The following is a 115,343-nucleotide window of genomic DNA, read 5'->3' on the forward strand; positions in this document are numbered from 1 at the left end:
AGAGTCTTCATCTTTGCTCTTGCTCCGTAAAGTGCTGCTGCAAGTCCTGCAGGTCCTGAACCTATTATGGCTATATCATATACGTTTTCCACTTTGCCTTCCTCCTCAAATATGTAAAATATTCATTTATATATTATTATATAAGCTAAGTATTAAAGAAGCGTTTTCCAAGGATACCCGCAAGCATTTTGCAAACTCCTTCGTCAAATGGATAAGTGTTGTAAAAAGGTAAGGGTTCCTTTTTTCTCGCATGAAGTTCACTATATAAACCAGCTCTTCGCAAAAGCAAGTACCACTTGAAAAACCCTTCACAATATATCGATTTTTTTCCTGATAATGTATCACTTTGTTATTTATATAATTAATAGAGATTTTTTATTGTTCCGCCTCTTTTCATAGATAATGATATCACATTACGATTATTTTGTAAATTAGTTTATTTAATAATCATGATTATTTTAGATAAACTATTAACATTTTTTTCAATTTTGACATGTAGACTACTTTGAATATATTCGAAACATATTGAAATTTCCTGTATTTTTGCTAGTTTGCCATTTCGTTTCCTTCGTTGTTTGTCAAAACATCTTTATTTATTTCATCAGGATTCATTTTTGACTTCACCGTCTTAACAAGCATGAAAGCAAGCAGTATGACACCTACATATCCATTTATTACGTATACCACGTTGACAAGTTTGTTAAACGGTATTTCAAGACCTATATATACACCTGCAACCGCAAGTATTACTGTAAGCAGTTTGAACTTATTAGTCTTTTCCGTCGTGAATCTTGCCGATACCGACCATAAAAGAGGCACAGCTGTAGTATATATGCCAGTTACTACTATTAGCGAGAATAGGGTGGCTACAAAAGGATGTATGTTTTTTGCAAGGTATAGAGTCGGAACCATGGCCTGTGAAACCTGCTCTATGTTCGCAAGCATTCCCAACGCCACAACTAAAACCGCAAGTGAAAAACCAATCGCTCCACCAGTAGCTCCAAGAGCGGCTTCTTTTTTGCTCTTTGCAGTCGCACCCATGGCTGCCATGAACGAAGCCAGCCAAAGCATGCAAAATCCAACATAAGATCCCGCTGCGAAGAACCAGTTTGTAGATGCACTCATTATATTAAGCTCAGGTATAAGTGCATTTGCTGTTATAAGACCATGTGGATTCTTCAAAAGTGCTGAAAGTCCAAGTGCAATTGACAGTACAACAATGACAGGACCTATCTTTCCAATTACATCCACTATCTTTCCCAGTCCGAATATGACTGTCGATGTAGCCAGCACACCCATTAGTATTCCCCCGAATGTCACAGGAAGTGAATACTGCTCGTTTATTGTTGCCCCCGCTCCAGCAATCATAACTATGAATGACATATATATGAAGAGTATTGAAAAGTAGTCAAAAAACGTTCCAACTATATTGCCGCAGTAGTACTTATATATGTCACTTCCCTTTGGAAACTTGTATTTTTGTCCAACTGTTATAAAATCAACCCCTACATACATGAAAAGTAGGAATATTGCCGCTATGCCAAGTATCCCCTTATTTCCATATGCACAAAAGTACTGGAGCACCTCCTGCCCTGTTGCAAACCCAGATCCTATTAAAAATGCTATGAAAGCTCCAGCATACTGCATTACTTTTTTATAGTCCACATTCGTCTTTTCCATGTACAGTCCACCTCTTTCCTTATTATGTTTACTCGGCGATAAGCTTTTTCTTTTTGCAATATTTTGTTCATTCTGTATTTTACCTTTCCATTATGCTTCACTTGAATAGACAGGTTAATATTTAATTTTCATTTTGTACTATTTAAACTACATGCCAAGGGGATTCCCCTTGGCATGTAAATTGTAAGAACTAGTCTTCAAAAACCGTCTGATCTTCAATTTCTGTTTGAAGGGCCTTTAGTGCTCTTTCCACAAGTCCTCTTCTAAGTTTTTTTTCTGCCTTGAATTCAAGATGTGGATCTCCAAGAGGATATGGTATTCCTATTGCAGGTATTATCCTGTTTGCTCCAACAGTCAGTGCTATAGGCACTACAGTAGCTATGTGTGCAACAGGTATCCCAGCTCTTTCTATTTCTTTTACCATCGTTGCTCCGCAACGAGTACAAGTACCTCATGTAGATGTTAGGACAACTGCATCCACTCCATCTTCAAGAAGTTTTTGCGAAAACTCTTCTCCAAAGCCCCTTGCGTTTCCAACAGCTGTTCCTGTTCCTGTTGTAGTTACGAAATAAGGAGCAAGCTCTCCTATTATTCCCTCTTTTTCCATGTCCCTCATTACATCAAGAGGAACCACCCTGTTTATGTCCTCAAGGGCGTAAGTCCTGTCATATCCTCCGTGTATAGTCGTGAACTTGTCAGCCGGCATAGAGTCGTACTGCGATATGTCGTATATTCCATATTTTGTAGCACTTGACGATTCTATCCTGTCCGGATTGTCTGTAGGGACTACCCCGCCAGATGTAACTATGGCTATCTTTATCTTGGTAAGGTCCTTTATTGCAGGATTCGGCTCTACATTTCCAAAGTCAGGCATAGGGTATTCAGTTGTATACTCTTCTCCTTTGACCTTTTTGAGTATCATTTCCACGGCTCTTTCAGACCCTCTTTTCTCGTGGAAGTAGTTCATTCTTATTCCTCTTACATGGTATCCTTCTACTTCCGGAGGTCCGACTTCGTCTCCATTTGCAAGCTTGAGCGCAAGCGCCGCTATGGATTTCACTGAGTTTTTCATGTCACCTGCGGAATTTCCAGTCCTTATTATGTGCATGTCCTTCTTGTACATGTCCACGCCAGGGTTTTCTTCGTACATTCCCGTGACAACTGGTATCCCAAGTTCTTTTCCCACAGCCTTTGCTATTGCTCCGCATGCAACTCCGTACCTTCCCGCATTGAACGCAGGTCCCGCTACGAATACGTCAGGGTTGTGCTTTTTAATCATTTCCAAAAGTTCCTCTTGGGCCTTTTCAATATTTTCTCCAAAATACGAGTCCCCGCATATTGCAGTTGCAACTATTTCAGCCTCGTCTCCAAGCGCCTTTCCAAGTGCAAGTCCCGGTCCTATCGCTCCAGTTGTCTCCTGTGGCGGTATGTCTGCCTTTTCTTCTCCACCTATTCCTGCAAAGAAATTGTTTATATAATGAACTACTCTGAGCTTTGACATGTTATCTCCTCCTTATATTGTGTGATATTTCCTATTAGTACATTCTCGCTGTAAGCTTGTTGCCGCCGAATGCAGATGTTGCAGATATTATTATCTGTATCTCGGCCTCTATGCTTCCGTCTTCCTTAAGGCTTCCGTCATATCCGCCTATCATCGTCTCTATGTCCTTAAGAGTCCCTATAACCTTGTCCATTGGCGGAAGAGTTACTACAAGATTTCCCTGTCCGCATGACACTAGCGCGTCAGCTTCATTAACCGCATCTGCAAGAGACTCTGACTTTCCGTCTCTTCCAGGGAACTCGTCAGTTACAAGAACAGTCTTTATTCCGTTTCGCTCAACCTTTTTGCAGTTCATCATAAGGTCTGTATCAGGGTTTCCATATCCTTCTTCTGATATCAGTACTCCATCCAGACCCATCATCTTTGCAAGCTTTGCAACCGCATCGGAGCATCTTTCCTTGTCCGCAAGGAATACATTCTCATTTGTTATTATTACTCCCATGAAGTTAAGCTCTTTTCCGTGCTTCTTGAAAAGGTCTTCTATAATAGGGTCGTTCTGGTGAAGATATGTCGGTATCTTGTCGCAAGATGCAACGCAGTTTCCGCTTATTACCGCCCCGTCCATAAACTCTGTAGGGTGCATTATTGTAGGGATTATCTTTTTGGCGTCAACCCCGTACACATATGTGTCATGAAGCAGGCCTTGCGACTGAAGCATGCACACATATCCTATCTTGGGAAGATCAGGGTACTCGTTTGCCTGCTCTATTATTCCCTTGCTTTCAAACACTTCTATTTCATCAGGTTCAACATTTCTTCCGGCTTCTCCTATAAAGCTTGTCACCTTAAGTCCTGCTTCTCTTGCTGCCTCTTCGTATGCGTGAGGCTCTATTCCATCCTTAGGCTCAAGTACTATACATATGTTAAGAGTCTTTGAAAAAGGCGTATACTCAGCGCCGATTTCACTCATGTCAACTATACCTTCCTGGAATCCCATTATCTGTCCCACCGTCAGAACAGCGGTTCCGCTTAGTACATGAGTTCTTCCCGCTCCAACCTGAGTGACCTTGTTTCCAACAACGCCCGGGAACATGCTTCCCGTTCCGTCAACCTTCACTCTAGGCTCAAGTACGTCTTTTACAGGAGTTATTCTTACAGACTCTCCCGGTCTTGCGAGCTCTATTTTTGCACTCTTTATTCTTTCGTCTTCAAGAACTATTTTTACAAGTTCTTCTTCATTTAAATATAAAACGCCCTCTCTTACTTCCATGTTCTTTCCGTACTGAATGTCTTTTATGTTTATTCTTCCTATTTCTAAACGCAATATAAGCACCTCCGTTTATTTTTTTAATCCGCTTTCAATTATGGTCTTGTCAACAATCATGAAGTCATTCATGACTTTTTGCCCGTAGTCCGGCAATCTCTTTCCCTCTATGAACTTTCTGGCAGATTCTATGCAGTTTTCAACTATTTCCAACTGTGCAAAATCCACCTGTACACAGTTCTTGCTTATAAGGATAGATTTGTATGGGTTTTCATTTGGCTTTAGACTTCCCGAAAGAGGGTGTGTAAGTAGCCTGTGCCCCTTGTGTATCTGATCTCTTACATAGCAAAGTACATTTTGTATCCCTTTTTCTTCGATATAGATTTTTTCAACATCCGGGTAATGGCTCTGCTTCAAGGCAGGATTATTTGTAACCATTATTATTTTCCCTTCCATATCAACCTCCCTATTAAATTTATTGATTTTGTACTTGCTTGCCATAAACAAAAGCAATATCCATGCCAAAAATGTACATTTTGTTATTTTTTTATCTTAGTGTAGTGTTTGCAATATTCGTACGCCTCAAAACAAAAAAACAGAGCCAGCACTCGCTAGCTCTGTTTTTTCAATATGTTGAAATAAATTTCCCAAAAGTGTGAAATTTATTTCACTTTAATATTTTTTATAACCCGCTACCCAATTATATGCTATCTTAATCCAAATTCCGTAATCTTGTTAAATAATTGTCTTCTGCTTATGTCCATGAGCTTTGCAGCCTCAGTCACACTACCCGAACAAGCATCTAGTACCTTCTGTATATACTCCGCTTCAAAATCCTTCCTTATCTCTTTCAGCGGCCTTATTTCAAAATCCTCATGGCCTTTCTTTCCCTTTTTGTAGTTTGTGCATACCGGAAGGCCTTCTTTTACAAATATGCCGTCTTCTGAAAGAACCACAAGCCTTTCTATTATGTTTTTAAGTTCCCTTATATTTCCCGGATAGTCGTATTCGTATAAAAACTTCTCCACTTCTACGCTCATTCCTCTGACTTTTATACCCTGCTCAACTTCTGCTTTTTTTACGAAGAAGTCTATATAATCACCAAGGTCCTCCTTCCTCTCCCTAAGCGGCGGTATCTTTATGACTATTGTGCTTATCCTGTAGAAAAAATCCTCCCTGAACCTGCCAAGTGCGACCTCCTCCTGAAGATCTTTGTTTGTGGCGCTTACAAGCCTAAAATCTAGCTTTTTTAAAGCATTGCTTCCTATCTTCTCTATGCTTTTCGATTCCAGCACCCTTAGAAGCTTCACCTGTGTGTCAAGCGATACGTCCCCTATCTCATCCAGAAAAAGAGTCCCCCCGTCTGAAGCCTCAAATCTTCCCGCCCTGTTTCCAACCGCACCTGTAAATGCTCCTTTTTCATGCCCGAAAAGCTCCGACTCCAATAGGCTTTCTGAAAATGAATGGCAGTTGACAGGCACAAACGCTCCCTCTGATCTCATGCTGCTTTCATGTATGAATTTTGCAAACACCTCTTTTCCAACTCCCGACTCTCCGAGTATGAGTATGTTCACATTGCTTCTGGCGGCTTTCTCTGTGATTTGGAGTGTCTTTGCAAATTTTTTGCTCTTTGTGTCCAATAAGAATCCCGAACTTCCGGCATCCCCTTCTGGTTTTTTTATGCTTTTTTTGTTTCCTGCAGCATTTTCAGGCAAATTGTCATGATCCAAACTCGATATCTTTTCAATTTCCTGCAAAAGCTTTCCTGGATCATTTCCTTTTACAAAATATGTGTATGCCCCTTTTTTTATGGCATCCACAGCATTTTCTATGGTGCCGTATCCCGTCATTATTATTACCCTAGTACTTTTGCAGTGCTTTTTTACATGTTCAAGCACCTGCATTCCGTTTACCTCGGGCATCATGATATCCGTGATCACTATGTCGAAATGTTCTTTTTCAATGATGCCAAGAGCTTCTTTTGGCGCATTAAGCGCCGCAACATTGTAGCCGCTTGCACTCAGTATTGCTCCCAAAACCTGTGTATATTCAATTTCATCATCTATTAAAAGTATCTTTGCCTTTTTATCTTTTTTCATGACAAACTCCTCTCGCAAATCCCTGCTATTTTATTGGAAGGCTTACCTTGAATGTGCTTCCCTCTCCGTATTTGCTGTCAACGCTTATTTCCCCACCGCATTTGTTGACTTCGCTGTATACTACATAAAGCCCAAGGCCTGTTCCCTTTCCCGGCGCCTTTGTAGTAAAAAACGGGGTGAATATGCTTTCAACATCCTCTTTCTTTATGCCGTATCCCGTATCCCTTACCTCTATGATGAGATTATCTTCGGAAATATCACACACAGCCTCAATGCTTCCTCTTTTTTCAATTGAATCTATCGCATTTGATACAAGATTCATAAGTACGTGCTTTAGCGATTCTTGGTTTATACTGCATTCAAGTTCATCGCTGCACGTAACCTCATGCTGTATGCCTTTTTGCTGCATTGGCTTTGTATAGAGTTTGAATATGGATTTTATCAAGCTTTTTATATTCGTATTGGCCACAGTATTGGGGGTGAGCCTTGAAAAATTCAGCAGATTTTCTATTATTCCGCTTGCCCTTTCGACAGAAACTTCTATGGCCGCTGCCGATTCACTTATTTTATCACCGTCATATGGATTCATTTTTATGAGATATGCATGACTTCTTATTATTCCCAGAGGATTCCTTATCTCATGTGCCACACCACCGGCAAGCTGACCTACTGCGACCATCTTGTCTTCATGAAGCAGCATCTTCTCGCTCACCTTTATGCTCGTGACATCCTTTATAACCGTAAGCACCCTTTGTATCTCATCTGAATTTTCGCTTATCGGAAATGTATTCACGCTGAATATGCTTTTGCCACACCTGTACTCCTTGCTTATACCAAGTCCATTTTTGAAAGTACCCCGTATTATTCTCTTTGCATATTCCCAGCATGGAAAATCTATTGAATTTTCATAATTCTTTCCTATTATATAATCCCTGCTTTCTCTGATTTTGCCGCAGAGTGACTCGTTGGCAAGGACCACCTTTCCCGTCTTGTCTACAACCACCATATAATCCGTAAATCCGTCAAATGTGGCTATAAGGTCATTTTTACTCGAATTTAGCTGCATGGTCCTCTTTTCAACTTCCTTTTTAAGCTGATTGTTCCAGATATAAAACATATACGATATCACTGCAAGTGCTGAAACTGATGAAAGGAGTATCGAAAAAGCCTTTTCACGGTTTTGTGATCCTGTTATTGAATATGCGCCAAACCATTTTTCCTGTATCTTTTCCATTGTATTTCTCTTTTCAAGTTCCGATATGCTCTTGTTGAGTATTGAAAGAAGCTCTTTTTGAGATTTCGGCACAGCAAGTACCGCATTTTCTTCGTAAAGCGGCTTTTCCGCAAATCCTATGCTGTTTTTAATTCCAAGCTCTGAAGCCGTGAACTTTATTACAGGCTCGTCCCCTACTACTATGTCCACCTCTCCCATTTTGAGCTTCAAAAGTGCCTCGCTCATGTTTTGAGTTTGCACTATATGGGCCTCCAGTGCATTTACCATTAAAAATTCCACCGCATAGTCTGACGCTTGAACCGCTATACTTTTGCCTTTCAAATCCGATAGTCTCCTTACGTCTTCTTTTCCTCGGATAAATGCCGCCGTTCCCCTCAATTTGTATATGGGCTTTGAAAAATTGAAACTGAGGCTTCTTGCTGGAGATCCTATCATGTCTATGCAGTCTGCATCTCCATTTTTCACGCTTTCATATGCCTTGTTCCACGAGGCCTCGGGCCTGATTTTTATTTTGGTCTCCAGATTTATTGAAAGCGCATTCATATAGTCAACTATTACTCCCTGGTACTGGCCGTTTTCACTGTCTATATACCTCAGAGGCGGAGAATTGTAGTCGGAGCAATATACTATATCCCCATGGTTTTCAATCCAGAGCTCTTCATCTACTGAAAGCCTATGGTCTTCATTTATGAGCTCAATTATATTCTTATCGTATTCAAGGTTCACATATAGATTTACTATTATGATCAATATCACCAGTGCAGCTGCATAAGTCTTTTTATTCATATCTTTAGCCTTCCATTATTTTCACTATCAGTTTTCTGTTTCTCGGACCGTCAAATTCGCAAAAATATATCCCCTGCCATGTTCCAAGCAGAAGCCTCCCATCCCTTATGATTACGGTTTCACTGGCTCCTATGAGGCTTGATTTTATATGCGCCGCGGAGTTCCCCTCGAAGTGGCTGTATCCATCGCAGTGAGGTACTGTTTTGTCAAGTTCCCTTATTATGTCGGCTCTTACATCAGTATCGGCATTTTCATTTATTGTAACCGCGGCCGTTGTATGGGGCACAAATATTGTACACAGCCCGTCTGACACACTGCTGTGCCTTAACATCTCATCTACCTCTCTAGTTATGTCTATGAACTGGTCTCTTGAATATGTGCTTATTTTAATCTCCCTTGTCATTTTTTCCTCCTCAAAAACATATTTGTAAAGTGAATATAGCCTATTTAACAATATTATAGTACCCATAAAAGGCATATACAAATTTTATAAACGGATTTTACATGATTCCGTTAAAATTCATATATATATTTTCCACTTATCCAATTGAAATATCAGTTATATATATAAAAATGGGTATCAATATTTGAAAGTTTATGGGTAATTATATAAATATAAATAAATTTGAAAGGAGTGCAGCAAAATGGTAAAAAACAAATACCTGCTTTTCGTCATAAATACTGTCCATAACTCAATCAAATCCTTTGGAATGATATTCGAAAAAGCAATATGGTTCATTTTTAAGTATTCCAAATTCAAAAGCATATTAAGAAATGACTACGGCATAACAAGAATAAATTCATTAAATCCGTCGAGCTGGAAAAAAAACGCAAAATATTTCAAAGCGGAAAACGACTCTGGTCAAAAATACTTCGTGAAGGTTGTTCGGTGGGGAAACCAAATTGAAAATGAGTATGCCGTTTTGAGCGAAATAGACAGGCTATTCGATGAGTACAGTGGAAATTTTCCGCGCTATGTGGGTCATCTAAACAATGAATGGATAAGCTTCATAGTGGTAAATTGGATAGACGGGTGTACATTAGATGAATTCTTGTCTGACAACGAAGGCTTGTCTGACAACATAAAAAATGACTTGTACAGCCAGCTTTGCACTATTTTGAATATAATTCAATTTATCGAAATTGTTCACAGGGACATCAAACCCCAAAATTTCATGGTTGAGAAAAACGGTGATGATTTAAAAGTAATATTGATAGACTTCGCATTTGCAATAGGCTGCTGCGGCAACAGCCGGAATGTAAAGCTTTATGAGGTTGTCAACAAATACAACCCCTTGAGATTTGTTGGCGAGCACTATAAGCCAAGTGTTCTTCACTGGGATGATGCGTATGCCTTTCTCAAAATCTCAAATCAATACAATATCACAAATAATCCTGCCTTTTTCAGCGAAAGGGTGAACAAATGCTATTACAGTATTGAAATGGATTCTCTCGATTAATGTGAATACTATGGCGTCTATGTAGATATGCTCAATTAAGGCCTGGATATATATCCAGGCCTTAATTTAAATTTCACAATATGAGTATATTATCTCCTGCGCCGTCTGGGCCGCCATTTTTACAGCCTCCTCTTCAAACGGCGAATCAAGTCCTGCGCTTTTTACAATATCCATAAACGACATGCTCCCTCCGATTCTGCAGAGCTTTTCATAGTCAATCCACGCAGACTCCCTGTCACCTCTAAACCTTTTTAAAAACTGTATTGCGCATATTCCTGCAAGCACATAGTCAATATAGTAGAAAGGGTTCTTGAATATGTGCCCCTGCTGGTACCAGTATGTCCCGCTTTCCAAAAACTCGTTTCCATCGTAGTCCCTGTGAGGAAGGTACTCTCTTTCAAGCCTTCTCCACACATCATTTCTTTCGCTTTCAGACATGCCTGGATTTTCATATACAACATGCTGGAATTCGTCTACAAGCGCTCCGTATGGAAGAAACAGCACCGCCTCGCTTATGTGTCCAAGCCTGTACTTGTCTGCATCTTCTCCAAAAAACATATCCATCCAAGGCCACGTCAAAAATTCCATGCTCATCGAGTGTATTTCGCAAGCATCAAGCGTCGGGAACGAGTACTCTGCAATATTGAAATCTTTGCTCATGTGCATTTGGAATGCATGTCCTGCCTCATGCGTAAGGACATCTATGTCGTCTATTGTCCCGTTGAAATTCGAAAATATGAAAGGAGTATTGTATTTCGGAATATATGTGCAGTATCCTCCGGGAGACTTCCCTTGCTTTGACAAAAGATCCATAAGTCCATTTTGAACCATGTTCCTGAAAAAGCTTCCAGCCTCTTTTGATATCCCTTCATACATACTAATTCCAAGCCTGAGCATTTCCTTTTCGCCCGCAATAAGTTTTGCGTTTCCGTCCTTAAACTGCACGCTCTCGTCGTAATATTTAAGCTCCTTCAGATTAAGTCTTTTTTTCTGGAGCTGCCTGAGTCTCGTGCATAAGGGGACTATATGCTTTTTGACTGATTCCCTAAGCTTTGCAACATCCAATGGGCCATAGTCTGTCCTTCCCATCCTGTCATAGGCAAGCCCTGTAAAGCTTTGATATCCAAGCCTTTCTGCAATTCCACTTCTGACCTCCACAAGCTGCGTGTAAATAGAGTCGAATTCCTCTTTGTTTTTTTCAAAAAATGAATACCTTGCGCTGTTTGCCTTTTTTCTCACGTCCCTATCGAGAGACATCTGGTGATACCTCATCTGTGAAAGCGTGTTAATTTGACCTTCAAATTCAATCTTAGCCGATGATAGAAGCTTTGTGTACTGCGTACAGAGCTTGTTTTCCATTTTCATGTCCTCAATTACGCAGTCTGAAAATATCCTTGTCTTTAGATTCGCAAGGTTTAAAAGCTGCTCTCCCAAATGCGCTTTTAATTCATTTGCAAATTTCGATCCCGCCAGCGCAAAATAGTAGCTGTTTATGAGCCCTTCATACATCGGCGTGATATCGTCGTAAAACTCCTGCTCTGCTTTATACAATTCATCTTCCGTATCCATTGTATTCCTTATATATGCTATTTGCTGCTGGGTTTCAAATTCAGCCCTCAAATCATTTATATCCCGCACCGCAGCCAGCGCATCATCGGCGCTCTTTGAATCCCCAATACTTTGTACAAGTCTTTGAAATTCCAGCTGGACCTTTTCAAACGACGGCCTTTCGTATTTGTATTCACTAAATTTCATATTGTACCTCCTAAAAAAATTGCCAATGCGCAGAAAAATTTTTCCGCCGCATCAGCAATATACATTTTACGCTATTTCTATAAACCCTTCTCCAAGGACTTCATGGACATTTTGAACAGTTATAAATGCCCTCTTGTCAATCTTCTTTATGAACTCCCTTAGCCTTATGAACTGCTTTGTATCCACTACTGTCATTATGACAGTTTTTTCATCTTCTGTAAACGCCCCTTTTGCATCGTATATTGTGGCGCTTCTGTCGAGGTCCTTCATTATAAACTCCATTATGGCTTCTTTTTCGCTGCTTATTATTGTAATCTGTTTGCACATGTTGAAGCCCTCTATGAACCTGTCTATTATTATGCTGTTCATAACAAGGCCCACAAGAGCATACATACCCTTTTCTATTCCAAAAGTCCCTATCGCAAAAACCGTTATTAATGCATCCGCCATCAATACCGACTTTCCTATGTTGAACTTTAAGTACTTGTTTATTATCTTTGCTATTATGTCCGTGCCTCCGGTAGAAGCGTTCCTGTTGAACGCAAGAGACATTCCAAATCCGGTGAGTATTATCCCTATTACAAGCTGTATGAAAATATCATCGCTCAGAGGCTTTTGTATGGGCATGACTTTTTCAAAAAATAGTATAATCCCTGAGAGCATGAAGCTGCAATATATTGTCTTTCCTCCAAATATGGGTCCTATTATAAGTATCCCAGCGGTAAACAGTATAATTTCCATTCCTATCATAAGAATTCCCATGGGAATAGACGGGAAGTACGAGTTTATTATTATAGCAAGGCCGCTTATACCTCCTGCCGCTATTTCATTTGGTGCAAGAAAATAGTACAGTCCCACCGCAACAAAAATCGCCCCCAGTGTTATTACCGCCATATCAATTATTTTTTCTTTCATTAACATCCAAACTCCCTTCACATTATATTTTTGCTGCAGAAAAAAAGACAGATAATAAGATAGCATTATATGCTAAATTATTATCTGCCTCTGCTATACGACGTACAGAAAGACTCTTTTAAGAAACCTCTTTAAAACTTATCTTTACATATAATTTTTTTGTTACATACCTATAATCCAATGATACCCGTATTCCCTCTGCTTGTCAACACATGTCAATTAAAATTGTTATCTGGTTTCCCCGTGCGTCTCACCGTCTGAAATCTCTGCAATTTTGTTGTCCTCATCTAAAAATACAACCTTCGGCTTAAAACTCATTGCCTTTTCATCTTCAATCCAGCAGTATGCTATTATTATGACCTTGTCCCCGGGCTGCACAAGCCTTGCTGCCGCCCCATTGAGGCATATCACCCCGCTCTCCCTTTCACCTTCTATTACATATGTTTCAAGCCTTGCCCCATTGTTGTTGTTTACTATCTGAACCCTTTCCCCTGGGTATATGCCAGCGGCCTCCATCAGATCCTTATCTATAGTTATGCTGCCCACATAGTTTAAATCCGCCTGCGTTACCGTCGCCCTGTGAAGCTTTCCCTTGAACATGTTTACCAGCATTATTCGACCTCCAGTATTATATTGTCTATAAGCCTAGTCTTTCCGACTCTTACCGCAAGCGCAACAAGCACCCTTCCTCTTATGACTTCCAAATCTTCCATGCTGTCTGCATCCACTATTTCCACATAGTCTATATCTGCGCTTTTGACACCTGAAATCCCGCTCTTTATATGGCTTTTTATATTTGAAGCGTCCCTTTTTCCTGACATTATCATCTCTTTTGCTTCAAAAAGCGATCTTGAAAGCACAAGCGCATCCATTCTCTCGCCGGGCGAAAGGTATGTGTTTCTCGAACTCATTGCAAGCCCGTCCTCTTCCCTGACTATTGGGCATGATACTATCTCCACGTCCATGTTTAAATCCTCTGCCATTCTCCTTACCACCGCAACCTGCTGGGCGTCCTTTTGCCCGAAATATGCGCGCTGCGGCTGGACTATGTTGAAAAGCTTTGCTAGCACGGTTGCAACCCCCCTGAAGTGTCCGGGTCTTGAAGCTCCGCAAAGCCCCCTTGTAATGCTTCCCTCGACATCCACATATGTCGAATATCCCTTCGGATACATGTCCACAGACTGAGGCGCGAATATTATATCGGCTCCCTTCTCTTTGCAAAGAGCCTCATCCCTTTCAATATTCCTCGGGTACGAGTCTAGGTCTTCTCCCGCTCCAAACTGGGTCGGGTTTACAAATATACTGACTGCTACAATGTCATTTTCCCCTCTAGCCTTTTCTATAAGTGACATATGCCCATTGTGAAGGTATCCCATTGTTGGAACAAAGCCTATGCTCTTTCCCTGAAGCTTCAAGCTTTTGATTTTTTCGCTCATTTCATTTGGCTTGTTTATTATTATCATAATACACCTCCGTTAATATAGTCTCTTTAGTTTTTCTTCATCCATTGTAAACGAATGGTCTTTGCCTGGAAATCTTCCCGACTTCAATTCATCGATGTAGCCCCTTACGGCACTTATTATATCGTCTTTCATGTTTGCATACTGCTTTACAAACTTCGGGGTGAAGTCAGTATACATTCCAAGCATGTCCTGGGTCACAAGCACCTGCCCGCCGCATCCCGAACCTGCGCCTATTCCTATTGTGGGTATGTCGAGTCTTTCTGATATCAGCTGGGCAAGCTGCATAGGTACGCATTCAAGTACTATGCAAAACACTCCGGCCTCCTGCAGCATAAGTGCGTCTTCAATCATCTTCTTGGCCTTATCCTCTTCCCTGCCCTGGACCTTGAATCCTCCAAGCATGTTTACAGACTGCGGGGTAAGTCCCAAATGCCCAACCACTGGTATTTGAGCCCTGACTATAGCCTTTACACTGTCTATTATGTCCCTTCCTCCTTCAAGCTTTACCGCGTGTGCCATTCCCTCCTGGATTATCCTGCCTGCATTTTTCACGCTTTCCTGCGGGCTTATGTGATATGAAAGAAACGGCATATCCCCTATCACCAGTGCCATTTTTGCCCCCCTTGAAACAGCCCTGCAGTGATGGATTATGTCATCAACCGTAACCTGAAGCGTATTTTCATATCCCAATACTACCATTCCAAGTGAATCCCCCACAAGTATGCTGTCCACGCCAGCCTCGTCAATAAGCCTTGCAGTTGAATAGTCGTATGCTGTAAGCATTGAAATTTTTTCGCCGCTTTGCTTTGCTTTCAAAAACGAGCTAACAGTAAATTTATCGCTTTTCATCCTATCTGCACTCCCCATTTAATATTTTTTCTATCTGGTCTGCCTTTTCAATGTCCCTTAGTTTTTTTCTCTTTGAAATTTCAAGTGCTCTTTTCCCCATTGCACTGTACATGGAAAGCAGATTGCTGTCATATTTATCCGCTATTGCATCAATATGCCTCTTTACGGTTCCCACGTCCCCTCTCGATATCGGGCCTGTTATGGAATCATCCGCCCCCATTTGAAGCACGTTTGAAAGCGCTCCCTGCGAGAGCCCCCCTATCATTTCAAAAGCCCCCTCTTCGTCAATCCCGGCAGACTTTAACATGCAAGCGGCAAAATCCACAAGCGCGACAACATAATTCGAAGCCGTGCATGCAGCCGCATGATAAAGCGTCTTTTGAGACTTTTCTATGGTATGCACCTTGTTTCCCATCCCTTCAACAAGCATTCTCACCTTTTCATACTCTACGCCGTTGCCTTCAAGTGTGAATACTGCATTTTTAAGCATATGGACTGATTTTTCAGTGTCCGCAAACGAGAGCATGGGATGGAGAGAATACGTCCCGCATCCCCTTTCAGAAAGGCCCTCAAGCTCATTTGATGAAAGCGCCCCGCTCATGTGTACAAAAATCTTTCCTTCCAGTTTGCATTTTAAATCTGAAATATTTCGGGTCACGCCGTATATCGAATCATCCGGAACTGTTATGAAGACCATGTCGGCATTTTGTACAATATCCTCATATTTTTCAAACGCGCTAGAGCCTGTCATAACCGCCGCCTGTTCAGCCGATTTGAATCTCTTGCTGGCATATCCCGATATTTCAAATCCCCTGCCTTTCAGGTATATCCCGAATGCCTTAGAAACCTTTCCCGCTCCTATAAACCCTATGTTCACTAATTCAACCTCCTGACATTTAATGCACGAAATGGTTTTGGAAATTTCAAACCATATATGTTTTCGAAATCAAAAAAGCTCTTTTTGAACCCGAAATTTTCGGACGCAAAAAGAGCTTCTCAGACATAAAATGGCAGATGCAGTTATATGTTATTCACATATTGAAGAATATCAATAAATATATTTCAATATAGTGATTTTAACCATCAAAAAACAAACTTAGAGCCAGCACTTGTATTAAAAAGTGGACTTTAAATCATGCCATTACTTTTGCCTTTATAAAGTCTTTGTCCGAAAGGATCAAAGCAAGTAAAACAAAAGACCAATATTTTGTTTTATTGTCTAACAATAATATATTATTTAGTTTGACTCTTTACGATGCCAACCACCTTTATTTTATCACAAATATTCTCTGCATGCTCAAATTTTAAATGCATCTGGATTAGCATTGCTTTTTTAAAACTAAAAACAGCGCCTGTTCCCACTTTGAAATAGATACAAACACGGCAAGAATCCGCTGTTTTTAGTGCACTCATATCTCTTTGAGCCTTTTAAATCAATCCCAACTGCTCATCTTGACTCACTGCCAGTCTCAACAAGGTCCATATACAGCTGGTTATCGCTCTTTGAAAGGTATATACCAGTCATTATTATGGTCACAATTTCCTGAGCCATCTCGTATACAAGCCCCAGTCTTGTGCTTTGGAGCACCATGTTTTCCATTCCCAGCGCAGATCCGACATTGACTATTCCATATATTGAGACATGTCCTACCACCCCAAGGTTCTTTCCGACCCCGGCTCCAGGCCTTAGCCCTTCAGCCCTGAACACTATATTCCCAACTTCCTCGCTTCGCCCAAGACTCGCATCTATGGCCACCATGAAGTATTCTTCTCCCGAGTACTTGCCAAGCACCTCGTTCATATTCATGGCATGCAGAGGTTTCTTTAGAGTTCCTACAACCTCAAATTCATCATGTATTCTTATACGCGGCGTAAGCATGTGTCCTACAAGCGGCCCCAAGCTGTCGCCCGTGCTCCTGTCACTTCCTATGCATGCAAATATTATTTTTTTATTTTCCCTGATTGCAGTTTTAACCGTTTTTGCAAATTTAAATATAATTCTCGACTTCCCACCTGCTGGCATGGCCACACACCCTCTCAAAGCGCAGTATATTTTATACTATACCCCTTAAAGAAAGGTGTTAAAACCTTGCGCCATCACTTATGCGCCATGGCTCGAAATGCTCGTTCATATTTTAATATTTCAATTATTATAGGGGTACTATCCCCACAGTATTTCATCCGTGTGCATGAATGCCCTATTTATTTCAAATACTCCTCTTGACTTCTCTTCTCTTTGTCCTTAATATCATTCCCATTCCAAAGCCATTTTTAGCCTTTCAAAGTCAATGCATTTTTCAAAGACATCTCTCATGCAATCTGCATCTTCCATTTCGGAGCATTTCGAAACTTTGGATATGACATAAATCCCTGTTGCCGATTCTATGGTTTTTATATTGTCGTCCTGAATGGTCCCGCCTTCATATCCATTTATTATTATTCCCCTTATGTCTACCCCCCTGCTCCTTGCATATTCTACAGTGAGTATGGTGTGGTTTATAGTCCCAAGCGAAGCCCTCGCAACTATTATGCACGGCAATTCAAGCTCTTTTATGAGGTCATCTACATAAAAACAGTCTCTTTTTATTGGAACTGCAATTCCTCCGCAGCCCTCTACAACTACCCTTTCATATTTTGAGCATAACGCCATATAATCCCTTTTTATATCTGAAACTTTCACATCCTGACCCTCCAGCTCAAATGCTATATGTGGAGACATTTCGTTTTCAAGGCAGTGTGTATTCATATTTTCGACATCTTCATCAAGTCCGCAGACTTGTTTCACGAAAATCGAGTCATTGGACAAAAAAGCCTCTTTTCCCCGCCTTCCACCGCTTTCTACGGGCTTGAAGCTGCAGCTGCTGACTCCGCTTTTATTCAAAATATATGTTATACCTGCCGTTATGAACGTCTTTCCAACCCCTGTATCAGTTCCCGTTATGAATATTCCCCTGTTCAAAACAAGCCCTCCTTTTTTTGCAGGCCGCTTTTGAATATTCAAAAGCGCCTCATTCATTTATATCCTTATATAATCCTTTTTACTCCAGTGTAAAGCCAAGCCCCCGTATCATCTGCTTGTCCTCTTCTATATTGCTTCCCACAGTCGTCAGGTAGTCACCGACAAGAGCAGAACTTACTGCCGAACGAATTCCTTCAGCCTGCCTGCCTCCAAGCTTCATTCTTCCGCCAGCATATCTTATATGGGCAAATGGCACAATGAACCTGAACGCCGCCATTGTGACCAGTATCTCGTCAACTGACACGGGAGCATTCTTTTCAAGAGGCGTATTTTCCACCGGCATGAGTATGTTTAAAGGAACTGACTTTATGCCTAGATTTCTTATGTCGAGCGCCATGTCAACCCTGTCGCTTATGTCCTCTCCCAGTCCTATTATTCCTCCGCAGCAGACGTCAAGGCCATGGGATTTTGCTTTTTTTATAGTGTCTATCCTGTCCTCATAGGTATGTGTAGTGCATATGTCTTTGTATTTTCTACTCGAAGTCTCAATATTGTGATGGTACCTTTCAACGCCCGCCTCTTTAAGCCTTTTTGCCTGATTAGCGTCTATTATTCCATGCGAGGCGCAAAGCTTGAGTCCCGTCTCCCTTGAAAGCCCCTCGTATATGCCGCAAAGCATTTCAAGCTCCTGCTCGCTTTCTATGCCTCTTCCGCTTGTCACCAGCGAAAATCTGTGTACACCCTTGCGCTCAAGCTCTTTGGCCCTTTCGAGTATTTTTTCGTATTCCATAATTCCGTACTCGTCGCATCCCGTAGTGTAGTGGACCGACTGGGCGCAGTATGTGCAGTCCTCGCTGCATTTTCCCGATTTTGCATTTATTATGCTGCACAGTTCAAAAGTCTTTCCAAGGTATTTCTCTCTTATTCTGCCTGCAGATTCCATAAGTTGATTGAACCCATCTTTTTCAGTCGCATTAAGCACATTAAAAAGCTGCACCGCCTCATCCCTTGATACGTCTTTTCCCTCCATAACCTTTTCTTCAAGTTTCTTTATGTATTCCACCATTTTCATCGCCCCCGTCTTATTTTAAAGTCTTTTATACTAAAAATCTTCCCTATACAAATGACCTTTTTTATCGGAAATAGCCTGCAAAAAGTCTTTTTACTCCCTGCAGGCCACATTTTCAATTCACTGTTAAATTATTCAATATCACTGCTTGCATTTAATCTTTGAATATCCTGCCCTTCTAAGAGCTGGAACTACATATACCGCCGTCGCTGCAACAAATGCGCTCAGTATCAAATCCGATGTTATATAAGGCAGAAATCCCGCAGCTATTGCCGCATTGACGCTCATCGCCTTTCCAAAATACAGGTTGACTATCATGTAAAGATAGCTCACTCCGAAAATGTAAACCATGGCAAGTCCCGCAAGCACGGATGGGAATACCCTTTTAAAGCTTACCTCTTTCATGTTTTCAGTCAACTTTCCTATTAGAGTCGCGCAGAGTATAAATCCTATAAGATACCCAAATGTCGGTTGAAGCACATACGTGGGCCCTCCTCCGCTTGCAAATATCGGTATTCCAGCAAGCCCTATCCCTACATATAGGAGCTGCGAATAGAGCCCGTATCTCGCCCCGAGGAACATCCCCGAATATGCGCAAAAAAGAAACTGAAGAGTGAACGGAACAATAGGCGTTGGTATCTTTATGAAAGCTCCTATTGCCGTAAGTGCAGCAAACATGGATATAAGTATCATGTCTCTTGTTTTTATTCTCATATTATGATTCCTCCAATCGTAAACCTTTTTGATATCTTTAGTTTACAATCTTCACCTCCCATTGTCAACCGTGTTTTTTTTATAAGTTTACAATCGATCCGACTCTTTTTAGACTCATTCCGTAATAAACACAAACCTTTTTTGAGAAACCGTTGTATTTATTTTTTCCTCGTTTAAATAAAGCAATGGCACTGCACCGATTTTTTATACTTAACTGTTTTTACATTCAAACTAAGTTGTTGCAAAACTGTTAAAAATTATATATCCGTATTGTTTTTTTACAAATAATGTTATACTTTACTAAAAGTCTCGTTAATTCCATATGTCTATAATCCTAATTATCATGTGGAGTACCCATTTACGGTCGACTAATAAGGCATTTTTCCGGACAACGATGACTATGTAGCAGGGAAACAAATTAGCCGATAAAAAAAGCTCTCTTTCGGGTATAAATATACAGTGCACAGCAAATGCGCTTGAATTTAAAGTCTTTTTTATACTAGCTGATTTAGGAGGTACCCATGAACATTACAGACATCGACAAAAAAAATAGAATGCAAATGCATTTTGAATTTATAAGTCAAATGGATTTGCAGGCTTGGATAGTTTCTACGGACCACAAGTACTGCGGGGCAAATACCGCCCATTTAAAATGTATTGGGCTTTCACAAAATGATACAGTAAAAAAGCTATGAGATAAAGGCGTACGCCTTTATCTCATAGCTTTTTGTTTCAAATGTTATCTGTATATTACCCTTGAATTTTACCATTCACACCGACAAGTAGCTCTCTTTTATAAAACCCACTTCTTTATTTTCCAAGGTTATAGATTTCAACGCTTTCAGTCGTTATGTTCTTTTTCATTATCTTAGAAAGTGCGCTTACAGTGTCAAGCGATGTGAACACCTCTACTGACGACTCTATAGCCGCTCTTCTTATTCTGAATCCGTCTCTTTTGGAGTCATTTCCCTTTGTAGGAGTGTTTACCACAAAGTCTATCATTCCGCTTCTTATTATGTCTAGTATGTTTGGAACCCCTTCGCTTATCTTCTTAACAGGTGTCACGTTCACTCCACTTTCCTCAAGAAGCTTTGCCGTTCCGCTTGTAGCCACAAACTTGTATCCAAGTTCTTCAAACTCTTTTGCTATTGGAAGGAATTCTTCCTTGTCGTAAGGCTTTATTGTAGCAAGTATGTTCTTGTTCTTTCCTGCTATGTCCATTCCTGCCGCCACAAAGCCCTTGTAAAGAGCCTCGTATATGTCTTTCCCTACTCCAAGAACCTCTCCTGTGGATCTCATCTCAGGTCCAAGGCTTACTTCAACCTGTGGAAGCTTTTCAGTGGAGAACACCGGAACCTTTACAGCCACAAGCTCAGACTCCTTGTATATTCCCGTTCCGTATCCAAGGTCTTTCAGCTTTTCTCCCATTGTTATCCTTGTCGCAAGCTCCACTATAGGAACTCCCGTAACCTTGCTTATATAAGGAACCGTACGGCTCGAACGAGGGTTAACCTCTATTATATAAAGCTCTCCTTCGAATTCTATGAACTGTATGTTTATCATTCCAAGTACTTTAAGTTCTTTTGCAACCTTTTGAGTGTAGTCAAGTATCTTCTCTTTCATTTCGTCAGATACGTTCTGGCTCGGATACATAGTTATACTGTCTCCCGAGTGGACTCCGGCTCTTTCAAGGTGCTCCATTACTCCAGGTATAAGCGTGTCAGTTCCATCGCTTATTGCATCCACTTCTATCTCTCTTCCAGTAAGGTATCTGTCTATAAGCACAGGATTTTTGCTGTCTGATTTGAATGCGTTTTCAAGGTATCTTGAAAGCTCTTCTTCTCCGTAAGTTATCTCCATGCCCTGGCCTCCAAGTACATATGAAGGTCTTACGAGTACAGGATACCCAAGGATTTCAGCCTCTTTCAGCCCTTCATCTACGCTCCATATTCCCTTTCCTTTAGGCCTTCTTATGTCAAGCCTTTCAAGAAGATCATCGAACTTTTCCCTGTCCTCTGCAGCATCTATGTCTTCAGGCTTTGTTCCAAGTATGGTAATGTTCATCTCGTCAAGGAACTTGGCAAGCTTTATGGCAGTCTGTCCTCCAAACTGGAGTACTACTCCCTCCGGCTTTTCCTTTTCTATTATGTTTAGAACGTCTTCCTCTGTAAGCGGCTCGAAATAAAGCTTGTCTGATATGTCAAAGTCCGTACTTACTGTTTCAGGGTTGTTGTTTACTATTATAGTCTCTATTCCCAGCTTTTTAAGCGCCATTACACAGTGAACGCTGCAGTAGTCGAATTCTATTCCCTGGCCTATTCTTATAGGTCCTGAACCTAGAACTATTACCTTTTTCCTGTCGCTCACTTCGACCTCGTCGTATTCGTCGTAAGTCGAGTAGTAGTATGGAGACACAGCTTCAAACTCTCCCGCACACGTGTCGACCATCTTGTATACCGGCTTTATTCCCCACATATTCCTCATTTCGTATACATGGTTTGGAGAGGCTCCAAGGAAATTGGATATCGCCTTGTCTGAAAAACCTTTCTTTTTAAGGGTCAGCAGCCAGTTCTTATCAAGATCTTCTGGACTCGAAGCCTTTAGTTTTTCTTCCTGGTCAACTATCCACTTTATTTTGGTTACGAAGAACTCGTCCATTCCCGTTATCTGGCATATCTTTTCAATCCTGTAGTCTCTTCTTAGCATCTCTGCAAGATCGAATATCCTCTCGTCATCCGGAACCACTACTCTTTCCTTAAGCTCTGCCAGGCTTCTTGCAGATGAACTTTCGTGCTCAAGCCCATACTGCCCTATTTCAAGAGATCTTATACCCTTTAGGAATGCCGACTCGAAATTGTTTCCTATCGCCATTACTTCTCCCGTAGCCATCATCTTTGTTCCAAGAAGCTTTTTGGCTCCCTTGAACTTGTCGAAAGGCCATTTTGGAATCTTTACAACCACATAGTCAAGTGCAGGCTCAAAGCATGCGTAAGTCTTTCCTGTAACCGCGTTTTTGATCTCATCAAGCCCGTATCCAAGAGCTATCTTTGCCGCAACCTTTGCTATAGGGTACCCTGTCGCCTTTGACGCAAGAGCCGACGAACGCGAAACCCTTGGGTTTATCTCTATTACCGCATATTCAAAACTGTCCGGGTGAAGAGCAAGCTGTACGTTACAGCCTCCTTCAACTCCTATTGCATCTATTATGTCTATAGATGCGCTTCTAAGCATCTGATATTCTTTGTCTGAAAGAGTCTGGCTAGGTGCAACCACTATACTGTCTCCAGTGTGTATTCCCACAGGGTCTATGTTTTCCATGTTACAAACTGTTATACAGTTTCCCTTCGAGTCCCTCATTACCTCGTACTCGATTTCTTTCCAGCCCTTTATGCTCTTTTCAAGAAGGACCTGTCCAACACGGCTCAGTGAAAGTCCCTGTGCAAGTATCTCCTCAAGGCTCTCCTGGTCTTCCGCGATTCCACCGCCTGATCCTCCAAGAGTGTATGCAGGCCTTACTACAACCGGATAGCCTATTTTTGCTGCAAACTCAAACCCTTCTTCAATGCTTGTAACTATTTCACTTTCTATTACAGGCTGGTTTATTCTCTCCATGAGGTTTTTAAAGTCTTCCCTGTCCTCACCCTCTTTTATGGCCGCTATGGATGTTCCTATTATTTTGACTCCGTATTTTTCGAGTATTCCCTTGTCGTGAAGCTCCACCGCAAGGTTAAGTCCCGTCTGTCCGCCCATTCCCGCAAGAAGGCTGTCAGGCTTTTCCTTCGCTATGACCTTTTCAATGAACTCCACATTAAGCGGCTCTATATAAACCTTGTCTGCAATCTCCCTGTCCGTCATTATTGTTGCAGGGTTGCTGTTGATAAGAACTACTTCAATTCCTTCTTCTTTGAGTGCTTGGCAGGCCTGTGTTCCAGAATAGTCGAATTCTGCAGCCTGTCCTATAACTATTGGTCCCGATCCTATGACTAATACTTTTTTTATACTGTTATCCTTAGGCATATTTATCAACTCTCCTTATATCATTTTTATGAATCTGTCGAATATGTGATCCATGTCTCTTGGCCCCGGGCAAGCCTCAGGGTGGAACTGTACGCTGAATATCGGAAGTGTCTTGTGCTTCATTCCCTCTACAGTCTCGTCGTTCATGCTTATATGTGTAACTTCCATACCTTCAGGAAGTTTGTCTACATAGTATCCGTGGTTTTGAGATGTTATGAAAGTTCTTCCGCTTTCAAGGTCTTTAACCGGGTGGTTGCATCCCCTGTGTCCAAACTTGAGCTTTCCTGTGCTTCCTCCGAAGCAAAGTGAAAGCAGCTGGTGTCCAAGGCAAATTCCTACTATAGGCTTTTTGCCTACCATTTCATTTATAGTGTTTATCACTTCCGGGAGATCCTGTGGGTCTCCAGGTCCGTTTGAAAGGAAAACCGCGTCAGGATTTACAGAGAGTATATCTTCTGCGCTTGCATCAGCCGGGAATACCGTCATCTTGCATCCCCTTTTTCTGAATGAACGAAGTATGTTGGCCTTTACTCCAAAATCCATAACCGCTATGTGAGGTCCATCTCCCTCTATTTCGTATGCTTCCTTTGTCGTAACTTGCATTACCGCCTGGGTGTTGTCGAAGCTGTCAAGCTTCATCTGTATCTGTGATTTTGTGAGCTCCCTTAGTGTTATTACGCCCTTCATAGTACCGTGGTTTCTAAGTATCTTTGTAAGAGCTCTTGTGTCTATTCCCTCAAGTCCCATTATTCCATTTTGCTTAAGGTATGCGTCAAGCTTCATTTCATATCTGAAGTTGCTTGGGTTGTCGCATTTTTCCCTTACTATGAATGCCTTTACCTTAGGATATGCTGATTCCATGTCTTCAAGGTTTATTCCGTAGTTGCCCACAAGCGGATATGTCATTGTCACTATCTGTCCGTAGTATGACGGGTCCGTTAGAACTTCCTCGTATCCTGTCATTCCCGTGTTGAACACCACCTCGCCTACGCTTTCGTGTATATGTCCAAATGCTCTGCCATTAAATACAGTGCCGTTTTCAAGTATAAGTTGTGCTATCATACTAAAACCTCCCGTCAATTAAAAAAGGACAACAGATAGAATTATACAAATTCCCCATTGTCCTTTTGATATTAGAATCAATTACAAAAGAAGGTACCGCTACTGTACCCTTCTTCACTATTTTAAATTTTTTTGCATTATTAAAAAATCTATCACAAAAATGCGCAAACATGCACTTAGTAAACGTCATCAACGCCATCTCCCTTTTTGGCCTCTCTGGACCAAATTAAAGTGTAACAACATGCCCTCGGCATATTGTGTTTATATTTTCATTGTAACTAATTCTAAATTATCCAGATTGTTTTGTCAACTGTAAAATATAATCATTTATATCAATTTACATATTTTTTCAGACTTGAATCAATTGGAATTGCTCATTTTTATGTTGATTTCCACATTTTTAATAATTTCTGTAAAATCACTCTGATGTCTATAGCATATTGTGAAATCGAATTTTAAGTTGTACAAAAATAAAAAACCTTGCAGATCGCAAAAAGACTTTCCCCTAATAATTTCAAAACACAAGACATCTGAACATTTATACCTAGCATGCCTGCAATATATAATTTAAACGTTCAAAATATTATTAGGGTTAGTATTATTATATTGTAAACATCAAAAGGAAGCACCAATACAGTGCTTCCTCCAATATCTTGCTATGGCTTTTTGTTTTTTATACCCAGACTATTTTTGAAGCTGTGCCTGAACTGCTGTTATAGCAACCGTTCCAACTATGTCTTCTGCAGAACATCCTCTTGAAAGGTCGTTCACAGGCTTTGCAAGTCCCTGAGTAGCAGGTCCGTACGCCTCAGCCTTTGCAAGTCTTTGAACAAGCTTGTATCCTATGTTTCCTGCATTGATGTCAGGGAATACTAGAACGTTTGCATTTCCTGCAACATCGCTGCCTGGAGCCTTTTGCTTTCCTACCTTTTCAACTATTGCCGCGTCAAGCTGAAGCTCTCCGTCAAGCTTTAGCTCAGGTGCAAGCTCTTTTGCTATCTTGGTAGCCTCTACAACCTTGTCTACCTTTTCGTGAGAAGCGCTTCCCTTAGTCGAGAATGAAAGCATTCCAACAGTAGGCTCTCCTCCTACAAGTTGCTTGTATGAATTTGCAGAGCTTACTGCGATGTTTGCAAGTTCTTCTGCATTAGGGTCTATGTTAAGAGCGCAGTCTGCAAATACAAATGTTCCATTGTTTCCATAGTCGCAGCCCGGCACCTGCATAACAAAGAAAGTCGAAACAACTTTTGTTCCAGGAGCAGTCTTTATTATCTGAAGAGCAGGCCTTAATATGTCGGCAGTGGCGTGTACAGCTCCTGCAACCATTCCATCCGCCTTTTCCTTCTTGACAAGCATGCAGCCGAAGAATACAGGATCAAGCATTATTTCTGCAGCCTTTTCCATTGTCATTCCTTTTTTCTTTCTCATTTCGCAGAACGTGCTTACGAAATCTTCTTTTTCATCGTATGTAGCAGGATCTATGAATTCAGCTTTTGCAAGGTCAAGACCTTCCCCAGCCTTAAGTATATCTTCCTTGTTTCCCACAAGCACTATGTCAGCTATTTCCTCTTTTAGTATTACGTGTGCGGCGTCTAGAGTTCTTCTTTCAAGAGCCTCTGGAAGAACTATTTTTTTCTTTTGACTCTTAGCTGTCTCTTTGATTTTTTCTAAAAAATTCACAAAAATCCCCCTCTTTCCAAGTCTGTTATTTCACAAATAACAATCACAATTTTATTTCACAACTTTATTATAAGTAATTTAAGTCTTGTATACAATACCCCGCACCATATTTTTCTGAATTTTTTAATCATTTTGATATTTTTTGGTCAATAAGTAAGGGCCCAACGTGGGCCCTTGCAAATATCCAGCCTAAGTATTCTTTAAAAGCTCTGGCTGAAAATCATACATCTTTTCGCGGTATTCATCAATTGTCCTTTTCATATCGAAATGCTCAATATTGGTGCTTATGCTCTTTCTCATCATGTCTACCCATTTTGTCCTGTCCTCGTAGTATGTCGGTATCACCTTTTCCAGAAGTATTTTCATTAAAGCTTCACCGTCGTGGCGGTCCTGCTGCACATCGTTTTTCATCTGCAGTCCGTCCCCGAACTGCCATCCGTTTTCGCCGTCAATGCACGCCTCTTCCCACCAGCCGTCAAGTACACTAAGGTTGAGTACACCGTTTAGAGCAGCTTTCATTCCAGATGTACCGCTCGCCTCATACGGCTTTCTCGGCGTATTGAGCCACACATCGCAGCCTTTTGTCAAAGCCTTTGCGTTTTCAATGTCGTAATTTTGTATAAATGCAGTATTTTTCGGATATCTTTTGCAAAAGCCATGGATCTTCTTTACCAGGAGCTTGCCTTCGTCGTCGAGCGGATGTGACTTGCCCGATAATACAATCTGTATCTTTCCAGCTTCCATGAGTTTTTGAAGCTGAGGCTCGTATTCCATTATAAGATTTGCCCTCTTGTAAGGCACTACCCTTCTGGCAAAACCTATTGTGAGTATGTCCTGCTTAAACTTCGAACCTGTTTTTTCATATATATAGTCTATAAGTAGCCTCTTGTGTTTAAGGTGAGATCCCCAGAGCAATTCGTCGCTGTCCATGTTTTGAATCACATCTTCATTGACCCAAGTCGGAATGTGAATTCCATTTGTTATTTGTATTATATTCGATTTGCCTTCTATCTCACGCCACATTTCATTGGCCGTCTGAGCATGAAGCCTTGAAACCCCGTTTGATATCTTTGAAAGCCTAAGACCTGCCACAGTCATATTGAAAGGGTCTCCTCCGATTCTTTTCAGCTCGCTTGCCTCAAGCCCGTCGTTTGCACCCATGTACATGAGCGACCTTAAAGAGTGTGATTCATTCCCCTGCTTTACCGGCGTATGCGTTGTAAACACTATGCTCTTTTTAGTGCTTTCAAGCGCCTGCTCAAACTCCATTCCGGATACAAGTTTTTCCCTTATTATTTCAAAACCTGCAAATACGGCATGTCCCTCGTTGAAATGGTATATGTCAGGTCTTATTCCAAGCTCCCTTAGGGCTCTTATTCCCCCTATCCCCAGTACCATCTCCTGGGCTATCCTTTGCTCCTCAAAACCTCCGTAAAGCTGTCCTGTAGTCCACTTTAGCTCCGTGCCGTTGTTTTCAGGTATGTCTGTATCCAAAAGATAGAGCGTGTTGTTTTCAAAATTTTCAGTTTTCCACACCTTACATTTAACATCTTCTTCCTTTATCCTTATGTCAACCGTCACTCCCGTGTCTTCCAAAAAGCCGTATTCCGACTTGTAATTGCAATAAGAGTCAATCACCCTGCCCTGACGGTCTATGCGTTGGGTCGTATATCCCTGCTTCCAAAGAATTCCTATTCCTACAACTGGATACCCCTTGTCCTTCGCCGCCTTCAGATAATCGCCCGCAAGGATCCCAAGGCCACCGGCATAAAGGTTTATATTTCTCTCCAAGGCATATTCCATGCAAAAATATGCCACAACTTTTTGTTTAAATATATTCTGACTGTCCATAATATGACCTCCCTAAAGACGTTTAAGATAAAGATTGCCTGTAAAATATGCTGTTCTAATTATAACCACAGATTTGTGGGTATTATTTATATATATTTTTTTATCAATAACTATATATTGAAAATTTACACAAATATGTAATGCTATATAGTTTTTTTACAATTCAGACTATATCATTCGCTAAACAGTCTCAAATCAAATTATAATTCAACCCTTTTGCATCAACAGTTTCATCATTGTTGTTTTGTTAAAATCCAGCTTATTGTCTGCATCAAAATATTTGATGTCTTATATATGTCTATTTATGGGTATTGTTTTTTTATATAGATTATACCATTCTTTGCTTAATATTTATACAAGGAGAAGACTTAATGAGAAAAAATGTTAATTTTTTGGAGATAATTAAAATTTTGAGCCTCATGTGCATAACCATGTCATCTATACTGATTATACCCCTTGCTTATGCCCTTTCATTCAACGAACAATCATCTGCATTAGCATTCGCATCCACATCTGCATTTTTTTTGTCTTTGGGTGGGCTTGGATATGCACTCACTCGCCGTTTTCATGTGAAACTCAACATGCCATCAAGCATGCTCGCATGTCTTTTGAGCTGGCTTCTCTCTTCATGCATAGGTGCCATTCCATTCATGCTGGCCTTAGACAAGGGCTTTATAGATTCGCTTTTTGAATCTGTAAGCGGATTTACAACAACCGGAATAACCGTTTTTACAGGCCTTGATCAAATGCCAAAATCAGTACTCCTTTGGCGCAACCTTACCCAATGGCTCGGCGGACTTGGAATACTTACATTTTTCCTTCTTGTCACATTCAAAAGCGAATCAGACATATGGAAGCTCTTTGGCGCTGAAAGCCACAAGGCTCATGTTTCAAGGCCCGTGCCAAACATTCACAGCACAATCCGAATACTTTGGGGGATATATGTCTTTATTACAGTACTTGAGATAGCCTTTTTAAGGCTTTTTGGCGTTTCCCTGTACGATTCGGTTCTTCACAGCTTCTCAACAGTATCGACAGGGGGCTTTTCTCCATACGACCAGAGTCTGCTTCAGTTTTACAAATCAAAATACCCAAATTACAAGCTCATAGAATACTGTGTCACCTTTTTCATGTTCATAAGCGGAGTCAATTTTCTTCTCCACTACAGGCTTATTGTAGGAGGCATTCGAGGATACCTCAAGGATATGGAATTTAGGTCATACTTCAAAATAACATTGTTTTTTTCAGCAATTGTATATGCAGAGTCCATTTTCATAGGTGGGTTTGGATATTTAGATGAAAATGTCTTCAGGAAATCGCTGTTTCAAGTCGTCTCCATTGTGACTACCACAGGATTCTCAACCGAGTACATAGGCTCTGATTTTTTCGGAAGTAGTGCACAGCTTCTTTTTCCGGCACTGATGCTCATAGGAGGATGCATAGGCTCAACTGCCGGCGGGGTCAAAATTTTGAGGATTGCAATACTCGGAAAGCTGTTTTCAAGAGAGATTCTAAAGACGGCCGTTCCAAAATCAGTAGTTATTCCCGTAACACTTGACAATATCCGAGTCGGAAACGAAGAGGTTCTTAAGGTATGCTCTATATTTTTCGGTTGGATTCTCGTTATATTTACCGGCGCAGTAATAACGGGAGCCCTTTCGGACCTCGGCCCGTTTGAGTCTCTTTCCGGAATGCTCTCTGCGGTGGGAAACATAGGTCCATTTTATTTCAGCGTTGAACAAATGGCTTCGCTCTCACCTGTAATAAAGCTTACTTATATAGCCGGAATGTTGTGCGGAAGGCTTGAAATACTTCCAGTATTCATAATACTTTCAATGCGCTCAAAACTTTTGTAGGAGGTGGGATTATTGTATATAATAATTGCCGGAGGCGGTGTTGTGGGAAGAAGCATAGCCTCAATGCTTTCCAATGAACATAGCGTGGTTGTCATAGACAAGGATTTTTCAATATGCGAAAAGATATACTCCACATACGGGGTGATAAGCGTACATGGCGATGCAACCAAGATAGGAACACTTATTGACGCCGGGATACAAAAATGTGACATAGCCATTTCAGTCATGAGAGAGGATTCTTCCAATCTTGTATTTGCACTGCTTTCAAAAAATTTCGGCATAAGCAGCATATTTGTCAGAATGCACAACCCCGAATACGAAAACGCATACAAGATCGCAGGCGCCTCAAATATAGCTTCAAGCGTCGGAATGATGGTGGAGAAATTTGTAATGGACATAAGGCAGCCCGAAATAAGGCGAGTGGCATCTCTAAGCGGCGGAAAGGCCGAAATATCAATACTGACTGTCCCATTGGGCGCGAAGTGCTCAGGCAGCACGATTTCCGAAATAGCAAGCAGCGAGTCTTTTCCGGATGACTGCATTATTGCAGGGATATTCGATTCTGATGAAGACAAACTTATAATCCCCCGCGGGAACAGGCGGATATTCTCATCAAATCAAGTTTTTTTAGTTGCTCCGAGCGAAAGCATTATTAAGGCCGCAAAGTTTTTCAAAAAAAAATAGGGCCCTTGTGGCCCTATCTGGCTTCATTTACTATTGCATTCCTGGTGTTTTGTATAAGCTTTCTTTCTATCTCCTCAGCATTCTCCTCGTCAACAAGAGCCGTTATATAGTCTCCCGCGAGTATCTGAGTGTCCCCTTCAGGTATTATCTCAGACATTCCCCTTTTTATGCCGACAACGAGAAAATTGGCAGGCCAGTTCACCTCTTTTATCCTTTTGCCTTCTATATTCGATCCAAGGCAAACTATGACCTGTATTATGGTCTTTTTGTCGCTTTCCGGCTCCACCTTTTCAGGATTTTTTTGGAGTATCCCATCAAGCAGAGATTCGTATATCGGCTCTGACCCCATGAGATCCGCAGTCACATGCGCAGCAATGGCAATTATTGTGACAGGCAGAAGAAGCCTGAATGAGCCTGTCATCTCGCTCACAAGTATTATCCCCGTTATGGGCGCCCTTACTATTGCCGTGAAATATCCCGCCATAGAAAGTATGATGAGATTCTTTATATATCCCGTTTCTATTATCCCCATCTGTGCCATAACATTCCCGTATATGTCCCCCGTAAGCGCACCTATAACCAAAAGCGGAAGGAATATCCCCCCCGGCGCTCCCGAGCCGTAGCTTAGCATTGTAAATGCAAATTTGCATATTAGAATTGCAAAAAGCATTTTTATTGTGAGCCCGCCTTCCATGAGTGAAACTATAAGCCCATGCCCTCCGCCGAGTATCTGCGGCATTAAAAATCCTGCCGTTCCCGCAAATATGAGAGGGATTATTACATTGAACTCACTTTTTATTATATTCTGCCTAGCATATGCATGCTGGGTCTTAATCATCACCTTGTTGAACAACACTCCAAAAATCCCCAATATGACCCCAAGAAATATCAGGTGGAAGTAATGGTCAAGCGGAAACAGCTCTATTATCCTGAAATCGAATACGGGCTGCTGCCCGAAAAATTTTCTTGATACGAAGTCAGCCGCCACCGAAGCCGCCATCGCAGGCAGGAGTATGAGCGGCGAAAAATTCTTGTGGACCTCTTCAAGGGCAAACATCACTCCCGCAAGCGGGGCATTGAAAGCCGCGGCAAGCCCGGCGCTGGCACCGCTCGTCACAAGGTATTTTTCTTCAAGCTTCATTCTCTTGAATATCTTGCCAAACCCTTGACCTATGCTGGCTCCGATCTGAACTGACGGACCTTCCCTTCCGAGCGAGAGTCCTCCTCCAAGCGCAAGCACCCCTCCTATGAATTTTCCCAGTATTACTCTGAACCAGTCTATTTTCATGTTTCTAAGCAATATCCCCTCTACCTGAGGAATTCCACTTCCCTTTACCATTGGTTCCAGCCTTACAATCCAGCCTATGAGGACCCCCAGCAGTACAATCCCCCCCAAATAGAGCGGCACTACACCAGGATTCTCCTGAACCAGCCTCCTCATGTATGATGCCATGTGCATGGCCTTTTCAAGCGAAAACCTGTATGCAACAACCACCGCACCCGATATGAGGCCTATGGCCACACCTTCCATAAGCAGCTGCAATCTGAAATTGTGCCAGTGGCGCAAAGTGTTGCATGCATTTTCTCTTTTGTCAGTCATATTGCAAACGCTCCCTCTTATCAATCGTTTTTCATAATTCCAGTGTAATTATATAATATAGCTCAAAATATATCAAATCCACGTATACAGTAATTCCATAAAATAGCCTACAAAAAGAACCCGCCAATAATCACGCGGGTTCTTTCTATAGCAAATGCTCTACATGTATACGCATCCAAACTCCAGTGGGATATTTAGTTTTGCGCTTTTCTTTGAATACTTCCCCTGCTTGCCAGGTATCTTACAAGTTTCCCTATCAAGGAACCTTCCCTTTCGAATATTATATATGTCGACGGTATTACAAAGAGAGTAAGTGCTGACGAGACTATGAGGCCGGATATTATTGAGTATGCCATAGGGGCCCAGAGGCTTCCCCCCGATATGGCCATTGGCACAAGACCTATTACAGTGGTTATCATGCCCACCATTATGGGCCTGTACCTCGTTACGCACGATTCCACCACCGCCTCGTCAATGCCCTTTCCGCCGTCCCTTAGGACCTGTATATAGTCCAAAAGCACAATGCCATTGTTGACCACGACTCCCATAAGGCTTATTGCTCCAAGAAGCGCCATGAACCCGATAGGGTATCCCGTTACCAAAAGGCCCACTATTACGCCTATGAATGAAAGCGGTATTGTGCCCATTATTATAAGAGGCCTTCTGAGGTCTGTAAACTGGAACACCATTGTCATGTATATGACCACAACCGCCAGTATGAACGGCTTTACAAGAGACCTGAAGGCTTCCCCCCTGTCCTCGTTTTCTCCTCCAAACACCATTGTATATCCGTCAGGAACGCCATAGCCTTCGAGTTTTTTTTCAACCTCTTTCAAAAGGCTTGCAGCATTATGCCCCGGAGCCGGGTATAGTCCGACTGTTATTGTCCTTTGGCCGTCCCTTCTCATTATGTTGTTCAGCGAAAACCTGTTTTCTATGTCCGCCACTTCAACCAGCGGAACATTTTCCCCCGTGAACCTTGATGTAAAGTATATCTGGCTGAGCACATCACCGGTCTTTCTCTCTTCGTGAGGAATCCTCATAATAACATTTATATCGTCATCGCTGTTTTCAGGCTTTATCTTTGTGACCTCGAATCCGTTTATTGCCATTCTTATGGTGCTTGATATGTCATAATTAGTAAGGCCCGCCATGCTGGCCTTTTCACTGTTTACATCCACCATGAGCTTGTACGTCTCAAGACCGTAGTTGTCCTGGACGTTTTTGCCCTGTTTTATCTGCGCTATCTGGTTTTGGACGTCTTCAGCAATGCTCCTCAAAACTCCTATGTCCTCTCCGCTTATTCTCACCTGTACAGGCAGGCCCACTGGCTCTGCAAGTTCTAGCTGCTTCACTTCTATTCTCGCTCCAATTACCTTTTCTTCAAGAAGTTCCTGTATCCTGTGCATGTCCTCTTTTTTCCCGTTTATTATCATCTGGGCCTTGTTGCTAGCCCTTTGATTCCCCTGGTATGTCACATAGAATTTTGGTATCCCGTCCCCTATCTTGGACACCACCCCTTCTACCGAATCCTGGCTCAGAAGTATTTTTTCTATCTCCCTTACCGTTTCATCCGTCCTGCTAGAAGTGCTTCCATCCTTGACAGCTATATCTATTATATACTGGTCCCTTTCCACAAAAGGAAACAGCTGCACTCCCAAGGCAGGTATCAAAAGAAGGCTGGCTGCAAGGGCCGCAACCGCCGAAACCACAACTGCCTTTGGCCTTTTTATAGACTTTACAAGCAGCTTTTCATACACGCTTACTATGCCTTTGCAGTAGTCTGTAAGCTTTCTTATCAGCTTGTTGTTTGAAATTTTGGCCTTTATGCCCCCGTCGCTGCTTTTTTCTTCTCCGCCAAAAAACGTATATCCCATTGCAGGCACGAGAGTCAAAGATGCTATGTATGAACCAAACAGCGCCACTGAAACCAGCACTGGAAGAGTCTTCACGAATTTTCCTGCCGTTCCGTACATCATGGCAAGAGGCAAGAATGAAGCCACTGTCGTAATTGTCGATGTGAGTATTGGTATTTTAACCTCCTCAACTCCCCTTATACAAGCTTCTTCTTTGCCGTAACCCCTTTCCAGATACAGGTATATGCTATCATTTGCCACTATGGCATTTGCCACCAGCAGACTCAGCGATATTATAAGTGATGCTATTGAAACCTGGTGGAGCTGTATTTTGAATACCTTCATGAATACAAATGTAAGCATTATTATTGCCGGTATTGACGATGACACTACTATTGAGCTCTTTACCCCCATCGTGAGGAGTATCACAATCACGACCAGTGCCACAGCTGATATGAGGTTGTTTTGAAACAGCTTTATGGACTCGTCAACATATCTCGACTGGTCTGTAAACACCTGTACATCTACATTTTCAGGCATCTCCCTTTTGAAATTATCCACTATTTCATCAAGTCTTTTCCCTATCTTTACTATGTTTTCACCCTCCACGTATTTTACTCCGACTATGAGGGCTTTCTCGCCGTTGACCTTTACGAATATGTCCTTTTGCTCCTCTTCCATGTTTATCTGGGCAATGTCTCTCATATATATGACATTTCCCGATTCAGACATTCCTATTATTGTGTTTTTTATCTCGTCAATGTTGCTGTATTCGCCAGTAGTCTGCACCGGAACCTTTATCTTGTCGCCAATGTCCAAAGTTCCTCCTGGTATGTTCACATTCCTTGCCATAAGTATCTTTATTATATTCTCGGGAGTCACATTGTACTGCCTGAGCTTTAACATGTCGAGGTCTATGCTTATTTGGTTTTCTATCTCTCCATCCACTATTACCTTAGCAGCCCCGCCGTCCTTTTCAAGGTCGTCCTTTAGCTCCTGCGCAAATTCATTTAGCCTGACATACTCAAGCTCGCTTGAGGTCACCGTTGCTATATAGCCGTATGTCTCGACTATGTTAGTGTCGACTTCCGGCTCATACGCCTCCTTCGGAAGGTCCTTCTTGCACTGGTCCACCTTGTCCTTTAGCTTTTCCCACGTCTTGTCTATTTTCGAATCGCTAATATCCTTGAGCTTCACCTTTATTACCCCTATGCTTTCCATGGAAAAGCTTTCAGTCCTTTTCACCTCTTCAATCTCCCTTATCTTCGACTCCAGATTCTTGACGACCAGCTTTTCAACGTCTTCCGGACTCGCTCCCGGGTATATGCACTTCACAACTGCATATGGCGCAACCACAGTCGGATTTTCCTGCCTTTCCATGTCTCCGTATATCAGCGCCCCAGTGATTATTATAATTGAAAATATAAGCATCACTATACTTCTGTGCTTAACGCTCCAAGCTATCATTTGTCGCTCCCCTCCAGACTCACCTTGTCACCCTCCACAAGTTTGTACTGGCCTTCCACTATGACCTCCTCGCCTTCGTCAATGCCTGATATAATCTGAATCCTACTGTCAAACACCTTTCCAACTTCTACAATTCTTTTTTGAACAGTGCTCTTTTCACTGTCAAGCACAAATACATACGGCTTGTCTGCACCCTTTATAACGGCCTCCATGGGAATGAATATTGAATCCACACTTCCAAATTCGGCTTCAACTTTGGCTATCATTCCCGGCTTCATTTCCAAATTTAAATTTTCCAGCCTTATCTTTACAGGAAATGTTCTCGTATTAGCGTCGGCAATCTTTGATATTTCAAACACTTTTCCCTTGTAATCCTTTTCTATTCCGTATACGTGGACATCAACCCGCTGTCCCATGCTGAAATTTTCCAGCTGCGAGTCGGCCACCCCTATTTCAACATCAACCTCGTTTATATCTCCAAGTACCACCACGGGATATCCCGAACCTGTAGTCTCCCCCGCCTCGCTTATCTTTTTTATTACAGTTCCATCTATGGGACTGTATACCGTTGTATCCTGGAGTTTTGACTGGGCAAGCTCGCTCATGGCTCTTGCCTGCTCCAGCTGTGAATCGAATATATCCTGCGCGTCGAGCGCCTGCTGGTATTTATTTTCGATTACAACAAGGGCCGCCTCCACTTCATCAAATTTGTCTCTTGGTATGGCGTCTTTTTCATATAGCCTCTTTACCCTTTCATATCTCTTTTCCATAAGATCCATTTGCGATTTGGCCTGATTCACCATGGACGGTATCTCACTCGAAGCCTTCAGCCTCAGCGATTCATACTGCGAACCTGCAGCCATTGCCCCTAGCATGTATTCATGTGAATCAAGCGATGCTACCGGCTGACCCTTTTGGACTATATCCCCTTCCGATATGCTCATGCTCTCTATTACACCAGCTACCTTGAATGCAACTTTTACAGTCTTTGAAGGCTTTATGTTACCACTCATGCTCATTTTCTCAGATTCCTTTTCCAATGCTGCAACCTGTGTCTTTACAGGCTTTATAACCTCTTTTGCCTCCTGATCTGCGCATCCTGAAAAAGCAATCTGCAGCAGGCCTATCAAAACAATAATAGCGCATATTTTTTTATTTGATTTCATTCCTAGTCCCTCCCGTGTATAGGTTTATATATTATTATTTCAATACCTTGTGAATTATACCTTTCAGGTTCTTTTTGACCTCTCCTATTGTATATGGGGTACCGAGTATTATAGCGTTATAGCATGCCCCTATGAACATGTCCACTATTATGTAAAGAGTGACATCCGAATCAAGCACGCCTTCGTTAATGCTTATGTTTACAGAGCTTTCAAATTTATGCTTAAACTGTTCAATAAAATTTCTCTTGTACTTAAATTCCTTATTATTCGAAATATCATTTTTCATTATTTCGAGAAATTCCCTGTTTTTTTCAAACCCCTCAACAGCTCTGTCCACTATGTGATCTACAGCCTCATCTTTAGGCACGTTATTTTTGTGTTCAATATCTACAAACATGTGCTTTATGAAATCAATGCTTATTTCATTGAACACTTCATCTATAAGTTCGTCCTTGCAGTTGTAATAGATATAAAAAGTACCCTTTGCTATACCCGCCTCTTTTACAATTTCATTTACAGATGTTGCCTTTACACCATTTTCAATAAAAAGCCTCTTTGCAATGTTCCTTATTTCATCTTTCCTCACATTTTTTTTCATACATAGACACCTCCCGTGACCATCGGTCATATTTTATTATATCACTCATCTATATTTTCGCAAAATAAAAAAATTGCCCGGATATGGCAATTTTTTATTGTCTTTGGCTATGGCAATCTACTATGACTTAATCCATTTTCTGAACTATTCTCATTACTATGTCTTCTATCCTTTTAAGTTTCTCATCCCTTTTGCTTATGTGCTTGGCGTCTGTATCATTTATGAGCATTGTTTCAATCCATTTTGTGTTTATCACCTTGAAAAACATGTCTATTATAAATTTCGCCCCCACAAACTGTTCTTCGTAAGGTGGCGATCCCGCTACTGCTATGAACGCCCCCTGTCTTTCCTTGTTCCTCTCAAACGTTGGCTTTTTAAGCACATATTTACTTGAATATATGGCCTGCATCCTGTCTATTACGGCCTTGACCTGTGCCGTAAGCGAGTTGAAATATATTGGCGATATAATTATAGTGGCGCTTGACTCGTCAAACTGCCTGTGCAGTTCAACTCCCTGGTCTTTTATTACGCACCAGCCCGTTTTTTCACAGGCACCGCATCCGGTGCAGTATGCAATATCCATATTTTTCACATCCACAAGTTTATACTGGACATTTTCCCTTTCAAGTATGGATATTATAAAATCGGTTATGTACTGGCTGTTTCCATTTTTTCTGGGGCTTCCATTTATTAATATTAAAGACATTGTACGCCTCCCTCCTATTTTTATATCCATATGTTACTATATAAGAATATTCTAGTAAATAGAATCCAGGATATGTTTTTTGAATGCATGGAGTATAACAGTTACTGCTACTGTAAAAGCTAAAGTCAATATGAATATCCACAGTGCAGTGTTCACAAAGAAATTTATGGGCAAAATATTTATTATTATGCTCTCACCCGGATCCAGCATCCAAAATTCATTTCTAAAAAATATCTTATGGAATTTTTCAAACATATACCCAAAATTTAAAACAGCCAGCATGCATACAGTTAAAAGCACCACAAATGACATTAATATGCCTTTCAACACCCCTTGCACAAAGCTATACGCTGTTTTGCGAAAAAACACTGCAGATATTGCTACTGCTGCAATAATTAATATACGTGCTCTTCCATAAAATTCAAACAGCCCTTTTACGTCTTCCATGTGCACTATTTCCCTTTGCGTGAAAATATTCATGCCGTTTGAATCTGGGTAATACAGACATTCTCTTTCAGATTTTATGTATTCCACTATTTGAATTGTCACATCGTCTGCCACGGCTTTCCCATATATTTCATACACTCCATTTTTTTCGTGCTGGTGACTATAGTATTTTAAGCTAAAAGAAATGCAAAATACTGCACTTATGAGTATGAACAAAAATATCAAGACACCCAGAAATATAGAATATGCCTTTTTCAAAATATCCCTCCAGTAAATATCTTTTTTTATTTTTATCCATGTTTTTACTGTCTAAACGGTTATTGCCGCTGCAAACTTAATATTTCAGATGTGATTCATGTGAATATGGCTTTTATCTGTCTCCTCCATCAATTCCAAAAAATAAAAAAACCGCCTGTATCGGCGGCATGTATTATCGCTTATTATTCTGAAACTATACCTATGAACGGAAGATTCCTGTACATTTCTGCGCAGTCTATGCCGTATCCTACAATGAATCTGTCAGGTATTGTAAATCCTATGTAGTCAACATCAAGGTGGCATTTTCTTCTGTCAGGCTTGTCCAAAAGAGTGCATACCTTGAGTGATTTTGGATTTCTCGACCTTAGGTTTTCAGTAAGATATTTCAAAGTAAGTCCCGTGTCTATTATGTCCTCGACAATTATAACGTGTTTGTTTTCTATCTCCAAATCAAGATCTTTAAGTATTTTAACTACTCCAGAGCTCTTTGTGGATTTTCCATAGCTTGAAACAGACATGAAATCCAGTTCCACATTAAGGTTGATCTTCCTCATAAGGTCTGACACGAAAACGCATGCTCCCTTTAAAACACCTATTATAAAAATGTCTTCTCCCTTGTAGTCGTTTTCTATAGCTTTTGCCATTTCTTCAACTTTTTCCATAAGTTCTGACTCAGATATCAAAACTTCTGTTATTTTGTGCATACAAACTCACCTCTATATATTATTTACAATTCACATCGTGATTATACCATAACAACATAGAAGTGTGAATATTTTATTGTTTTTTTTAACGTTTATTCGTCATTTGGATTATTTTTCATCTTTAACGTCGTAATTTTTTATCTCTATTATATTTTTTCCTGAAGCAGTTTTAGATATTTTGCCAAAATTCAGTTCATACTCATCGAGCTGCTCGTTTATAACAGTGAGAATATAAAGTATTACAACGGCATCATCAACAACGCCAATACCCAATATAACTTCCGGAACAATATCCAGTGGAGACAAGAAATACATGAACCCAAACATGAGGCATGCCATTATTTTTATCTTTTTAAACCTTGAAACCCTTTCATCTTGCATAAAACGATAAAGCAGGTCAATTCTCTTGAAAAAGCCTAGCGCACCCTTTAATTTTTTCACATGAATCACCCTTATTTTTTGATATATAATTATTATAGTATAATATTGAATATATTAAAATAAATGCTTAATATATTATTAGACATTTTTATCCGTTATGGGGGAATACAGATGGTTAAAAAAATAAAAAAATCGTTTCAGGGATTCAAACCTTATATACAGGGACATCAAAACATGTTCAAATGCGCGGTTTTGATACCCCTCGTCGAAAAGGACGGCAAAACTCATATACTATTTGAAGTAAGGTCCAAAGACCTTTCTGTCCAGCCCAGCGAAATATCTTTTCCTGGCGGAGGGCTTGAACCTGAAGACAACGACTTTTTGGATACTGCCGTGAGAGAAACTTGCGAAGAACTCGGCCTTTCCAGGGAGGATATAGACGTAATATCTCCGTTGAATGTATTTATCACTCCTTTCAACCTAATAATTCATCCTTTTGTAGGTACAGTGAATTATGATAATATAGATATCAATAGAGACGAAGTCGATCATGTTTTTTTGGTCCCTCTCGACTTTTTTATAAAAAACAACCCCAATATGTACAGCGCAGGCCTTGACATCAACATTCCAGATGACTTTCCATACCACTTGATTCCAAATGGAAAAAACTACAAGTTCAGGAAAGCCTCGTATGACCTTTATTTTTACAATTACAAAGACTATATAATATGGGGGATCACTGCAAAGATACTCAAAGATTTTTTAGACGATTTTAAGGAGCGATATGTATGAGACTTTTTATAGGGTATTTTATTCCAGATGAAGTTGCAAAGTATATACATTCTGTAGAACAAGAGCTTTCAAATCAAAACATATCCGCAAAGTATACGCATCATAAAAATCTCCACCTCACTTTCAAATTTTTAGGTGAGACTCGCGAAGATACCGCAGCAGAAATAGGTAATATATTGTCGTCTTACAAGGGCCTGGATATGGAGTTTACTCTGGATAGGATTTCTTGGTTTGAAAGAGGCGCTAATTCCATACTTTTCATGGAGCTTTCAGGGGATGCAGGCCCTCTGTGCAAAAAAGTCGAAATGCTTAATGATGACCTTGAATCTTTGGATTTTGAAAGGGATTCCCGAAAGTTCAAGGCGCATATAACAATAGGAAGAAAGGTTAAACTTGACCGTATAGCCAAGGAAAAACTTAAAAACATACCTATTGAACCTTTAAAATTCACAGTTGATGAATTCAGCCTTATTGAAAGCACACTCACAAAAATGGGCGCCGTATACAAAAAATCGCTTTAGGCTTCCTCATACTGATACTATGTCTAACTCTATGTTTTTACAATAAAAAGCCGGGTTATGGTGAACTATTTACATATTCACCATAACCCGGCTTTTTATTGTCTTTTTATTCCATATATATAAGCTCTCTTCTCAAAATATCTATTGCCCTGACTGCCGAATAGTTCCTTATTCTCTCCCTGTTTCCCTTTATTGTAATCTTTTTGACCTTGACGTCTCCATTTATATAAAGGCCTATGTATACAAGCCCCACTGGTTTTTCAGGCGTCCCCCCGTCCGGACCCGCCACTCCTGTAGTTGACAAGCCTATGTTGCAGCCATTTTTAAGTGCTATTCCCCTTGCCATTTCAGATGCCACCTGCTCGCTTACGGCTCCAAACCTTTCAAGAGTATCCTCATTCACTCCAAGCGATCTTATTTTTGCCTCATTCGAATATGTGACATCCCCTTCAATAAACACTTTTGATATCCCTGGGCAGTTTACAAGCTTTGCAGACACAAGCCCCCCTGTGCAGGACTCCGCCACTGCTATTTTCAAATCCCTGTCTATCAGAATTTTTCCGACTTCGTTTTCAAGGCTGGTATCTCCTTCGCCGTATATGTTATCCCCCAGAGCCTCCCTTACCTTTTCTTCAACGGGACGTATCATATCTTTTGCCGTCTGTTCGTCATGAGCCCTTGAAGTTATTCTAAATAAGACCTCTCCTTCTTTTGCATACGGGGCTACAGTCGGGTTCTCCCCATCAAGAAGCTCCTTTACCATTTCAGCCGCGCTGCTTTCCCCTATTCCGCATATTCTAAGGCTCTTTGAAAATATCACAAGATCGCTAAATCCCTTGAGGTATGGATATGCCTCTCTTTCAAACAAAGGCACCATTTCCCTTGGCGGCCCGGGAAGTATTATCATCTTCCTCCTCTCATCCTCTATTATGCATCCCGGAGCAGTCCCATTTTCATTATAGAGTATCTTTGACCCCTTTGGAAAATACGCCTGCTTCCTGTTTGACTCTGTGATATCAATTCCCCTTGTGTTGAATATCTCTTCTATGTTTTTCCACGACTTCTCGTCAAATAGCATTTTCTTTCCGAAAAACTCCGCGGCAGCCTCTTTTGTTATGTCGTCAGCAGTCGGCCCAAGGCCTCCCGTGGTTATAACTATGTCCGACCTTGAAAATGCAACTTCAAATGCATTTTTTATCCTGTCCATATTGTCCCCTACCACGGTCTGAAAGTAACTTGAAAATCCCAATTCCGCAGTCTTTGACGCTATGTACTGGGCGTTTGTGTTTACTATATCCCCCAAAAGCAGCTCCGTCCCAACGCATACTATCTCTACCACCATATTCCATCTCCCTTTACAAACTTATTGTATTCTGAAAACACATGGGCCATTATCTTTCCCCCACTCTAACTTCCTAAAGAGTATAACATTTATATTTATTATACTACCAAACGCAACAGACTTGTTTTGACTCAAAATATTTTTTGTTATATTGTTACCCGATTTAATAATGCGCAACAAATTGGTCTGATTAGCTTTTGTTCCAAAATAACAGGGACTGGAATACTCCAGACCCTGTTATTTTCTATATAATGTTTTTCAGCGCTTCAAGCGACTTTGCGGCCTCTTCCCTAGGCCTCACCTCTATTACATACACCACGTCCTCATTTCCCATAATATCCATGTGCTCCTTGAACTTAACATTTCCAGACCCTATGACTTTGTGGTCTCCCTGCTCGTTGTAGTCGTGAATATGGCTTACCCTTATGCTTTCCAGATTCCCCTTGAAAAATTCAACTTCTCCGTATTTGTTCAAATATGAGTGACCTATGTCCCATGTCAAATTGAGCCTTCGCACATCCATGATCTTTTTCAGTGCCTCCTGGATGTACTTTGGAAAATACCCTGAGTTTTCAATGCATATTTCCACTCCGTCCGCATTCTCATCCCTGTAATCCAGTATTCTTTTGAGGCTGTCATTCAAGTTTTCAACCGCTTTGTCTGCATATTCGTCCTGCACATATCCCTGGCCTTCAACAAGCGTGAAATACGGTGTTGAATTCGTGTGAACAGTTATGCAGCTTACTCCTATTTCATACGCAAAGCCTATTATCTCCTGCAGCCTCTGTATCCCCGCCAGCCTTATCCCTTCGTGAAGGCAAACAAGCGATATGTCTTCAGGGGCGTGCATCGTAAGCTTTATGCCGTGTTCATTTTTGAATTTCTTTATAGCGTTAATATCCTCTTGATCATATCTTTCCGGAAAAAAACACGGCATGTTCATGTTGAGCTCCACCGCCTCAAATCCGCTTCCCAAAGCAAATTCCATAGCTGAAATTATATCTCGTTCTCCAAGTGATGCTGCATATCCTACAGAATATTTCATGATCCACCTCCTACAGCTGTATCGACTTCGCCCATATCATGTTCGCCTCGTCAACAAGCTTTCTCAGCGTTCCATCTTCGACCCTGTCGTCTACATTTAGAACCATGAGGGCCTTTTCCCCCCTTACATTTCTTCCGACCTGCATTGTCGCTATGTTTATGCTCTCCTCTCCAAGTACTCTGCCGACGCTTCCTACTACTCCCGGAACGTCTGCGTTTTGTATGAAAAGCATGTACTGGCTAGGATGTACGTCCACCTCGTATCCTTGTATTTCGACTATCTTGCCCTCCTGCTTTCCTGACAGGTTTCCAGATATGGTGAATTCTCCGTTTTTATGCCTTATGCTCACAGATATCAGTTCGGTGTAGTTGTTATATGGCTTGTTGTCCTTTCTCTTTCTTATTTTTATTCCCCTTTCCTCTGCAAGCATCCTGGCATTTATATAGTTGACCTTTTCCTTTACAACAGGCTCCAAAAGGCCCTTTAAAAATGCTATGTCTATCATTTCCGTATCCTGGTTAGCTATGTCCCCCCAGTACTTTATGTCTACAAAGTCTATTGGGTCGCTGCAAAACTGGAAGTATATCATTCCAAGCTTTTCCACAAGGTTTATATATGGTTTTATCGACTTGAGCTCGTCCCTGTGTATGGTAGGAAGGTTGACTGCATTTGGAACTATCTCCCCGGCAAGCCCCTTTATCACCTGGTCCGCTACAGACCTTCCCACGTTTTGCTGTGCCTCTATGGTAGTCGCTCCTATGTGAGGCGTCACCACTACATTTGGAAGGCATACAAGAGGGTTGTTCTCGCAAGGCTCAACCTGGTGGACATCAAGTCCGGCGCTTGCAACCTTGCCTTCCTCAAGTCCCCTGTATAGAGCCTTTTCGTCTATTATTCCGCCCCTTGCGGCATTTACTATCCTTACCCCGTCTTTCATTAGAGATATCTCGTCTTCCCCTATCATGCCTATCGTCTCAGTTGTCTTTGGAGTGTGCACCGTTATGAAATCCGCCTCTTCAAGAAGCTCTCTCAGATGCTCTTTCTTTCGCGCTCCAAATCTTTCAAACCTTTCATCGCTTATATACGGGTCATATGCTATCACGTTCATCCCAAACGCAGCCATTCTCCTTGCAAGAAGCGAGCCTATCCTTCCAAGCCCTATTATTCCAATGGTCTTGCCGTAAAGCTCTGTTCCCATGAATCTGTCCCTGTTCCAGCCTCCTCCCTTCAGGTGGGCGTCCGCCTGGGCTATATTCCTTGACTGGTTCAGTATGAGTCCTATTGCAAGTTCGCACGCAGACATGCTGTTGCTGTCCGGAGTGTTAGCCACCACTATCCCCCTCTTTGTCGCTGCATCAAGGCTTATATTGTCTATGCCGTTTCCAGCCCTTCCTATTATCTTGAGTTTTTTGGCGTTTTTTATTACATCTTCATCTATTTTTGGATTGCTTCTCACTATAAGGGCATCATATTCTCCTATGATCTCCTTTAGTTCCTCTTTAGTAATCCCGTTGATAAGGTCTACGTGAAATTTCTCCTTTAAAAGATTTATTCCCTCTTCATTTATAGTCTCTGTTATGAGCACCTTTTTCATAGTCATAGTAAACTCCCCCTCAGTATTCAATATTCAGCATACAAAATACATTATCCTGTAATTTTTTTACGCACCCTGCATTCTATTCATACAATCCTGCATGGCATTTACTGTCATGTCTATCATTTTCTCGTCTACACATCCCATATGTCCTATTCTCACTATTCTTCCCTTTAGGTCTCCCTGGCCTCCCGAAATAACTATGCCGTGCAGCTCTTCCATTTCCCTTTTAAGCCTTGCCGCTCCGTCTCCAACATCTATGGAAGTGACAACATCCGATCTATATCCATTTTGCACAAAAAGACGAAGTCCCATTTTCTCCACTTCTATTCTGAATTTTTCCGCCAGATTGCTGTGCCTTTCTATCACATTTTCTATGCCCTCTTCTTGTATCATCTTAAGTGATTCATTTGTAGCGGCTATAAGGGAAACTGCCGGCGTGTATGGGTTTTGAGGCTTTTCCTTTTTCATGTAGTCTCTTGCCTTTTTGATGTCCCAATAGTATTTTGGAATGGTCGACATAGCCGCCCTGTCCCAGGCTTTTTCGCCAAGTGATATGAATGTCAGTCCCGGCGGGCTCATAAGCGCCTTTTGCGATGCAGAAATCACAACATCCACTCCCCATTCATCCATTTTCAGCTCAAGTCCTCCCAGGGAGCTCACCGCATCAACTACAAATAGAAGACCCTTTTCCTTTGCCAGTTTTCCTATCTCCCTTATGTCATTATAAGCTCCCGTTGACGTTTCATTATGTGTTACAAGTATTGAAGTGTGCTCGTCCCTTACGGCCTTTCTTATAGCATCAATGTCAGCCCCGCTGCCCCAAGGTATGTCTATTTTTTCAACGTCCACCCCGAACTGCTGTGCTATTGATGCAAACCTGTCGCCGAAAACCCCTATTGACACTGCAATTATCTTTTCTCCCGGAGAAAACAGGTTTATGACTGCAGCTTCAAGCCCTCCCGTTCCAGCTGCCGGAAATGTCATAACGTCGTTTCTCGTTTGAAACACGTATTTAAGCCTTTCACTGAACTCGCCAAACAGCGCTGAATATTCATCCGTCCTGTGGTGCATTACAGGATATGCCATTGCCTTTAGCACTCTTTCGGGAACATTTGTAGGTCCCGGAGTCATTAAAATTTTTTTGTTCATATCATCTACCCCTTTATATTGTCAGAAGCTTTTTTATCAGATATTATTTAATTATACTAAAAAACCCCGCTCTTGACTCATAGGTCAAGGACGGGGTTGTATATCCACGTGGTGCCACCTTGTTTTACTGCATAGTATATGTGCAGTCTCTAAATTCTTTAACGGGAATCAGACGTTGGAGGTTGTTACTCCCCCAATGCTCCGGGTCGGATTCAACACCTTTGCTATCGACCTTCCACCACACGGCCGACTCTCTATAAACAAATAAATGTTTACTGCTACCCTTCAACGCATTTGAATTTTGATTTAAAATTGATTATATTCTAATAATCCACAATAGTCAATGTAATAGTAATTTTTTTATATTAAAATTTATTTTTTTGATGTGATATAATTTTTTAGTCAGCCATGTCTCATTCACATTAATATATGGGTATTAATAAGTTATGCACGCAAATCACAATAATCGAATACACATATTCGCTTTGAAAATATGGCATTTATTACGAATTAGGGGCATATCACATATCTATTTATGTGTTCAATACCTAAAACGCCAAAAGAGTATGTCATATTTAGCTAAATATGTTATAATATTCTTGCTAATCACATTCATTAAGTCCACATAAATATAAATACTTATTTACAGGAGGTTCAAAATGTCAAAGTATAAATATATCAAATGGTTCAATGAAATCAATAAAAATGACATTCCTCTAGTAGGAGGAAAAGGAGCCAATCTTGGAGAGCTCACACAAAATAATGTTGATGTCCCTCCAGGGTTTTGCGTTACCGCTGACGCATACAAGGACTTCATAAGACTTTCAAAGCTAAGCGATGAAATCGCAGCTATAATACACAGCATTGACATAGAGGACACTACAGACCTTCAGATAAAAACTGCAAAGATAAGAAATCTCATAACAGACTGCAGCGTCCCAGCTGAGATAGAGACTGAAATAGTGGATGCATATGCACAGTTCAGCAAGGATATAGCGCTTGAAAATCCTCTCGTTGCAATAAGAAGCTCTGCCACCGCGGAAGACCTTCCAGATGCGTCTTTTGCAGGGCAGCAGGATACATATCTTAATATATACGAGCCTGTTAACGTAGTTGAACATGTCAAAAAATGCTGGGCTTCCCTTTGGACTGCAAGGGCAACATACTACAGACAGCACAAGGGATTTGACCATTTCGAGGTGTCACTTAGCGCAGTAGTTCAAAAGATGGTAAACAGCGAAAAGGCTGGCGTAATGTTTACTACAAACCCCATGAACAGCAACAATTCGGAGATTATGATAAACGCAAGCTGGGGACTTGGAGAATCCGTGGTTTCCGGCTCTGTAACACCTGATGACTATATAATCAGCAAGGACTCTTTTGAAATTATAGAAGAGAACATAGCTGACAAGCACACTATGATAATTAAAAATGGCAGCGGCATAGGCTCTATAGAGCTTAAGGTAAGTGATTTTCTTGGAGCCGACAAGGTCTCATCACCATGCCTTTCAAACGATGAAATAGTTAAGCTTACAAAGAGTGCTCTAAACATTGAAAAAATATACGGCTCGCCACAGGACATAGAATGGGCTCTTGACAGAGATACAAAAGGCCTTTACATACTTCAGTCAAGACCTATAACGACTCTAAAACCGGAGGTATCAAAAATGGAATCAACTACATCAAACCAAAAATTAAAAATGCTTGTAAAGGGTCTTGGGGCATCCCCTGGAATAAGTGCAGGAAAAGTTGTAAAGATAAGTGATATGAGTGAAATTTCCAAAATCAAACAAGGAGACATCCTTGTAACAAAGATGACAAACCCAGATATGGTACCTGCAATGAGAATAGCCGGTGCTGTTGTAACAGACGAGGGAGGACGTACCTGCCACGCGGCCATAGTGTCGAGGGAACTTGGAATCCCTTGCATAGTCGGATCTAAAAACGCCACAATAGTTCTAAAGGACTCTCAGGAAGTCACAGTTGACGCTACAAGAGGCGTCGTATACGAAGGCAGAGTCCTTCAGGAAAAAGAAGGTGAAGAAAAAACATCAGCACAAGGTTCATCTGTGCAATTTGACGAAATACTTCGCAAGCTCGCACCTGTAACTGGAACAAAGATATACATGAATCTTGGAGAACCTTCAATGATAGGAAAGTACAAAAATCTTCCTTTTGACGGAATAGGGCTTATGAGAACTGAATTCATATTTTCAAATATGATAGGAGCCCACCCTATGTATCTTCTTAAAACAGGCCAGGAAGACCTGTTCATAGATAAAATGTCAGAAGGCATAACTCAGGTTGCACAGGCGATATATCCAAGGCCTATTGTCGTAAGGCTAAGCGATTTTAGAACCAACGAATTCAGAGGGCTAAAAGGCGGAGAAGAGGTTGAGCCTGTCGAGAACAATCCAATGATAGGCTGGAGAGGCGTTGCAAGATACATCTCTGAAGAATACGAGCAGGGCTTCAGACTCGAGTGCAGGGCCCTTAAAAAGGCAAGAGAGGAATACGGTCTTACAAACATATATGCAATGCTTCCTTTCGTAAGAACTACTTGGGAAGTTGAAAAAGTAAAACAGATAATGGCTTCCGAGGGACTTGTACCGGATGGCAGCTTCAAGATATGGATAATGGCCGAAGTTCCTTCTGTGGTGTTTGCCGCTGAAGAATTCGCACAGCTGGTAGACGGCTTTAGCATAGGCAGCAACGACCTTACCCAGCTTATAATGGGTGCTGACAGGGACTCTGGAATACTAAACAGAATGGGATATTTCGATGAGAGAAGCCCCTATGTGAAAAGAGCCATAAAAACACTTATAGACGCAGCCCATAAATACGGCAAAACCATATCAATATGCGGCCAAGGACCGTCTCTTTACCCTGAATTTGCGGAATTCCTCGTGCAAGAGGGAATAGACAGCATGAGCGTAAACCCAGACACTGTGGAATACACTAGAAGGATCGTTGCATCCGCGGAGCAAAAAATAATCCTGAACAAGCTTAGAAATCTATAAGAGCATATAAAATATAAACAGCTGTGAGCCAAGGGTCACAGCTGTTTCATTTTCCATTTGAAGTTCTAAGCACTGTATTCATACAAATTGGCCTATTATCAGAAAAAGCATGCAGATGGTATAAATCAATCAGGCTTTCTGAGGCTTTGCAGGGCTGCTCGTTGAAATTCAGGCTGAAAGGCGATTGGAGCCTTCGCAAAACTATTCCTCGCCCGTGCCCTGTATCTCTTCAATTGCATTCAGCGCAGCTCTTGTGACATACTCCTTTTCGCCCTTTTTTTCTACTATCCTTTGAAGCAGTGGAATGCTTTTGGGGCTTGCAATCTTCGAGATGGCATTTATGGCATACTGCCTTGCCTGTGGCTTTTCGTCAAACAAACCTCTGTGCAAAAATTCAAGACTCTTATTCGAACCTATCTTACCCATTGCAGAATAAGCCATTCTCCTTACCCCGCCGTGGGTATGGTTTGATTTTTCATGAACCTTGGGAAGCAGTTTTTCATCTCCAAGCTCTCCGCATGTCCAAAGGAGTATCATAAGATCTTCTGCATTTTTTTCAGTTCCAGTCCTTTTGAAAATCAATCTTTTAAGATCCAATATTTCATCTTCCCCAAGCTCTGAAATGATGGAGAGCCTGGCCTGCTTGTCCGCCTTAAGGAGGTTCTCTATCATGTCCTGTGGCTTTTGATGCCCATCTGATTTGCTTTTCATCATATTTATGTGTTGTTTGGCCTTTATTATATCCATTTTCACTCGGCCAACATCCATGCCCCTTATGAGACTTATTTGAGACGCAGTTTTTCCCTCCTTGTAGAGCATATATGTTATGAAAAAGTCATCAAGTGATTCTATATCCTCCCATATGATATGCACATAATCACCTTCTATATCTATTTTTCATACAGATAGTCTTCATACTTCCACCTTTCGTCAGGAGCAAGAAGCACAACAGCATATATTCCTTCCTCTTTGTACTCAAAGCTTTCCACCTGGCTCTTTTGTTGTATGGAGCTGAAGACATCCCCTCTGTCATAAGGTATTAAAAGCTCAACCTGTAAAAGCCCACCCAAAAGGTGTTCTTCTATTTTATCCATAAGAGCATCCATATTGTATCCGGTCTTGCACGATATGAACACAACGTCTTCCCCCCCCGGCACATCCACCTGGTACTCCGTCTTGTCAAGCTTGTTGAACACGGTTATTATGTCCTTGTCCAAGCAATCAAGCTCCTTTAGTACATGTAGCGTAGTGTCCATTTGAAGGTCATAGTCCTCATTCGAAGCATCCACCACATGGAGTATGAGGTCTGCGTATTTGACCTCTTCCAGAGTGGCCTTGAATGCGTCCACAAGATCGTGAGGCAGATTGCTCACAAAACCTACCGTATCAGTTATTAGAAATTCCTTGTTGCAAGGAAGCAGAGCCTTTCTTAGTGTTACATCAAGAGTTGCAAACAGCATATCCTTCGAAAACACTTCCTTTTCACTTGTGTATTCTCCGTGTGATTTTATCAGCGTATTCAAAAGAGTGGATTTCCCGGCATTTGTATATCCTACAAGCGCCACTATCGGTATTTGAGACTTGAGCCTTTGAGCCCTTTGGACATCCCTGTTCTTTTGGACTTCCTTGAGTTCTTTTCTTATGTCGCTTATCCTCTTCGCTATGGTCCTTCTGTCTATTTCAAGCTTTTTCTCTCCAGGCCCCCTGGTTCCTATTCCCGCACCTGTCCTGGACATTTGTTTTCCAAGCCCCAATAGCCTTGGTAGCCTGTATTTCATCTGCGCAAGCTCGACTTGAAGCTTTCCTTCTCTTGAGAGAGCCCTTTGAGCGAATATGTCTAGTATAAGAGCTGTCCTGTCGACAACGCTCACCCCTATGGTCTCTTCAAGGTTTCTCATCTGAACTCCCGAGAGCTCGTCATTAAACACAACCAGGTCGACCTCGAACTTTTCGACATAATCCCTTATCTCCTGTGCCTTTCCAATCCCCACATAGTGCGCTACATCAACAGAAAGCTTGTTTTGGATAATACTTCCCACAACTTCCCCTCCTGCAGCCTGTACAAGCTCTTCGAGTTCACGCATTGAAGCTTCTATATCAAATTTTGACTTTTTTCTCGAATTTGTAATATTAAGGCCTACTACTATTACCCTTTCATTCTCATTTTTCATTATATGCACCTCTTCCTCTATTTCAAACTACTCTAATTATACAATATTTATCCCTCATTTTGCATCTAAAGCAATTTTATTATAGAATAGTCTTCTTACAGTATTTTTTAAATTAATTTTAAGGAATTAATAAATTCAATAAAAAATCTTTTATGTTATAATATATTGGGTAAGGAGGGAACTTGATGGATAATAACCGTTCCGTTGAAAAGGAAAATAATAAGAAGAAAAAAAAGAAAAAAAAGAAATTTATAAGCATCAAAGTTGTGCTATTGTCTTTAATACTTGTCATGATGATTGGAGTTGCTTCAGTAGCTGGGATAGTGTATGGAGTCATTAAAAACACACAACCTATAGACGTGTCCAACATACAAAATCTGCTCGATGACAGCTCTTTCATATACGACAAGAATGGCAGCCTCATCGAAAAGGTCCACAGTGACAACTTCCGAAGCATAGTCACAATGGACAAGATACCAAAAGACCTTCAAAACGCCTTTGTTTCAATTGAAGACGAGAGATTCTATTCCCATAAGGGAGTCGATCCAAAGAGAATAATAGGAGCAATTGTATATGATTTAAAGACTATGAGCAAGGCTCAGGGTGCAAGTACAATAACCCAGCAGCTTGCTAAAAACATCTATCTTACTCATGAAAAGACTTACACCAGAAAAATAAAGGACATGTATTACGCCCTTGCTCTGGAAAAAAATCTTACAAAAGATCAGATACTAGAACTATACATGAACACAATATATCTAGGCAGGGGAGCTACCGGAGTCCAAGCCGCAGCCCAGACGTATTTTTCGAAAGACGTGGGTGATTTGAATATAGCCGAATGCGCCATAATAGCGGGTATAACGAAATATCCTTCGAAATATTCGCCTTTTATGACAGAAAGGCTTTCATCTGCGGATGACGTGGCGAGCGTTCAGCTTATATTCTACCCCAAATCTGCTGAAACATCTCCTGCGAGCGAAGATGAAAAATCTATGTTTTCAAAACTGCTTCAAAACGGCAGAATAGACAAATTCCAGTATGATCAACTTATCAGAGAAGAGATCGTTGTCAGAAAGGCTGTTTTGAGTCCCGATTCAATTAAAAGGCAAAAAATAGTGCTTTCAAAGATGTACGAGCTCGGCCATATAACAAAGTCAGAATATGACGAAGCCCAAAACTATCAGATTCAAATAAACATAGGCACTAAAAAAGTGTCTGGAATTTCCTCTTATTTTGGAGACATGGTTAAAAACCAGGTTATATCATCACTGATGGATGAAAAGGGATTTTCAGAGGATGAGGCAAGAGACACCCTGTACAAGGGCGGCCTTAGAATATACTCTACAATGGATATGAATATCCAAAAAATAGTAGAAAAAGAATTTGACAACCCAGAAAACTTCCCCGGGTCATACAAGGACAGCTCAGGAACAATACAGCCTCAGTCCTCAATGGTTATAATGGATCATTCAAACGGTCAGGTAAGAGCTCTTGTAGGCGGAAGACTTATAGGCGGAAATAAGATATACAACAGAGCAATAAACCCAAGACAGCCTGGTTCTTCAATAAAGCCTCTTGCAGTATATCTTCCCGCACTGGACAAGGGAATGACAGCTGCAACCGTAATAAACGATTCTCCTCACTATGATGAAAAAGGTAACTTGTGGCCGAGGAACTACGACAGGAAATACGGGGGGCCTTCAACAGCAAGACAGCTTTTGAAAAGATCCTCAAACGTCGGAACCGTAGTGCTTGCTGAAATGCTCGGCGAAACAAAACAACAGTCAATATCAACCATGGTGGAGTACCTTGAAAAACTTGGCATCTCCACAGTTGTCACAAGAGGCCAAAACCCCAGAGTGAATGATGAAAACCTGTCTCTTGCACTTGGCGGAATGAGCAGAGGGGTTACAAATCTTGAAATGACAGCTGCATATGGCGCAATTGCAAACAACGGCGTGTACATAGAGCCTGTGTTCTTCACAAGGGTTGAAACTTCGGATGGAAGCATACTCCTTGAGAAGAAGCCAAAGAAGAGAACCGTCGTGTCTCCTCAAACGGCGTTTGTAATGGGCGACATGCTAAAATCCGTAGTTGACAGCGGTACGGGCGCAAGAGCCAAGATTCCAAACATGGCCGTAGCAGGCAAGACGGGTACCACTTCAAATCAGTACGACGCATGGTTTGCTGGATACACGCCTTACTATGCTGGAGCTACCTGGATAGGTTCAGACATGCCACAGCCCCTTTCTTCCGGAAGTAAGATGTCGGCAATGCTTTGGAACAAGATAATGAAACAGGTTCACAGCAATACGCCGGGTAAGCAGTTCCATCAGCCTGAAAATATCGTAAGGGTATCGATATGTACAAAATCCGGAAACAGGCTTTCCGAATACTGCAGTCTTGACCCCGCCGGCACTGTAATGACAGAGCTATTCGTAAAGGGAACGGAACCTCAGGGATATTGTTCTTATCACAGTACCCCTCCAGTTATCGAACCCGATCCAAACGAGGTGCCGCCTGAAGGTGAAACTCCTGGAGATCCTCAGACTGGAGAAAGCACCGACCAGGATTGGCAAAATGCAGTAAACCAGTGGGTTAACGATGGAAATTCCACTTCAAAGCCAAAACCAAAGCCTGAGCAGCCTAAACCTGGCAATCCGCAAGGCGAAGACGTTTCAAATCCTCCTGAAGGATATTAATAAAAACCACATTGCAAAATGCAATATTAAAAGCTATGAGATACGGGCCGTAAGCGCGTATCCCATAGCTTTTATTTATGCCTTTCAAATGTCTGTTTTAATACCTGCTGTCCAAGTTGAGGCAAAAATGAATGAAATTTCCTATGAACTCCCTGTCCCCCTCATTCATATATACAAAATTAAATTCCCTGGTTATTGAAACGTTTTTTATCGGGACAGTGACCATACTCCCTGCCTGCAGCTCCCTTTTCACGGCTTCTCTGGATATTACAGTATATCCAAGGTTTGACTCAACAAGCGACTTTATGGCGCTTATGCTCCCAATTTCCATGTATACATGTACGTCCTTAATGTCATACCCAAGCTGCATTGCTTTTTCTTCAAATATCTTACGAGTGCCCGATCCTCTCTCTCTGAGTATCAGATTTCCTCTAAGAATTTCCTCCATGTCGACTCTCTTTTTTTGAGAAAGTGGATGTTTTGGGGACGATACAAAAATAAGCTCATCTTCCTTCAGCTTTCTGTTCAAAAACCTTTTCTTGTCAAAAGGACCTTCTACAAGTGCAATATCTATCTCTCTGAGCATTAGTTTTTTAAGTATATTCCTCGTATTGTCAACATTGAGTATTATATCGACATTCTTATAAATGCTCTTGTATTCACCAAGTATATATGGAAGCAAATACTCACCTATAGTCATGGTCGCACCCACATTATATTTTTTTATAATCTTATTTTTATTTCCCAGTTCCCTCATCAAATTTTTCGAGAGCATTTGCATCTGATTTCCGTAGTTTAAAAGTATTTCACCTTCTTGTGTAAGCGATACGTTTCTTCCCTTCTTTTCTATAAGCTTGACTTCAAGCATTTTTTCCAAAAATTTTATATGCTGTGACACCGCAGGCTGGGTGAGGTTTAATAGCTCTCCTGTCTTTGTAAAATTTTTTATGCTGGCCAGCGTCAAAAAAGTGTTTAACCTAGAATCAATCAATCTGATTCCTCCAATCGGTTTATTTATTCATTTTCTCTATCACTTAAAATTATACTCCTTTTAACCCCTTTTTTCCATTTGAAAAGCTTATTTAGGTTTTTTACAAGCCATTGTGGGTAATTACAAAATAAGAGCTATAAGAAGCAAATAAAAATTTAAATTTAATGGGAGGAGCCGATATGGAAAAAACCTTCGATAGAGCAGAGTCAACCAAGGGAATTGAAAAAACTCTAGACATAATAAAATTTGCCATGGAAATGGAAAAGAAAGGGCAGGAGTTTTATCTGCGCAACATGGATAAGGTTAAAAATCCAAGAGTGAGAAAAATATTCGAAAGTCTTGCAGATGTGGAAGACTTACACTATAAGATGCTAAAGCGACACCATGATACGCTGAGTGATACCGGAGATTGGGAAATGCTCGACATGGATCTTTGCAAGCCGTGCGCAGAAAAGCTCCTTACCGACGCTGAAATCGAAGGTGTAACTTTAGAATACGACATATCTGATATTACTATTCTTAGGATGGCCTATCTTATAGAAAACGACTTTGCACAATTTTATCACAATGCGGCTAAAAGCGTTGAAAATACGGCAGCAAAAAAAATCCTTTCAAATCTTGAAAGTTGGGAAATCCAGCACAGAGAGGCTTTTTACGACGAATATAAAAAGGCTATGGAACAAAACTGGTTTGATCAAAGCTTTGCCCCATTTTAATATTTATTTTAGCCATATAAAAAGGACGCTTAAAAGCGTCCTTAAAACTTTTTGACATTATGCTTGTATGCATATATTGCCGCCTGCGTCCTGTCTGAAAGGTCCAGCTTTCTCAATATGCTGGATACATGATTTTTTACAGTCTTTTCGCTTATGACAAGCTTTTCCGATATATCCTTGTTGCTAAGCCCCTCCGCAATTAGAAGCAGTACTTCATATTCTCTTCTTGTAAGACTCTCAAGGCCGCTTTTTATCTTCTTTCTGTCCTTCTTTTTGTTTATCTCCTTTAAAAGCTCTCCAGCCAGACTCGGATGGATATAAGTTCCCCCGTTGTAAACATTTTCTATAGCTGAAACCAGACTCGATGAATCCGAATCCTTTAGCATGTATCCATTTGCCCCAAGATTTAAAGTCTCTATAAGATATTCCCTTGCGTCATATACCGTAAGCATTATGATCTTTACTGAAGAGTCCATGTCCCTTATCTTCCTAAGGGTTTCTATGCCGTTCATGTTAGGCATGCTTATATCCAGCAGTATGACATCATATGATCCCCTTTTGAATTTTTCAATCGCCTGCTGCCCGTCACTCGCCGTGTCCAGAACAGTTATATTTTCTTCAAGCTCAAGTATTTTTGCAAGACCTTCTCTCATAAGAGAGTGGTCGTCAACAATCATTACATTAATATTTTCTTTCATGTTCAACCTCCCTATTCAAAAGTGAAAACATAACCTTTGTGCCTTTTCCAATTTTTGAGTCTATGTTTATTTTTCCTTCAAGTAGCTGCACTCTTTCTTTCATAGCTCCTATCCCAAATGAGGATTTTTCCTGCTCACTATTAAATCCTATACCCCAGTCCTGTACTATTCCAACGATAGTATTCTTATTTATGTCAAGTTTTACAGCTATCCTTTTACTTTGAGAATACTTGCAGGCATTATTGAGTGCTTCCTGTACTATCCTGAAAGCTGTCAGCCTTATAAGCGGCGAGGTTATCTCTTCCTCATTCATGACCGTAAAATCAACATCTATGCCCTTTTCATACTCTATGTCTGAAATAAGCCTTTTAATTGTTGCGACAAGACCCAAATCATCAAGCGATGTAGGGCGCAAATCATACATTATCCTTCGTATGTCCCTGAGAGTGGTTTTAAGCACTTTTTTTACAGAGCTCACCTCGTCTTTCATAAGGTCTATATTCTTGTCTGCAAGCTTTGAAATTATCTCACTTTTTACAACAAGTGAAGCAAGGCTTTGAGCTGGTCCGTCGTGAATATCCCTAGCTATTCTCCTTCTTTCCTCTTCCTGTGCTTTTATTATCTTCATCCCTATGTCATGCTTACCTTCAAGAGTGTTTATCTTTTCTGTTACATTTTTGAGGTCTGACACTAGAAAATCCATAACACTTGTCATCTTATTTATAAACGTCTCTGCCTTTTGTACCGTTTCAGTATTTCTTCTAAGCCTTACTTCAATGTCGTTTCTTTTTTTTATAAGAGCTTTTTCTTCTTCTCTCTTGAGTATGAGTTTCACCTGCGTATTTTTTGCTTCTTCATATGCCTCTTTTATATCCGTCTCGGAATTTTTATTGAAATGCTTGCTCACAACTGAAAGCTTTTTCCTACTGTTTTTCTCGTAAATCGAGAGTACTTCGACTTCCTTCATGACCCTTTCAAGGCTTAATCTAATTTCTTCCAGCTCTATTTTTGCATTTTCGCACTCCTGTCTTATGTTTTCTGTTATAGTAAACATTTCATCCTGCCCATTTTGTATGGAAGAAATAACCGTGTCTAGCACTTTTTTCATGCCTATATCATAAGCAGACCCTTTTTTTGACATCAAATCACCTTTTTATAATCATAATAAATCCTCGTATATATATTATCATTAAAAAGGATACACATACAAGATACTATGATACTATATTTAAAATGCACAATTGCGTAAAAATAAAAAGAACCACTTAAGTGGTTCTTTTTATTTTTACAAGCCTATATATCCATTTCGCCAATTATATTTTTTTCCTGCTCATTTAAAACCTTTTCAAGGTCAAGCAGTATTATCATCCTCTCGTCAAGCTTTCCTATCCCATGTATATATTTCTTGTCCACACCCACTACTACTGGTGGTGGAGGGTCTATGCTTGAATCCTCTATTGATATTACCTGAGATGCCTCGTCCACTACAAATCCCACCAGCTTGTCTTGTATGTTTACAACTATTATTCTGCTGCTTTCGTCAGCCGACCTGTCATCTATAATTCCAAATCTCTTCTTGAGGCTTATTATTGGAGTTATGTCTCCTCTAAGATTTATTATTCCATCTACAAAAGATGGCGCATTTGGAACAGATACGCTCTTTTTAAATTCGCTGACCTCTTTTACCTTCATTATGTCAACGCCGTATTCCTCGCTGTTAATCTTAAATATTACATATTTGTTCTCCGCCACTTTATCTCCCCCATTCTAATATATTTCATAAATATAGTTTCGTCTGAATACCCTATTACAACGCCTTATACAAGCTTTATTCTGTCAAGCTGCTGTCTGAAGTTCTTTCTTATGCCCGAAAGATACTCTTCTCTAAGCTTTTTTTGTTCTTCTTTTTCAGCTTCAGTAAGCCCTTCAGCCTTCGACTTGTTTGCAAGATAATTTATTCTTTCTATCTTTTCTTGTGTCACCATAATTATACCTCTTTTCTAAAAAAACATTTTATTGTCTCTAAAATCTATATGATTCCTATATTTTTGAAGGAAATCATCCAATTTTTCGGCTATCAAAGATATTCCACGCCTTATCTGATTTTCATCCGTTGACGCTATGTTTATCCTGAAGAACCTGTCTTCTATGGGGTTTTCATAGAAATAGCTTCCAGGCATTATTATAACATCATACTGGAGCATGTAGTCCCTGAAATCCGCTGCCGAATATCCCTTTGGAAGCCCTATGAAAAAATTGATTCCGCCTTTTGGTATAAAAAATTCCAGCCTGCCGGAAAACTTCTCATCTATGGCCTCTTTTGCAGCATTATACCTCTCCCTGTAGGCATTTTCTATTATACTTAAATTAGCGCTCCAGTTGAAATATTTCATATAATAGTAAAGCGACCTTTGTATGAGGCTTGAAGTAGATATGTCGCTTGAATATTTGGCCCATATGACCCTCTTCATAAGGCCTGGCGGAACCTCCATGAACCCTATTCTAAGACCGGGCATGAGTATCTTCGAAAAACTTTTTATGTATATTACTCTATCATATTTATCGAAAGACCTCAATGTCCTATTGTCCTGAGAATCAAATTTAAAATCGCTTATGAAATCATCTTCTATTATATAAAAATCATTTTGGTTTGCAATTTCCAAAAGCTGCTTTTTCTTTTTAATGCTGTATGATATTCCTGTCGGATTTTGAAAATTGGGCATTACATATATGAGCTTTGGTCTTATCCTTTCCAGCTTGAGTTTAAGTATTCCTATGTCTATCCCATCTTGAAGCATTGGAATCCCTATTATCCTTGCCCCTTTGTTTTTAAAGGCCTCAAGCGCACCATTATATGTAGGTTCTTCAACAAATATGACGTCTCCATAGCTTATTATGGACTTGCATATTGTATCTATCCCCTGCTGCGCACCTGAAATTATCTGTATTCTGTCAACATTCGAATATATGCCCATGCTTTCCATGTACTTACAAAGTTCATTCCTCAACTTCAAATATCCAAGCCCCTCGCTGTAGTTAAAAAGGCTTGCGCCCTCCCTTTTAAGCGCCATGTCTATTGCCTTTTTGAAATCTTCAATGGGGAATATGTCTGACGATGGATTCCCTGTGCCAAAGCTTATTGTGCCTTCTTTTTTTTCAATTATAATATCATCTTGTACATGCCCCAACTCACTTACATAGCTTCCGCTTCCCACAATCTTGTAAAGGTACCCTTCCGATTCCAAAAGTTCATATGCCCTTACAATTGTACTACTGTTTACACCTGTGTGCTTTGCCAGTTTTCTTATAGGAGGCAGCTTTTCATGCTTTTTAAGATCCCCCTCAATTATCATTTTTTTTATATACTTGTATATCTGAAGATATTTTGGCTTGTCTTTTCCAAGGTCTATCTTATATTTGTCCATTCGCATCACCAATATAATTATACCAAATTAGCCACTATGAAATACAATTAATATTTTTAAGTTATGCGAAAAAAAACAGGGCCAGAAGCTATTTGCCCCTTACCCTGAGTTTTCTGCATCTGTCTATGCAAAATTCTGTCTTTCTTATGCATTTTATTTCATAGGACCCGCATTTTGGACAACCTTCATCCTTTTTTTCATGAGCTTTTTCGAATTCATGCCCGCAGTCCAAGCATTTAAACTTGCATATGTTAAATGTATAGTTTCCGCCCTCTATTTTTATAGCCATCCCTTTTGTAAGAGCACCGGTCACCTTTTTTCTAGCAGAATCTATTATGTTTTGAAATGTCTGTCTTGAAATATGCATTCTTCCTGCACATTCTTCCTGGGACAATCCTTCTAGGTCCTTAAGCCTCATCGCCTCAAGTTCCTCAACCTTGAGATCAACCTCCTCAAGTTCGCACTTTGGTATCCCCAACGGCTTGAAATAATCATGTTTAGGCATATGTTCAACTTTCCTAAGCTTTACAGGTCTTGGCACAAAATCACTCCTTGCAGTCTCCACACTTTCCCGACAATATAAATGAATAGTCATCTATTGTTAAATCATGTCTGGCTTCAAGTTCATTTTTTATCTTTATTATATCAAATATAATGTCTTTATCCACTATATCTTTCATAACTCCGCATGATTCACACTTGAAATGTATGTGGGTGCACTTTGAGCTGAACATTCTGAGTTCATAATATCTGTATTTGCCATGGCTTATTTCCGTAACTACTCCATTTACCCTCAGGAGTTCAAGATTCCTGTATATTGTGGCAAGCCCTATTCCCCTGTCTTTAAGTCCGTCGTATATGTCCTCAGCCCTGAGATGCTTATCAGCCTGTGCGAGAAATTCTATTATCTCTCGCCTTTGGTTTGTAAGCTTTACTCCGCGCCCCTTTAAAACATCTTCAATTTTTTTTAGTTTGTCTTTGCACTCTGCGCCCATGAAAATCCCTCCTAGCAAATCTTCTTAGTGGGAGCAGTCGCCACTTCCCATGCCTTCTCCCTGGTGTTCGTGCTCCTTGCAAACAACACCCGATGACACGACATTTCCTTTAATATAGCCTGCTATGACATCTTCAAGCTCTCCTTTGGCTCCAACTACTACTTCTATGTTGTTTTCCGCAAACAGCATCTGAGCCGTCTCTCCCATTCCTCCTGCTATTATTGCATTTGCTCCCTTTTCATTCAAAAATACAGGCAAAAACCCAGGCCTGTGTCCAGGGCTTTCTATGAAATTCCTTTCAACAACAGTTCCATTTTCAATGTGAAACATTTCAAATCCTTCGCAGTGTCCAAAGTGAGCTGCAACCTGATTCCCATTTTTAGCTATTACAACCTTTTTCATTTTTAATTCCTCCCATGTCTTATTATGTTTTCCCTATAACACCTTTATTATATCTTTAAACATGTCCCTTATCTTTTCAGCCGCCTGTGAATTTTCATATTCAACAACAGGGGTCAAGCTGTTTACCGCTTTGTTTACCGTCTCGTCAAATGGTATCATTCCCACCACATCGACTCCCTGCTTTTTGGCAAACTCTTGTATCTGATTTGAAACCTCTTCGTTTATATCCCATTTGTTTATGCATATGAGGGGGGTTGTATTAAATCCTTTTATAAGGCTCAGTATCCTGCTCATATCCGAAAGCCCGCTTTGAGTAGGTTCTGTAACTATGAGCGCTATGTCGCAGCCTGTTATTGAAGCCATGACAGAACAGCCGATCCCCGGAGAACCGTCTATTATTACTATACCATCTTCCCCCGCGACTTTAGCAGCCTTTTTTCTCACCTCTGTAACAAGTCTTCCAGAGCCTTCCGCACCAATCTTCATGTCGGCATATGCAAGCCATCCTTCATCCGAATATGAAAGCTTAACATCCCCAGTCAACTCATCTTCAAGCACTATTGCGCCTTCAGGACATACTATCTCACAAGCTCCACATCCTTCGCATTCCATATGGTCTATTTCATGATTTTCACCGACCACCCTCACAGCATCAAATCTGCAGACCTGCATGCATCTGCCGCAGTTTATGCACTTTTCGCTGTTCACACTAGCAACCAAAGCCCCATAATAAGGCTCGTTCAGCTTGATTTCTCCACCTCCGAACATCATATGGAGGTTTGATGCATCAACATCGCAATCAGCTTTCACGCATCCCTGTAGAAGATATGCCATAGATGCTGCAATCGTAGTTTTTCCAGTGCCGCCTTTTCCGCTCACAACCACTATCTGCTTCATTTGCTCACCTCCTTGCAAATGTTCACAGACCTTTCAAATATATCTTTAAAAATGCAATAATATTTCTCGTCATCTGATACAAGTTTACCTTGCGAATAAAGAACCGCTATTTCCCTGTCAAAAGGTATTCTGCCTATTATATCTATTCCATTTTTATTTGCATAATCAGAAATCATATCCTCTTCATTCTGGGATCTGTTGACTATTATGGCAAATGGCTTTTTCATGCCTTTCAAAAGCTGTACAGCCATATCCAAATCGTGGAGCCCAAATTTCGTAGGTTCCGTTACAAGAAGTGCAAAATCAGCATCTTTGACAGATGCAACAGCGGTACATGCAGTGCCTGGAGGACAATCATATATGACAATTCCATCATCATCTATAGTTTTCTTTAAATCCGCTTTTACATTCTTAATTATCGGGACTGCTATGGGCTCTCCGACATTCAGAATTCCCGATATGCATTTATTTCCTCTGAATATTCCTGTCTCTACATTTCCAAGCTCTCTTTTAGCCTCGCTTATTGCCCCTTCAGGGCACGCCAAGCTGCAGGCGCCACAGCTGTGGCACAGCTTTTCAAAAAGCATTACCCCTGTCTTGCTTATTCCAAGCGCATTAAACTTGCATGCATTTGCACATCTGCCGCACAGTGTACACTTATCGTCATCTATTACGGGAACGTCTACCATGACCTTGCGCGATTTGACATTTTCAGGTTTTAAAAATATGAAACCGTTCGGCTCTTCAACGTCGCAGTCGGCATATATTCCTCCTGAAACAGCTGCAATATTAGTTGCTACAGTGGTCTTGCCCGTTCCCCCTTTTCCGCTAAGAACTGCTATTTTCAAATTATTCACCCTCTCTAAGCACCGTGATGCGCAGGTCCCGGCATGCTTATCTCTGAAAGTTTGCCATCTTTGTACATCGCAACAGCCTCTTTTATGCTCAACTGCGAGCTTGCATACCCCTTAATGTCCGACGCCTGAAGAACTCTAAGCGCATTAGGTCCTAAATTTCCAGTTATTACAATATCAGCCCCGAATTCGACTATCTTATTTGCTGCAGTTATACCCGCTCCATGCGCAGAAGATATCCCCGGATTTTCTATAAATTCAGACACGCTGCCGTTTTCATCACATACAGCGAAATACTGGCATCTTCCAAACCTTGGATCAAGCGTTGCGCTTTCGCTCTTTTCACTTACTGAAACTATTATCCTCATTATCTTTCACCCGCCTTTGATACGAATGAGTCTATTATGCCGCTGAATGACTCACTTATTCTTGGGTAAAGCTCTATCTTTCCTTCATCACTCAGCTGTGTAAAGTCAGGATCTATAGGAAGCTGTCCCAAAAGCGATATCCCTGTGCCCTCAAGTGCCTCTGAAACCTTGCTTTCCCCGAAAGGATAAAGTCTGTCCTTGCAGTGCGGGCATTCCATATAGCTCATATTTTCAACAACTCCAACTATAGGTATGTTCATCATGTTTGCCATGTTTATAGACTTTTTGACTATAAGTTTTACAAGATCCTGAGGGGAAGATATTACAACTAGTCCATCAAGGCTTATCGACTGCATTATTGTAAGCGGAACATCTCCTGTTCCCGGTGGCAGGTCTAGAAGAAGATAGTCAAGTTCTCCCCATATCACGTCCGTATAGAACTGCTTTACGGCATTTGCAACTATAGGCCCTCTCCATATAACAGGCGAATCTTCTTTTTCAATCATAAGGTTCACTGATACAACCTTTATTCCAGTTGAAGTCTCAACAGGGTATACGCCTTCGCTGGTTGCAGCCACTCTTTTTTCATTTATTCCAAATACCTTTGGAATTGAAGGTCCTGTAATGTCAGCATCCAGTATTCCAACCCTATAGCCCCTTGATTGGAGTGATGCCGCAAGAAGTGACGTTACAGACGATTTCCCAACGCCGCCTTTTCCACTCATTACTGCAATTGTTCTTTTGATGCTTGACTTGTCATGTAGTTTTTCTTTCTGGATTTCCATGATATACCTCCTGTTTTAGTCATATGCTATTTATCCTCATTATATTCCTATGCATCGTTATTGTCAAATGCCAATAACGATTTTCACAAAAAAAAACACATTCGCCAATATTTGAATAACAAACATTGGCGAATGTGTTTTTTTTAATCTCCATAAAAGCAGAAAACCCAAAATGCCGCGGCCTCAATAAATTCATACCCGAGATAACTCAGGTGGGTGTCCTGCCCTCATTTTCTGCCTTCCTCCATCGGAGGCATGACGTACATTGAAGGACTTGAACTCCCGTATTCAACGTGTCGGTTGAATTTAAATAAAGCCTATCGAACATTCCAGGTACTTCTTCTTATATATATTATATACCAAATTCAAAATTTTTCAAACTATTTATCTATACTTTCGAGGTCATTGTAGTCGTTTTTTTGAACTACTTTTACTATAACAGGGCTGTATTTCCTGCTTTTTTTAAATTTTTTTTCATTCATTCTTATAAATATATACGAAACGGCCATAAGAGTCACACCGGCTGCTCCGCCAGCTGCTTCAATATTTCCTTCATAAGAAAGCAGTTGGAGCAGTTTTATGCCTCCCACCACTCCAACTATGAGCGATATCAAAGGTACTGAATATGCTATAAAAGCCGCCTTTAAAAGATCTGGGGCATTCAGCTGGACTTCCACTATATCTCCGACATCTGCTCCCGCCTCGTTAAATGCTTCCACATTCAGGTTCATCTTTTCGTCAGCCATGCTACATGCCCCACAGCCCGCACAAGCCGAGTGCTTTTGCATTTTCAATATCGCATTTTCACCGTTTTTTCGAATTATAAGTCCTGTCATTTCACAGCTCATAAAATCACCTACTTCATAAATTTAAGCATTGCGTACATAAGTTCGTCTATAACCTTGTCTTTTTCATCTTCCGATGAGTTTTCTATTGTTGTTTTTACGCAGCTTTTAACATGGTTTTCGAGTATTATTCCTCCAACCTTGTCTATTGCAGACCTTACAGCTGCAACCTGTGTGAGTATGTCTACACAATACTTGCCTTCATCCACCATTTTTTGTATCCCTCTTACCTGTCCTTCTATTCTCCTTAGCCTTTTTATAACTGCATCCTTGTCACATTTTGACTTTTCTAAATTTTCATTCACAAGCATTCTCCTTTTCTACGCCAGCCTCTTATATATAAAGAAATATATTCCTATAAAACATATGAAAACCAGTCTCCTTATCAGTTCGAATTCCCGGTTTCTGATATTTTTGGCCTGCTGAAGCCTTATAAGCCAGTTTCTTATGGCTATGTTTGCAAAAGCCAAAAGTAGTATTAGAGTTATTTGAAGATTATTTATCTTAAAATCATCAAACAGCAGCCTGGCTCCAATAAAAAATACTACAAAACTCAAAGCAAACACTAAAAATTCATCAAATATTTTTTTCACAATTAGCGCTCCTTTAGTCAAAGTTATACCCTGAAGACGTATACTATATATTAATTTTACAACAAGTCAATTTTTATTGCAAATTATAAACCTTATGCCACGTTTACCCAACAGCTTAAAAGCGGGGATTCGCTCACATTATTTGCAATGGTTGCAAAGTTACTTACACCCAGATCAGAAGCTTAACTTATTATAACTTCACTATAGCACAAGTTCATTTGTTTCAAAAGAATTGTTTTTCCGCAGAAGAAAATCCGATTTTAATCTTGTATAATGCTACTATTTAAATTCGCAACTGTAATATATTGTTTGCTATCAAGTTCATATTCTATTTGCAAAAATTAAATTTGAGGTTATAAAAAGTTACTTTTTCGCAAAGTAGCATTTTGAGAAGCAGTATGTAATGTTAAGCTTTTACAATTTGGGGTATTGAAAGGAATATAATATATTAGGAAAGGAGGCTATATCTATGGCTTTTGAAAAAGAAAAGACTAATGAATTTACTAATATAAAAAAAGTAATAGCAATTATGAGCGGCAAAGGAGGAGTGGGAAAATCCTCAGTTACATCCTTGTTGGGAGTATCACTGAGAAAAAAGGGATATGATGTGGGAATTTTAGATGCGGACATGGGAGGTTCAAGTATACCTAAAATATTTGGGATAAATAGTGAAAAAGCCAATATAAGTAGCCGCGGAATAGACCCCGTCAGCACATCTACAGGTATAAAAGTAATGTCTTTAAGTTTTTTATTGGATAAAAGTGATTCCCCTGTTATTTGGAGAGGGCCGCTGATTTCACGCACCATAAAACAGTTTTATACAGATGTTGTATGGGGAGACTTGGATTATTTGCTAATAGATCTTCCGCCAGGAACAGGAGATGTACCTCTTACAATAATGCAATCTCTCCCAGTGAATGGAATTATAGTAGTTTCTTCCCCACAGGATTTAGTCAAAATTATAGTGAAAAAATCTGTAGACATGGCAAAAAAAATGAATGTCCCTATATTGGGAATTGTCGAAAATATGAGTTATTACCTCTGCCCTGATTGTAGAAAAAAAATAAATATATTCGGTAAAAGCAATGCTAAAAAAGTTGCAAAAGAAATGGATATCGAATTAATAACCCAAATTCCAATTGATCCAAAACTTGCACAGTTATGCGATGAAGGCAAAATAGAAATTTACGACAAAATTAATCATTTATTAACTGATTCATTTTCAAATAAAATCACATTAAAATTGAGGTAGCTATAAAAATGAGAAATACTTATTTGTACGAAAGGAGGTTTTTATGGGAGCATTCAAATATATCTATGGTCCAGTGCCTTCAAGGAGAATGGGCATTTCAGTGGGCATAAGTCCCATACCGGAAAAGTATTGCAACTATTCATGCATATATTGTCAATTGGGAAGAACCTCTCACATGTCAAATAAAAGGGAGGAATTTTTCAAACTGGACGATATTTTGGATGAGTTTGAACGGTATTTAAAAGAGAATCCCAAATTCGATGTTGTAACAATAGTTGGAGAGGGTGAGCCTACGCTTTACTCAAGGCTGGGAGAACTCATAGATGGGCTTAAAAGACTTACCGAAAAGCCCGTAGCGGTAATAACAAACGGAGCACTTTTATACGATGAAGAAGTTAGGAGTCAGCTTTGCAATTCTGATATAGTGCTGCCATCTCTTGATGCATATGATGAGGAGACTTTTAAAAGAATAAACAGGCCATGCCGGGGCATCAATTTTAAAATGGTGCTTGAAGGCCTTATGAAATTTTCTCAGAAATACAAAGGGCAACTTTGGATTGAGATTATGATTATAAAAGATATGAATGATTCCACGGAGGATATTTTAAGATTTAAGGCCTTACTGGATAAAATTGAATACGACAGGTTGTATATCAATTCTCCAGTAAGGCCTCCGGCAGAAAGTTGGGTAGAGCAGCCTTCATCAAAAACAATCAAAATGGCCGTTAATATTCTTAAAGGGATTTCAATAGACGCCTTGGCTTCAAAAGGATTTTATAGCGAGGACGAGGACGATTATAGGGCTATAATTAGCATAATAAAAAGACATCCTATGAATCAGCATGAAATAAGTGATTTTTTAAGTTCTAGAAACTGTAGCAATACAATTGAAATATTCAAAAGACTTGAATTAGATGAATCTGTGGAAAGTATAAATTATAAGGGTTATATAACTTATAGGCTAAAAAAATGGATGACCATAAGACAAAAAGATTTTGAGATTAACAAGTAAAAGTATTGTTAATTTTGACTGTGGCATGAGATATCTATTTTCACATGCCTAAATTTAAACTCCTACTTTTTTACAATCTATAGATTTTTGTACTTCTGGCATATTGCTTTATCGACAAATTAAAATCCCGCCAGAGGCGGGATTTTATAGTTTGGTTGAACAAAATTCTCATAACAATTCATATTCAACTTCATTTCCACATATATCCAGTTATATATTATAATTATTTTTCCTCATCAACAACCTTTATTCCAAGCTCTTCAAGCTGCTTTTCCTCTGCAAATGAAGGAGCCTCAGTAAGAGGGCACGTAGCATTTTGAGTCTTAGGGAATGCTATTACCTGTCTTATGTTGTCTTCCCCTGCAAGAAGCATTATAAGCCTGTCAAATCCAAAAGCTATTCCTCCATGAGGTGGAGTTCCATATTTGAATGCATCAAGAAGGAATCCAAACTTCTCATATGCCTCTTCTTCGCTGAATCCAAGCGATTTGAACATTTTCTTTTGAAGCTCTTCATTGTATATCCTAAGGCTTCCTCCTCCAAGTTCAAATCCGTTAAGCACTATGTCATAAGCCTTTGCCCTTACTGAAACAGGATCAGTTTCCAGCATTTCAAGGTCTTCGTCCATAGGAGCCGTGAATGGATGGTGAACAGCTACATATCTGTCTTCTTCTTCGTCATATTCAAACAGCGGGAATTCCGTAACCCATGCAAGCTTGTATTCGTTCTTGTCAAGTATTTCAAGCTGCTTTGCAACCTCAACCCTTAGATGTCCAAGAGAATCAAATACAACCTTGTTATTGTCAGCCACGAACAAAAGAAGGTCTCCCTCTTTTGCATCCATTTTTTCAGTTATGGCATTTAGGGTTTCCTCACTGAGGAATTTTGATATTGGAGACGTTATTCCTTCAGTTGTATATTTCATCCATGCAAGCCCTTTTGCTCCATATGTCTTTGCAAAGTCTTCAAGCTTTGTTATTCCCTTTCTTGTGAAGCTGTCCGCGTTTGCCTTTATGTTTATTCCTCTTACGCTTCCTCCGCTTTGAACCGCTCCCGTGAACACCTTGAAGTCGCAGTCCTTCACTTCTTCTGAAATGTCAACGAGCTCAAATCCAAACCTAAGGTCCGGCTTGTCAGAGCCGTACTTTTCCATGGCCATTTTGTAAGGGATCCTCACGAAAGGAGTCTGGATTTCCACATTCAAGGCATCCTTGAATATCTTCTTCATCATTTCTTCCATTATGCCTATTATGTCGTCTATTTCCACAAAACTCATCTCACAGTCTATCTGAGTGAACTCAGGCTGTCTGTCTGCTCTTAGGTCTTCATCCCTGAAGCACTTCACTATCTGGAAGTACCTGTCCATTCCCGCAACCATAAGAAGCTGCTTGAAAAGCTGCGGAGACTGTGGAAGTGCATAGAATTTGCCTTGGTTAACCCTGCTTGGAACAAGATAGTCCCTTGCGCCTTCAGGAGTAGGCTTAGTAAGCATAGGCGTTTCTATCTCAAGGAATCCATTTTCAGAAAGATAGTTTCTCACTATGCTACCGACCTTGTGTCTAAGTATGAAATTCTTTTGCATAGAAGCCTTTCTAAGGTCAAGGTACCTGTACTTTAGTCTAAGGTTTTCTGAAACATCGTCGTCATCCTTTATGTATATAGGCGGAGTTGCCGCCTCATTCAGTATTCTAAGCTCCTGCGCGAAAACCTCTATGTCTCCTGTAGGCATGTTTGGGTTTTTAGACTGTCTTTCAAAAACCTTTCCCGTTACAGCTACTACGTACTCAGATCCCAGTTTTTCAGCCTTTTCAAACGCCTCTTTTGACACTTCAGTGTCAAACACTATCTGCGCAATCCCCTGTCTGTCTCTAACGTCTGCAAATATAAGACCTCCAAGATTTCTCTTTCTTTGCACCCATCCCATTAGTACAACTTCTGCACCTATATTGGCTTCCCTAAGGTCTCCGCAATAGTGAGTCCTCTTAAGCCCGTTTAATGTTTCCATTTTACAAACTCCTCCTTAAATATCTGCTTCTTCTAAAGTCTTTCCTTTATTTCTTCCATGAGCTTGCTTAGCTTTATTTCAAACTGCTTTGAAGTCTTCATGTCTTTGAGCGTAACCGCATCATTTTTCATTTCATCTTCCCCAAGCACTACTGTGAATCTTGCATTTTGCTTGTCTGAATACTTGAACTGCGCCTTTACACTTCTTCCAAGGTGGTCCTTGTCTGCGCTTATTCCATTTTCTCTGAGCCTTGAAAGTATATTCATGCTCTCAGCCTGCGCCACATCACCTATTGTTACTATGAATATGTCAAGCCCCTTTTGGACAGGAAGTTCTATGTCATTGTTTTGAATTGTAAGGAGCAGCCTTTCGATTCCCATCCCAAAGCCTATCGCAGGTGTGTCAGGGCCGCCAAGCTCGCTTACAAGGTTATCGTATCTTCCTCCTCCGCACACAGTGCTTTGGGCTCCTATGTCCTCAGATATTATCTCAAATGCAGTCTTGCTATAGTAGTCAAGACCTCTCACTATCCTAGGGTCAATCTCAAATTCCACATCCATGCTCTGGAGATATGTCTTTACCTTTTCAAAGTGGTCGCTGCACTCATCGCATATGTGGTCAAGCATAAGAGGTATGTCGCTTATTGCAGCCTTACAGCTGTCATTTTTACAGTCTATAACCCTCATAGGATTCTTATCTATTCTGTCTATGCATGTTTCGCAAAGGCTGTCCTTCTTACCGTCAAGATATTTCATAAGCAGCTCATTATACTCTTTTCTGCACTTTGGACATCCTATTGAATTTATTCTAAGGCTCAGCCTCTGCAGGCCCACCTTTTTGAAAAATTCCATGGCAAGAGCTATAACCTCGGCATCTATCGAAGGATTGTCGCTTCCAAACACCTCTATGCCAAACTGGTGGAAAGCCCTCATTCTTCCAGCCTGCGGCCTTTCATACCTGAAGCACGGCGTCACATAGAAAAGCTTTGTCGGCTGTGCACCTGCATAGAGCTTGTTTTCAATAAAAGCCCTTACCGCAGGGGCTGTCCCTTCCGGCTTTAGCGTTATACTTCTCTTTCCCTTGTCTTCAAATGTATACATTTCCTTTTGAACAACATCAGTAGTCTCCCCTATTCCTCTTTGGAAAAGCTCTGTATGCTCAAATACCGGAGTCCTTATTTCATTATATCCAAATGTTTTGCACACGTCTCTGAAAAGCCCTTCAAGGTATACCCACTTTTCAGATTCTCCAGGCAGTACGTCCTTTGTACCCTTTGGAGCCTTAGTCAGCATTTTTCAAAACCTCCTTTTTCTTTCTGAGTATCATCTCATCCACTCTTTCTATATAGTGCTCTATGTTTTTGACGTTCGGAACCCTTTCTATCCTGTTTTCGTCATGATATACGAATTTCGATATCGCCCCGGCACCCGCCGCCAGTATGGTCTGGGTCTCTTCCATTATATTTATGTTGTATATGCACTCGCAGCCCACCTTGGCATACCCTATGTTTTCAAGATTTCCAAGCATGTGCTTTTGCCTGTACATGTAATACGGCCTAAGATCCATGTCAATTGCACTTTCCATTGCGGTCTGTACCATCTTGCTCACATTTTCATACTGGGCCAGCTCGTGGCTGTCTATCTCCTCTTTGAGTCTTGACGCCCTTTTGATGGCCATTGTGTGTACTGTAAGGCTTTCAGGCGAAAGCTGGGCTATCTTTCCCAGTGTATATTTCACCATGTCCACGTCTTCTCCAGGAAGTCCGAGTATTATGTCCATGTTTATGTTCGTAAAGCCTTTTCTCCTTGCCAGATGGAATGCGTCCTCTATGTCCTTTGCGCTGTGATTTCTTCCGACCTTTTTCAGCGTCAGGTCATTCATAGTTTGAGGATTTATGCTTATCCTGTCTATTTCCATCTCCCTTAGAACGTCCAGCTTTTCTTCGTCTATGGTGTCGACCCTTCCGGCCTCCACTGTAAATTCTACCACGCTTGAAAAGTCAAAGCTTTGCCTTATTGCAACTATAAGCTCCTTAAGCTCGTTTGCATCAAGCGTTGTCGGCGTTCCTCCACCTATATATACTGTATGGAGTTTTTTGCCCCACAGCCTAGCCATGTCTGCAATTTCTTCTATCTCCTTTATGAGGCACTCGACGTATTTCGCCTTTAGATGCCCCCACTGCTTCAGAGTATTCGATGGAAAAGAACAGTATATGCACCTTGTAGGACAAAATGGTATGCTGACATAAAGCGATATTAGAGAGTCGTCTATGGGATATATATACTTTCTCTCCGTAAGAGCTATTTCAAGAGCCATAGACGCCTTTTGAGGCGACAGCATGTATTTTTGAGTGAGCACATCACAGACATCCTCTTTGCAAAGGCCCTCGTCCAAAAGCTCCTGCACTATCTTTGTGGGCCTTATTCCCGTAAGTATGCCCCAAGGCATGCTCTTTCCGTGAATCTCACTCAAAATGATATAGAGCGCCTTTTTAAGCAGATTTTTAGATTCTCTTTTAATCCCATGGGAATCCTTTATTTTGCAGTTTTTCGAGCAACACTCTTTTTCATGCTTTAAAACGCCGCCTACATAGTAAGCGGCCCTGCTGCATATGGAATCTTCGCCCTTCGAAATATCCAAACTTATAAATCTTTCAAATCCGTCATTTGAGTCTGCAAATTCAAAATCTCCTTCGAAAAGCTTTACAAGCTCTCCTGTTTCGTATTTGAATTTTTCATTTTCTAAAGATATATAAAGCATTTATTTTATACTCCAGTCATATATGGATTTCTCTCTTTTTCAAATTCAAGGCTGCTCGCCCTGCCGTGTCCCGGAAGGACTTTAAGATCTTCGTCTATGGATTTTAGGCGCTTTAGTGAATTTTCCATTTTGGATGGATCTGCTCCAAAGAGGTCAGTTCTTCCTATTGATCCCGTAAACAGCGTATCTCCTGTAAACAGGTACTCTCCCAGCTTAAAACAGCTTCCTCCCGGCGTATGTCCCGGCGTGTATATGACTTCAAATTCAAGCTCTCCCGCTTTTATTATATCCCCATCGCTGAAGTATTCGTCCGCATCAAAGCTTATATGCTCCACTCCCATGCATCCAGTAAGATTCTTGTCCTTGTCGTTTAAAAGTTCTTTTTCCTTTTTGTGAGCCGCCACCTTGGCTCCTGTAAGCTTTCTAAGCTGCTCAACCGCTCCTATGTGGTCTCCATGCCCATGAGTGAGCAGTATATATTTTATGTCAAGACCTCGCTTATCTATAAGCTTTTTTATCTTGTCCACATTTCCACCCGGGTCTATAACTGCGCCGACCTTGTTGTCGTCTGCGATTATATAGCAGTTTACGGCATATATTCCAACTTCAAACGTTTCCAAAAACATCTTATCCCTCCTAGAAATTCTTTTTCGAGTCTATAATAATGGTCACAGGCCCGTCATTTACAATGTCCACTACCATATGGGCGCCAAAGCTTCCTGTTTGAACTTTTATCCCTGCATCCTTCGCCTGGCTTACAAATTTTTCGTATAGCTCATTTGCCATGTCGGGCTTTGCCGCCTCTGTGAAATTAGGCCTTCTACCCTTTCTGCAGTCCCCGTAAAGCGTAAACTGCGAAATAGCAAGAAGCTCGCCGCCTATATCGAGCAGAGAAAGATTCATCTTTTCCTGCTCGTCTTCAAATATCCTGAGATTGGATATCTTTTCCACAAGGTATTTTACATCCGCCTGTGTATCATCATGAGTTACGCCCAAAAGCACCATGAGCCCCTTATCTATCTTGCCAACCACTTCATTGTCAACACTTACGCTTGATGCTGACACCCTTTGAACTACCGCTCTCATAATCAAATCTCCTTATATATCTAGTTTACAACTCTGAACACGTCTAAAACTCCCGAAAGGGATTTTATCTTGTTCATTATGCTCTTAAGCTGCTCTTTGCTCTCGACCTGCAAAAGCAGTGTCATATTGGCTATGCCGTCTTTTCCTGTTCTTGCATTTATTCCATTTAGTGATATCTTTTCCGATACGAATATCTGAGTGATTTCAGTCAAAAGTCCGCTTCGATCGTTGGCCTTGACCTTGACTTCCGCTTCAAAAGACGCCTTCTTCTTGAGATCCCACTCGACATCTATTATCCTGTTTATGCTTTCAGGGTCTTCTATATTTATATTGGGGCAGTCCTTCCTGTGTATGGACACGCCCCTGCCCTTAGTTATAAAACCTATTATGTCATCTCCCGGCAGCGGATTGCAGCATTTTGCAAATCTGACAAGTATGTTGTCCACACCTTTTACTACTATTCCCTGGCTTCTAGTCTTTTCCTTGGGCTTTTGCTCTTTTTCCTGGATTCTGCCCATTATCTCGGCATCTCTTTTTGCATCGTCTTTTACAGTATCTTTTTCCAGTTCAAACTTCAGCTTGCCTATTACCTGATTTGCCGTTATGCCGCCATATCCTATGGCCGCATGGAGCTCCTCTTCATTCGAATAGTTGAGCTTTTTGAGCACAAGACTCATATACTTGTGCTTGAATATCTCGCTTGCAGAAAGCCCGTGCCTTTTAGCCTCTTGAAAAAGAAGTTCCTTTCCCTTTTCTATGTTCTCGCTCCTGTTCGCCTTTCTAAACCACTGCTTTATCTTGTTCTTGGCATGAGAACTCTTTGCAATGTTAAGCCAGTCCCTACTAGGGCCGCTACTGCTGGAAGACGTCACAACCTGGACTATGTTTCCGTTTTTAAGCTTATAGTCTATAGGAACCATCCTGCCGTCAATTTTTGCGCCTATGCATTTATTTCCTACGTCTGTATGGACTTTGTATGCAAAGTCTATTGGCGTCGAGCCGGCAGGCATCTCTATGACGTCACCTTTTGGAGTGAACACAAAGACCTGATTCGTAAACAGGTCTATCTTGAGGGCCTCCATGAATTCTCTCGGGTCGTTGAGGTCATCCTGCCATTCCATCATCTGTCTAAGCCATGAAAGTTTCTTGTCAAGATCGTCCTTGTCCATGCCCGTCTTGCCTTCCTTGTACTGCCAGTGCGCCGCTATACCGTACTCTGCGGTTTTATGCATGTCGAACGTCCTGACCTGTATCTCAAGCGGCCCTCCGTCAAGCCCTACAACAGTAGTGTGTATGGACTGGTACATATTGGGCTTTGGCATTGCGATATAGTCCTTGAACCTTCCCGGAATAGGCCTCCATATTGTATGAACCACGCCCAGTATTGCATAGCAATCCTTTATGGAATTGACTATTATCCTTACCCCTGTAAGGTCATATATCTGGTCGAAGCCCTTGCCCTGGTAGTGCATTTTCCTGTATATGCTGTAGAAGTGCTTTGCCCTTCCGCTTATTTCAAATTCCACCCCAAGGTCTTCTACATTTTCCTTTAAAAGCTTTATAACATTTTGTATATAGTCTTCCCTTTGCCTTTTCTTCTTTGAAACCTTCTCAACAAGCTCATAGTAGCCGTCGGGGTCAAGGTATCTCAGCGCAGTGTCCTCAAGCTCAAACTTTATTTTAGATATACCTAGCCTGTTTGCTATAGGTGCGTATATCTCAAGCGTCTCTCTGGCCTTTTCCTTTGCCTTTGCTTCTGACATGTAGTTGAGAGTTCTCATATTGTGCAGTCTGTCCGCAAGCTTTATAAGTACAACCCTTATGTCCTTTGCCATGGCTATGAACATCTTTCTTATGTTCTCGGCCTGAGTTTCTTCCTTGGACTTGTATTCAATTTTTCCAAGCTTAGTAACCCCGTCTACCAGTTCTGCAACTTCCGTGCCGAACAGTTTTTTTATATCATCATAGGTATATTTTGTGTCCTCAACTACATCGTGCAAAAGACCTGCAGCTATTGTCATAACATCCATCTGCAGTTCTACGAGTATTTTTGCAACACTGACCGGGTGTACAAAATATCTCTCTCCTGATTTCCTGTATTGCCCGACATGGGCGCTTTCTGCAAGGTTGTATGCCTTGATTATAAGCTCCAGATCACTGTCAGGACTGTATTGTTCTATGCTAAGCAGCAAGTTTTCCAACATAATATCACCCTGTTCAAAATGTCTGTATTGCAGATATGCAATTAATACTTTATAAGCGAACGTACTTCATAATCTGAAAGCTTTTGCTCTTTGGCCTCTAAAAATTCAAGTTCTATAAGATATTCAACTGCAACAACTTTTCCGCCAAGTTTTTCTATAAGCTTGGCAACTGCTTTTGTCGTCCCGCCAGTTGCAAGAAGATCGTCAACTATTGCCACATTCATGCCCGGCTCTATTGCATCCTTGTGCATTTCAAGAGTATCCACTCCGTACTCCAGGTCATATGAAAAAGCTTCAGTTTCTCCCGGAAGCTTGCCCGGTTTTCTTACAGGAACAAATCCAGCTCCCATTGCATATGCAACTGGCGCTCCAAGAAGAAATCCTCTCGCCTCAGGTCCCACTACTACATCGATGTTTTTGTCCTTAAGATTATTCACTATGCTGTCCACTGCATATCTAAAATAGTCTCCATCCTTAAGCAGCGTAGTTATATCCTTAAAACTTATTCCTTCCTTTGGAAAGTTTTCAATCTCTCTTATCTTTTCCTTTAAATTCATTAAATAACTTCCTCCTGAATGATATATTTGAATTTCGTACAGTTTGAAATAGTCCATTTTTGTAAAAATATGTTCCCGCAGTCAAACTTCCTTGCTATCATTTAAAAATAGATAATAATACAATTATATCTTTTTAAGATGATTTTATCAATATGCCTTGTGCCTTAGTATTATCCATTTGGGATATTTTACTTGCTGAGCCTGAAATCCTTGAGCAGCAGCTGCAGCTTTTTACTTCCCATATATTCGTTTATGCCTATGGTATACACCATGTCCATGGCAATACTGATTTTTTTCCCGCTTGCAATCTGGTTAAATTCATCCTCGCCCATTGTACTTTCAATTAACTCTTTGAACTTTTCCACTCCGTCAAAGCTTATGGCATCTATTTGACTGCACGTCTTTCCAAAAACACATGAAAGCCTGAGTACATTTTTGTTTTTTCCAAGTATTCTGACTCCTGTAACTCTGATGCCCTTTTCAGCAAATATGGGAGCACTGTTTCCCTTTCCAAAAGGCTCAAGACTTTTTATCTGCTCGACTATATCATATGATATACTTTCAAGCGAAAGCCTTTTGTCTATCCTTATTGTTCTTTCCATCTCCTCAAAAGAAAGCCTGCAGTATTCATTGAGTTTTCTCCTGAGCTCATCCACATTTTCTTCCTCCATGGAAAGGCCCGCGGCCATTGGATGTCCGCCAAATTTGCTTATGAGGCTTTTGCACTGCATAAGCCCTTCAAACATATTGTACTCTTCTATAGACCTTCCCGAACCCTTGAGCATCTCCCTTCCCCTTGTAAGTACTATAGTGGGCAGATGGTACTGTTCTTTTATTCGTCCCGCCACTATTCCGGCTATGCTCTCATGTATTCCCTCATCTACCGCAAGTATCACCTTGTCACGGCTTATGCTGCCGGCTTCTATAATATGCCTTACTCTTTCCACTCCATCTTCGGTCATCTGCTTTCTCTCTTCATTAAGCCCAACCAGCTTTTTCGCAAGCGCTTGGGCCTCATTATTGTCTTCGCAAAGGAGAAGCTCCATCGCAATTGCGGCCATTTCAAGCCTGCCCGTGGCATTTATACACGGACCTATTACAAAACCTATATGGTAAGTTCCTATTTTGGATTTTTCAATTCCCGTCTCCTGCACAAGCGCATTGAGCCCGATGTTTTCTGTTTCTCTTAGCATTTTCATGCCTACACTTGCTATTATGCGGTTTTCCCCTATGAGATCCACAACGTCGCATACCGTGGCCATTGCCGCATATTCTATATATGAATCGGCTTCGCTTTCCGGTATTCCAAATTCTTTGTATAACACCCTGGCAAACTTGTATGCTATTGCCCCGGCGCACAAGATATCGAATGGGTATGGGCAGTCCGGCCTTTTGGGGTTTATGACAGCATCTGCACAAGGCATTATCTCTTTTCTGCTGCCGTCTTCATTTTCTTCAAAAGGCAGCTCATGATGGTCTGTCACAACTACATCCATGCCAAGGCTCTTTGCACGCTCTATCTGCTCTATTGAAGATATGCCGTTATCACATGTGAGTATTAGCTTTATGCCTTGGTTATGCAAATTTTCCACCGACTGGCTGTTCATGCCGTATCCTTCGAGCTCTCTGTGAGGTATATAATAAATCACATCGGCTCCACACCTCAAAAGAGCCCTATAGAGTATGTAACAGCTCATCACCCCGTCGACGTCATAATCCCCATAGACAGCTATAGTGCTTTTAGACTCTATATGCTGCTTGACTATTCCTATTCCACTGCCCATGTCCTTCATAAGATTAGGGTCGTGAAGGTCATCTATGCAGGGATTCAAAAAACTCCTCATTTCATCTTCTTCTCGTATCCCCCGGTTTGCAAGTATGTCCACTATTATCTCACTGCGATTTATATTTCGCGCAATACTATTTGAGTCAGTTCCGTTTCTTCTAAGCATCCATTTAGCCAAGCTATCACATCCATTTCTACTGTAAAACTATCATTTTTCCGAATCATTTTTTGAAAAAATCATTGAAAAGACAAGAAAAAAGCCCATTACAGTGGCAACACTATAGCCTATGACCCCTATTACGGGATACCCTTTGAAGCTCGGTCCAGTGCCTCCTGCCGTAGTCACTATGGACGAACCCACTATTATGGCCGAAATTATAAGGCTTATGGAGAGCCTGTTGGCCATCTTGTCTATCTCCCGTTCAAGTGAAAAAAGCCTTACCTCATCTATGGAAAGTTTTATATTGTTTTTTCTTATATGGTCTGCCACCCACCTTATCTGTCCTGGTATGGCCTTTAAGTCTCTCGCAATTTCATCAGCATAGTACCTGTATTCGCGCGCTATGTTTTCATACCTCTTCTTTTCAAAATGAGACTTTTTTATGAAGCCCTCTATTGCAATTGAAAGAGAAAACTTGGGACTGAGGAGTTTCCCCGTGCCTTCCACAGATATTATTGCCTTTGCCAAAAGACCAAACTGCGACGGAAGTCTTATTCCATTTTTTCTAGCAAATAGCATGAATTCCTGAAGCAGTTCTTTTATATTTATCCTTTCCACGGGGAGGCTGTAGTAGTAATGTATATAAAAAACCAGCTCTTCCTTTATCTTTCTAGTGTCAGCGCCAGTACCTATAGCCTCAAGCTGGAAAAGCGACTCCACTATCCGCTCTACATCCTTGTCTTTTCCTGCGGTCAAAAGACAGTTGAGCAGCCTTTTGATGTCACTCCCTATTATTCCCACCTGTCCGAAATCAACAAAAGCTATCTTGCCATCATCTATGACAAATATGTTTCCGGGATGGGGATCCGCATGAAAAAATCCATAGTAGAAAATCTGCTTCATTATGGCAAGCGTTTCGGCAGACGCTATTTTGGGAGCGTCCCAGCCTTTTTCTCTTATGGCATCGACATTGTTGACCTTTATTCCATCTATCCTCTCCATTGTAAGCACTTTTTTCGAGGTGTACTCCCAATATATGCTTGGTATATACACGCTGTCGTCACCATGGTGAATCTCTCCAAATTTTTCACAGTTTCTAGCCTCAAAATTATAGTCAAGCTCCCTTGAAATGCTGGCGCTGAATTCATCTACAAGGCCAACTATGTCTACAGCTCTTGTGTCTACACCCCTGTCAACGATCATTTTTGCTATGCTGTAGAGTATTTCCATGTCAGCCCTTACAGTCTCCTGCACTCCTGGTCTTTGAACCTTTACTATCACGTTTGAGCCGTCGTGCATTACGGCCCTATAAACCTGACCTATTGATGCCGCTGCTATTGGAATCTCTTCAAAACGGGCAAATGCTTCTTCAATCCCAGTTCCCATTTCTTTCAGGAATATGGTTTTTGCGCTTTCAAAGTCAAACGGAGCGACTTCGTCTTGAAGCTTTGAAAGCTCGCTTGTTATTGAGCTGTCGAATATATCGCTCCTTGTGCTCAGCACCTGGCCCAGCTTTATAAATGTCGGCCCAAGCTCAGTAAGTGCGTTTTTCATACGCTCGCCCACGCTCATGTCCTTTAGGCTCTCATCGCCATGCATAGGCATTTTATATGCCATTCCTTCTATTTTGAGTTTTTCCACAAGGAATGTAAATCCATATTTGACAAGCACATGCACTATCTGCTTGTATCTTTTAAGGTTTTTATGTCTTATTGAAAACAGGCCCACAGCTCACACCCCTTTTTTCAAGTTCATCAATAACAAAAAAGGCAATATAATATTATATTGCCTTTTCGCATGCTTATGAAATCTTTTTTTCCTTCAGTATAACCCATATAGGGCTTGCTATGAATATAGACGAGTATGTTCCTGTCGCAATACCAGCTATAAGAGGAAGGGTAAAGTCCTTTATAGACTCCACTCCCACTACATAAAGTGCCGTTATAGCAACAAGCGTGGTAAGAGACGTATTAAGCGACCTTACTATCGTCTGCTTTATACTTCCGTCTGCAAGGCCCGCAAAGTCCTTGCCCTTCATTGTCTTCATGTTTTCCCTTATCCTGTCGAATATTACTATCGTATCGTTTATAGAATAACCTACAACTGTAAGCATACCTGCTATGAATGGGCTGTTTACAGGAATTTTGAATATTGCGTAGAACGAAAGCACTACGAGCACGTCGTGTACAAGAGCCAGCACCGCAGCCACCCCGTAAGAGAACTCAAACCTGAAGCTTATATATATAAGCATTCCCACTGTTGCTATTGCAACTGATATGACAGCCTTGTTCCTTATCTCATTTCCTATTGAAGGTCCTATCTGCTCGGCCTTTACAAGGTCATCTTCCACAAGTGAATATTTTTCCTTGAACTGGTTGAACAGCTCAGTCCTCGCCTTGTTGTCCATGTCCTTTTTTGTCTTTATCTGTACTGTTTCCTTGCCTTCGCCAATCTTGTTTATTGAAATGTTAGGATCGACGCTGTCTGTTATAAGCCTTATTTCTTTGTTTGGTACGTCTTTATGAAGGTTTATCTCCATTACTGTACCGCCCGTAAAATCTATTCCATAGTTAAGTCCGGATATCATCATCATTACAAGTCCCGCTATTATTATAAGCGAAGAAAATGCAAACCATATTTTTTTTCTGCCTATTATGTTCATTTTTACCCTCCTATGCTCCAAACATTTTCGTATTTTTCACCACATTTGCGTTTGATATGGATTTTAAAAGGGCCTTTGATATTACAACAGCTGTAAACATAGAGGCGATTATACCTATCATAAGCATTACCGCAAACCCTTTAATAGGTCCAGTTCCAAAATTGTAAAGCACAACTCCTGCTATGAACGTGGTAATATTTCCATCCACAATTGTAGAAAGCGCCTTTGAAAAACCTGAGTCTATAGAAGCTCTTATTGATTTTCCATTTCTGATTTCCTCTTTTATCCTCTCGAATACTATTACGTTGGCGTCAACTGCCATACCAACAGAAAGTATAAGCGCCGCTATACCTGGAAGCGTAAGAGTCGCACCCATTATCACAAAAGTGAATCCTATTATAAGCGCATATGCCACAAGAGCTATACAAGCTACAAAGCCCGGGATTCTGTAGTAAAGCAGCATGAATAAAACAAGTATTACAACACCTATCTTTGCTCCCTGCACACTCGCCTTAAGGGCGTTTTCGCCAAGGGTTGCAGTTATTGTAGATGTTTGTATCTCCTTGAAGTCTACCGGAAGCGCACCCGCTCTTATAAGGTTTGCAAGCTCCGATGCGCTTTCAACTGTGAAATTACCCGATATTGTCGCTTCTCCATTTGGAATCTTGTCATTTACCCTAGGGCTTGATATTACTTGATTGTCAAGAACTATTAATATTGGAGAACGAGTCGGCGCCAGCTTTTCAGTCGCATCGGCAAACGCCTTTGCGCCTTCTGCGTCGAATTTAAGTGAAACTATAGGCTCATTGCTGTCATTTCTGAATACAACTTCTGAGTCCTTTACGTTTTTACCAGTTACAACAACACTTCCATCTTCAAGTATAAACTTGAGCTGGGCCGTTTTTCCCACCATGTCTATTGCTTCCCTTGCGTTTTTAACGCCTGGAAGCTCTATTCTTATCCTTTTTTCGCCCTCTTTTACTATTACAGGCTCTGTAAGTCCGAGGCTGTCTATACGTCTTCTGAAGACCTCTATTGTCTGATCTATTATCTTTTTAAGCTCTTCACCTGTCTCATCAGTCTGGGCTTCATATACAACGTAAACCCCTCCTTTAAGGTCAAGACCCTGCTTTATTCCATCTTTCATAGGGGCAATACTTATGCCTCCCATGTTAAGTCCGCTTACCGCCGTATACAGCGCAGCAGATATTATTATTATTATGCTCAAAAAAACTGCTATGCCTTTACTTTTAATTTTCATGTTATTCCTCCTGACTACTTGTGTTTTTGTGCAAATTCTATATATTCAACTGCAGTTTTTTTAAGGGAATTTTTTTCATCATCTGAAAGCTCCCTTATAATCCTCACTGGATTGCCGTACGCAAGCACTCCAGCCGGTATTTTTTTGCCTGGAGGCACAAGGCTTCCCGCCCCTATTATCGTATACTCACCTATGCTGGCACCGTCAAGCACTATGGCTCCCATTCCAATAAGGCTGTAGTTTCCAATCTCACATCCGTGTATTATCGCCCTGTATCCTATTGTCACATAGTTTCCGACTATGGTCTTTCTCTCTCTGCCTATGTGTACCACTGTTCCGTCCTGTATGTTTGTGTTATCGCCTATCACTATTTCTTCTTCGTCTCCCCTGAGGACACAATTGTACCAGACATTGGTGTTTTCTCCAAGTATCACCCTACCTATTATGTCCGCGCTTTGAGCTATGAAACAGCTATCTGGCAGCTGCGGAAAATAATTTTCATATCCCTTTATCATGTTATTCTCCCTCAAGCATCAGTTTTGCCTTTATCATTATTGCACATTCCACCCTCTTTCTAAGCATCTCACATGCAAGGGAATAAGGCTTTGATATGTCTTTGTTAAAATTATATGCATTTGCATGGCACCCACCAGAGCAGTAGAATCTCGCCCAGCATTCCCTGCACTCAGGCTTTGTATAAACATGTGCATTTTGGAACCTCAGCTGTATATGCCTGTCAAGGCTCATCTCTTCATCCATTATGTTGCCCATTTTGAAGTCTTCATCACCTACAAACTGGTGGCAAGGGTATACATCACCTTCAGGCGTTACACTCAGGTATTCAGAGCCTGCGCCGCAGCCTGTAAGTCTCTTTATGACACACGGTCCCTGGTTAAGGTCTATATTGAAGTGGAAGAATGTGAATTTGTCTCCATTTTTTTTCTTTTCAATGCAGTAGTCTGCAAGCTTTTCGTACTCTGCGAATATTGCCGGAAGGTCATTCTCCGTAAGGGCAAAATCGCTCATCTTATCGTCCACTGCCGGTTCAATCGACGTAGTGTCAAGCCCCAAATCGCAAAAATGCTTTATATCTTCACAAAAGTCAAGATTTTCTTTTGTAAATGTACCTCTGACAAAATACTCCTTGTCTCCTCTTCTTTGGACAAGCTTTTGGAACTTGGGAACTATGACGTCATAGCTGCCCTTGCCACTGCAAGTATATCTCATTCCGTCATTTACACTCTTTCTTCCGTCAAGACTTAAAACTACGTTTTTCATGTTCTCATTTATGAAATCAATCTTTTCATCGTCAAGAAGCAGTCCATTAGTAGTTGTTGTGAATCTAAACACCTTGTCATGAGTCTTTTCAAGCTCTCTCCCGTACTCCACAAGCTCTTTTACGACATCCCAGTTCATAAGAGGTTCTCCGCCAAAAAAGTCGACCTCTAGGTTTCTTCTGCTTCCTGAATTGTTTACAAGGTATTCAAGCGACCTTTTGCCGACCTCTAAAGGCATTAGCTTTCTCTCTCCGCCAAAGTCTCCCTGCGAAGCAAAGCAGTATTTGCACATAAGATTACAGTCGTGAGCCACATTAAGGCACATGGCCTTTACAACCGGCTTTCTGTTTACGAAAGCTTCATTGTGCTCATAGTCTTCCTGGGTATACAGCATCCCAGCTTCTTCAAGCCCTCTTATCTCATCGATTGATGCGATTATGTCATCTTTGCTGTATTTGTCTTTAAGTATTTCTATTATTTCCTCTACACCAGTACTCTTGTAATGATCCATTATTTCAAACACAATTTCATCAACTATATGAACTGCTCCACTGTTTACGTCCATAACCACATTGACTCCATTGAGGCTGAACTTGTGTATAAGTTGCATTATTCAAACCCCCATAAGTAATTTATAAACAAATTAATACTATCAGATTTATTTTTAATAGTCAATCTGACAAAATAGCCAAAAAAACAGCATAACGTTAAAGTTATGCTTGTTTTCATCTGCTATCTTTTTATCTTATCGCTGTCTATTATTTTTCACACTCTTGGTTTCCAACAGTGCAAGAAGTTTTGCATGCTGACTGGCAAGAAGTCTGGCACTCGCCACATCCGCCCTTTGATGCGCTCTTTTTAAGATTCGCACCTGAAAGAGTTTTTATATGTTTCTTCATGATAATACCTCCTGTACTTTTAATCTATTCACATATTAGATTATAACACAAATCCTCTATTATTCAATCTCGGTTTTATTCTCTTTGACTTTGCCTATTGCCCATTTTTCTATTGTAAGCCTTACATCGTCCGGAGCTATTTCTATCATTACGCTGCCTTCCCTAAGTTGTGCCACAGTTCCTGATATTCCCCCTATTGTTGTGATCTCATCTCCAATTTTCAGGTTATCCCTCATCCTGGAAACCTCTTTTTGACGTTTTTGCTGTGGCCTTACCAGTATCATGTAGAAAAATGCCAAAAAAGCCAGTGGAAATATTAGTCCCCTTAACTGCTCCATAAAAATCTCCTCCTCTTATGTTTATATTTTTTATTTCTATATTTTATTTTGTATAGCCGTATTTCTCAAAGAATTCGTTTCTAAAGTCCATCAGTCTGTCCTCTTGTATGGCAGTTCTCACATCTTCCATAAGCTTTAGAAGGAAGTGAAGGTTGTGATATGTTAAAAGCCTTGATGCAAGTATTTCATTACACTTGACAAGATGTCTTATATAGGCCCTTGTATAGTTTTTGCAAGTGTAGCAGTCGCATTCCGGATCCAGCGGCCTGAAGTCGTCAGCATATATAGCATTCCTTGCAACAACCTTCCCCTGGCTTGTAAATGCCGTGCCGTTTCTCGCTATCCTTGTAGGAAGTACGCAGTCGAACATGTCTACTCCCCTTAAAACACCCTCTATAAGGTCGTCCGGGCTTCCAACTCCCATAAGATACCTCGGCTTGTCCTCAGGAAGAAGCGGAGTAGTATACTCCAGTACCTCATACATAATAGGCTTTGGCTCTCCAACACTTAGCCCTCCTATTGCATATCCTGGAAACCCTATGTCAGTTATCTCCTTGGCCGACTGCTCCCTAAGGTCCTTGTACATTCCCCCCTGTACTATTCCAAAAAGAGCCTGTCTTTCAGTGTTTTTATGGGCATCCTTGCACCTTTGGGCCCATCTTGTGGTTCTTTCAAGCGAGTTTTTCACATATTCCCTGTCTGCAGGATAAGGTGCGCACTCGTCAAAGGCCATTATTATGTCTGCACCAAGTGCATTTTCTATCTCTATGGCCTTTTCAGGACTTATAAAATGCTTTGATCCATCAATGTGAGACCTGAATTCCACTCCCTCTTCCTTTATTTTTCTAAGGGGGCCGAGGCTGAACACCTGAAATCCTCCGCTGTCTGTAAGTATCGGCCTATCCCAGTTCATGAACTTGTGAAGGCCTCCTGCCTTTTCAACCAGCTCATGGCCCGGTCTCATGTACAGGTGGTACGTGTTGCTCAGTATTATCTGTGCATTTATGTCCTTAAGCTCTTCAGGAGTCATAGCCTTTACAGTAGCCAGCGTTCCAACCGGCATGAATATCGGCGTTTGTATCTCTCCATGAGGAGTCTGTATCTTTCCAAGTCTTGCACCTGTCTGTTTGCATGTTTTTATGAGTTCGAATTTTATAGCTGACATTATATTCTCCTTTACATTCTTTATATTATGAGCATGGCATCCCCAAAGCTGAAAAATCTGTATTCCATTTTCACAGCCTCGTTGTAAGCATTCAATACATTTTCCCTGCTCGAAAAGGCGCTTACAAGCATTATAAGTGTAGATTCTGGCAGGTGGAAATTCGTTATTATTCCGTTCACCAGTTTGAAGCTGTATCCCGGATATATGAATATGTCCGTCCAGCCGCTGCCTTCTTTTATCAGTCCGTCTTCGCTACATGCTGACTCAAGTGTCCTGCAGCTTGTAGTCCCGACTCCTATTATCCTTCTGCCTTCTTTTTTCGCAGCATTTATAGTATCTGCCGTTTCCTTTTCAACCGTGTAAAACTCAGAATGCATCTTGTGGTCATTTATGTCATCGACCTTTACAGGTCTGAATGTTCCAAGCCCCACATGAAGTGTGACGTATGCTATTTGAACGCCCATTCCCTTTATCTTCTCCAAAAGCTCCTTAGTAAAGTGAAGACCTGCAGTCGGCGCCGCGGCCGAGCCTGTATGCTTTGAAAATACCGTCTGGTATCTTTCGCCGTCCTCAAGCTTGTGGGTTATATAAGGTGGAAGCGGCATGCTTCCAAGCTCTTCAAGCACCGTTTCAAACACTCCCTCGTACTCGAAACGTACTATTCTTGTGCCTTCATCTGAAATATCAATTACATAGGCCTTTAGCCTTCCATCTCCAAACGAAAAGCTCGAACCAATTTTTGCCCTTTTACCCGGTTTTACCATCACCTGCCATGTATCCATTTCAACTCTTTTTAGGAGCAAAAACTCAATTTTGCCTCCTGTTGGGATTTTCTCCCCTATTATTCTCGCCGGAAGAACCCTTGTATTGTTCAGTACAAGGACGTCACCTTCCTTCAGGTATGACACTATGTCCTTGAATATCTTGTGCTGTGTCTGTCCACTTTCCTTGTCCATAACAAGAAGCCTTGACTCGTCTCTATTTTCGAGAGGCTCCTGCGCTATCCTCTCCTGAGGCAGATCAAAATAAAAATCGCTCGTTTTCAAATGTAACTTCCTTTCTATTCCTCTATTTCTACACCTGTGTAGTAATGCTTAAGTATATCTTCATATCCATATCCCAGCTCAGCCATTTTCCTGGCTCCCCACTGGCTCATTCCAAGACCGTGCCCCCATCCCTTGCCTTCGAACGTGAATTGCTCCATTTTTTGAGGCTCAGGGGTTATTTTTTGGCTTGAGTACGCACTAATTACGCTTATGCCTTCGCCTGATTTTACGCTCGATACTCTCCTATCAGATGATACCATCTTTAGGCTTGACATATCAAGGCTGGTTTTATTATTTGCAGACAAAACACTCATATTTTTTTGCGCTGCCTCAGTCGGCTTTGAGCTCATGCTGAAATATGTACTCATTAAAACATTGTATCCAAACGTCTTCCTTATGGCGTCCTTTTGCAGTGTCTTTTCTCCATAGCTTCCAATCACCTCAAGCTCCGTTACCCTTCCATTTTCAGACAGACTGCCTATCTTCATATCCTCGATATCTCCTATGTCCACTCCTGCAGCCGAGAGCTTCGACCTTACCTGTTCGCTTGTAAACTGGGCATTCCAGCTGCTCTTGGGCTCGCCTACGGAGTATTCATCCTCAACACCTCTTATATATGGAAGCTCCGCTGACCACACGTTCTCAGAGTCTTCAGTCCTTCCTCCACTATTTGAATGGAAAAAAGCTGAAACCACCTTCCCGTCATATGTCATGAATTTCCCCCTGGTCTCTTCAACCGCCCTGTTGGTACTTGATCTCTCAGTTCCATAGCCCCCATACATCTGGCAGTGCGTTGTCCCGCAAAGGTCAAACCCCTCACTCTTATGTTTTCCCATGGAAATGACGGTATAGTTTCTTGCAGCCACGGCCTGAGCCTTTAACGACTCTATTGGCCAAGTAGTATAAGCCTCGTTTGGCACCACTCCGTAGAGATATTCCTCCAGCCTAACCCTGTTTATCACTGTGATTTTGCCGTCACTCATCCTCCTGAAAACTGCTCCGCCCCTATATCTTTTGCCGTCAATCCATATCGGCAGGTTTGAAAGACTCTTTATCACTATGTCTTTTGAGCTGTCATACCCCAATACCGCATCTTCCCTGTATGTAATCAAAATATCCGTTCCATCCGCCATAACAACATCGGCATCATATTCCAGTCCGTCATCTTCCAAATCGTCAAGCTCTTCATTTGCACTATCTTCGTCCCCGAACCTTCCAATATTCAAATACCAGTCTTTACCGTCAAAATAAGGATAAGCACCTTCGATATCCATATCGTCTATGATTTGGAGCACATCAGACGCATCGTCAAATTCCTCTTCCAACTGTATGTGATAGTATGTATCCCTTGACGCGGCTATGTCATTTTCCGCTATATTGAAAATGAATTCCTCACCGTAATCGTCAAAAGCCGCAATGCAAATGTCGTCTTCAGATTTGACATTCGAGAGTTCTGCTGCAGCGCCTGAAAATTTAAGCCCTATGCTTACAAATTCCGGCGAATCCACTACTGAGGCATCGGCACTTGAAACTTCAAAATCAAGTGCAAGCGCAAAAATCGTAAAACAAATTGCCATGATTAAACCCGAACACCTAAAAAGTCTTTTTTTCACAAAGTCCACCTCTTATCATTTTCTCAAAAAATTAATCAAAAGCGTGAGTATAATGCTCAAAAGTATAGAAGTTGCTACGGGAAAATAAAATGTCATATTGCCCCTTTTTATAAGTATGTCTCCAGGCAATTTTCCAATTCCCAGCTTCGCTCCCAATGTAATTATTATACCAAGTATTATAAGAACTATTCCCATCATTATAAGATTTTTGCCCAACATGCACCTCCATCCTGACAGCCCTGCCCAAGTGTTCAATTATATGGTTTCATATAAGGGCATACCATACACATGCCTTTCCCTTTTTCGAGTTTATACAACAGGTGCCTTTAAATCGGTATGTCAAAGTGTTCATATGCAAGCTTTGTTACGCTTCTCCCCCTTGGACCCCTGCATAAAAAGCCCTGCTGTATGAGATACGGCTCTATTACATCTTCTATGGTATTCCTGTCTTCATTTACCGCGGCAGCTATTGTGTCAAGTCCTACAGGCCCTCCTGAAAACTTGTGGATTATGGACATTATTATAGTCTTGTCCACCTCGTCAAGGCCCATCCTGTCTATTTCAAACAGTTCAAGCGCTGCATTCGCAGTATCTATATCTATTACACCCTTCTTTTTGACCTGTGCAAAGTCCCTGACTCTTTTGAGCAGTCTGTTTGCTATCCTTGGAGTCCCTCTCGATCTCTTTCCTATCTCAAGTGCTCCCTTTGAATCTATGTCCACTCCCAGTATTCCTGCAGATCTTTTTATTATATGCACAAGCTCTTCATCGCTGTAAAGGTCAAGCTTGCATATAACCCCGAACCTGTCTCTAAGCGGAGATGTAAGCATTCCCGCCCTTGTGGTGGCTCCTATTAGGGTGAATTTGGGAAGGTCCAGCCTTATAGACTTTGCCGATGGCCCCTTGCCTATCATTATGTCTATGCAAAAATCCTCCATTGCAGGGTAGAGTATCTCCTCTATATTCCTGTTTATCCTGTGTATCTCATCTATGAAAAGCACGTCGTTTTCACTCAGGTTGGTAAGCACCGCTGCAAGATCCCCCGCCCTTTCTATGGCTGGTCCTGAGGTTATCTTTATGTCAACGCCCATCTCGTTTGCTATTATACTCGATAGCGTTGTCTTTCCAAGCCCCGGCGGACCGTATAAAAGGACATGGTCAAGCTGCTCCTGCCTTTCCTTTGCCGCCTGTATGAATATGTCAAGCTGGCCCTTGACTTTCTCCTGGCCCATGTAGTCTTTTAGAGACTTGGGCCTAAGGCCCGTTTCAATGTCCATATCTTCCATTTTAAGTCCGGATGTTATTATCCTGTTTTCAAAATCAAACATACTCATTCCTCTTTCCTAATTATCTCATAAGGTGTTTTAGCGCCAGTTTTATTATCTCCTGTGCGTCGGCAGACTCCTGAGTGACACTTCCGACCGCCTCTGCCGATTCCGCCTGAGAATATCCAAGTGCCATAAGGGCCTGGATTGCTTCGTTTTGGCTGCCAGAATCCGTCTTTTTCAAAGGCGACATTCCTATTTGGCCTATATTTTTCTTTTTTAGCTTGTCTCTGAGTTCAAGTATTATTCTCTCCGCAGTCTTTTTTCCTATTCCCGGAAATTTCGAAAGAGACTTCACGTCCCCCCCCATTATATAATCGGGCATATTTCCCGCTTCAGGAAATGAAAGTATGTTCATTGCCGATTTTGGGCCTATGCTCGATACTCCTATTAGAAGTTCGAACATTTCCATCTCTTCTGTTTCTATAAAACCGCACAGGGACATTTCGTCCTCTCTCACTATGAGTTTTGTATATATCTTTATATCTTCTCCTATTTCAACTGCATGCATTGTGTTGTGTGAAATGCTCATAAGATAGCCTATTCCGTTGTTTTCGACAACCATATGGCCGTCCACTATTTCCTGGACGCTTCCTTTTATGTATCTGTACATTCATTCATCCTCCAAACATATATTCTACATAATTATATACTATACCAAAAAAATAAAAAAGGACCGACCGGTCCAATTTTTGAATTTATCTCGAATTAATCTGTTCATACAGCATTATAAGTTTTCTGTTTATGAGTTTTAAGTCATCTCCATCCAGTGCATCCGCTATTTTTTTGTAGTCGTCTATTATCGACAGAAACAGGCTCTTGTCATCCGAAAACCTCTTTTCGAGCTTTTTGTATTCCCTCACATTAATGTTTCTGGCAAAATCACTCCGACTTCCCGTGTTGCTGCATGTGATGCAAATATACTCGTCATCATCAATCTTCTTGACCTTTACGGAACTGCATCTCGGACACACTATTCTTTCCATAATACTTTCTCCCTTCGAAATATCTTTTGCACACATGAAAACTTAAACCTCAATATACCTTTTAGCATATCAATATCGCCCATCACTATAAAGTATACTATAAAAACGACATATTTATTGCAATATTGCGAAAAATTCAAATTATTTTAATTTTTAGTCTTTTCATGCTTTCATGCCATAGGGCTTCAATCAAGTGAGTTTTTACCCTTGCACCTGCACGTATATCCTCTTGTTTATTTTTCCCTTGCTCTTGTAATCCACAATTTTCATGCTTCCCACTTCATCTGTTGTCATTACATGTGTCCCTCCGTCAGCCTGAATATCAAGCCCTTCTATTTCCACAGTCCTTACATGAGTTATTCCCTCTGGAAGAAGGTTTATCTTGGTCCTTATAAGGTCTGGTATTTTAAATGCCTCTTCCCTCTCGAGTATGCTAACGTTTATTCTCCTCGCGCTCTTTATCTCTTCATTCACCTTCTGTTCTATCTCCCCTACAATATCTTTTGTGAGGTTTTCAAATTCAAAGTCCATCCTCGCGCTAAGCGGCTCCATATTTCCCCCCGTAACCTGAGCCCCGTAGTCTCTCCACACTACTGCGCAGAGTATGTGCATTGCGGTATGAGTCCTCATAAGACTGTATCTTCTTTCCCAGTCTATTTGCCCCAGCACCTCATCGCCCTCGTTTACGCCTTCCACGCTGTCCAGATAGTGAAGTATCTCGCCTCCTGCCTTTTTGACCTTCAAAACGATGCACTCTATGCTTGACGTCTTCATAGTCCCCGTATCATGGGGCTGTCCTCCTCCACCAGGATAAAATGCACTTTCCTCAAACACTACTGCCTTTTCATCTTCCAAAACCTTGGCCACCCTGCTTTTAAAACTTCTCACATACGAATCCGTCTGATATAGCAGCTTAGTCATTCCAACCCCTCCATGTCGCTGTATTCTGAAAATTCAATTAACACCTCCAGTTTATCAGATTTATCCATTTTTGTCAGTGCATACATTTGCTCTGGCTGTTTTTTGCATCAAAAAGCGGCATATTTTAAAAATATGCCGCTCAATCCGCTTGTTTTTAATCAACTTCTTTACTCTGAACCTTTGCAGCCCCTTCACTCAGACCATATAGCAGAGCAGCAAGCAATGTCTCTTAGTTTCTACGCTTCCCAGTTGTGGTGTATCTGCTGAACGTCGTCATCGTCTTCAAGCATGTCTATCATCTTTTCCATCTTTTGAGCGCTTTCACCTTCAAGGTTTACAGTCGTCTGAGGTATCATCTTCACATCCGCCTCAAGCATCTCATATCCCGCCTCTGAAAGAGCATCCCTTACGGCATCAAAGTCCTCAGGAGCAGTTATTATCTCAAACCCCTCCTCGTCCGCTATTATGTCCTCAGCGCCAGCCTCCAGCGCAGTCTCCATAATCTCGTCTTCAGTTATTCCGCCTTCGTTCGCTATCATTATCTGGCCCTTCCTGTCGAACATGAATCCTACACATCCGCTGGTTCCAAGGTTTCCACCGTTCTTGTCAAGATAGTATCTTACGTTTCCGGCAGTTCTGTTCTTGTTGTCTGTAAGCGCCTCTATTATCACTGCAACTCCGCCAGGTCCGTAGCCTTCATATACGACATTCTCGAAATCGTCTCCTTCTCCAGCTCCGGCACCTTTTTTTACCGCTCTGTCTATGTTGTCATTCGGCATATTCATGGCCTTCGCCTTGTCTATGGCAGTCTTAAGAGCCGCATTATACTCAGGGTCCGATCCGCCTTCTCTTGCCGCAACAGCTATAACCCTTGCATATTTTGTAAATATCTTCGCCTTTTTGGCATCCTGCTTTCCTTTTCTATCTATTATATTTCCTATACGTCCCATACTCTCACTCCTTGAATATTTAAAGCTATATAAATAGCATATTTTAGCACTGTAATTTTAACATGAAATGCATGCCAAGTAAACACTTCCTAGAATTTCGGAGGCTTTGGAGGCATGTTCCTCTTGTGCTCAGATCTTGCATGAAGCCTTTTTATTATCTGGGCGTCCTCCTCTGGAACGGGCTTTCCTTCAATAAAATCGTCTATCATGTCATATGTAGTTCCCATTTCATTTTCATCTGTCTGGCCTTCCCAAAGCCCTGCTGAAGGCGGTCTTTCTATAACGCTGTCCGGCACGCCCATATGCCTTGCCCATTCGTACACTTCCCTTTTTAGAAGGTTGCTTATTGGAAGCAGGTCAACTCCGCCATCTCCATATTTTGTGTAATATCCCGTATAGACCTCTGCAGCGTTGTCTGTCCCAACAACAAGATAGTTCAGGTTGTTGGCAGCAGTGTAAAGAGTGCTCATCCTTATTCTCGCTCTCAGATTTGCATCTGATATTCTCTTGTTTTCTTCGTTATATATGCCGCACTGCCTCATTTTCTCAAACACATTGTCCATTATGCTTGTCTGCTCGTTTGTAAGGTCTACTTCCATGTATTTTATGCCGCATTTCTTAGCCACTTCTATTGCGTCTTCCCTGTCCCTTTCACTGCTTTTGACAGGCATTATTACTCCCAAAGAGTTTTCAGGAAATGCTTCCTTTATAAGAAAAGCCACTACCGCCGAATCTATTCCTCCCGATATTCCAACTACAAGTCCATTTGTGCCCGACTCGTTCACTTTTTCCCTGAGCCACTCCACCGTCTTTTTTATATTTTCGTCTATTGAGACCACTACTACCCTCTCCTTTCAGTCTTACAATATATATGATAATACTTTTTAGATCATTTTTGAATAAAAATATTAAGCACACCATAAAGTGGGCGGATGAAATTTCATCCGCCCCTATGTTATATCTACTTTTCCAGGCCATGCGTCAATCCTCTGTGCATTATTTCATAAGCTCCGCATAAACGCAGTCATAATACACCATTTCAAGCCCAAGGCTCTCTGCCTTGTCAAGCACATCCTCGTCAAAAGTTCCCGGCTGAAACCACACAAAGCGTATTCCCTGGCTTGCAACCTCGTCAAGCAGTTTCAGCGTTACGGCCGGATTGACTAAAAAATCCACGCAGTCAACCTTTTCTGGCAGGTCCTTTATAGAAGGATACACCTTTTCACCATCCACCTCATCATATTTGGGATTTACACCGTATGCCACATATCCCTTTTCATTCAATATCTTGTATATCTTATATCCATACCTGCTCTTGTCCTGAGTGACCCCTATGACGGCCCATTTTTCCATGGACAGCATCTTTTGTTTTGCTTTTTCTACAGCGTCCACATACATCGCCCCCTCTACTCGATTTGAAGCATGTGTATTTTATACCCTTATCACTCCAGTATAACCTCTGTGCCTATTACCGAAAGGTAGAAGTCTTCTCCCCGGGTTATATCAGCATTAGCGCTTGTAATCTCTTTTACAAACTCCTCTATCTCTTCTTTTATTTCAAGCGGCGAATATACCGTAAGCTTTACATTTTCACCATATTCGATGTCCTTTATTATGTACCCTTTATTTGCAAATTCATTTTGAATCTTTCCAAGCATTGTATATTCTATCTGCACAAACAGCTTTGTGTACAGGTGCTTTGCCGCAATTTTGGCGGCATCAAGACCTATCTTGGCTCCTCTTGTATACGCCCTTACAAGCCCTCCTGCTCCAAGCTTGGTTCCGCCGAAATACCTCGTAACAACGACGGCCACATTTCTCAGATCCTCTTTTTTTATGACCTCAAGCACTGGTATCCCGGCTGTTCCCTTGGGCTCCCCGTCGTCACTGTACCGTTGTATGTTCATGCTCATCCCCACAGTATATGCCCATACATTATGAGTGGCATCCTTGTGCTTTTGCTTTATCTCCTCTATGAATCCAATCGCATCCTCTTCGTTTTCAACAGGTTTTGAATACCCTATGAATCGCGACTTTTCTATTATCACCTCATCGCTGCCAAATTCATGGACAGTTCTATACTCCAACTCCAATTTCTACGACCCCCGTCTTTTTGAATATTTTATACGCTCTTTCTCTCTATAAGCTTATATGGAAGCTCTACCTTTTTTGCTCCTACGTCTTCCTTTTTAATCATCTTTATTATCATTCTTATGGATACCGCTCCGATATCGTAAATAGGCTGCCTTATGGTTGTAATAGTAGGCCTTGATATTAGAGAAACCCTCGTGTCGTCAAACCCTGCCACGGCTATGTCCTCCGGCACCTTGTAGCCGTTGTCCAAAATGCAGTTTATGACACCCGCAGCCACCTCGTCATCTGTGGCAAATACTGCATCAGGAATATTTTTGGAATTTAGTATCTCCTGCATAAGATTGTATCCGGATTCACTGGTGCTAGGACCCACCTTTACAAGATTCGCATCCACCTGTAAATCGTTTTCCTCCATGGCCTTCTTAAAAGCCTTGAACCTTTCTGACTCCTCATTTTTATATCCCGGGCAGTTTCTTATCATGGCAATCTTCTCATGTCCCTTTCCAATGAGATATTTTGTCATGTCATATGCCGCGTCATGATAGCTCACTCCAACAGAATATACGTCAAAATCCTTTGCATTCCTGCTGATGTATACACATGGAAGGTCTGTCTTTTCTATAGCTTCCACGTGCTTTTTGTTTGTCTTCCATGACATAAACACGATTCCTGCAACCTGCTTTGACTGGAGAACTTTTATGTACCTGAGTTCCTCATCCACCCCGCCATAGCTGTTGCAAAGAAGTATGTCATATCCATACATTTTCCCCACTTCTTCAATTCCATTCAAAAGCGTTCCTATGAATATGTTTGACATATCGGGAACTATAACACCTATTATCTTGCTTGTCTTTGTTACAAGGCTTCTGGCCACTGTATTTGGAACATAACCCGTCTCCTTTATAATTTCCATTACCCTCTGCCTGATATCGTCGCTCACCGGCTTTGAATTGTTTATGACCCTTGATACAGTCGATATCGAAACCCCTGCTTTTTTAGCAACATCTTTTATAGTAATCGCCATTATTTTTCACCCCTCGACAACAGCACTCTTGTGCATATCTTGTATACATTATAGCATAAAAGGACATATATAATTCCCAATTATTTATCTGAATACCCTATGATTGAATTCGTAAAATATACAAATTAAAAATATTCAATTTATATATTGAAAAATATTTCTTCATATATTAAACTACTAAATGAAAAAACAAAAAACAAATTATGGAGGTTATATATTTATGGTGTTTGAAAAGGTAAGACAAGTTATAGCTGATCAGCTTGGAATCGATGATACTGACAAGATAACTATGGGAACTTCTTTGGTTGAAGATTTAGAAGCAGATTCTCTTGACGCTGTTGAGATAGTAATGGCTCTTGAAGACGAATTTGATCTTGAGATAGCTGACGAGCAAGCTGAAAACTTCAAAACTGTTAAGCAGATTTGCGACTACATCGAAGAAAACGCTTAAATCCAAAACTAAAAGAGGGGCTAACCCCTCTTTTTCAATTTCCAAATAAGATCCTGCATGTCCTGCGGAATATCCGCGCTTACCCTGGCCTTCTCCTTTGTTCTAGGCTGTGAAAATTCAAGGCTGTAAGCATGAAGAGCCTGCCTTCCTATAAGGTTTTCATCCGCCTCGCCATAAAGCTCATCACCTATTACAGGGTGTCCTATATGCTTCATATGAACCCTTATCTGGTGGGTTCTTCCCGTTTCTATACGAACATCCAAAAGGGATGCATCTTCGTATCTCTCCATAACACTGTAGTGCGTAAGGGCCCTTTGACCTCTAGGATCCGCAGTCCTCATTATGCTGTCTTCCGTAGGCCTGTATATCGGCTCGTCTATGGTTCCCTCATCGTCCTTCACAACACCTTTTACAATTGTTCTGTACTTTTTGACCACATTGTTGCTTTTCATTTCTTCTGAGATTATATGGTGTGCATATGGATTTTTTGCTATCATTACAAGGCCCGACGTGTTCATATCCAGCCTGTTTACAAATCTTATCCTTATTTGATATCCCTTGGACTGGAAATAGTTTGCAATCGCATTTGCAACTGTTCCGCTGTCATGGCTCTTTGTCGGATGCACCACCATGAAAGGAGGCTTGTCAACAACCACCATGTCGAAATCCTCATATTTCACTGAAACTTCTATCTCCTGAGCGTCAAATCCGCTCTCCTCTTCTTCCATGACTATGTCCACAATATCTCCGCTACTCACCTTGTAGTCGAATTTTTTAAATTTTCCATTCACATATATGGTTTTTGTCTTCTTCAGTTTTGACATGAATCTTGAAGACATGTTGAGTTCTTCTTCAAGTATGTTTCTAAGTGTCTTTCCGTCTCCTGTGCAGCTATAGACTATGCGTCCTGTCTCCTGTCTTTCTCTTTCTATCAAAACGGCATTCTCCTTCTAATTTATTATTCTCTGCGGCCAAAACATACTACAAATACAGTTGCAGATATTCTAGCCTTTTATAATAGAATTATACCATTACAGAGCCTTGTTTGTAAGACCCGCCCCTTATATATTTGTCCAATAGTGTTTTGTAAATATCCAGTATACACATATAGAGTTTTATTATTTCACGTGAATATTTATGTTATAATGTTTTATTGGGTATTAAATACCTATTCACGTTTTAAAGGAGAATCATGTAATGAAAAGATTGGTCAATATAACCGCAAACAAGCACCCTTTTTCTCAGGAAATAGTGCCTACAATTAAAAATACATTGGAATCTTTCGGGCTTAGTGTCTCAGAGAATTTCAGCTATGATGCCGAACTGACAATATGCGTTGGAGGTGACGGGTCTTTTTTGAATACCCTACACAGGCATAATTTCCCTCAAATCCCTATTGTGGGCATAAACACTGGCCACCTTGGGTTTTTCCAGGAGGTTCACCCTCATGAAATAGAGGATTTCATAGAATCATACATGAGAGAGGACTATTTTATTCAAAACATATGCCCTCTTGACGCATATATATCCACCAATTCAAACCTAATAAAAACAATGGGTATAAATGAGATAGTCATAAAAAGCGACAAATCAAGGACTGTCCACCTGAAGATATGTGTAAATGGAAACCTTATCGAATCATTCAGCGGAGACGGTATAATAGTATCGACTCCAAGCGGGTCTACTGCATATAATTATTCAGCTGGAGGCAGCATAGTTGATCCCAGCATAAACCTTATACAGATAACCCCGCTTTCGCCTATAAACACCACGGCATACAGGTCTTTCACCTCGAGCATAATACTTCCTGAAAATGCTGTTATAGACGTATATCCTGAAGACAAGTTCGAAAACTCTATGCTTATAGTATCTGATGGCATTGAGTATAAATATCCGAATATTGAAAAAATATCCTTATCTACATCACAAACATGCATAAAGCTCCTAAGGCTTAAAGACTATGAATTCTGGTCAAAGGTAACTGAAAAATTTCTTTAATACACAATAATAAAATTACACTTGGAGGTTCCAGACATGAGAATAGGCGTAATAAGCGACACGCATGGGAGTTTGAAATATTTCGAAAGGGCTATTGAAATCATAGGAAAGTGCGACTATATACTGCATGCAGGCGATGTTTTATATCACGGCCCGAGAAACCCTCTGCCTGACGGGTACTGCCCAAAAGATCTAGCTGAGAGGATAAATACCCTGGACAATATAATATTTGCAAGCGGAAACTGCGACAGCGATGTGGATCAGATGGTGATAAGCCACCCTATACAGTCTCCGTATGCTTTTGTAAACATGGGAAAACTAAGGATAATGGTATGCCACGGCTACAAGGACTCTGTCGAAAACCTTATTGAATACGCAAAAAAAATGGGCGCGAATCTTTTCGTATTCGGACACTCCCATGTGAAAAAGCTTTACAAATCCGAATCCCTTGTTGTTTTAAATCCAGGCAGCACGTCCCTTCCAAAGGACGGCACCCATTCGGCCGCTGTAATAGAAGATGGGATAATAAGCCTTATAGACATTTCAAATGGCGATATCATCGAAACACTGGACATATAAATAGTAAATCTAAATTAAATCCGGGTTTTATTTTCCGGATTTTTTTGTTTTTTTTGTTTTTTTATAGATATTTAACTCCACAGATATAAAATTCAATCTAATATAAGCATATATTCCGTAAATAAGCTAAACTGCCTTTTTTGGACTTGTTCCCTCCTATTTGGCATTTTTTTAATTTTCATATTTTACGATATAGTATTATAATATGTACATTACACTTAAACGCCCTTTCATACAGATGGGCGGTAGCTCCATACATATTGATTTGCAGATTTCAATTTTTTCGCCAATATGCTTTGCAATTAAACACAGTTTATCTATTTTTCGGAGGTTATAATCATGGAAAACTCGCTAATCATTTCAACAGACAGCATACTTTCACTGTTCGCAGTGATTTTAATAACGGGCATGATATTCGGAAAGCTCAGCGGCCTGTTCAAACTACCTGACGTTGTGATGTTCCTATTTGGAGGAATTTTCTTAGGTCCATATTTTTTGAACCTTGTAGGCTCAGACGTATCTCCCATAGGAAATCAGCTTCTTCTCACATTCGGTTCTGCATTCATACTATATGACGGTGGAAGAGAGGTGAGGCTCAAAATTCTCAATAATGTCAAGATTTCAGTCGGCCTTCTTGCAATTGTAGGAGTTGTTATATCGTCGGTTTTCACAGGATTTGTCGTGAATAAAATTTTTCACATAGACATGATATACGCCCTTCTTCTAGGCGCCGTAGTAGCATCTACCGATCCTGCAACGCTGGTCCCGGTTTTCAAATGCATAACTCTTAGGGAAAAGGTTAAGCAAACCGTTATAAGCGAGTCTGCATTCAACGACGCGGCAGGAGCAATACTTGTGTTTTCAATAATCGCTACAATTCAAAGCGGAATGTTTTCAGCAGGCGCAAGCATTCAGCAGCTTGCAGTTATGATAGTAGGAGGAATATTAGTAGGATTCTCAGTTGGAATAATACTTTCATTTTTCATATCAGACAAAAGGTTTGGGATTTTGCACGAATATGCTCCCCTGGTGTCCATATTTGCAGTTATAATATCCTACGTTCTTGCTGAAAAGCTTCACGGCAGCGGGTACATGGCGACGTTTGTAACAGGTCTTGTTTGCGGAAACAAGGCAACTTTCGGGTTCTTTGTCCCCCACAATTCGTCTCTTGTTCAGACTCACGTAAGAGAGACCCTGGCCACTCTTATGAGGATGGCTATATTCATAATGCTTGGTACACACGTTGACTTTATTGCTCTTTCGATGTACTGGAAACAGTCGCTGCTAGTTGTATTTCTGCTGATGTTCCTGTTCAGACCTATAGTCGTACTTGTATGTACTCTGCCTGACAGAAGAGCCAAGTGGAGCCTCAAGGAGACACTCTTTTTAATGTGGGTAAGGGAGACCGGCGTAATACCTGCGGCTCTTTCGGGCATGATAGTTTCAATGAAAATAGCGCATAGCGAAATAATATCTTCAGTCGTGTTCATGACCATACTGATAACTCTCGTAGTCCAAGCAAGCACTACGAAAATACTGGCACAGCGCCTGGGTCTGCTGGAAGAGGAGTGTGTAACCCACACCCAATACACTATAAAGGATAAGCTAGAAGAGATAATATAAACGCTCTCGTTAGCGTCCATATAATTCTAATACTATTGTAAAGCAAGGGCCCTTTTGGATATCCAAAAGGGCCCTTGCTTTAGTTTACCACTCAGCTTATTTTATGTTTCTGCTTCCCGGCTTTACATATTCTATCCCCTGCTCGCACATAGGGCAATTGTCCTTGTCATATATTTCAAAGTCAAGCTTTATAGCTCCGTATACAGGATATGGCAGCTGAATGCTTTCAGATCTTCTGTCCACTATGCAGCACATTCCAACAACTTCTCCTCCAAGCTCCTCTATAAGCCTTGCAACTTCAAGAGACGACTTTCCAGTTGTTATTACGTCTTCCGATATCACTACCTTCTGACCCTTTTTGATTTCAAATCCTCTTTTGAATGCCATCTCTCCGTCTACCCTCTCAGAGAATATCCCAGGCTTTTTAAGCTGTCTTGCAAGCTCGTATGCCACTACTATTCCGCCCATCGCAGGTCCTACAACCATGTCAAACTCAACTTCTTCAAGCTTTTTAGCAAGCACTCCAACAACCTTTTCCGCTCTTTGTGGGTATTGAAGCAGCTTCGCGCACTGGCAGTATCTGTTGCTGTGCTTTCCCGAAGAAAGCAGGAAATGTCCCTCTAAAAGCGCCTCTGATGCCTTTAGTTCCTCTATTATCATGTCCTTGTTTTCCATGTTCATCTCTCCTTGTAGTTAATTTTTTGCCCTCTTTGGGGCTTTATGCATTCAATCTATATTATGCCTCTCATGTCTTCAATTCTCTTTATTCCCTCTTGCTTCATGAAGCTCTCTATTCCATCTATTATGTCTACGCATATGTCAGGCTTTATAAAGTTTGCAGTTCCAATCTGAACCGCATGAGCTCCCGCCATTATGAACTCTATAGCGTCCTCTGCAGAAGATATTCCTCCCATTCCTACTACCGGAACCTTTACAGCCTTACACACCTCGTACACCATTCTAAGCGCCATGGGCTTTATTGCAGGCCCTGAAACCCCTGCAAAAAGGTTCTTGAACACAGGCTTTTTAGTTCTTATGTCTATTGCCATTCCCTTGAATGTATTTACAAGCGAAATCGAATCGGCTCCAGCCTCCTCGCACGCAAGCGCCATTTCCACTATGTCCTGCGCGTTAGGCGAAAGCTTAACCATAAGAGGCTTTTTGACAGCCGCCCTTACCTGCCTTACCACGTCGTTTGCAACGCATGACTTTATTCCAAACGCCATTCCGCCTTCTTTGACGTTGGGACATGATATGTTGAGCTCTATTATGTCCACATCTGCATTATCTAGCAGCTTTGCGCCCTTTATATAGTCTTCCACAGTCGAGCCGCCAAGGTTTGCAATTACCGCAGCTCCCGTATTTCTCATACCTTCAAGCTCGCTTTTTATGAATTCCTTCACACCAGGGTTTTGAAGTCCCACGCTGTTCATCATTCCGCCTTTTACCTCGTGCATTCTCTCCCAGTCGTTACCCTGTCTTGGTACAAATGTAAGTCCCTTTGACGATATTCCTCCAAGCCTTGAAACATCGAAATAGTCCGCATACTCCTGCCCGAATCCGAATGTTCCAGATGCTGCTATGACAGGATTTTTAAGCTCCACCGAGCATATGTTAACATTCATCATTTATTATCAACTCGCTTCCTAAAAATACTGGTCCGTCCGTGCAGCTTCGCTTGTTTCCATCCTTGGTCTTGCACGTGCACACAAGGCAGGCTCCTATTCCGCACGCCATCTTCTTTTCCATTGAAACGTATACCGGAACTCCCGCTTCTTCGCATTTTTTTATCACTATCGCCATCATCTTTTCAGGTCCGCAGCAAAACACAACGTCATAGTCTCTCGGCTCGAAATGGTCTATAATGTAGCCGGTCTTTCCTACGCTTCCGTCCTCAGTCGCAATAGTCACGCTTTTGCAGTGCTCGTTTACAAGCTCCATTCCATATGGAGTATTTCTAAATCCCGCGTAAAAATCTATTTCCCTGTCCATAACGCTTCTGTAGAAGTAGTTGAGCGGTGCTATTCCCATTCCTCCAGAAAGCATTGCAACCTTTCCCTTTACCTTGTCTACGTCAAATCCGTTTCCAAGCGGCCCCATTATCTTTATCTCGTCTCCGCCTCTTAGCTTTGATAGTATATTCGTTCCCCTTCCCACTGTCTGGAAAAGGAATGATATCTTGCCGCCTTCTATGTCGTTTATGCTTATAGGCCTTGAAAGTACAGGCTCTTCGTCCCATGCCCTTAGCATGTAGAACTGTCCGGGCTTTGCCTCAAAATCACCCTGTATGCTTATTTTGTATACGCACTCGTTTACCTTCTCGTTTTCAAATACCACAGTCTCTATATATTTTGAATTCATAATCTACCCCCTGAAGTCGCCGTTCATTCTCTCTACTTCCGCCCTTGCGCACTCGTCGAATCTCTTTTCTCCGCCTTCAACCTTCTTGTATGCAAGTAGTATTCCTCTTGAAGAGTTTACAACTCCTCCGTTTCCATTCTTAAGGTAAACCTTGACGTCGTCTCCTTTTCCGCCCTGAGCTCCGTATCCAGGTATAAGGAAGTATGTCTTTGCAAACTGCGCTCTTATCTTTTCTCCCTCATCAACATGTGTGCATCCCACAACCGCTCCAAGGCTGCTGTATCCGCATTCTCCCATGACCTGCTGTCCCAGTTTTTCTATCTGCGCGCCCACTTCGTCGTATACGTGGTTTCCGCTGTCGGTACTTATATACTGTATGTCCTTCGCTCCAGGATTTGAGGTTCTAAGGAGTACGAACGCCCCCTTGTTCTTGTTTTTCATGTAGTCCATGTACGGCTCTATGCTGTCCATTCCCATGTAAGGGCTCAGTGTTATGAAGTCACTTTCAAAGTCCCCTTCAAAATGTGCCTTTGCGTACATCTGGGCAGTCTTTGCTATGTCTCCCCTTTTGATGTCCCCTATTGAAATAGCTCCCTTGCTTTTGACATACTCAAGTGTTTTCTTGTACGCCATGAGGCCCTTTAGTCCGTATGACTCGTAATATGCTATCTGAAGCTTGTAGCAAGACGCAATGTCTTCAGTTGCATCTATTATCATCCTGTTGAATTCGAACAGCGACTCCTCTACGCTCTGGCATTTTTCCTTTAGCCAGCCTGGAATGTAGTCTATGTCAGTATCAAGCCCTACGCATGAATTTCCATTTTGTTGAACCTTCTCATAAAGTCTATCTATTATCATTTGATTTCACCCCTGGTCTATTTTTTATATACTGTCTTTCCGCCCTTTATGGTTCTTATTATTTCCCCGCTTACAATCCTTCCTGCAAAAGGAGTGTTCTTGCCCTTTGACTCAAAATCAGCCGGGTCTATGCTGTAGCTTGCATCTGTGTCCACAAGTACAAAGTCTGCATCATATCCCACGCTTATTCTTCCCTTTTTAATCCCCAGTATGTCGGCAGGATTTTTAGACATTATCTGCGAAAGCTTCGAAAGGTCTATCTTTCCGCTTTTCACAAGGCTTGTATAGCATATTGAAAATGACGTTTCTATTCCAGATATTCCAGGAGAGCCGTTTTCCTTGTCTTCTGCCGTGTGAGGTGCATGATCCGTAGCTATTGCATCCACATATCCGTTTTTTATGCATTCTATTAAAAACTCCACATCTGCCTCTTCCCTAAGCGGCGGATGCACCTTGTAATCTATGTCGTTTGTTGCAAATATGTGATGTGGAGTGACCTCGCAGGTCACATCGACTCCAATGTTCTTGGCATGTATTATATAGTCCATGGCCTCTTTGGTGCTCACATGGCAAAGGTGAAGGTGCGCGCCTGTAAGCCTTGCTATTTCAATGTCTCTCCATGTCATTACATTTTCCGAAAGCCTGCTGTTTGCCTTTGAGAATCCGTGGTCTTCTGCATGCGACATTACTATTATACCTTTTCTCTTTGCCTTGACCATGGCGTCTATCATTATAGAACCGTCCATAACCCCGTATCCGTCGTCAGATATGCATTTTACCGGCTCAGTTATCTCCTCTATGTGGCTTGTGTCAACGCCCTTCATATCTTTTGTTATTGATACGCACTGGTATGCGTCTACAAGTCCTATCTCCTTGGCCTTTTCGCTTACATATCTCACTGTATCCATATCGCTGCATGCAGGTCTTGTGTTTGCCATTAGGTGAACCGCCGTATATCCGCCCCTTACTGCAGCCCTGCTTCCCGTTTCTATGTCTTCCTTGTAAGTAAGTCCGGGCTCTCTGAAGTGCGCATGAAGGTCTACAAATGAAGGCATTATTATAAGACCTTTTGCATCCAGTACTTCGCAGCCCTCTACATTAATGTCTGAGGATATGCTTTCGATCTTTCCTTCCCTTATATATATGCATCCGGTGAAATCGTTTGAATGGTCGACTATTCTCGCATTTTTTATTAAAAGTTCCAAAGCAGTCCCCTCCTATTTTTCTATCTTATATATGTCATCGCAGTATATGCACTTGTATTCGCCCTTTTCCTCGTCTATGAGCTCGAATTCATTTTCGACATATGTTTCAATGCTTGTTATGCACCTTGGGTTTATACACCTTATTGTGTTTTTTACCCTGTTTGGAAGCTCCAAATGAATTTTTTTGCTCAGTTTTTCATCTTCTATTACATTTATGGTTATCTGAGGGTCAAAAATCCCAATCTGATCCAGGTCTATGTCTATTACATTTTCTATCTTTATTATATCCTTCTTGCCCATTTTCTTGCTTTGGGCGTTTATTATTAGTGCCACATGAAAGTCCGCATCCGCAAGGTTCAAAAGGTTGAACACCTCTATTCCCCTTCCCGCCTTTATGTGGTCTATCACTATGCCATTTTTTATCCCTTCTACCGTAAGCATGTTACTTCACCCCCAAAAGCTTGGCCATAAGACCCATTCTCACATACATTCCGTATTTCACCTGGTCGAAATAAAGGGCTCTGCTGTCTTCGTCCACTTCATACGCTATTTCATTCACCCTTGGAAGCGGATGCAGCACTATCATGTCATCCTTTGCAAGGCTCATTTTCTGCTTGTCCAGAATGTAGCTGTCTTTAAGCCTTATATAGTCTTCCTCGTTGAAGAATCTTTCCCTTTGTACCCTTGTCATGTAGAGTATGTCCATGTCCTGTATAACATCTTCGAGCTTTTCAGCTTCGGCAAATTCTATATTCTTTTTTTGGAGCACTTGGCTCTTTATATATTGAGGGATTTTCAGTTCCTGAGGCGAAACCAGTATGAATTTATTTTCCGGATACCTCGAAAGAGTCTTTATAAGAGAGTGTACCGTTCTTCCGAATTTGAGGTCTCCGCAAAGTCCTATCGTAAGACCCGAAAGCCTTTTCTTTACGCTTGTTATGGTAAGAATATCTGTAAGAGTCTGGGTCGGGTGCTGATGCCCTCCATCCCCAGCATTTATGATTGGGATATCTATATATTTTGCACCTACTCTCGGTGCGCCTTCCTTTGGATGTCTCATTGCTATTATGTCTGCATATGCGTTCACAGTCCTAAGTGTGTCAGAAAGGCTCTCTCCTTTTGAAACAGAAGATGCGCTCGGGTTTGAAAAACCTATTACCTGTCCTCCAAGTCTTAGCATTGCAGCTTCAAAGCTCAGCCTTGTCCTTGTGCTTGGCTCATAAAAAAGAGCTGCAAGTATCTTACCCTTTGCAATTCCATGGTACTCATCCGGATTTCGAGCTATTTTTTGTGAAAGCTGGATTATTTCGTCAATTTCATCAGTTGTAAATTCATCAAGGTCGATAAGATTTTTTCCTTTTAGCATTTTGTCCTCCTCTTTTTAGTCTCTCGGACCAAATTAAAGATATTTTTTATTTCTTAATATTTTGTTATATAAAAAAACGCCTTCCCTTTTGGGAAGGCGTATATACGCTACACAGTTAGACGCATGCCAACTTAAGCCACCTCGCGCAGCCTGCCTGACATCCATCGAATGTAAACCTTCCCGGCCTCTCTGGACCAGACTTAAAGGTGCAATATTCATTTAGGCTATATTAACACAGATACTGATCAAAGTCAATAGGACAACTCCTCACATTCGTGAGAAACTTCATTTTTTTCAAGGTTGAAACCATAGCATTCCACCACAGGCACCACAAAGAGGAATCCCTTTCCCGGCTTGTCTATTTTGCCAAGTTCTTCATCTATTATCTGCCTTGCCTCTTCGAGCTTGTCCCTGTCCCTTATCACGCTCACTATGGTCTTGTTTAAAGGCCTTCCCCCTTCAATGAGCTTTCTAAGTCCCGCAAATATGGGAATCTCTCTGTTGTGCTCTACCAGCATACATCCCATGCCCTCGCTGTCGATAACTGTAGCCCCTATCTTAAGTGCAAAAAGCCTTTCGAGTATGTCATCAAGCTTTTCCATTTCATTCAATATTAAAAACAATGCATACATTAAAGTCACCTTCTCCATGCGTATTAATTTCAAATATACTATTCGTTTATCTCTCCTGCTCTTATAACTGCATTTTTAGTCGCAACAGGCCCTATTATCTCGGTTATTATTGTTGTTGCAAGAAGTATTGTTATTACCATGCTTCCAAGTGCCGTACCCGGAAATTCCCTGCTCACTACTATTGCAAGTCCAACGGCAACCCCGACCTGAGAAAGAAGCCCGAAGCCTATGTATTTCTTGACAGTTTCAGGAGCCTTGGAAATAGCACCTCCCATGGATGCTCCGGATATCTTTCCTATCACCCTCACTACCAGGTATGCCGCGCCTACAATGCCAAGCTTAGGCAGTAGCGATATGTCAAGCCTGCAGCCCGCGAGCACGAAAAATGCAGCCACTATAGGCGGAGAAAAACTCTCCATCATGAGAAATACCTTCTTGTCCTTTGAAGATATGTTTGCTATCGCCACGCCCACCGCCATAGCGGAAAGAAGCGGCGAAAGGTTGAATCTTATGGCAACTCCCGCAAGAAGTATTATCATTCCTATTACAAGTGAAAGCAGCTCCGATTCCTTTTTCGCCCTCTTGAGAAGATATGCAAGTGCTACACCCATCAAAAGCCCTGTTGCCACTGAGAAAACTATCTCCATAACCGGGTGTATTATTATCTTCGAAACCGTTATAACCTCATGTTTTATAAAAACCTTTGCAACTGATGCCGACATCGCATATATCATAAGGCATATCGCATCGTCCACTGCAACCACTCCAAGAAGAGTGCTTGTAAGCGGTCCTTTTGCCTTGCACTCCTTAAGCACCATTACCGTTGCCGCCGGTGCAGTAGCAGACGATACCGCGCCCAGAATAAGTGCCGTAGCGATATTTTGCTTAAGCAGGAGCATTGCCCCTGTAACAAGTATAAACGCTCCAAGCGCTTCACACAATGCTATTATGAAAATAGGCTTTCCGAGCTTTTTTATTTCTGAAAACTTAAGCTCGCTGCCTATATTGAATGCTATTATCCCAAGTGCCAGATCGCTTAAAAAACCAAGCTTTTCAATTGTTGCATTGTCAACAAGCTTAAGCCCTGACACTCCTATCACAAGTCCTGCAACTACATATCCTGCAACTGCTGGAATTTTAAATTTGTTCATCAATTGCCCGAATAGTATAGCTGAAATAATTGCTATTCCAAGACTGATAAATGGATTCATTCCAAAACACCTCTTTAAAAATAGTTTGTTTGATCTGGTTTCATGTAATCTGTAGAATCTACAATATTTTCTTCCTATTGTCGGTACAGTTTTATAATTTGGCCACAACTTATATATTATTACCTATATCATAAAGAGTAAAATTCCATATTTTCCTGTTTAAAGCTATATTCCCCCATATATCCCGGTTATATCGAGTCAGTATCCTAAAATGGAGTTTTCTAGCCTTTTATAACTTTTTTATGAAAATAAAAAAAGCCCCTGCGAGCTGCAAAAGGCCATTTTTTGTTTTATTCAATTTAATTTATATACAGTAGTGTCTAGTCAAAAAAACCCTTGTATCATACTAATCTAAGCACCAATAAAACACAAATTACATTAACTAAAAATATGCTTGGGATTCCCATGTAAAAACTCTTGTGCTGGGTTTTATGCCTAAATGTAGTCATGCCCATGACAACTCCAAGTGCGCCCCCCATAAGGGATACCACGAAAAACATTTTCTCGCTTATTCTATACCTTCTCCTTCTCGCCTTATACTTGTCACATCCGGTCAAAGCATATGAATAAACATTTATGGCCGCATAATATATAGCTATGCACATAGGCAGATTTCCAAAGCCCATATAGCCTTTTAATCCTTGAATAAGTTCCAAATTAGCTTCCCCTCCTGAGGGTATATACATCGCTTGAATTCGTACCCTTTATTTTTTATTTAAAACAAGGACGGGCAAATCGCCCGTCCCTTAAATTATACACTATTTTCCTTTTTGTGCGTACAACTTTGATATATTAATTATAACCTGCACGGCCTTTTCCATCGACTGGGCGCATATGTATTCATATCTTCCGTGGAAATTGTGGCCTCCCGTGAATATGTTAGGGCACGGAAGCCCCATGTATGAAAGCCTTGCCCCGTCGGTTCCTCCCCTTATCGGCTTTACATCCGCCTCCACTCCTGCCTGCTCCATGGCCTCTTTTGCAATTTCAACTATGTGAAGTACAGGCTCTACTTTCTCCTTCATGTTATAGTACTGGTCTTTTATATTCAAAGAAATCATTTCGCTCCCATATTTTTTGTTTATGAAGTTCACTATGGACTTTAGCATTTCCTTTTTCTCTTTGAACTTTTCCATGTCATGATCCCTTATTATATATGCCATTGACGATGATTCAACAGACCCGTTTATCCCTATAAGATGGTAAAATCCTTCATACATTTCAGTGTGCTCTGGCGCCTCATTTTGCGGAAGCATCGAATCAATCTCCATTGCCACTTTCATGGAATTTATCATCTTTTCCTTAGCTGTTCCTGGGTGTACATTTCTTCCCTGTATTTTTATATCTGCAACGCAGGCATTAAAGTTTTCATATTCCAGCTCCCCTATTTCGCCTCCGTCAATTGTATACGCATACTGCGCACCAAATCTTTCAACATCAAAAAGATCCGCCCCTCTTCCAATCTCCTCGTCAGGTGTAAATCCCACTTTTATTGTCCCATGCTCTATATCGGGGTTTTGCAGCAGATGTTCAATTGCACTCATTATCTCGGCTATTCCCGCCTTGTCGTCCGCTCCAAGAAGAGTATTTCCGTCAGTTGTTATGATTGTCTGTCCCTTGTAATTCAACATTTCCGGAAAATCCCTAGGCGAAAGCACTATGCCTTTTTCCACATCAAGTGTTATATCCCCGCCACTATAATTCTCCACCACCTGCGGCTTTACGCCTTTTCCTGACATGTCTGGAGCAGTATCCATATGTGCTATGAAACCTATCACCGGTATTTCCTTTTTGGAGTTTGACTGGAGAGTCGCCATCACATAGCCGTTTTCGTCAATACTTGCATCACTCAGCCCCATGTCTTGCAGCTCCCTGACCAGAAGCTTTCCAAGTTCAAGCTGCCTTTTTGTGCTTGGACATCCCTTTTGGTTTGAATTTGATTGAGTATCGTAAGATACATACCTTAAAAATCTTTCTACAGTGTTCATGGTATCACCCTTTCATTTTATACATCTTATACATCCCAAAACATATCCACTCTGGAAACTGAAATATATAACTTTCTACTTATATATAACATATATTATACGTTAAGCTGTACATTTTCAAGCCCTCGCAATAAACCATTGAATATTTTCGTTTTTTACTTTATAGTATTATATATACGGTTTTTATAGCCAAGTACTAAAATCAACTACTAATTTATTAATTTTCAAATATAGGAGGAGTTAAATCAATGAAGCTTTCACCTTTTAAGCTGGGTGACTTAACTGTCAAAATCCCAATAATCCAAGGTGGCATGGGCGTTGGCGTATCAGCCGCAAAACTTGCAGCAGCGGTTGCCAACGAAGGTGCTATAGGAGTAATATCAAGCGCTCAAATAGGATACAACGAAGATGATTTTGATACAAACCCAAAAGAAGCAAACATAAGGGCTCTTATAAAAGAGATCAAAACAGCAAGAGAACTTTCGCCAAAAGGCATACTTGGCGTTAACATAATGGTTGCAACAAGCAATTACAAAGAAGCCGTTCTTGCATGCATAAGAGAGAAGATAGACCTTATAATTTCAGGAGCAGGACTTCCTTCAAATCTTCCGGAACTTACAAAAGGTTCTTCAACTAAAATCGCGCCAATAGTGTCTTCTCCAAAGGCGGCCGCTACAATAACAAAGCTTTGGACAAAAAAATTCGACTATGTTCCTGACGCCGTAGTTGTGGAGGGTCCAGATGCAGGCGGACACCTTGGTTTTTCCAAGGAAGACCTTTCTGGTGATGAAAAGCCTGTTCTTGAAAACATAGTTTCAGAAGTAATAAAGGCACTTAAGCCTTTTGAGGAAAAATTTCAAAAGAGCATACCTGTAATAGCAGCCGGAGGAATATTCGACGGCAAGGACATAGCCAGATTCATCAACCTAGGCGCCTCTGGAGTCCAGATGGGCACAAGGTTTGTGGCAACAGATGAATGCGATGCCCATATAGACTATAAAAACACTTATGTCAATGCCACAAAAGACGACATACAAATAGTAAAAAGTCCCGTGGGAATGCCTGGCAGGGCAATAAAAAACAAGTTCATAGAATCTCTAAAAGGCGGACCACTGCCTATCAAAAGATGCTGGAACTGCCTTAAGCCTTGCAATCCGGCAGACACTCCTTACTGCATATCTCAGGCCCTTATAAACGCAGTGCGAGGCGATATTGACAACGGACTTTTATTCGCAGGCTCTAATGCCTATAAAGTAGATAAAATAGTACCCGTAAAAGAACTTATAGCCGAACTTGTAAGGGAAGCCGAAGAAAACCTTTAAATTTTAAGCCGCTGCACAAAATATGCAGCGGCTTTTTTATTGCATATCAGTCTCTATGCCATGCTTTTCTATCTTCCTGTAGAGTGTATTTCTCGCAATCCCCATGGCCCTGGCCGCCTTTGTAATGTTTTTATTGTACATTTTCAGCATTTTTATTATGTGGCCTTTTTCAATACTGTCCAGGTCCAAGATCGCTCCACTTTCAGGCTCTTCATAATTTTGAGGCTTTTCACCCGTTTCCATTTCAGGCAAGCATTCCATATTTATAACCATCTCTATGAAATTTTCAAGCTCCCTTATGTTTCCCAGCCATTCGCATTCCATAATACGCTCCATATAACCACTTGTTATTTCAACAGGCTTTTTGTTGAGCTTGTTTGATATGATATCCATGAAATACTCCACCAGAAGGGGTATGTCCTCTTTCCTTTCCCTAAGAGGCAGCAGCCTTATGGGGAGAACATTGAGCCTGTAGTAGAGATCTTTTCTGAATCTGCCCTGCTTCATCTCCTCGTCTAAGTCCTTGTTTGTAGCCGCTATTACCCTTATGTCAACCGGAATTTGCATTTGTCCCCCTATCCTGTTTACAACTCCTTCTTCTATAACCCGAAGGAGTCTCACCTGCATGTCGAGAGGCATTTCCCCTATCTCATCCAGGAATATTGTCCCCTTGTTTGCAATTTCGAATTTTCCGGGCATACCGCCTTTTTTCGCTCCTGTAAAGGCTCCCTCTTCATATCCAAACAGTTCCGATTCTATAAGGCTCTCCGGTATTGCGCCGCAGTTTACCGCCACAAATCTTTCTCCGCTCCTACCACTATAATTATGTATGGACTGAGCAAACACTTCTTTTCCAGTGCCGCTTTCTCCCGTTATGAGTATTGTGGACTTGCTTCCAGAAATCTTTTTGGCGTATTCCACGCTCTTGACAAATTTTTCGTCTTTGCCTATTATTTTTTCAAATTCGTATACCGCCCTTCCCCTTTTGATGTCTCCGTCATGCTTTCTGGAAAGCTTTTTGTCGCTCATTATCAATACGGCGTGGGTGACTTGCCTTTCGTCTCCAAATAAGGGCTTTGCCTGTACATATATCCTCTGTCTGTTGCTGATTGCATTTATATATGCATCCGACTCGTATTCCTTTCTGTCTATGAAAACTGCCTTTTCTATATCGCACCACTCGCTGAATATGTCACCTGCAAACCTGCCGTGCAGTTCTTTTTTCGAATAGCCAAACAGTTCAATTGAATTTTGATTGAATTCTATTATGTTAGACTGAGAATCCACCGTGAAAATGCCGCAGTCCACGCTTTTAAATATCTCCTGCATTTTGTCCCTCTCGAATTTTATTGTCCTTACATATTCACTCGACTGTATCATCTTTTCCACTGCGCTTACGCATGCAACCACCATGCCGAGCGTGTGGGGATGAACCTGGCTGCTGTATCCGGTAAGGTCTATAATCGCGCATATTTCTCCATTTGCATCCCTTATCGGCGCCGCCGAGCACGTCCATCTGTGATAGGCGCTTATATAGTGCTCCTCACCCGATACCTGGACTCCCTTTCCTTCCAGAAGAGCCATTGCCATGGCATTTGTGCCTATGCTTTCCTCGTCCATATGTGCACCTGGGATCATTTTGAAGCCGTATGCCTCGCCCAGTATGTCCTCGTCGCCTATCATGTTGAGTATGCACCCGCATTTGTCGGTGAGAACCACAAAGAAATTAGAGCCCTTGACGAAATTGTATATGTCATTCATAAAAGGCATAGCATTTATTATTATCTCCTTGTTCTGCTCAAGCTTTTGCTGGAGCTTTTCGCCGCCTATTATGTTCCTGCTGTATACCATTTCTCTTTGTATTCCCATGGATATACATCTTTCATGTGATCTTTTTATCTGAGGTTTAAAATCCACAAAAATCCCCCCCATATATTATTCGATTTAATATACTTTGAATTGTAAAAATCCCATGCCTTGCGGCATGGGATGCTTTGTATTTTTAGTTTTTCTCTACTTCTTCGTATTCTTCTCCAAAAGTTTCAACGCTCATCTCTTTAATCCTTTGAGGCTCAAGAGGCTTGTCCATGTGATCCCTTTGAGCAGACACTATATTGTCCACTTCTTCCATTCCGCTTATAACTCTTCCAAATGAAGCATACTGACCGTCAAGATGAGGTGAGTTCGCTGTCATTATAAAAAACTGAGAACCCGCAGAGTCAGGATTCATGGATCTTGCCATCGAAAGAACTCCTCTTTCATGCTTTAGGTTGTTAGTCTGTCCGTTCATCGAGAACTCACCTTTTATAGAGTATCCTGGTCCCCCCATTCCGCTTCCTTCCGGGCAGCCTCCCTGTATCATAAAGCCCGGTATAACCCTGTGGAATATAAGTCCGTTATAAAATCCGCTTTTTACTAGTGATATGAAGTTTCTCACTGTATTTGGCGCTATGTGCTCGTAAAGCTCAGCCTGAATCTTGTTTCCACTTTCCATTTCAATTGTAACTACTGCATTCTTTTTCATTTACATTACCTCTCCCTTATTCTAAATTTTCATCTTCTACAATTTCATATCCTGACTCAATCTTTTTGATCTTTCCGCCTTTAAGCAGCTTTCCCACAGCTCTTTTGAAATCCCTTTTGCTCATGTTGAGGTTTCTTTGGATGTCATCCGGAGAGCTTTTGTCATTAAGACTCGTGCTTCCGCCAGAGCTTTTTATGAATTCTATAATTTTATTTGCATCATCATCCATTTGCATGTGTACAAGCTTTCTGGTTGAAAGGTCTAGTTTTCCATCTTCCCTTTTCCTTATCACCCTTGCTCTTACCCTATCTCCCTCTGAAAGCTTTTCAAAGCATTCACTTTCAGGTATAAGTCCCCTGTACTTGTCATCCACGGCAACAAGCGCTCCTATACCTTCCTTTATGAGATATACAGTTCCTTCCACCCAGTCATTTTTTTCATAACTGCTCTCGTCGCTCAGGTACTCATATATATCCGTAGTTGCACTTATTCTGCCTGTCTTGTCCAGATATAAAAGCACGAGATAGCTTTTCCCGTTTTGCACCTTGTATGTCTGCTCCGAAAACGGAAGCAGCACGTCCTTGTCAAGTCCCCAATTCAAAAATGCACCTATTTGGGTGTTTTGGACAACTTCAAGATAAGCCAGATCACCAACGCATCCGGCCGGTATTTTCATTGTGGATATGAGCCTGTCACTTGAGTCCTTGTATATGAACACAGTCAGCTTGTCTCCAATCGACGCGTCCGGCGGAACTTCCTTGGATGGAAGAAGCACTGTATCTTCACTCGAAACCTCTCCAAGATAAGCTCCCTGACTTTCAAATTTTTTAATTTCAAGTTCGTTAAAAACACC

Annotated in this window: 109 protein-coding genes, 1 other RNA gene and 1 other annotated feature (1 of these 111 running past the window's edge); of the genes, 15 read left to right on the forward strand and 95 right to left on the reverse strand. The window is 41.2% G+C overall.

What is annotated here, in order from left to right; all coding sequences use genetic code 11:
• Positions 1-546 precede the first annotated feature (546 nt).
• The 7 genes from BUQ87_RS07650 to BUQ87_RS07685 form a co-directional block, all read right to left on the reverse strand.
• On the reverse strand, positions 547-1,680 hold the full coding sequence (locus BUQ87_RS07650) for a YkvI family membrane protein (protein WP_074210073.1): 1,134 nt from the start codon (positions 1,678-1,680) through the stop codon (positions 547-549).
• Between the two features lie 190 nt (positions 1,681-1,870).
• Positions 1,871-3,181 carry a glycine reductase complex selenoprotein B gene (gene grdB / locus BUQ87_RS07660; RefSeq protein WP_081823010.1) on the reverse strand — a complete coding sequence of 437 codons (1,311 nt, stop codon included), beginning with the start codon at positions 3,179-3,181 and terminating at the stop codon, positions 1,871-1,873.
• Positions 3,182-3,215: 34 nt separating this feature from the next.
• Entirely contained in the window at positions 3,216-4,505 is a 1,290-nt protein-coding gene (locus BUQ87_RS07665) for a glycine/sarcosine/betaine reductase component B subunit (protein WP_038262838.1), read from the reverse strand.
• Between the two features lie 15 nt (positions 4,506-4,520).
• Positions 4,521-4,901 (reverse strand): GrdX family protein, encoded by a 381-nt coding sequence (locus tag BUQ87_RS07670; RefSeq protein ID WP_038262836.1) that lies wholly within the window; start codon positions 4,899-4,901, stop codon positions 4,521-4,523.
• A 251-nt stretch (positions 4,902-5,152) separates the two neighbouring features.
• A complete protein-coding gene (locus BUQ87_RS07675) occupies positions 5,153-6,544 on the reverse strand; it encodes a sigma-54-dependent transcriptional regulator (RefSeq protein ID WP_038262833.1) in 1,392 nt (463 codons plus the stop codon).
• Positions 6,545-6,569: 25 nt separating this feature from the next.
• Positions 6,570-8,564 (reverse strand): ATP-binding protein, encoded by a 1,995-nt coding sequence (locus BUQ87_RS07680; RefSeq protein ID WP_038262831.1) that lies wholly within the window; start codon positions 8,562-8,564, stop codon positions 6,570-6,572.
• A gap of 4 nt (positions 8,565-8,568) precedes the next feature.
• Positions 8,569-8,967 (reverse strand): secondary thiamine-phosphate synthase enzyme YjbQ, encoded by a 399-nt coding sequence (locus BUQ87_RS07685; RefSeq protein ID WP_038262828.1) that lies wholly within the window; start codon positions 8,965-8,967, stop codon positions 8,569-8,571.
• A 241-nt stretch (positions 8,968-9,208) separates the two neighbouring features.
• On the opposite strand from BUQ87_RS07685, the gene BUQ87_RS07690 reads away from it, so the two are divergent.
• On the forward strand, positions 9,209-10,024 hold the full coding sequence (locus BUQ87_RS07690; protein WP_038262825.1) for a protein kinase domain-containing protein: 816 nt from the start codon (positions 9,209-9,211) through the stop codon (positions 10,022-10,024).
• A gap of 66 nt (positions 10,025-10,090) precedes the next feature.
• Here BUQ87_RS07690 and BUQ87_RS07695 read toward each other — a convergent pair whose 3' ends face one another.
• The 14 genes from BUQ87_RS07695 to glgP form a co-directional block, all read right to left on the reverse strand.
• A complete protein-coding gene (locus tag BUQ87_RS07695; protein WP_038262822.1) occupies positions 10,091-11,779 on the reverse strand; it encodes a M3 family oligoendopeptidase in 1,689 nt (562 codons plus the stop codon).
• Positions 11,780-11,845: 66 nt separating this feature from the next.
• Positions 11,846-12,694, reverse strand: a complete 849-nt coding sequence (locus BUQ87_RS07700; protein ID WP_038262819.1) for a YitT family protein — start codon at positions 12,692-12,694, stop codon at positions 11,846-11,848.
• Between the two features lie 228 nt (positions 12,695-12,922).
• Positions 12,923-13,306 (reverse strand): aspartate 1-decarboxylase, encoded by a 384-nt coding sequence (gene panD / locus BUQ87_RS07705; RefSeq protein ID WP_038262817.1) that lies wholly within the window; start codon positions 13,304-13,306, stop codon positions 12,923-12,925.
• A complete protein-coding gene (gene panC / locus BUQ87_RS07710; RefSeq protein ID WP_038262814.1) occupies positions 13,306-14,157 on the reverse strand; it encodes a pantoate--beta-alanine ligase in 852 nt (283 codons plus the stop codon). The genes panD and panC overlap by 1 nt, the downstream gene beginning before the upstream one ends.
• A 12-nt stretch (positions 14,158-14,169) precedes the next feature.
• Positions 14,170-15,006, reverse strand: coding sequence for a 3-methyl-2-oxobutanoate hydroxymethyltransferase (panB, locus tag BUQ87_RS07715; RefSeq protein WP_038262812.1), 837 nt, complete (start codon positions 15,004-15,006; stop codon positions 14,170-14,172).
• A 1-nt stretch (position 15,007) separates the two neighbouring features.
• Positions 15,008-15,883 (reverse strand): Rossmann-like and DUF2520 domain-containing protein, encoded by an 876-nt coding sequence (locus BUQ87_RS07720; protein ID WP_038262809.1) that lies wholly within the window; start codon positions 15,881-15,883, stop codon positions 15,008-15,010.
• A gap of 570 nt (positions 15,884-16,453) precedes the next feature.
• Complete coding sequence (gene yyaC / locus BUQ87_RS07730) at positions 16,454-17,029, reverse strand: spore protease YyaC (protein WP_038262802.1); 576 nt, start codon at positions 17,027-17,029, stop codon at positions 16,454-16,456.
• A 225-nt stretch (positions 17,030-17,254) separates the two neighbouring features.
• Entirely contained in the window at positions 17,255-17,965 is a 711-nt protein-coding gene (gene bioD, locus BUQ87_RS07735) for a dethiobiotin synthase (RefSeq protein ID WP_038262928.1), read from the reverse strand.
• 79 nt (positions 17,966-18,044) lie between these two features.
• The gene (gene bioB / locus BUQ87_RS07740) at positions 18,045-19,031 is read right to left on the reverse strand and encodes a biotin synthase BioB (RefSeq protein WP_038262800.1); all 987 of its coding nucleotides are present in this window, start codon (positions 19,029-19,031) and stop codon (positions 18,045-18,047) included.
• Positions 19,032-19,175: 144 nt separating this feature from the next.
• Positions 19,176-19,748, reverse strand: a complete 573-nt coding sequence (locus tag BUQ87_RS07745; protein ID WP_038262797.1) for a biotin transporter BioY — start codon at positions 19,746-19,748, stop codon at positions 19,176-19,178.
• An 810-nt stretch (positions 19,749-20,558) separates the two neighbouring features.
• Positions 20,559-23,765: a carbamoyl-phosphate synthase large subunit gene (carB, locus tag BUQ87_RS07750; RefSeq protein WP_038262794.1), complete on the reverse strand. Its 3,207-nt coding sequence runs from the start codon at positions 23,763-23,765 to the stop codon at positions 20,559-20,561.
• A gap of 15 nt (positions 23,766-23,780) precedes the next feature.
• Entirely contained in the window at positions 23,781-24,827 is a 1,047-nt protein-coding gene (locus BUQ87_RS07755; protein WP_038262791.1) for a carbamoyl phosphate synthase small subunit, read from the reverse strand.
• Between the two features lie 684 nt (positions 24,828-25,511).
• Positions 25,512-26,507 (reverse strand): phosphate acetyltransferase, encoded by a 996-nt coding sequence (pta, locus tag BUQ87_RS07765; protein WP_038262785.1) that lies wholly within the window; start codon positions 26,505-26,507, stop codon positions 25,512-25,514.
• A gap of 189 nt (positions 26,508-26,696) precedes the next feature.
• Positions 26,697-28,358 carry an alpha-glucan family phosphorylase gene (gene glgP / locus BUQ87_RS07770; protein WP_038262782.1) on the reverse strand — a complete coding sequence of 554 codons (1,662 nt, stop codon included), beginning with the start codon at positions 28,356-28,358 and terminating at the stop codon, positions 26,697-26,699.
• 371 nt (positions 28,359-28,729) lie between these two features.
• Here glgP and BUQ87_RS07775 point away from each other — a divergent pair, with 371 nt between their 5' ends.
• Positions 28,730-30,214 carry a TrkH family potassium uptake protein gene (locus tag BUQ87_RS07775; protein WP_038262779.1) on the forward strand — a complete coding sequence of 495 codons (1,485 nt, stop codon included), beginning with the start codon at positions 28,730-28,732 and terminating at the stop codon, positions 30,212-30,214.
• A gap of 12 nt (positions 30,215-30,226) precedes the next feature.
• Complete coding sequence (locus tag BUQ87_RS07780; RefSeq protein WP_038262777.1) at positions 30,227-30,898, forward strand: potassium channel family protein; 672 nt, start codon at positions 30,227-30,229, stop codon at positions 30,896-30,898.
• A gap of 13 nt (positions 30,899-30,911) precedes the next feature.
• Here the strand turns inward: BUQ87_RS07780 and clcA are convergent, their stop codons facing one another.
• From clcA to BUQ87_RS07820, 8 genes are all read right to left on the reverse strand, one after another.
• Positions 30,912-32,498 carry a H(+)/Cl(-) exchange transporter ClcA gene (clcA, locus tag BUQ87_RS07785; RefSeq protein ID WP_038262775.1) on the reverse strand — a complete coding sequence of 529 codons (1,587 nt, stop codon included), beginning with the start codon at positions 32,496-32,498 and terminating at the stop codon, positions 30,912-30,914.
• A 194-nt stretch (positions 32,499-32,692) separates the two neighbouring features.
• On the reverse strand, positions 32,693-35,821 hold the full coding sequence (locus tag BUQ87_RS07790) for an efflux RND transporter permease subunit (protein WP_052635979.1): 3,129 nt from the start codon (positions 35,819-35,821) through the stop codon (positions 32,693-32,695).
• Positions 35,818-36,987 (reverse strand): efflux RND transporter periplasmic adaptor subunit, encoded by a 1,170-nt coding sequence (locus BUQ87_RS07795; protein WP_038262772.1) that lies wholly within the window; start codon positions 36,985-36,987, stop codon positions 35,818-35,820. Before BUQ87_RS07795 ends, BUQ87_RS07790 begins: the two co-directional genes overlap by 4 nt.
• A 34-nt stretch (positions 36,988-37,021) precedes the next feature.
• Entirely contained in the window at positions 37,022-37,585 is a 564-nt protein-coding gene (locus BUQ87_RS07800) for a TetR/AcrR family transcriptional regulator (protein ID WP_052635978.1), read from the reverse strand.
• A 127-nt stretch (positions 37,586-37,712) separates the two neighbouring features.
• Complete coding sequence (locus BUQ87_RS07805) at positions 37,713-38,291, reverse strand: flavodoxin family protein (protein ID WP_052635977.1); 579 nt, start codon at positions 38,289-38,291, stop codon at positions 37,713-37,715.
• Between the two features lie 51 nt (positions 38,292-38,342).
• Complete coding sequence (locus BUQ87_RS07810) at positions 38,343-38,996, reverse strand: TIGR01906 family membrane protein (RefSeq protein ID WP_038262769.1); 654 nt, start codon at positions 38,994-38,996, stop codon at positions 38,343-38,345.
• Positions 38,997-39,178: 182 nt separating this feature from the next.
• Positions 39,179-39,700: a hypoxanthine phosphoribosyltransferase gene (gene hpt, locus BUQ87_RS07815; protein ID WP_038262767.1), complete on the reverse strand. Its 522-nt coding sequence runs from the start codon at positions 39,698-39,700 to the stop codon at positions 39,179-39,181.
• A gap of 108 nt (positions 39,701-39,808) precedes the next feature.
• The gene (locus BUQ87_RS07820; RefSeq protein WP_038262764.1) at positions 39,809-40,141 is read right to left on the reverse strand and encodes a YkvA family protein; all 333 of its coding nucleotides are present in this window, start codon (positions 40,139-40,141) and stop codon (positions 39,809-39,811) included.
• 111 nt (positions 40,142-40,252) lie between these two features.
• Here BUQ87_RS07820 and BUQ87_RS07825 point away from each other — a divergent pair, with 111 nt between their 5' ends.
• Both BUQ87_RS07825 and thpR read left to right on the forward strand, forming a co-directional pair.
• Positions 40,253-40,873: an NUDIX hydrolase gene (locus BUQ87_RS07825; protein ID WP_038262761.1), complete on the forward strand. Its 621-nt coding sequence runs from the start codon at positions 40,253-40,255 to the stop codon at positions 40,871-40,873.
• Positions 40,870-41,394 (forward strand): RNA 2',3'-cyclic phosphodiesterase, encoded by a 525-nt coding sequence (gene thpR / locus BUQ87_RS07830; protein WP_052635976.1) that lies wholly within the window; start codon positions 40,870-40,872, stop codon positions 41,392-41,394. The genes BUQ87_RS07825 and thpR overlap by 4 nt, the downstream gene beginning before the upstream one ends.
• A gap of 106 nt (positions 41,395-41,500) precedes the next feature.
• Here the strand turns inward: thpR and BUQ87_RS07835 are convergent, their stop codons facing one another.
• The 4 genes from BUQ87_RS07835 to BUQ87_RS07850 form a co-directional block, all read right to left on the reverse strand.
• Entirely contained in the window at positions 41,501-42,736 is a 1,236-nt protein-coding gene (locus tag BUQ87_RS07835; protein WP_038262759.1) for a competence/damage-inducible protein A, read from the reverse strand.
• Between the two features lie 244 nt (positions 42,737-42,980).
• The gene (locus BUQ87_RS07840; protein WP_038262754.1) at positions 42,981-43,781 is read right to left on the reverse strand and encodes a sugar phosphate isomerase/epimerase family protein; all 801 of its coding nucleotides are present in this window, start codon (positions 43,779-43,781) and stop codon (positions 42,981-42,983) included.
• A 10-nt stretch (positions 43,782-43,791) separates the two neighbouring features.
• Positions 43,792-45,381, reverse strand: coding sequence for a phosphoglycerate dehydrogenase (serA, locus tag BUQ87_RS07845; RefSeq protein ID WP_077216467.1), 1,590 nt, complete (start codon positions 45,379-45,381; stop codon positions 43,792-43,794).
• 60 nt (positions 45,382-45,441) lie between these two features.
• Entirely contained in the window at positions 45,442-46,527 is a 1,086-nt protein-coding gene (locus tag BUQ87_RS07850) for a pyridoxal-phosphate-dependent aminotransferase family protein (RefSeq protein ID WP_038262751.1), read from the reverse strand.
• A gap of 83 nt (positions 46,528-46,610) precedes the next feature.
• Positions 46,611-46,825, reverse strand: a binding site (T-box leader).
• Between the two features lie 361 nt (positions 46,826-47,186).
• Between BUQ87_RS07850 and ppsA the strand changes: the two genes are divergently transcribed.
• Positions 47,187-49,547: a phosphoenolpyruvate synthase gene (gene ppsA, locus BUQ87_RS07855; protein WP_038262749.1), complete on the forward strand. Its 2,361-nt coding sequence runs from the start codon at positions 47,187-47,189 to the stop codon at positions 49,545-49,547.
• Positions 49,548-49,748: 201 nt separating this feature from the next.
• On the opposite strand, the gene BUQ87_RS07860 is transcribed toward ppsA, so the two are convergent.
• Both BUQ87_RS07860 and hflX read right to left on the reverse strand, forming a co-directional pair.
• Positions 49,749-50,420: a HEAT repeat domain-containing protein gene (locus tag BUQ87_RS07860; RefSeq protein WP_038262746.1), complete on the reverse strand. Its 672-nt coding sequence runs from the start codon at positions 50,418-50,420 to the stop codon at positions 49,749-49,751.
• Between the two features lie 17 nt (positions 50,421-50,437).
• A complete protein-coding gene (gene hflX / locus BUQ87_RS07865; protein WP_038262743.1) occupies positions 50,438-51,718 on the reverse strand; it encodes a GTPase HflX in 1,281 nt (426 codons plus the stop codon).
• Between the two features lie 185 nt (positions 51,719-51,903).
• Here hflX and BUQ87_RS07870 point away from each other — a divergent pair, with 185 nt between their 5' ends.
• Positions 51,904-54,420: a transglycosylase domain-containing protein gene (locus tag BUQ87_RS07870; protein WP_052635975.1), complete on the forward strand. Its 2,517-nt coding sequence runs from the start codon at positions 51,904-51,906 to the stop codon at positions 54,418-54,420.
• A 97-nt stretch (positions 54,421-54,517) separates the two neighbouring features.
• Here the strand turns inward: BUQ87_RS07870 and BUQ87_RS07875 are convergent, their stop codons facing one another.
• Positions 54,518-55,411 (reverse strand): LysR family transcriptional regulator, encoded by an 894-nt coding sequence (locus BUQ87_RS07875; protein WP_038262740.1) that lies wholly within the window; start codon positions 55,409-55,411, stop codon positions 54,518-54,520.
• A 179-nt stretch (positions 55,412-55,590) separates the two neighbouring features.
• On the opposite strand from BUQ87_RS07875, the gene BUQ87_RS07880 reads away from it, so the two are divergent.
• Complete coding sequence (locus BUQ87_RS07880) at positions 55,591-56,127, forward strand: ferritin family protein (RefSeq protein WP_052635974.1); 537 nt, start codon at positions 55,591-55,593, stop codon at positions 56,125-56,127.
• A 41-nt stretch (positions 56,128-56,168) separates the two neighbouring features.
• On the opposite strand, the gene BUQ87_RS07885 is transcribed toward BUQ87_RS07880, so the two are convergent.
• The 16 genes from BUQ87_RS07885 to BUQ87_RS07960 all read right to left on the reverse strand — a co-directional run bounded on the left by BUQ87_RS07885 (position 56,169) and on the right by BUQ87_RS07960 (position 65,989).
• On the reverse strand, positions 56,169-56,825 hold the full coding sequence (locus tag BUQ87_RS07885; protein WP_038262737.1) for a response regulator: 657 nt from the start codon (positions 56,823-56,825) through the stop codon (positions 56,169-56,171).
• Positions 56,809-57,966, reverse strand: a complete 1,158-nt coding sequence (locus BUQ87_RS07890; RefSeq protein WP_038262734.1) for a sensor histidine kinase — start codon at positions 57,964-57,966, stop codon at positions 56,809-56,811. Before BUQ87_RS07890 ends, BUQ87_RS07885 begins: the two co-directional genes overlap by 17 nt.
• Before the next feature lie 152 nt (positions 57,967-58,118).
• A complete protein-coding gene (locus tag BUQ87_RS07895) occupies positions 58,119-58,577 on the reverse strand; it encodes a chemotaxis protein CheW (RefSeq protein WP_038262731.1) in 459 nt (152 codons plus the stop codon).
• A 65-nt stretch (positions 58,578-58,642) separates the two neighbouring features.
• The gene (locus BUQ87_RS07900) at positions 58,643-58,810 is read right to left on the reverse strand and encodes a DUF896 domain-containing protein (protein WP_074210075.1); all 168 of its coding nucleotides are present in this window, start codon (positions 58,808-58,810) and stop codon (positions 58,643-58,645) included.
• 15 nt (positions 58,811-58,825) lie between these two features.
• Positions 58,826-60,250, reverse strand: a complete 1,425-nt coding sequence (gene pdxR / locus BUQ87_RS07905; RefSeq protein WP_052635973.1) for a MocR-like pyridoxine biosynthesis transcription factor PdxR — start codon at positions 60,248-60,250, stop codon at positions 58,826-58,828.
• Positions 60,251-60,338: 88 nt separating this feature from the next.
• The gene (locus BUQ87_RS07910) at positions 60,339-60,791 is read right to left on the reverse strand and encodes a DUF134 domain-containing protein (protein ID WP_038262729.1); all 453 of its coding nucleotides are present in this window, start codon (positions 60,789-60,791) and stop codon (positions 60,339-60,341) included.
• Positions 60,792-60,795: 4 nt separating this feature from the next.
• Positions 60,796-61,245 (reverse strand): Fur family transcriptional regulator, encoded by a 450-nt coding sequence (locus BUQ87_RS07915; protein WP_052635971.1) that lies wholly within the window; start codon positions 61,243-61,245, stop codon positions 60,796-60,798.
• Positions 61,246-61,269: 24 nt separating this feature from the next.
• Positions 61,270-61,647 carry a NifB/NifX family molybdenum-iron cluster-binding protein gene (locus BUQ87_RS07920; RefSeq protein WP_038262726.1) on the reverse strand — a complete coding sequence of 126 codons (378 nt, stop codon included), beginning with the start codon at positions 61,645-61,647 and terminating at the stop codon, positions 61,270-61,272.
• Positions 61,648-61,680: 33 nt separating this feature from the next.
• Complete coding sequence (locus BUQ87_RS07925; RefSeq protein WP_038262722.1) at positions 61,681-62,544, reverse strand: ATP-binding protein; 864 nt, start codon at positions 62,542-62,544, stop codon at positions 61,681-61,683.
• On the reverse strand, positions 62,541-63,392 hold the full coding sequence (locus BUQ87_RS07930) for a 4Fe-4S binding protein (protein WP_038262719.1): 852 nt from the start codon (positions 63,390-63,392) through the stop codon (positions 62,541-62,543). Before BUQ87_RS07930 ends, BUQ87_RS07925 begins: the two co-directional genes overlap by 4 nt.
• Before the next feature lie 14 nt (positions 63,393-63,406).
• Positions 63,407-63,766: a NifB/NifX family molybdenum-iron cluster-binding protein gene (locus BUQ87_RS07935; RefSeq protein ID WP_038262718.1), complete on the reverse strand. Its 360-nt coding sequence runs from the start codon at positions 63,764-63,766 to the stop codon at positions 63,407-63,409.
• Positions 63,766-64,551, reverse strand: coding sequence for an Mrp/NBP35 family ATP-binding protein (locus tag BUQ87_RS07940; RefSeq protein ID WP_052635969.1), 786 nt, complete (start codon positions 64,549-64,551; stop codon positions 63,766-63,768). The genes BUQ87_RS07935 and BUQ87_RS07940 overlap by 1 nt, the downstream gene beginning before the upstream one ends.
• Before the next feature lie 160 nt (positions 64,552-64,711).
• Positions 64,712-64,890, reverse strand: a non-coding RNA gene (gene ssrS / locus BUQ87_RS07945) — 6S RNA.
• Positions 64,891-64,931: 41 nt separating this feature from the next.
• On the reverse strand, positions 64,932-65,399 hold the full coding sequence (locus tag BUQ87_RS07950) for a SoxR reducing system RseC family protein (RefSeq protein WP_052635967.1): 468 nt from the start codon (positions 65,397-65,399) through the stop codon (positions 64,932-64,934).
• Between the two features lie 8 nt (positions 65,400-65,407).
• Entirely contained in the window at positions 65,408-65,701 is a 294-nt protein-coding gene (locus tag BUQ87_RS07955) for a metal-sensitive transcriptional regulator (RefSeq protein ID WP_330391294.1), read from the reverse strand.
• A 15-nt stretch (positions 65,702-65,716) separates the two neighbouring features.
• Complete coding sequence (locus tag BUQ87_RS07960; protein WP_038262711.1) at positions 65,717-65,989, reverse strand: hypothetical protein; 273 nt, start codon at positions 65,987-65,989, stop codon at positions 65,717-65,719.
• 469 nt (positions 65,990-66,458) lie between these two features.
• Here BUQ87_RS07960 and BUQ87_RS07965 point away from each other — a divergent pair, with 469 nt between their 5' ends.
• The gene (locus BUQ87_RS07965) at positions 66,459-67,241 is read left to right on the forward strand and encodes an Mrp/NBP35 family ATP-binding protein (protein ID WP_038262708.1); all 783 of its coding nucleotides are present in this window, start codon (positions 66,459-66,461) and stop codon (positions 67,239-67,241) included.
• Between the two features lie 88 nt (positions 67,242-67,329).
• Positions 67,330-68,253 carry a radical SAM protein gene (locus BUQ87_RS07970; protein WP_242943817.1) on the forward strand — a complete coding sequence of 308 codons (924 nt, stop codon included), beginning with the start codon at positions 67,330-67,332 and terminating at the stop codon, positions 68,251-68,253.
• A 223-nt stretch (positions 68,254-68,476) separates the two neighbouring features.
• On the opposite strand, the gene aspS is transcribed toward BUQ87_RS07970, so the two are convergent.
• From aspS to BUQ87_RS08110, 28 genes are all read right to left on the reverse strand, one after another.
• Positions 68,477-70,258 (reverse strand): aspartate--tRNA ligase, encoded by a 1,782-nt coding sequence (aspS, locus tag BUQ87_RS07975; RefSeq protein WP_038262702.1) that lies wholly within the window; start codon positions 70,256-70,258, stop codon positions 68,477-68,479.
• Between the two features lie 32 nt (positions 70,259-70,290).
• Complete coding sequence (gene hisS, locus BUQ87_RS07980; protein WP_038262699.1) at positions 70,291-71,550, reverse strand: histidine--tRNA ligase; 1,260 nt, start codon at positions 71,548-71,550, stop codon at positions 70,291-70,293.
• A complete protein-coding gene (hemZ, locus tag BUQ87_RS07985) occupies positions 71,540-73,018 on the reverse strand; it encodes a coproporphyrinogen dehydrogenase HemZ (protein WP_038262697.1) in 1,479 nt (492 codons plus the stop codon). Before hemZ ends, hisS begins: the two co-directional genes overlap by 11 nt.
• Positions 73,019-73,023: 5 nt before the next feature.
• Complete coding sequence (locus BUQ87_RS07990; protein ID WP_038262694.1) at positions 73,024-73,644, reverse strand: MBL fold metallo-hydrolase; 621 nt, start codon at positions 73,642-73,644, stop codon at positions 73,024-73,026.
• 10 nt (positions 73,645-73,654) lie between these two features.
• Positions 73,655-74,104, reverse strand: a complete 450-nt coding sequence (dtd, locus tag BUQ87_RS07995; protein WP_038262691.1) for a D-aminoacyl-tRNA deacylase — start codon at positions 74,102-74,104, stop codon at positions 73,655-73,657.
• A 20-nt stretch (positions 74,105-74,124) separates the two neighbouring features.
• Entirely contained in the window at positions 74,125-76,308 is a 2,184-nt protein-coding gene (locus BUQ87_RS08000) for a RelA/SpoT family protein (RefSeq protein ID WP_038262688.1), read from the reverse strand.
• Between the two features lie 41 nt (positions 76,309-76,349).
• Positions 76,350-76,865 (reverse strand): adenine phosphoribosyltransferase, encoded by a 516-nt coding sequence (locus BUQ87_RS08005; RefSeq protein WP_038262685.1) that lies wholly within the window; start codon positions 76,863-76,865, stop codon positions 76,350-76,352.
• A gap of 188 nt (positions 76,866-77,053) precedes the next feature.
• Entirely contained in the window at positions 77,054-78,829 is a 1,776-nt protein-coding gene (gene recJ, locus BUQ87_RS08010; protein ID WP_330391295.1) for a single-stranded-DNA-specific exonuclease RecJ, read from the reverse strand.
• 30 nt (positions 78,830-78,859) lie between these two features.
• The gene (locus tag BUQ87_RS08015; protein ID WP_038262683.1) at positions 78,860-80,539 is read right to left on the reverse strand and encodes an ABC1 kinase family protein; all 1,680 of its coding nucleotides are present in this window, start codon (positions 80,537-80,539) and stop codon (positions 78,860-78,862) included.
• Positions 80,540-80,612: 73 nt separating this feature from the next.
• Positions 80,613-81,473: a protein translocase subunit SecF gene (gene secF / locus BUQ87_RS08020; protein WP_038262681.1), complete on the reverse strand. Its 861-nt coding sequence runs from the start codon at positions 81,471-81,473 to the stop codon at positions 80,613-80,615.
• Positions 81,474-81,483: 10 nt separating this feature from the next.
• Positions 81,484-82,734: a protein translocase subunit SecD gene (gene secD / locus BUQ87_RS08025; protein WP_038262679.1), complete on the reverse strand. Its 1,251-nt coding sequence runs from the start codon at positions 82,732-82,734 to the stop codon at positions 81,484-81,486.
• A 14-nt stretch (positions 82,735-82,748) separates the two neighbouring features.
• Complete coding sequence (locus BUQ87_RS08030; RefSeq protein WP_038262676.1) at positions 82,749-83,249, reverse strand: gamma carbonic anhydrase family protein; 501 nt, start codon at positions 83,247-83,249, stop codon at positions 82,749-82,751.
• 1 nt (position 83,250) lies between these two features.
• A complete protein-coding gene (gene scfB / locus BUQ87_RS08035) occupies positions 83,251-84,621 on the reverse strand; it encodes a thioether cross-link-forming SCIFF peptide maturase (RefSeq protein WP_038262674.1) in 1,371 nt (456 codons plus the stop codon).
• 148 nt (positions 84,622-84,769) lie between these two features.
• Positions 84,770-84,910, reverse strand: coding sequence for a six-cysteine ranthipeptide SCIFF (scfA, locus tag BUQ87_RS08040; RefSeq protein WP_074210076.1), 141 nt, complete (start codon positions 84,908-84,910; stop codon positions 84,770-84,772).
• A gap of 59 nt (positions 84,911-84,969) precedes the next feature.
• Positions 84,970-85,248 (reverse strand): preprotein translocase subunit YajC, encoded by a 279-nt coding sequence (gene yajC / locus BUQ87_RS08045; protein WP_038262671.1) that lies wholly within the window; start codon positions 85,246-85,248, stop codon positions 84,970-84,972.
• A 43-nt stretch (positions 85,249-85,291) separates the two neighbouring features.
• Positions 85,292-86,413, reverse strand: coding sequence for a tRNA guanosine(34) transglycosylase Tgt (gene tgt / locus BUQ87_RS08050; RefSeq protein WP_038262668.1), 1,122 nt, complete (start codon positions 86,411-86,413; stop codon positions 85,292-85,294).
• Positions 86,414-86,433: 20 nt separating this feature from the next.
• Entirely contained in the window at positions 86,434-87,459 is a 1,026-nt protein-coding gene (queA, locus tag BUQ87_RS08055; RefSeq protein ID WP_038262666.1) for a tRNA preQ1(34) S-adenosylmethionine ribosyltransferase-isomerase QueA, read from the reverse strand.
• A gap of 14 nt (positions 87,460-87,473) precedes the next feature.
• On the reverse strand, positions 87,474-89,036 hold the full coding sequence (locus BUQ87_RS08060) for a SpoIID/LytB domain-containing protein (RefSeq protein ID WP_207647177.1): 1,563 nt from the start codon (positions 89,034-89,036) through the stop codon (positions 87,474-87,476).
• A gap of 51 nt (positions 89,037-89,087) precedes the next feature.
• Positions 89,088-89,291 carry a DUF2905 domain-containing protein gene (locus BUQ87_RS08065; RefSeq protein ID WP_038262661.1) on the reverse strand — a complete coding sequence of 68 codons (204 nt, stop codon included), beginning with the start codon at positions 89,289-89,291 and terminating at the stop codon, positions 89,088-89,090.
• 107 nt (positions 89,292-89,398) lie between these two features.
• The gene (gene ruvB / locus BUQ87_RS08070; RefSeq protein ID WP_038262658.1) at positions 89,399-90,406 is read right to left on the reverse strand and encodes a Holliday junction branch migration DNA helicase RuvB; all 1,008 of its coding nucleotides are present in this window, start codon (positions 90,404-90,406) and stop codon (positions 89,399-89,401) included.
• Between the two features lie 13 nt (positions 90,407-90,419).
• On the reverse strand, positions 90,420-91,010 hold the full coding sequence (gene ruvA, locus BUQ87_RS08075; protein ID WP_038262655.1) for a Holliday junction branch migration protein RuvA: 591 nt from the start codon (positions 91,008-91,010) through the stop codon (positions 90,420-90,422).
• Between the two features lie 85 nt (positions 91,011-91,095).
• Positions 91,096-91,383, reverse strand: a complete 288-nt coding sequence (locus BUQ87_RS08080) for a hypothetical protein (RefSeq protein WP_038262652.1) — start codon at positions 91,381-91,383, stop codon at positions 91,096-91,098.
• Positions 91,384-91,584: 201 nt separating this feature from the next.
• Positions 91,585-92,304: an alanyl-tRNA editing protein gene (locus BUQ87_RS08085; RefSeq protein WP_038262643.1), complete on the reverse strand. Its 720-nt coding sequence runs from the start codon at positions 92,302-92,304 to the stop codon at positions 91,585-91,587.
• 236 nt (positions 92,305-92,540) lie between these two features.
• A complete protein-coding gene (locus BUQ87_RS08090; RefSeq protein WP_038262642.1) occupies positions 92,541-93,254 on the reverse strand; it encodes a YebC/PmpR family DNA-binding transcriptional regulator in 714 nt (237 codons plus the stop codon).
• Positions 93,255-93,343: 89 nt separating this feature from the next.
• On the reverse strand, positions 93,344-94,093 hold the full coding sequence (gene nadE, locus BUQ87_RS08095; protein WP_200774452.1) for an NAD(+) synthase: 750 nt from the start codon (positions 94,091-94,093) through the stop codon (positions 93,344-93,346).
• 157 nt (positions 94,094-94,250) lie between these two features.
• Positions 94,251-94,646, reverse strand: coding sequence for a CoA-binding protein (locus tag BUQ87_RS08100; protein WP_052635965.1), 396 nt, complete (start codon positions 94,644-94,646; stop codon positions 94,251-94,253).
• A gap of 50 nt (positions 94,647-94,696) precedes the next feature.
• Positions 94,697-95,347, reverse strand: coding sequence for a YigZ family protein (locus BUQ87_RS08105; RefSeq protein WP_052635963.1), 651 nt, complete (start codon positions 95,345-95,347; stop codon positions 94,697-94,699).
• Between the two features lie 29 nt (positions 95,348-95,376).
• The gene (locus BUQ87_RS08110) at positions 95,377-96,372 is read right to left on the reverse strand and encodes a LacI family DNA-binding transcriptional regulator (RefSeq protein WP_038262640.1); all 996 of its coding nucleotides are present in this window, start codon (positions 96,370-96,372) and stop codon (positions 95,377-95,379) included.
• A gap of 223 nt (positions 96,373-96,595) precedes the next feature.
• On the opposite strand from BUQ87_RS08110, the gene acpP reads away from it, so the two are divergent.
• The gene (gene acpP, locus BUQ87_RS08115; protein ID WP_074210079.1) at positions 96,596-96,823 is read left to right on the forward strand and encodes an acyl carrier protein; all 228 of its coding nucleotides are present in this window, start codon (positions 96,596-96,598) and stop codon (positions 96,821-96,823) included.
• Positions 96,824-96,843: 20 nt separating this feature from the next.
• On the opposite strand, the gene BUQ87_RS08120 is transcribed toward acpP, so the two are convergent.
• Positions 96,844-97,758, reverse strand: a complete 915-nt coding sequence (locus BUQ87_RS08120) for an RluA family pseudouridine synthase (RefSeq protein WP_052635961.1) — start codon at positions 97,756-97,758, stop codon at positions 96,844-96,846.
• Between the two features lie 262 nt (positions 97,759-98,020).
• Between BUQ87_RS08120 and BUQ87_RS08125 the strand changes: the two genes are divergently transcribed.
• From BUQ87_RS08125 to BUQ87_RS08135, 3 genes are all read left to right on the forward strand, one after another.
• On the forward strand, positions 98,021-98,821 hold the full coding sequence (locus BUQ87_RS08125) for an NAD(+)/NADH kinase (protein WP_038262638.1): 801 nt from the start codon (positions 98,021-98,023) through the stop codon (positions 98,819-98,821).
• Positions 98,822-98,857: 36 nt separating this feature from the next.
• Complete coding sequence (gene yfcE / locus BUQ87_RS08130) at positions 98,858-99,400, forward strand: phosphodiesterase (RefSeq protein ID WP_038262636.1); 543 nt, start codon at positions 98,858-98,860, stop codon at positions 99,398-99,400.
• A 339-nt stretch (positions 99,401-99,739) separates the two neighbouring features.
• Entirely contained in the window at positions 99,740-101,023 is a 1,284-nt protein-coding gene (locus tag BUQ87_RS08135; RefSeq protein ID WP_052635959.1) for a cation:proton antiporter, read from the forward strand.
• Between the two features lie 96 nt (positions 101,024-101,119).
• Here the strand turns inward: BUQ87_RS08135 and pyrE are convergent, their stop codons facing one another.
• The 11 genes from pyrE to pepT all read right to left on the reverse strand — a co-directional run bounded on the left by pyrE (position 101,120) and on the right by pepT (position 110,644).
• Positions 101,120-101,698: an orotate phosphoribosyltransferase gene (gene pyrE, locus BUQ87_RS08140; RefSeq protein WP_038262623.1), complete on the reverse strand. Its 579-nt coding sequence runs from the start codon at positions 101,696-101,698 to the stop codon at positions 101,120-101,122.
• A 56-nt stretch (positions 101,699-101,754) separates the two neighbouring features.
• Entirely contained in the window at positions 101,755-102,651 is an 897-nt protein-coding gene (locus BUQ87_RS08145; protein WP_038262620.1) for a dihydroorotate dehydrogenase, read from the reverse strand.
• Positions 102,638-103,384 carry a dihydroorotate dehydrogenase electron transfer subunit gene (locus tag BUQ87_RS08150; protein WP_038262613.1) on the reverse strand — a complete coding sequence of 249 codons (747 nt, stop codon included), beginning with the start codon at positions 103,382-103,384 and terminating at the stop codon, positions 102,638-102,640. The genes BUQ87_RS08145 and BUQ87_RS08150 overlap by 14 nt, the downstream gene beginning before the upstream one ends.
• A 3-nt stretch (positions 103,385-103,387) precedes the next feature.
• Positions 103,388-104,242: an orotidine-5'-phosphate decarboxylase gene (pyrF, locus tag BUQ87_RS08155; RefSeq protein ID WP_038262609.1), complete on the reverse strand. Its 855-nt coding sequence runs from the start codon at positions 104,240-104,242 to the stop codon at positions 103,388-103,390.
• 17 nt (positions 104,243-104,259) lie between these two features.
• Positions 104,260-105,447, reverse strand: a complete 1,188-nt coding sequence (locus tag BUQ87_RS08160; RefSeq protein ID WP_038262606.1) for a dihydroorotase — start codon at positions 105,445-105,447, stop codon at positions 104,260-104,262.
• A gap of 12 nt (positions 105,448-105,459) precedes the next feature.
• A complete protein-coding gene (locus BUQ87_RS08165; protein WP_038262602.1) occupies positions 105,460-105,888 on the reverse strand; it encodes an aspartate carbamoyltransferase regulatory subunit in 429 nt (142 codons plus the stop codon).
• Between the two features lies 1 nt (position 105,889).
• The gene (gene pyrB, locus BUQ87_RS08170; RefSeq protein WP_038262600.1) at positions 105,890-106,813 is read right to left on the reverse strand and encodes an aspartate carbamoyltransferase; all 924 of its coding nucleotides are present in this window, start codon (positions 106,811-106,813) and stop codon (positions 105,890-105,892) included.
• A 251-nt stretch (positions 106,814-107,064) separates the two neighbouring features.
• The gene (locus tag BUQ87_RS08175; protein WP_330391299.1) at positions 107,065-107,424 is read right to left on the reverse strand and encodes a hypothetical protein; all 360 of its coding nucleotides are present in this window, start codon (positions 107,422-107,424) and stop codon (positions 107,065-107,067) included.
• A gap of 59 nt (positions 107,425-107,483) precedes the next feature.
• Positions 107,484-108,656: a cation:proton antiporter gene (locus BUQ87_RS08180; protein WP_038262594.1), complete on the reverse strand. Its 1,173-nt coding sequence runs from the start codon at positions 108,654-108,656 to the stop codon at positions 107,484-107,486.
• Positions 108,657-108,997: 341 nt separating this feature from the next.
• Positions 108,998-109,312 carry a DUF1294 domain-containing protein gene (locus BUQ87_RS08185; RefSeq protein ID WP_242943810.1) on the reverse strand — a complete coding sequence of 105 codons (315 nt, stop codon included), beginning with the start codon at positions 109,310-109,312 and terminating at the stop codon, positions 108,998-109,000.
• Positions 109,313-109,414: 102 nt separating this feature from the next.
• Complete coding sequence (gene pepT, locus BUQ87_RS08190; protein WP_038262591.1) at positions 109,415-110,644, reverse strand: peptidase T; 1,230 nt, start codon at positions 110,642-110,644, stop codon at positions 109,415-109,417.
• A gap of 248 nt (positions 110,645-110,892) precedes the next feature.
• On the opposite strand from pepT, the gene BUQ87_RS08195 reads away from it, so the two are divergent.
• The gene (locus BUQ87_RS08195) at positions 110,893-111,966 is read left to right on the forward strand and encodes an NAD(P)H-dependent flavin oxidoreductase (protein ID WP_038262588.1); all 1,074 of its coding nucleotides are present in this window, start codon (positions 110,893-110,895) and stop codon (positions 111,964-111,966) included.
• Positions 111,967-112,002: 36 nt separating this feature from the next.
• On the opposite strand, the gene BUQ87_RS08200 is transcribed toward BUQ87_RS08195, so the two are convergent.
• The 3 genes from BUQ87_RS08200 to BUQ87_RS08210 all read right to left on the reverse strand — a co-directional run.
• On the reverse strand, positions 112,003-113,883 hold the full coding sequence (locus tag BUQ87_RS08200) for a sigma-54-dependent Fis family transcriptional regulator (protein ID WP_242943811.1): 1,881 nt from the start codon (positions 113,881-113,883) through the stop codon (positions 112,003-112,005).
• Positions 113,884-113,968: 85 nt separating this feature from the next.
• Complete coding sequence (locus tag BUQ87_RS08205) at positions 113,969-114,490, reverse strand: peptidylprolyl isomerase (RefSeq protein ID WP_038262582.1); 522 nt, start codon at positions 114,488-114,490, stop codon at positions 113,969-113,971.
• Between the two features lie 16 nt (positions 114,491-114,506).
• Positions 114,507-115,343, reverse strand: the 3' portion of a protein-coding gene (locus BUQ87_RS08210) for a CvfB family protein (RefSeq protein WP_038262579.1). It continues 12 nt past the right edge of the window; the window shows 837 of its 849 coding nt (coding positions 13-849); its start codon lies off the right edge, out of view — the gene reads right to left on this strand; it ends in the stop codon at positions 114,507-114,509.

The sequence above is a fragment of the Peptoclostridium litorale DSM 5388 genome (assembly GCF_900141635.1).
GTDB classification, from domain to species: domain Bacteria; phylum Bacillota; class Clostridia; order Peptostreptococcales; family Peptostreptococcaceae; genus Peptoclostridium; species Peptoclostridium litorale.

What these genes read in the sequence shown, in the direction of transcription:
- BUQ87_RS07650 (WP_074210073.1), bottom strand. Translation starts at nt 1,680, where the DNA reads ATGGAAAAGACGAATGTGGACTATAAAAAAGTAATGCAGTATGCTGGA.
- BUQ87_RS07670 (WP_038262836.1), bottom strand. Translation starts at nt 4,901, where the DNA reads ATGGAAGGGAAAATAATAATGGTTACAAATAATCCTGCCTTGAAGCAG.
- BUQ87_RS07675 (WP_038262833.1), bottom strand. Translation starts at nt 6,544, where the DNA reads ATGAAAAAAGATAAAAAGGCAAAGATACTTTTAATAGATGATGAAATT.
- BUQ87_RS07680 (WP_038262831.1), bottom strand. Translation starts at nt 8,564, where the DNA reads ATGAATAAAAAGACTTATGCAGCTGCACTGGTGATATTGATCATAATA.
- BUQ87_RS07685 (WP_038262828.1), bottom strand. Translation starts at nt 8,967, where the DNA reads ATGACAAGGGAGATTAAAATAAGCACATATTCAAGAGACCAGTTCATA.
- BUQ87_RS07690 (WP_038262825.1), top strand. Translation starts at nt 9,209, where the DNA reads ATGGTAAAAAACAAATACCTGCTTTTCGTCATAAATACTGTCCATAAC.
- BUQ87_RS07695 (WP_038262822.1), bottom strand. Translation starts at nt 11,779, where the DNA reads ATGAAATTTAGTGAATACAAATACGAAAGGCCGTCGTTTGAAAAGGTC.
- BUQ87_RS07700 (WP_038262819.1), bottom strand. Translation starts at nt 12,694, where the DNA reads ATGAAAGAAAAAATAATTGATATGGCGGTAATAACACTGGGGGCGATT.
- panD (WP_038262817.1), bottom strand. Translation starts at nt 13,306, where the DNA reads ATGCTGGTAAACATGTTCAAGGGAAAGCTTCACAGGGCGACGGTAACG.
- panC (WP_038262814.1), bottom strand. Translation starts at nt 14,157, where the DNA reads ATGATAATAATAAACAAGCCAAATGAAATGAGCGAAAAAATCAAAAGC.
- panB (WP_038262812.1), bottom strand. Translation starts at nt 15,006, where the DNA reads ATGAAAAGCGATAAATTTACTGTTAGCTCGTTTTTGAAAGCAAAGCAA.
- yyaC (WP_038262802.1), bottom strand. Translation starts at nt 17,029, where the DNA reads ATGCCAGCAGGTGGGAAGTCGAGAATTATATTTAAATTTGCAAAAACG.
- bioB (WP_038262800.1), bottom strand. Translation starts at nt 19,031, where the DNA reads ATGGTGGAATACATAAAGAAACTTGAAGAAAAGGTTATGGAGGGAAAA.
- BUQ87_RS07745 (WP_038262797.1), bottom strand. Translation starts at nt 19,748, where the DNA reads ATGAGAATAAAAACAAGAGACATGATACTTATATCCATGTTTGCTGCA.
- carB (WP_038262794.1), bottom strand. Translation starts at nt 23,765, where the DNA reads ATGCCTAAGGATAACAGTATAAAAAAAGTATTAGTCATAGGATCGGGA.
- BUQ87_RS07755 (WP_038262791.1), bottom strand. Translation starts at nt 24,827, where the DNA reads ATGATAGCACAACTTATACTTGAAAACGGCACTGTATTTAATGGCAGA.
- glgP (WP_038262782.1), bottom strand. Translation starts at nt 28,358, where the DNA reads ATGGACAGTCAGAATATATTTAAACAAAAAGTTGTGGCATATTTTTGC.
- BUQ87_RS07775 (WP_038262779.1), top strand. Translation starts at nt 28,730, where the DNA reads ATGAGAAAAAATGTTAATTTTTTGGAGATAATTAAAATTTTGAGCCTC.
- clcA (WP_038262775.1), bottom strand. Translation starts at nt 32,498, where the DNA reads ATGACTGACAAAAGAGAAAATGCATGCAACACTTTGCGCCACTGGCAC.
- BUQ87_RS07790 (WP_052635979.1), bottom strand. Translation starts at nt 35,821, where the DNA reads ATGATAGCTTGGAGCGTTAAGCACAGAAGTATAGTGATGCTTATATTT.
- BUQ87_RS07795 (WP_038262772.1), bottom strand. Translation starts at nt 36,987, where the DNA reads ATGAAATCAAATAAAAAAATATGCGCTATTATTGTTTTGATAGGCCTG.
- BUQ87_RS07800 (WP_052635978.1), bottom strand. Translation starts at nt 37,585, where the DNA reads ATGAAAAAAAATGTGAGGAAAGATGAAATAAGGAACATTGCAAAGAGG.
- BUQ87_RS07805 (WP_052635977.1), bottom strand. Translation starts at nt 38,291, where the DNA reads ATGTCTTTAATATTAATAAATGGAAGCCCCAGAAAAAATGGAAACAGC.
- hpt (WP_038262767.1), bottom strand. Translation starts at nt 39,700, where the DNA reads ATGCACAAAATAACAGAAGTTTTGATATCTGAGTCAGAACTTATGGAA.
- BUQ87_RS07825 (WP_038262761.1), top strand. Translation starts at nt 40,253, where the DNA reads ATGGTTAAAAAAATAAAAAAATCGTTTCAGGGATTCAAACCTTATATA.
- thpR (WP_052635976.1), top strand. Translation starts at nt 40,870, where the DNA reads ATGAGACTTTTTATAGGGTATTTTATTCCAGATGAAGTTGCAAAGTAT.
- BUQ87_RS07835 (WP_038262759.1), bottom strand. Translation starts at nt 42,736, where the DNA reads ATGGTGGTAGAGATAGTATGCGTTGGGACGGAGCTGCTTTTGGGGGAT.
- BUQ87_RS07840 (WP_038262754.1), bottom strand. Translation starts at nt 43,781, where the DNA reads ATGAAATATTCTGTAGGATATGCAGCATCACTTGGAGAACGAGATATA.
- serA (WP_077216467.1), bottom strand. Translation starts at nt 45,381, where the DNA reads ATGACTATGAAAAAGGTGCTCATAACAGAGACTATAAATGAAGAGGGA.
- BUQ87_RS07850 (WP_038262751.1), bottom strand. Translation starts at nt 46,527, where the DNA reads ATGAACAAAAAAATTTTAATGACTCCGGGACCTACAAATGTTCCCGAA.
- ppsA (WP_038262749.1), top strand. Translation starts at nt 47,187, where the DNA reads ATGTCAAAGTATAAATATATCAAATGGTTCAATGAAATCAATAAAAAT.
- hflX (WP_038262743.1), bottom strand. Translation starts at nt 51,718, where the DNA reads ATGAAAAATGAGAATGAAAGGGTAATAGTAGTAGGCCTTAATATTACA.
- BUQ87_RS07870 (WP_052635975.1), top strand. Translation starts at nt 51,904, where the DNA reads ATGGATAATAACCGTTCCGTTGAAAAGGAAAATAATAAGAAGAAAAAA.
- BUQ87_RS07880 (WP_052635974.1), top strand. Translation starts at nt 55,591, where the DNA reads ATGGAAAAAACCTTCGATAGAGCAGAGTCAACCAAGGGAATTGAAAAA.
- BUQ87_RS07885 (WP_038262737.1), bottom strand. Translation starts at nt 56,825, where the DNA reads ATGAAAGAAAATATTAATGTAATGATTGTTGACGACCACTCTCTTATG.
- BUQ87_RS07890 (WP_038262734.1), bottom strand. Translation starts at nt 57,966, where the DNA reads ATGTCAAAAAAAGGGTCTGCTTATGATATAGGCATGAAAAAAGTGCTA.
- BUQ87_RS07900 (WP_074210075.1), bottom strand. Translation starts at nt 58,810, where the DNA reads ATGGTGACACAAGAAAAGATAGAAAGAATAAATTATCTTGCAAACAAG.
- pdxR (WP_052635973.1), bottom strand. Translation starts at nt 60,250, where the DNA reads ATGGACAAATATAAGATAGACCTTGGAAAAGACAAGCCAAAATATCTT.
- BUQ87_RS07915 (WP_052635971.1), bottom strand. Translation starts at nt 61,245, where the DNA reads ATGGGCGCAGAGTGCAAAGACAAACTAAAAAAAATTGAAGATGTTTTA.
- BUQ87_RS07920 (WP_038262726.1), bottom strand. Translation starts at nt 61,647, where the DNA reads ATGAAAAAGGTTGTAATAGCTAAAAATGGGAATCAGGTTGCAGCTCAC.
- BUQ87_RS07925 (WP_038262722.1), bottom strand. Translation starts at nt 62,544, where the DNA reads ATGAAGCAGATAGTGGTTGTGAGCGGAAAAGGCGGCACTGGAAAAACT.
- BUQ87_RS07935 (WP_038262718.1), bottom strand. Translation starts at nt 63,766, where the DNA reads ATGAGGATAATAGTTTCAGTAAGTGAAAAGAGCGAAAGCGCAACGCTT.
- BUQ87_RS07940 (WP_052635969.1), bottom strand. Translation starts at nt 64,551, where the DNA reads ATGGAAATCCAGAAAGAAAAACTACATGACAAGTCAAGCATCAAAAGA.
- BUQ87_RS07950 (WP_052635967.1), bottom strand. Translation starts at nt 65,399, where the DNA reads ATGAGCTGTGAAATGACAGGACTTATAATTCGAAAAAACGGTGAAAAT.
- BUQ87_RS07965 (WP_038262708.1), top strand. Translation starts at nt 66,459, where the DNA reads ATGGCTTTTGAAAAAGAAAAGACTAATGAATTTACTAATATAAAAAAA.
- BUQ87_RS07970 (WP_242943817.1), top strand. Translation starts at nt 67,330, where the DNA reads ATGGGCATTTCAGTGGGCATAAGTCCCATACCGGAAAAGTATTGCAAC.
- aspS (WP_038262702.1), bottom strand. Translation starts at nt 70,258, where the DNA reads ATGGAAACATTAAACGGGCTTAAGAGGACTCACTATTGCGGAGACCTT.
- hisS (WP_038262699.1), bottom strand. Translation starts at nt 71,550, where the DNA reads ATGCTGACTAAGGCTCCAAAGGGTACAAAGGACGTACTGCCTGGAGAA.
- hemZ (WP_038262697.1), bottom strand. Translation starts at nt 73,018, where the DNA reads ATGCTTTATATATCTTTAGAAAATGAAAAATTCAAATACGAAACAGGA.
- BUQ87_RS07990 (WP_038262694.1), bottom strand. Translation starts at nt 73,644, where the DNA reads ATGTTTTTGGAAACGTTTGAAGTTGGAATATATGCCGTAAACTGCTAT.
- dtd (WP_038262691.1), bottom strand. Translation starts at nt 74,104, where the DNA reads ATGAGAGCGGTAGTTCAAAGGGTGTCAGCATCAAGCGTAAGTGTTGAC.
- BUQ87_RS08000 (WP_038262688.1), bottom strand. Translation starts at nt 76,308, where the DNA reads ATGTTGGAAAACTTGCTGCTTAGCATAGAACAATACAGTCCTGACAGT.
- BUQ87_RS08005 (WP_038262685.1), bottom strand. Translation starts at nt 76,865, where the DNA reads ATGAATTTAAAGGAAAAGATAAGAGAGATTGAAAACTTTCCAAAGGAA.
- secF (WP_038262681.1), bottom strand. Translation starts at nt 81,473, where the DNA reads ATGAACATAATAGGCAGAAAAAAAATATGGTTTGCATTTTCTTCGCTT.
- secD (WP_038262679.1), bottom strand. Translation starts at nt 82,734, where the DNA reads ATGAAAATTAAAAGTAAAGGCATAGCAGTTTTTTTGAGCATAATAATA.
- BUQ87_RS08030 (WP_038262676.1), bottom strand. Translation starts at nt 83,249, where the DNA reads ATGATAAAGGGATATGAAAATTATTTTCCGCAGCTGCCAGATAGCTGT.
- scfB (WP_038262674.1), bottom strand. Translation starts at nt 84,621, where the DNA reads ATGCAACTTATACACAAGTTCAGCCTCAATGGAGTCAATGTGGTTATG.
- scfA (WP_074210076.1), bottom strand. Translation starts at nt 84,910, where the DNA reads ATGAAGAAACATATAAAAACTCTTTCAGGTGCGAATCTTAAAAAGAGC.
- yajC (WP_038262671.1), bottom strand. Translation starts at nt 85,248, where the DNA reads ATGGAGCAGTTAAGGGGACTAATATTTCCACTGGCTTTTTTGGCATTT.
- tgt (WP_038262668.1), bottom strand. Translation starts at nt 86,413, where the DNA reads ATGTCAGCTATAAAATTCGAACTCATAAAAACATGCAAACAGACAGGT.
- BUQ87_RS08060 (WP_207647177.1), bottom strand. Translation starts at nt 89,036, where the DNA reads ATGGCAATTTGTTTTACGATTTTTGCGCTTGCACTTGATTTTGAAGTT.
- BUQ87_RS08065 (WP_038262661.1), bottom strand. Translation starts at nt 89,291, where the DNA reads ATGTTGGGCAAAAATCTTATAATGATGGGAATAGTTCTTATAATACTT.
- ruvB (WP_038262658.1), bottom strand. Translation starts at nt 90,406, where the DNA reads ATGAGTATGTTTGATTTTGAAAACAGGATAATAACATCCGGACTTAAA.
- ruvA (WP_038262655.1), bottom strand. Translation starts at nt 91,010, where the DNA reads ATGTACAGATACATAAAAGGAAGCGTCCAGGAAATAGTGGACGGCCAT.
- BUQ87_RS08080 (WP_038262652.1), bottom strand. Translation starts at nt 91,383, where the DNA reads ATGGAAAGAATAGTGTGTCCGAGATGCAGTTCCGTAAAGGTCAAGAAG.
- BUQ87_RS08085 (WP_038262643.1), bottom strand. Translation starts at nt 92,304, where the DNA reads ATGACTAAGCTGCTATATCAGACGGATTCGTATGTGAGAAGTTTTAAA.
- BUQ87_RS08090 (WP_038262642.1), bottom strand. Translation starts at nt 93,254, where the DNA reads ATGGGACGTATAGGAAATATAATAGATAGAAAAGGAAAGCAGGATGCC.
- BUQ87_RS08110 (WP_038262640.1), bottom strand. Translation starts at nt 96,372, where the DNA reads ATGGCGATTACTATAAAAGATGTTGCTAAAAAAGCAGGGGTTTCGATA.
- BUQ87_RS08125 (WP_038262638.1), top strand. Translation starts at nt 98,021, where the DNA reads ATGAAAAGATTGGTCAATATAACCGCAAACAAGCACCCTTTTTCTCAG.
- yfcE (WP_038262636.1), top strand. Translation starts at nt 98,858, where the DNA reads ATGAGAATAGGCGTAATAAGCGACACGCATGGGAGTTTGAAATATTTC.
- BUQ87_RS08135 (WP_052635959.1), top strand. Translation starts at nt 99,740, where the DNA reads ATGGAAAACTCGCTAATCATTTCAACAGACAGCATACTTTCACTGTTC.
- pyrE (WP_038262623.1), bottom strand. Translation starts at nt 101,698, where the DNA reads ATGGAAAACAAGGACATGATAATAGAGGAACTAAAGGCATCAGAGGCG.
- BUQ87_RS08145 (WP_038262620.1), bottom strand. Translation starts at nt 102,651, where the DNA reads ATGATGAATGTTAACATATGCTCGGTGGAGCTTAAAAATCCTGTCATA.
- BUQ87_RS08150 (WP_038262613.1), bottom strand. Translation starts at nt 103,384, where the DNA reads ATGAATTCAAAATATATAGAGACTGTGGTATTTGAAAACGAGAAGGTA.
- pyrF (WP_038262609.1), bottom strand. Translation starts at nt 104,242, where the DNA reads ATGATAATAGATAGACTTTATGAGAAGGTTCAACAAAATGGAAATTCA.
- BUQ87_RS08165 (WP_038262602.1), bottom strand. Translation starts at nt 105,888, where the DNA reads ATGCTTACGGTAGAAGGGATAAAAAATGGCATAGTGATAGACCACATA.
- pyrB (WP_038262600.1), bottom strand. Translation starts at nt 106,813, where the DNA reads ATGCTAAAAGGAAAAAATCTTATCGACCTTGATGAATTTACAACTGAT.
- BUQ87_RS08180 (WP_038262594.1), bottom strand. Translation starts at nt 108,656, where the DNA reads ATGAATCCATTTATCAGTCTTGGAATAGCAATTATTTCAGCTATACTA.
- pepT (WP_038262591.1), bottom strand. Translation starts at nt 110,644, where the DNA reads ATGAACACTGTAGAAAGATTTTTAAGGTATGTATCTTACGATACTCAA.
- BUQ87_RS08195 (WP_038262588.1), top strand. Translation starts at nt 110,893, where the DNA reads ATGAAGCTTTCACCTTTTAAGCTGGGTGACTTAACTGTCAAAATCCCA.
- BUQ87_RS08205 (WP_038262582.1), bottom strand. Translation starts at nt 114,490, where the DNA reads ATGAAAAAGAATGCAGTAGTTACAATTGAAATGGAAAGTGGAAACAAG.